This is a genomic window from Nocardia sp. NPDC050710, from assembly GCF_040654375.1.
Taxonomy (GTDB): Bacteria; Actinomycetota; Actinomycetes; order Mycobacteriales; family Mycobacteriaceae; genus Nocardia.
In genome coordinates, this window is record NZ_JBFAHV010000002.1 from 57,672 (window position 1) to 173,014 (window position 115,343).

The following is a 115,343-nucleotide window of genomic DNA, read 5'->3' on the forward strand; positions in this document are numbered from 1 at the left end:
TCGGAAGCGGCGGACGGTATCGAACCGCCCCCGTCGATGTACATGCCCGCCGAGCACCGCGGAACCGAATGGCTGGCCTCGGCGCTGCGGCGCGTCGACCCGGACATGGTCGACGCCTGAAAACCGGGACGACCTGTACGTATCTCCGGAGACTACTTCCAGTAGGCCTGGTACTTGATCGCCGTCTTCGGCAGATTGTGGATGTTCTTGAGAGTCTTCACGATCGACCGGGTGGTGTGACCGTCACAGGCAACCCACGCGAAAGCGTCACCGGGGCAGGTGATCTCCTGTGCCTTCTCGCGCAGCAGGCGTCCGTCGTCGACGCGCTGCATCCAGGTCACCTCGTGGTGCGGCTTATTGCGCAGCGTCAGCGTCCGGTCGGACTCGTACTGCCACTCCAGCCAGACCCGGGCCGGGGTGTCGCCGATGGACTCGAGCAGCGAGTTGATCGCGGGCAGCGAGGCGGTATCGCCGAAGACGACGTACTCGCTCGGGGTGGTCTCGGGCAGTTGGAAATTCGAGCCGAGCACGCTGACATCGAGCTTGTCACCGGTCGCGGCTCGCTGTGCCCAGCTGGTGGCGGGACCGTCGTGCAGTGCGAACTCGATGAAGAAGCTGTCGCCCGCCGGATCCTGATCGACCAGGGTGTAGCCACGGTGATGCAGCTTGTCGCTGGTCTCGTCCGGAATCCACAGCCGGACCCACTGGGTGGGGTGCACCGGGTGGTCGGCGAGCAGCCCGCCCGCGTTGAAGCCGATCCGGATGAACTTGTCGGTCACGTACTCGGTCGAGGTGACCGTGAGCTGGTAATCAGCGCCACCCCAGGCCTTGACGATTACTCCGTTGAATCCCTTGCCCATGCGACTAAGGTTAGCCTAACGACACTTAATTGTCTTGTCGTGGCCCTCGCTCGCTGGCACATGATGGGCCGCCGACCGCTCACTGAGCGATCGGCAGCCCGATCGGATTGCGCCCGCAGCCGATTGCGTCAGCAGGAGAGCAACAGCGCGGAGGCAAGGCTGCACTGTGCCTGCTGGGTCAGCTTCCAGGTGCCGCCGATCTGCTTCCAGGAGACGTCATAGGTGAAATCGGGGTAGCCCTCGGTGGTGACCAGTAGCTGCGCGTCGATCCGGTTGCCCGAGACGGACGGGTTGATCACGGTGTAGCGCAGGCTCGGCGGCGCCATTGCCATCAGGTCGGCGATCTTGTCCATGGTGGCGATCCCCGCCTCGCCCGACTCCAGTTCCGCGGCGCGGGCCGCGCGCCCGGCGCCCGGATTGATGGCGACGCCCAGCTTGGCGGTGAGCTCGCCCGCGCTCGGCGCCTGGGCGCGCAGCGGTGCGGTGATCGGCGCTGCGGCGGCGACACCTGCCGTGCTCGCGACACCCGTCAGTGCTGCGGTGAGTGCGATCGCCGCGGCGGCAATGCGGGTGGCGGTCTTGTTTGCGGGGGTTTTCATAGTTGTCCAATCGTTCTCGTGTGTGAGAGTCGCCGCTCTCGGCTAACGTCAGGATGCAATATAAGGTAAGCCTATGCAAACATAGCTGGCCTGGCTGTGGGTAGCGACACGTGAGCGAGAGTGGAGATTCGGTGGAAACACTTCTGGTGGTCGGAGCCGGGCCGAAAGCCCTTGCGGTGGCGGCGAAAGCGCATGTGCTGCGCCGACTGGGTCTGCCCGCGCCGCACGTCACGGTGGTCGAAGCGCACGCGGTGGGTGGAAACTGGCTGCCAAGCGGGGGGTGGACCGACGGCAGGCACCGGCTGGGTACCAGCCCGGAAAAGGATGTCGGCTTCCCCTATCACTCGACCTGGGCGCGCGGCCGCAACCAGGAGATCAACGAGGCCATGACGGCCTTCAGCTGGACCGCGTTCCTGGTCGAGCACGGCACCTACGCCGAGTGGATCGACCGCGGTCGCCCGAGCCCGCAGCATCATGTCTGGGCCAAATACCTGCAGTGGGTGGCGCACAAAATCGATCTGGACATGGTGCTGGGCACGGTGCGGTCCATCTCGGCGGCGGATGACGGCTGGCTGGTCCGCGCGACCGATTCGGACGGCGTGCCGACCGAGCTGGCTGCCGACCGGTTGATGATCACCGGGCCGGGACGTAGCGGCAAAGCCCTCGCCAAACATCCGAAGGTGCTGAGTATCGCGGAATTCTGGGATCTGGCAGGGCGGCGTAGCCTGCCGCTCTCCTCGCGGGTGGCGGTGATCGGCGGCGGCGAGACGGCCGGATCGGCGCTTGATGAACTGGTCGGCCACGGCATGCTGTCGATCTCGGTGATCTCGCCGATGGCGACGATCTATACCCGCGGCGAAAGCTATTTCGAGAATGCGCTTTTCAGTGATCCGATCAAATGGTGCGCACTGAGCACAGCCGAACGGCGCGATGTGATCCGGCGGACCGACCGCGGCGTGTTCTCGGTGCGGGTGCAGGAGAGCCTGCTCGCGGATAATCGGGTGCACCATCTCCAGGGCCGAGTCGTGCGGGTCGCCGATCAGGGTGACGGCGTCGCTTTGACGCTGCGCAACGAGATGCGCCCGGATCAGGTGCACGGCTTCGATCTGGTGATCGATGCCACCGGCGGTCAATCGCTCTGGTTCCTGGACCTCTTCGATTCGGATGCCGCGGATGGGCTGGAGCTCGCCGTCGGCGGTGCGCTCACCCACGATCGGATCGAGGCGTCCATCGGATACGACCTGGCCGTCTCGGGCTTGGACAGCAAGCTCTATCTGCCGAATCTGGCCGCGCTGGCGCAGGGGCCGGGCTTCCCGAATCTCAGCTGTCTCGGCGAACTTTCGGATCGGGTGTTGCGCGCGGCGCCGGTGCATCCGCTGGCGGAAGCGGGAGTGCGAGCCGGTAAGATAGGCTAGCCTAGCCTAATTATCGAAGAAGAGGTTGCAGTTTCATGCGTATCGTGTCGTTCGGATTCCAGACCTGGGGTCGCAGGACACTCCAGGCCCTGATCGACTCCGAGCACGAGGTGGTGCTCGCCGTCACCCATCCGGCAAGTGAACACGCGTACAAGGGGATTTGGTCGGATTCGGTCGAAGAGCTCGCGCACGAGCACGGCATCCCGGTGCATCTCACCGAACGTGCCGACACCGAGACCATTGATCTGGTGAAACGGGCCGAGCCGGACGTCATCGTCGTCAACAGCTGGTACACCTGGATGCCCGCCGAGCTGTACAACCTGCCCCCGCACGGCACGCTGAACCTGCACGATTCGCTGCTGCCGAAATTCACCGGATTCTCCCCGGTACTGTGGGCGCTGATCAGCGGCGAATCCGAGGTCGGCCTGACCGTCCATCGGATGGACGAGGGCCTCGACAGCGGCGATATCCTTGTGCAGCATTCGATTCCGGTGCGCCCCGGCGACACCGGCACGGAGCTGGTGTTGCGCGGTATGGAGCTGATCCCGGGTGCGCTCGCCGAGGCACTACACCTGCTGGAATCCGGCACGGCGGTATGGCGGCCGCAGAACAGCGCCGAGCGGACCTATTTCCACAAGCGTAGCGATCGGGACAGTCTCATCGACTGGCGCTGGGACGCGGTCGAGTTGGAGCGTTTCGTACGGGCCTTGTCCGATCCCTACCCGAATGCGTTCAGCTACTACCGCGGTGAGCGGATTCGGGTGGTGGCCGCAGCCGTCGCCGATATCTGCTTCGGCGGTACTCCCGGCCGGGTTGTCGTCCAGGACGGCAGGGCCGCGGTGGTGGTCGGCGAACAGGCATATCGCGGTCGCAACCGCGGCCTGATCATCGAGCGGATTCGCACCGAAGACGGCTGTGAATACGACGGTGTCCAATTCTTTTCCCGCGGTGGCTATCTCACCGACACCCCTGACGCAGGAGCTTTGTGATGTCGAAGAAACTCGGGTGGATCAGAAGATTCCACAAGCCGGCGTCGGGAAACTGTCCACCGCTGCTGATCTTTCCGCATGCGGGTAGCGGCGCCTCGACCTACCGCAATTTCTCGAAGGCGCTGAGCAAGCATTTCGACGTCATTGTCTTCCAATATCCGGGACGGCAGGACCGGGCTGCCGAACCTCCCGCTACCGGCCTGCCCGAGCTCGCCGCCGGTGCACTCGCGGAATTTCTTGTATCCGAACAGAACCGCCCGGTGCCGATTACCGTCTTCGGGCACAGCATGGGCGCGGTGACCGGATTCGAATTCGTCCGCCAGGCCGAAGCGGCTGGTATCCAGGTGGCGCTGCTCGCGGCGTCGGGTGCGGTCGCGCCGTACCGGGTCGTGGATATGCCGCCGCACCCCACCGAGGACGAGGCCCTGCTCGATCACCTCGCCGCGCTCGACGGCACCGGTGCGGACGTGCTGGCCAGCCGGGAGATCATGCGGATGGCGCTGCCCGCGCTCAAGGCCGACTACGCGGCCTTCGATGCCTATGTCTGTGAGCCGGAGGTGGGGGTCCGGGCCCGGATTCACGCACTGGGCGGCGCGGACGACGAACATGTCACCGCGCGACACCTACACGAATGGGCGAAGCACAGCGCCCATGACATCGCGGTCAGTCTTTTCGACGGCGGCCATTTCTATGTGCACGACCACGTCGCGGACATCGTGGATCTGCTTACCACCGAAGTTCTTTCCGCTAGTTAGATTTCCGTTCGTACGTAAGGTCCAGCATGAGACGCTCCGTTTCGGGGAATGAAGATCACATTGTCATCACCGGAATGGCGGTGGAAGCGCCAGGGGGAATCGATACACTCGGTGAGTTCTGGTCCGCCCTGGCCGAATCCAGGGAGCTGATCGGACCCCTCCCGCGCGATCGAGAATGGCCGCTCGACGAACTGTTCGCGCTACACCGGCTGGAGGGCTGGGGTGCGGTCCCGGACGCCGGTGGATTCCTCACCGGCGCTACCGAATTCGACCCGCAGTTCTTCGGTATCACTCCCCGCGAGGCGATCGCCATGGACCCGCAGCAGCGGGTGGCGTTGCGGGTGGCATGGCGGGCGCTCGAACACGCCGGGATCAATCCCGGCGGTCTGGATGGAGCCGAGGCGGCCTGCTTCATGGGCGCCTCGGTTACCGAATACGGTCCGCGGGCCGCGGAAGTGAACGACTACAACGGCTATCGGGTGGCGGGCACGGCACTCGGCGCCGTGGCCGGGCGCATCTCACACAGCTTGGGGCTGGTCGGTCCGTCGGTGACGGTGGATACCGCGTGTGCGTCATCGCTGACCGCGCTGCACCAGGCCGTCGCCGCGGTGCGCGAGGGCGAATGCGACTGGGCGCTGGCGGGCGGCGTCTGCGTGATGGGGTCACCGGGTGCGTTCTATGAGTTCGCCAAGAACAACGCGCTGGCGACCGACGGTCACTGCCGCGCTTATTCGGCCGGCGCCACCGGCACCGTTTGGGGCGAAGGCGCCGGGGTTGTCGTGGTGGAGCGTGAGTCGCGGGCCCGTGAGCTCGGGCACCGGATCTACGGCCGGGTGCTGGCCACCCGGATCAACCACAACGGCAAGGGTGCACCCATCGTGGTGCCGAGCGCGCGGGCCCAGGAAACGTTGGTGCGCAAGACCATTGCCGCGGCGGATATCGATCCCGCGCTGGTCGGGCTGATCGAGGGACATGGCACCGGAACCCCGGTGGGCGACCCGCTGGAGCTTGCCGCTCTGTGCGATACCTACGGTGCCGCGACCGAGCGAGAACGCGGCCCACGGCTCGGTTCGGTGAAAACGAACCTCGGGCACGCCCAGGCCGCGGCGGGTGCGCTCGGCCTGATCAAGGTGCTGCTCTGCGGTGCGCGCGGGCAGATCGCGCCGAGCCGCTACGCGGACGATCCGGCGGACTCGGTGCAGTGGGCCGAGACCGGCCTGCGGCTTGCCGACACACTCGAAACCTGGCCCGCCCGGGAGGGTTTCCGGTACGGGGCCGTTTCCTCGTTCGGCGTCGCGGGCACCAATGCGCACGCCATCGTGGCCATGCCAGTAGCGGAGGAGATCCATGCCTGACTACCGCCTGCCGGACGGCACCATCCCGGTGCTGCTGTCCTCCGAAACCGCCGACGGCATGCGTGCCGAGGCTGCGGCGCTGCGCTCCTATCTGGAGAAATATCCGCAGGTGACCCCGGATGCCGTGGCGGACATGCTGTTTCGTACACGGATTGCCCGCAAGCGGCGCTCGCTCGCCATGGTCAGCACGCGTGAAGAACTGCTCGCCGCACTTGACGCCGTTGTCGCCGATACCGCACATCCGGCCGTGGTCAGCACCGTCGGCGCCGCGACCGCGCGCCGGATCGGGTTCGTCTTCCCCGGCCAGGGCAGCCAGCGCCCGGGGATGGGCACACTGTATTACGAGCTGTCGCCGGAGTATCGGGCCGAGGTCGACGCCTGCGCGGCGATTCACCTCGAGCGCTACGGCCATGAACAGCCGCTGCACTATCTGCTCGGCACTGCCGGGAAATACGAGGAAGCGGTCTGGGAGGTCCAGCCCGCGTTGATGTTCCACATGACCGGGTTGGCCGCGATGTGGCGTGCGGCCGGAGTGCGCCCGGTGGCGACTGTCGGGCACAGCCAGGGCGAATTGGCGGCGGGCGCGGTATCGGCGGTAATGACCCGTCGTGACGCGGTGCTCGCGGTAACGCATCGGGCCCGGTTGGTAGAACGGATCGCGCCACGCGGCTATTCGATGGCGGTGCTCGGGATGGATCGCGAGGAATGCGAGCAGTTGCTGGCTCGCCATTCCGGATGGGCCGAGCTTTCTGTGGTCAACGCGCCGCATATCCTGGCCATCTCGGGTGATCGGGAGACCATTGTCGAGATGGTGGCGATCGCGGGGGAGCGGGGCAGATTCGCGAAGGAGATCCAGGTCGCCTATCCGGCCCACACCTCGATCGTGGCGGAACTCCGCGAGGAATTCGTGCGGCTGCTCGGCGACGAAATGAGCAGCCCGACCTTCCATCAATCCGAAATTGCCTGTTACGGAGCCACTCTCGGTACCGAAATCACCCCCGATCTGACGCATGAGCACTACTGGTATTGGAATCTGCGCAATCGGGTTCGCTTCGACCGCGCCATCGTCGCGGCCGCTGCCGAGGTCGACACCTTCATCGAGATCTCCGAACACCCCATGCTGCAGCTCGCCGTGCAGGAGAACCTGACCCTGGTGCCCCCGGATCCGGTGCGGGGACCGAGGGACTTCCAGGTCATCGGCACCTCGCTGCGTACCGCCACCGGACTGCGGGAATTCACCCGTAATCTGGCCGCAGTCGCGGTGAGCGATCTGAACTACCCGTGGGAGAGTCTTCGGATCGATTCGGGCGCGCGGCCGCGGCTGCCGCTGCCCGATTTCCCGCACACGGTCACCAATCCGAAGCGGCTCTGGGCGGCCTATCGTCCGGCCGTTTCCATTGTGCCCGCCCCCGCCGCGGTCGAGCCCGTACGGCTGGTCGAAGAGTGGGCCCGGCTGTCCCGGCGTACCTTGATCGCGCCGCGGACCGTGCTGGCGGTGGGTTCGAGCGATGATCGTTGTGCCGAACTCCGTGCCGCACTCGAACTTCGGGCCGGGCGGCATGGTGCGACTGTATTCGGGAGTGGCGTCGTGGATCTCGACTCCACCGCAACCCCGGACACAGTGCTGGTACTGGTTCCGCCGAGTGCTGCCGTCGACCAAGCGGCCGCCGTCGCCGAATTCGCCGATTTCGCCGCGGATACGTCGTGGCGCTCGGCGCTGGGCGCGGGGATCACCGAATGCTGGTTGGTGACCACGGGCGCGGAAGCGGCGCGGCAGCAGGATATTCCGGCACCGGCACAGGCCGCGGTGGCCGCGGCCTTCCGAAGCATCGCGCTGGAACATATCGGCGTCGCATTCCGCCACCTGGATCTGCCGCCGGATGCCGTCGCGCAGCCGCCGAATGTGTTGGCAGACCGGATTCTGGACGCGATACATCTCGCGCAGGAGCCGGAATTGGCGGTGCGCGAGGGCGCGCTGTACGCGAAGCGCCTTGTGGTGGACCACCAATCGACGGCCGCCGCCGTCGTACCGCGCGAAGCGCTCATCGTCGGCGGCACCGGACATGTCGGATCGGCATTCTGCGCCGAACTCGTCCGCGCAGGCGCGGCCCGGGTCACCCTGGTGAGCCGTCGCGGTGAGACCGAAGCCTTCGGCCCGCGGCTGCGTGAGCTCCGCGCGCTCGGCACCACCGAAATCGATGTGGTGGCCTGCGATATCACCGATGAGACGGCGGTGGCCGCATTGGCGGATCGATACGGTGCGGGAGCCGTGGATGTCGTCGTCCACGCGGCCGTCGACTACGTGTACTCGACCGAAACCGAAGCCTCCGATGCCGTGACGGCCTCGGCCTCGAAGGTACTCGGCTTGGAACGGGTGTTGCGGCTGGTACCGCAGACCCCCGATTGCCGTGTCCTGCTGTGCTCTTCGTTCGCCGCCACGCTCGGTGGTGTGGGCCAGGCCATGTACGCGGGTGCCAACCGCATGCTGGACAGTATCGCGCAGCGGCTGCGCGCCGAAGACCGCCATTGCACTTCGGTGCAGTGGGGATTGTGGGTTCTGCCCGCACAGGCGGATGCCGCGGTGCGGACCAGGATCGAGGGTTCGGGGCTGCTCCCCATGGCCGAGCCCGCCGCTGTCGCCGCGGGACTCGCCGACCTTCCCGCCAACAGCATTGTGTTGTCGGCCGATTGGACGCGATTGCGCGGTATCGCGGAGGCGGTCGGGTTGGCGCCGGTCTTCGATCCCGCTCTGGCCGAACTGGAGAGAACCGCCGAACCGCCGACTCCGGCCGAAAGCGCCGCACCCGCACCAATTGTCACGTCCACCACGGACGAGGGCACATTGGCCGAGCAGATGCGCCGCGAACTCGATCGGGTCATCTGCGGCGACGGCCCCGAGGCCATCGACGGCTCGGTTCCCTTGGTGGCATTGGGCCTGGACTCGTTGCAGACGCTGGATCTGCGCAAACGGATTCAGGCCGAGCTGAACCGCGATCTGCCGGTGGCCGCGATCATGGGCGGCGCGTCGCTGGACGACGTCGTGTTGCTGATGTCCGAGAACGAGAACAAAGGCTGAGGAGTCGGCTTCATGTCGCAGAACACCCAGGCGCCCGCCCCCGAAATCGAGGACGTTCTCGCACTGAGCCCGCTACAGGAGGGTCTGTTCTCACTAGCACGGCTGGCCGGGGACGACGATCTGTACGCCATGCAATTCGTGGTCGAATGTGCCGGTCCGGTCCGAGTGGACGTGCTGCGGCACAGTGTCGAGGTAATCCTGCGCAGGCACGGCAACCTGCGAGCCTCGTTCTGGGATCGCGATCTGCCGAGGCCGGTGCAGATCGTGCCCACCGCCGTCGAGCTGCCGTGGTCCGAATGCACCGCGACCGCGTCGGAATTCGATGCTTTCGCGGCGGCGGAGGCGCGTCGCAGCTTCGACTTGGCGCACGGTCCGCTGCTGCGGGTGGTGTTGGTTACCATGCCGGACGGCGTGCGCCGCATGATCGTCACGGCGCACCACATCCTGATGGACGGCTGGTCGCTGGGCGTGTTCTTCCGTGAGCTGTTCGCGCTGTACCAGGCGGGCGGCTCGGCCGATGTGCTGCCCGCGCCCCGGCCCTACCGCGACTACATCGGCTGGCTCGGTGCTCGTGATACCGAGGCCACCACTCGCGCATGGGTCGACTATCTACGGGATCTGACGCCGCTCATAGTGGCCGAGCGCGCCGAGGATACTGTGAATACAGTTGCGCCTCAACTGCATCCCTTGCATCTCGGAAAGAGGGAGACCGACCGCCTGCAGCGGTGGGCGCGCGAGCACGGGCTGACCATGAATACCGTGGTGCAGTTCGCTTGGGCGGTGCTACTCGGCCGTCTCACCGACCGGCGCGATGTCGTCTTCGGCACCACGGTTTCGGGCCGACCGGAGGAGCTGGCCGGTGTGGACACCATGATCGGCCTGTTCATCAACACCATACCGGCCCGGGTCCACTGGGACGGCAAGGATTCCGAAGACGACGGTGTGGTGCGGATGTGCGCGCGGCTGCAGCGCGAGTCGGCGATGCTGCGCGATATCGGCTACCTCAGCTTGTCCGCCATCCAGCGTGCGGTCGGGCGCGGCACGCTTTTCGATACCCTCTTCGTCTTCGAGAACGCGCCCGTCTCCGACCTACTGAAACCGATCGACGCGGGCGACGGCGTCAGCTTTCGGCCGATCGCCTCGGAGAGCCTGACCCACTATCCACTCGCGGTGGTATCGCATGTACTCGACGGCGAATTGACGGTGGTCGTCGAGGCGGTGCCAGGGGTGCTCGGCCCGTTGTCCGCACCCGATCTCGCGCGGCGGCTCGTCTCGGTGCTGGGTCAACTGCCCGAAATCGGTTCGGCGGGACCGGATGCACTGGATGTGCTGCTACCTCATGAGCATCCGCGGATGCCGACCGAGGCCGTTGCGGAGGTGCGTGGTGCGACGGTGCCGGAGCTGTTCGCGCGCCAGGTCTCCGCCACACCGGATGCCTTGGCGCTCAGTACGGAGTCCGAGCGATACAGCTATCGGCAGCTGGCGGCGGACGCGCGAGTACTGGCCGACGGGTTACGGGCCCGCGGTATCGGTACCGAAGACGTTGTCGCCCTGGCGATGCCGCGATCCGCAGGGTCGATCGTAGCGATTCTCGCCGTGCTCACCGCGGGCGCCGCCTACGTCCCGATCGACCTCACCCTGCCTGCCGCTCGCATCGAATCAGTTCTGCGACAGGCGAATCCGCGAATAGTTCTGATCGATTCGGTCGGCCCCGGCACGCTCGGCGAGACCGCGGTCCCGGTCTGCACCGTGGACGAACTGCGCCACGCCGAACCCGGTGCGAATATTGCGTCGCCGCGCCCCGAGCAGAGCGCATACCTGATCTTCACCTCGGGCTCTACCGGAGAACCCAAGGGCGTTATCGGTACTCACGCGGCGCTGACCAGCTACTTCGCCGATCATCGGGATCGGGTGTATCGGCCCGCGGTCGCCAGGCTGGGGCGGACGCTGCGCATCGCCCACGCCTGGTCCCTGAGTTTCGATGCCTCCTGGCAGCCACTGGTCGGGCTGCTCGACGGACATGCGGTCCACCTGTTCGACGCGGAGGAGATGCGAGACGCGCGGCGGCTGGTCGACGGCATGACCCGCCACGGGGTGGACATGATCGACACAACGCCGTCGATGTTCGGACAGCTCGCGGCCGCGGGTTTGGTGGCCGAGGATCGGCCGGGTGGCCCGCTGCCGGTGCTCGCGCTCGGCGGCGAGGCCATCGGTGTTCCGCTGTGGCAACAGTTGTCGGCACTCCCGCACACCGCCGTCTACAACTGTTACGGCCCCACCGAGACCACGGTCGAAGCGGTGGTGGCCGCGGTGACCGACGCCGAGCCCGAGCCGGCCATCGGTGCACCCGTGACCGGGATGACCGGTTATATCCTCGATTCGAGGCTGCTTCCGGTTCCGGACGGTGTGCTCGGTGAGCTGTACCTGTCCGGAACCCAGGTCGCACGCGGCTATGTGGGTCGGCCGGGTGGTACCGCCGACCGATTCGTCGCCGATCCGTTCCGGCCCGGTCGGCGGATGTATCGCACCGGAGATCTGGTGCGGCGCTTACCTTCCGGCAGTATCGCCTACCTCGGCCGCGCCGATGATCAGGTGAAGATCCGTGGCTATCGCATCGAGATCGGCGATATCGATGCTGCCCTGCTGGCCAGGCCGGGCGTCACGGCCGCCGCGACGGTAGTCGTGCGACGCACCGGCGGCCCCGCCTTGGTCGGATTCGTGGCGGGCACGGATCTCGATGCCGCCCAGGTGCGTTTCGGACTTGTCGACCGACTACCCGGATATATGATCCCGCAGCGCGTCGTCGTTGTGGACGGGTTGCCGGTGACCGGCAATGGCAAGCTCGACACCCGTCGCCTTGCCGACCTCGCTCGGGATGCTCTCGATGAGTCCTCGGCCACGGGTGTCGCGCCACGCACCGAAACCGAACACACCCTGTGCGCGGCCTTCGCGGCGCTGTCCGGCGGGCAGACGCCGGGGATCGACGACGACATGGTCGAACGCGGTCTCGACAGCATTGTGGCGATCTCACTGGTAAACGCGGTACGCGGCGCCGGTCTCGCGGTCACCCCGCGAATGGTCCTCGGCGCGGCCACCATTCGCGAGCTGGCCGCACAGATCGATGCGAGCGACGCACCGCGGCGGGCCGCGGACTCCGACGGCTACGGCCCCGTCGGACCGGTGCCGATCGTGTCGTGGATGTACGAATACGGCGGATACCGCAGGCTCGCGCTGAGCACGCTGATCGAACTGCCGACAGGTATCGATCGACCGCGGCTGGAAGCGGTGCTGCAGGCGCTGCTGGACGGTCACGACATGCTGCGGTCGCGCTTCGAGCCGACGGCCGATGGCTATGAGCTGCACACTCGGCAACCGGGCAGTGTGCGCGTCGGCGAACTACTGCGAGTCGTCGCGGCCACAGACGATTTCGAAGCCACCGTGGCCGCGCACGCCCGCGCCGTTGCGGACGAGCTGGATCCGATGGCGGGTGATCTGGTGCGCGCGGTGTGGTTCACCCGGCGCGGCGGCGATGTGCTCTTGCTGCATATTCACCATCTCGCCGTTGATCCGGTGTCCTGGCATGTCGTCTTCGCCGACCTCGCCGCGCTGTGGGCGCAGGTCGAGACCGCAGCACCGGCCGTGCTCACCCCGCCGGTCGAGTACACCGGCTACCGGCGGTGGGCCCGACTGCTCCGTGAGCGTGCAGGTCTTCCTGAAGTCATCGGTCAAAGCACCTACTGGATCAGCCAATCCGCAGCGCCGGATCCGGCGCTCGGAGTGCGACGACCCGATCCGAGCACCGATACCTGGTCCTCCTACCGGATCAGCCCGGTGAACGTCACGGCCGAAACCACCCGGAATGTTCTGGAGCAATTATCCGGTGCCCGCGGCGTGCGCGAATTCCTTCTCACCGCGTTGACCATGGCGCTGGCAACCTGGCGCGGCGAACGTGGACAGGATCCGGCGGCGGGGGCCTATCTCGCGCTGGAGGGTCACGGCCGCGAGGATGCGGTACTGGGCGACGATGTCGATACCTCACATACCGTCGGCTGGTTCACCAGCGTCTTCCCGGCGCGGCTCGGAGCCGGCGCCATGGCAGTGGATGTCGCGGCGGCGCAGGCGGATCCGGCTGCGGCAGCGGCACTGCTGGATGCGGTGGTCGCGCATCTTGCCGCGATCCCCAACAACGGTATGGACTACGGCCTGTTGCGCTACCACCACGCAATCCCCGAATTGGTCTCGGCGTCCGAACCGCAGGTGCTTTTCGACTATCTCGGCCGCTTCGACCTCGCGGGCGCAAATCGTGCCTGGGCACCGGTCACCGATCCCGCATTGCTGCAGCGACTTCCATTGGCCAGCGAGCCGGATTTTCCGTTGCGCTATGCCCTCGATGTCATTGCGGCGGTGCACCCGGGCCCGGACGGCCCGCAACTCGCCACCCTGCTGCGCTGGAGCGAGGCCGTTTTCAGCCCCGAAGACGCGGACCGGCTTGCCGCTGTCTGGGACGAGGCCATCGTCGCACTCGCCCGCGCGCTGTAGTGCGCGCCCCAAGCCCGCCGCCCATACGTAAGGACAACACCATGTCGAACGATATTCTCGAGCGTCGTCGCCAACTCATGCAGCAGCGACTGCGGGAGAGCAATCTCAGCGCGTCCACGCCCGTGCAGGCCGCCCGCCGCTCGGGTGAACCCGCCGCACTCTCTTCGGCGCAGCGGCGCCTGTGGTTCGTCCAGACGCTCGATCCCGCCGACACCACGTTGAATATCTGTGTCGCCTACCGGCTCGACGGCGTACTGGACGCGGACCAACTGCGCAGCGCCTGCGCGACGGTGTTGGCTCGGCACGAGACGCTGCGCAGCACCTATCACGTCGGCGCCGACGGCGAGCCATATCAGCTCGCCCATGACAATGCCGAATTGGTGTGGCAGCAACACGATCTCACCGATCTGCCCGCGGAGAGCCGAGCCCGGCGGCTCGAGGTTCTCGCACGGCGCGAGTTCGCCAGGCCGTTCGACCTCGGCGTCGATCTGCCGCTACGAATCACCCTGGTGCGCAATAGTGCCGACGAGCATGTGCTGATCCTGGTGATTCACCACATCGCCTGGGACGACGAATCCTGGGCGGTGTTCTTCGGCGAGGTCAACGCGGCATACCGCGGCAACGCCGTGCTGCCGCCACTGCGTGCTCAATACGTGGATGTCGCGGTGGGCGCGGACGATAGCGGCGAGGCCGATCTCGAGTTCTGGCGTTCGGCGCTGACTCCGCTGCCGGACCGGCTCGAACTGCCTGGTCGCGGCTCGTCGGCGAATCCGTCCGCGCAGGCGGACCGGTGCACACGAACTCTTTCCGCAGAGCTGATGGAACGGGCGGCCGCGCACGGTCGTTCGCACTCTGCGAGTCCGTTCATGGTGCTGCTCGCGGCCTTTCAGACACTGATCCATCGATACACCGCCGCCACCGACTTTCTGGTGTCGGTGCCGGTTACCAACCGCGGTGGCCACGGCGCGGAGGCCCTCATCGGCTACTTCGGCAACGCACTGCTGATCCGGGCCACACCGGAGTCGTCCGACAGCTTTGCCGCACTACTCGATTCGACGCGGGACGCGTGCGTCGGCGCCTTCGCCCACCAGGGTGTGGGCGTCGATACCGTGGTTCGCGAGGCGAGCCCCGAGCGGGTCGCGGGCACCGACGGCATGGCGCGGCTGGTGCAGTTGAGTTTCAGCATGCGCGGTGATGCGAACGGGTTCGACCTGCCGGGAATCGAATCCAGCGAACTGCCGCTCGGTACCGCGGTCGCCCAGGAGCCGCTCGGCCTGCTGGTGGTCTCGGACGGCGCCGGCGCACGGATCGAGGCAACGTATCTGGTCGACGAACTGGACGCTCCCCTCGTCGAACAACTGCTCGATCAGTACTTGCGGTTGCTGGACAGCGCCCTGGATGAGCCGGATCGTCCGCTGCGCGAGCTCGACATGCTCGGCGCAACCGGCCGGGCGGGCATCCTGGCCGCGTCGCACGGCGTCCTGGTGCCGGAGTCACCGACCACCGTGGTCGAGCTGGTTCAGCACCGTGTCCGGGAACTGCCCGACCACATCGCCATCGCCTCCGACGAGCTGGAGCTCAGCTACGCGGAGTTGAACGGACGCGCGAACCGGTTGGCGCACTGGCTGATCCGGCATGGTATCGGCGCCGAGGACATCGTTGCGCTGCGGCTGGCGACCTCGATGGAATTCGTGGTCGCGGCGCTGGCGGTGTTGAAGTCGGGCGCGGCCTACCTGCCCATCGATCCCGCCTACCCGCCGGACCGCATCGAATATCTGCTCTCCGATGCCGGCCCCGGACTCGTGCTGGATCCGGGCGCCCTGGCGGTGGCGGAGGCCGAAGCCGCACTGTTGCCGGAGGTCGATCCGACGGATGCGGACCGCTCGGCGGCGCTGTTGCCGGGCAATACCGCCTATGTGATCTACACATCCGGATCCACCGGAAGACCCAAGGGAGTCCCGGTTCCACACGAGGCGATCGCCGAACACCTCACGGGTTTCGCGGCCGAATGGACCATCACCCCGCAGGACCGGGTGCTGCAATCCACCTCGGTCAGTTTCGATGCATCGCTGCTGGACATCTTCGTGACGCTGGTGGTCGGCGCCCGCGTGGTGATACCGAAACCCAACGCGTACCGGGATATTCCGTATGTGTCGGAGCTGATCACACGGCATCAGGTGACCGTGCTGCATATGGTTCCCTCGATGCTGGCGACCTTCCTGCTACTGCCGGAGGCCAACGACTGGCGGATGCTGCGCCACGTACCCGTCGGCGGTGAAGCGCTGCCCGGCGAGGTCGCCGATCGGTTCACCGCACAATTCGACGCCACACTGCGCAATCATTACGGCCCGACCGAGGCGGTGGTGTCCTCGACGCATATGCCGGTGGAGGGGCCGCAGGGCACCGGGATCGTGCCGATCGGTGTGCCGAACCGCAATGTCTACCTGTATGTGCTCGACCACGCATTGCAGCTGGTACCGACGGGTGTGGTCGGCGAGATCTATCTCGGTGGCCGCCAGCTCGCTCGCGGCTATCTGGGGCGGCCCGGCTTGACGGCGGAACGTTTCGTCGCAGACCCGTTCCGTCCGGGTGAGCGGCTGTACCGAACCGGAGATCTGGTGCGGCGCAACATGAACGGGGAGATAGAATTCGTCGGCCGGGCCGATGAGCAAGTCAAGGTGCGTGGTTTCCGCATCGAACTCGGCGAGGTGGAGGCGGCGATCACCGACCACCCGAGCGTGGCGCACAGCGTCGTCGTGGTCGCCGAACACGCGTCGCTCGGCCCGATCCTGGCCGCATATCTCGTCCCCGCGCCAGGGGTCGAGCTCGACGTGCAGCAGGTGCGTGCCCAGCTGCGGACCGCGCTACCCGAACATATGGTGCCCGTGGCATTCTCGGTGATCGATGAGGTGCCGCTGACCGCGCACGGTAAACTCGACCGGCGCGCGCTGCCCGAACCGATTGTCTCAGTGGCGGACAGATACCGGGAACCTCAGTCGCCCACCGAGATTCGGCTGGCCGCGCTGTACGCCCGGCTTTTCGGCGCGGACCGGGTCGGTGCCGACGATTCATTCTTCGAGCTCGGCGGCCACTCGCTGCTCGCGGCGCGCTTGGTCACGCTGATCCGTGCGGAATTCTGCATCGAGATCGATGTCCGCGCGCCGTTCGACACCCCGACCGTGGCCGGACTCGCCGCGCACCTGGCCACCCGTTTCCGCGACGAATCCGGCGTCGATCTCGACGCCGCGAATTCCGCGCCGGTCGCCGACGGGGCGGCTTCCCGACCAGACCTGACGAAAAGCACACGGCCCGAACGTATTCCGCTCTCCTATACACAGCGCGCCTTCTGGTTCCGGCGGCGGGTCGAGGGACCGAGAGAAGGGGAGAACTTCCGGTTCGCCCTGCGTTTCGACGGACCGCTCGATACCGAAATCCTCGGTGCCGCGGTCGGTGACGTGGTAGCCAGGCACGAGGCCCTGCGCACCACCTTTCCCGAATACGACGCGGTGCCCTACCAGCGGGTGAGCGAGCCGGGCCCGGTGGACGTGCCGGTAACCATGCTCGATTCGGCCGTATTGGACGCGGCACTGGCTGATGAAGCGGCCGAGGTCTTCGACCTGGCCGAGGGGCCGCTGATCAGGCTGCGGTTGTTCGTGATCGACTCGGATTCGCATGTGCTCTCCGTTGTCATACATCACATCGTCACCGACCGGGAGTCCTGCCAGATCTTCGTGGACGACCTCACCGCGGCCTACCGGGCCCGCGCGGTCGGCGCGGTGGGCGGGCTGCCGGAGCCCGGCATCCAGTTCGCGGATTTCGCACTGTGGCAACGGGAGATCTTCGACCATGCGCCGGGCGGTGCGCTCGGCGCCTACGGCCGGGCGCAACTGGACTACTGGCGCGATGCGCTGGCCGGGCTCCCCGACGAGGTCGCGATCGCACACGATCGACCGCGCCCGGCGGTGCTCGGCCGCCAGGGCACCAGCATCAACCGGGTGATTCCGGTGGCGACCTGGAATGCCTTGAAGGGATGGGCGGAACTTGCCGGCGCCACCGAATTCATGCTCTGCCAAGCCGCCAGTTCTGTGCTGTTGCACGTCCTCGGCGCGGGTGACGATCCGGCGCTCGGCACCACCGTCGGCAATCGGATCGGAGCCGGAACCGAGGATCTCATCGGCGTCTTCGCCGATATGGCGGTGCTACGCACCGACCTGTCCGGCGATCCGACCGTTCGCCTCGTGCTGGACCGGGTTCGCGAATCCGCGCTCGGCGCGATCAGCCACCAGGATGTGCCGCTGGAGTGCATCATCGCCGATCTCGGGTCGACTCGTGCCCACGCCGCGGGCCCGCTGTTCCAGGTGATGATGCATTTCGGTCAGCGACTGCGGCCCGTCGATTTCACCGAGTCCGGCGCGACAACGGTGACCGGATACTTCCCGGAGCACGACATCGCGTACATGGATATCCACCTGGACTACACGGTGGAGGCCAATGGCGAGTTGACGATTCGCGTCGTGGTCAACAATGACCTGTACGACCCGGCGACGGGTGGGGTTTTCGCCGACGTGCTGACGCGGGTGATGACGGCATTCGCCGCCGAGCCGGACCGGCCGCTGAGTGGTCTCGACGTCCTGCCTCCGGAGTGGGACACCGGCCGAACCGTGGTCCGCCGCATCGTGCCTGCTGCCCCGAGCTCCGTCGAGTCGGCCTGCGGCTCGCCCGCGACCGCCACCGAACGACGCCTCGCGGCAATCCTCGAAGATCTGCTGGAGATCACCGACGTGGCCCGCGACGACAACTTCTTCGCCCTCGGCGGTGACAGCATCATCGCGATCCAGTGGGCGACGCGTGCCGCCGAGGCCGAACTGCCGCTGACGCCCCAGCAGATCTTCGAATGCGCCACCCTCGCGGAACTGGCCGCCGCCGTCGATACCGCGGCCGCACAGTCGCAGGCCGCCGCGGCCGACCAGCCTGTCGAGAGCCACACCTACGCGCCGATGTCGACCTCGGGCCTCGATGCCGATGCCCTCGGCATGTTGCGTCAATCGTGGTCCGCTCAAACATGATCCGGCGGCACTAGGGTCTGAGTCGTGGTTGTGGAAGGGAACACCCGATGATGGCGCCGGTGCCCGGCTGGGCGGTTGTCGCGGTGCTGACTTTCGTCATCGCGATCGTGGTGGGGCGCTGGCTGCTGGTCCACGATTCGCTTGCCGACCGTTTGGTCGACCGCGCGCTGTCATGGATGGTGCTGGCCGTGCTGATCGAGGAGATCGGGGCGCGCACCGCATTCGCCGAGCTGACGTACCGGCTCTTCCTGGCATCGGGTGTTTTCGCGGTGGTCGATGTTCTCATCCTCGCCGCGCTCTTTGCCGGAGCCGATCCGGAGACCGTGCGGGGCTGGCAGTTCCGCTGCGTGATCGCGGCGGCATTCGGCGCCGCGGTGGTGTTCGTCATCGGGCGACCGTCCGACCCGGCGGTGCCGGGCTACGAATGGAAGATGTTGATCGTGTGGGCGGTATTCAACGTGCCGTCCGCGGTGTCGGGGACCCTGACGGTGCGGGCCTGCGTGCGGGAACTACGTATCGGCGGTGGCACAGTGCGCCAGCGGCTGGTGATTCTCGCCCTGCTGATCTCCGCCGGAACCTGGGTTTATGCCGCGGTTTTCGACGGTGCGCGGGTGCTGGCCGGGTATCCGTCGATCAGTCCGGCCGCGTACTGGAGCGTGGGATCGTGCCTGGGCTTCGTCGGGATTGTGGCTCTCACCGCCGTTCCGATGCTGAAGGTTTTCATCGCGCGCCGGGGTTGGGACAGTGAGAGCCGTAAGATTCGCCGGCTACGGCCGCTGTGGCGGGATCTGACCGCGGTTGTACCCGGGGTGGTGCTGACCGACCACGTCGAAAACGGTCGCGAGCCCGCGTCCCAGCTGTACCGCATGCTGGTCGAGATCCGGGACGCGCTGGTGCACCTGCGGGCCTATGTGCCCCGGCAGGAGTTCGGTGGCTGGCCCTCCGCGCTGCTTATCGCACGTGCCGCCCAATCCAAATCGAATGGTGGCCTGCCGCCGGTGGTCGGGTCGGCCGACCGGCCGGAACCTATCTCCGGTGATCTGGAAACCGAACTCGAGCAGTTGCTGGAACTCGCCAAGGAATGGCAGGAAGCCTGGGCGTTCGACCGGCCTCCGGTGATCGCGCCGGGGGCCGGGGAGGCGTGGTGACATAGAATCGCTGGCACCGATCGGTCCGAATGCTGCGTGGAGGGCGGAGATGAGCACCCCTGCGCCGACCTGGCTCGCGGCGTTGGATGTCGTTGCGGTGTGCGGGGTTACGGCGGCACGCTGGTGGCTGGTCGACGACACCGTGGCCCATCGGCTGATCAACCGGGCGTTGATGTGGTTGAGCCTGGGCGTGACTGCCGCGCAGTTCGGATTCTGGTTCGGCGCGACCGAGATCTGCTACCAGATCTTCCTGGCCCTGTGCCCGCCCGCGATGGCGAACGTATACGGCCTGGCACAGCTGCTCATCGGTGCCGACCCGGAGACCGCGAGCCTGCGTCAGCGGCGTTACGACATCGCCGCGCTGCTCGCGGGTGCGGCGATATTGCTGATCGGGCAGCCCATGGACCACACCGGATCGGAATTCTGGTGGCGGGCCGCGATCTACTGGTTGATCTTCAATGTGCCGGCGCTGGTGGCGGGTGCACTGCTGGCTCGGGCCTGTGTGCGGGAGTTGCGGCTCGGCGCCGGGCCGCGGGAACTGTTCGCCTACGGCGGGTTGGTGACGCTGGCCGTGGGTTGGTACTTCTCGGCGGTCCTCGGCCTGTCACAGATCCGTGCGCAGATCGCGCCAGGTGGTCCGCCCGTGCAATGGGGCGTGCTGTCCTGCGCCTTCGGCATTCTGGTCGCGGTCGTCACGGCGGTGCCGCTGGTGAACTTGCTGCTGGCACGGATCGGCTGGGACCGCACCGGACGGGATTTGCGACGATTGCACTCCCTGTGGGTCGATCTCACCGACGCGGTGCCCGAGATAGCCATGCCTGCGGTGACCGACCATTCCGACGATCCACCCGCCCGGCTGTATCGCATGGCCGTCGAGATCCGCGACGCGCTGTTGCATCTGCACCGGTACGTGCCACCCGAGCAGACGGCCGAGACCTCGAGCGTCGCGCGCTACGCGCATGTGCTGGCGGGCGCGGCACACCGCAAGACCACCGGCGCGCCGCCGACCGGAAGTACACCCGCCGACCGGATCCGGCCCGTCGGCCGCGATCTGTCCGCCGATCTCGGCCACCTGCTGGAACTTTCGCGGGAGTGGCCGCGGGCGCGCGCGATGGTCGTGGGCGCCGATCAGGGCCGCCGATGAATACACCCGTATCCGCCCCGGGCCAGGTCGCGGCTGCCGGCGCCGGTGCGATCGCCGGGTCCGTAGGTCGGGAATAGGGTTCCCTTATGTAGGTTAGGCAACCCTATTCTAATGCGCTAGGCTACCCCCGGAACAGTCTCGATCCGCCGGATGCGGCGGCAGACAAGGAGTGGCAGCGGAATGGAGTCGGCACAGCGGCAGGCGGACGGTGCGGCGGGGATCGGCAAGGAGGAGATCCGTGCCGCGGTGGCGGGTCAGATCGGGCTCGCGGCAGGCGATATCGCCGACTACGACGACCTCATCCAATTGGGGCTGGACTCCATCCGGACCATGAAGTTGGCGGGCGGCTGGCGTAAGCGCGGAAGCGATATCAACTTCGCGCAACTCGCGGCCAGTCCGACGGTCGCGGCCTGGCACGGTCTGCTCGGTGCGGACGAAACGAGGGCGCAGACGGCTCCCCAGGAGCCGATCGCCACCCCGGCGGGTGCCGATGCGGACACCCCGTTCCCATTGGCCGCGATGCAGCACGCGTACTGGATCGGCCGCTCCGGCGAGCAGGAACTCGGTGGTGTCGCGGCGCACCTCTACGTCGAATTCGACGGCGGCCGTATCGATCCCGTGCGGTTGGAACGCGCGGTGACCGAACTGGTAACTGCGCACCCGATGCTGCGCACGCGATTTCTGCCGGACGGTACCCAACAGACCATGCCCGCGCCGGGCCGTCCCGTATTCTCCGTCATCGACCTGCGTGCGCACACCCCCGAGGCTGCCGAGGTGGCGCTGAACGAATTGCGCGACAGCAAGACCCACCAACGCTTGGCCATCGAAGACGGCCAGGTCATCGACATAACGCTCACCCTCCGCGACGAGGAAAACACCCGGCTGCACCTCGATGTCGACATGCTCGCGGGCGACGCGATGAGCTACCGGGTACTGATTTCCGACCTCGCCGAGCTGTACCACGGTGCGACACTGCCGGTTCTGGGCTACAGCTACCGGCAGTACCGCACCGAACGCCACGAGGACACCGCCGCCCGTGAGCGCGATCGTCAGTGGTGGCAGGACCGACTGCCCGAATTGCCCGGCGCCCCGGAACTTCCCACCGTTCCTGTCGGTGAGCGCACCACCCAGCACCGCACGGTCCGTTACGATCACTGGCTCGCGCCCAAGCCGAAGCAGCGGCTGCTGGCCGCCGCGCACGAGCGCGGCGTCACCCCCGCCATGGCGTTGGCGGCGGTATTCGCCGAAACCATCGGTGGTTGGTCGGCGCAGAGCCGGTTCCTGCTGAATGTGCCGCTGTTCCACCGCGAACCGGTGCATACGGATATCGACCGGGTGATCGGCGATTTCACCTCCTCGATCATGCTCGAGGTCGATGTCACCGAGAACACGTCGGTGACCGAACGAGCTCGCGCGCTCCAGCGCAGCATCCACGAAAGCGGTATGCACTCCGCCTATTCCGGGCTCGAGGTGTTGCGCGATCTCGGAAGGCATCGTGGCGAGCCGGTGCTGGCCCCGATCGTCTACACCAGTGCGTTGAATCTGGGTGAACTGTTCGCCGACAAGGTCACCGAAACCTTCGGTGAACCGGTGTGGATCATCTCCCAGGGTCCGCAGGTGCTGTTGGACGCGCAGGTCACCGAGGTGCGCGACGGGCTGCTGCTGAACTGGGATGTGCGCGCCGACGCCTTCCCCGAGGGCATGGTCGAGGCCATGTTCGCCCGGTACACCGCCGCGATCGGCCGACTCGGTGACGGCGAGGCGGGCTGGAACGCGGAGGCCGCGGTGCGGCTGCCGATCGCGCAGGCCGAGATCAGGGCGGCGGTCAACGCCACCGACGGACCGGTCAGCGGGCGCTGCCTGCACCAGGGTTTCTTCGAGCACGCCGTCGCGAATCCCGACGCGCCCGCGGTGGTTTGGGGGCTCGGTGGGCAGGGCGGAGAGTGGCGCTACGGAGATCTGGCGGCCCGCGCGCTCGCCGTCGCCGGCGCACTGCACGCGGAGGGCGTTCGGCCGGGTGAGGCGGTGGCCGTGCAGCTGCCGAAGGGCCCGGATCAGATCCTGGCGGTACTCGGTGTGCTCGCGGCGGGCGCGACCTACGTGCCGATCGCGTTCGACCAGCCGGTCGGCCGGCGCGCCGAAATCCTGCGCACCGGCGATATTGTCGCGGCGGTCACCGTTCCTGGCGCCGATATGAGTGCGCCGATTCCGTGCCTGTCGATCGACGCGGCCCGCGTCTATTCGCGACCGCTGGTGGCGCCGGTCTACCCGGATACCGCCGAAATCGCCTATGTCCTCTTCACTTCCGGCTCGACCGGCGTACCCAAGGGCGTCGAGATCCCGCACCGCGCCGCCATGAACACCATCGACGCACTCAATGCGTGGTTCGACATCGGCGCCGCCGATCGGTCGCTGGCGCTGTCCGCGTTGGAATTCGACCTGTCCGTCTACGACATCTTCGGCCTGTTCTCCGTCGGCGGTGCGGTTGTCGTACTCGATTCCGAGCAGCGTGCGGACGCGCCCACCTGGGTGGAATTGCTATGCCACCACCAGGTTTCGATGATCAACTGCGTGCCGAGCATGCTGGATATGATCCTGGAGCTCGGTGGCGATCAGCTGGGCGACTCGCTGCGCGCGGTGATCCTCGGCGGCGACTGGGTGGGTGCGGATCTCGCGCGCCGACTGGCAGCACAGGTACCGGGCTGCCGATTCGCCGGATTGGGCGGCGCGACCGAGACATCCATTCACTGCACCATCTGCGAGGTTGTCGGCGAACCGCCCGCGCACTGGGCGACGGTGCCGTTCGGTATTCCGCTGCGCAATGTCCGCTGCCGGGTTGTCGCGCCCTCGGGCCGGGACTGCCCGGACTGGGTACCCGGTGAATTCTGGGTCGGCGGCGTGAATGTGGCGGCGGGCTACCGCAATGATCCCGAGCGTACGGCCGAGCGGTTCGTCGAACACGAGGGCATCCGCTGGTACAAGACCGGCGATATGGCCAGGTACTGGCCGGACGGCACCATCGAATTCCTGGGCCGCGCCGACCATCAGGTGCAGATCCGAGGCTACCGGGTCGAATTGGGTGAGGTGGAGACCGCGCTGCGCACCGTGCCCGGTGTCCGGCACGCCGTGGCGGCGGTCGTCGGTGCGGGCGCACCCAAATTGGTCGCGGCCGTCGCGGGCGAACCGAGCGAAATCGGCGATATCACCGCGGCGATATCGGATCTGTTGCCGAGCTACATGATTCCGACCCGGATCGAATTCCTCGCGCAGATGCCGTTGACCGCCAACGCGAAGCTGGATCGGCGTGCCGTGGTCGGCCTGCTCGAACCCACCATCACCGACGCGGGCGACGACGCACCGCGTGATGACGTCGAGGCCGCGCTGGTCGATATCGTCGCCGGTGTGCTCGTCGCCGATACCGTCGGCATTCACGACGATTTCTTCGGTCTCGGCGGCGATTCGGTGCTGGCCACCGCCACCATCGCCCGCGTGCGCGAATGGCTCGACGTCGATCACGCCCTGGTCGCCGATATCTTCGCGGCCCGGACGGTCGCGGGACTCGCCACCCGTCTGGTGAGCCGGGAGGCCGAGCGCGGTCAGCCGGATCGGCTCGCCGCGGTCGCGCGGATGTACCTGGAGATCGCGGCCATGACCGACGAGGAGATCCTCGCCCAGGCATGACCCGATGTTCCGGCGGCTCGGCATGGCCGCCGGGACTCGGGGCGTGATCGTGATCAAACGACGACCGCGACAGTGGCCCACACTCTGCCTCGGTCCGATCCCGGCGGGATCGGACCGAGGCAGCGCTGATATGACGCCGACGCCGAGCGGGCGGTCGGCGTCGGACTCATTGCGGCGCGGGTGAACCGATGATCATGCTGCCTACGCTGCACTCCTCGAGTTCGTCGACATCGGTGGCCGCCGCGAACGCCGCGGTATCGCCGAAATCTTGGGCGCATGCGCCCAACCCCATTGCGGTGGCGGCCAGATAGATGGTCTGCATCAGAATGCCGACATGCTTGAGGATATTTGCGTAGGCGACCTGTTCGTAGGCCCACATCACCCGGCCGCAGCGGGCTGCCAGCACCAGGAGCACCTGCGGTTCGGATCCCTCGACCAGGGTTGCCGAGGGTGATTTCAGCAGCTTGGTCACGGTGGGCGAATCCGAGGCGGCCACGGGCCGCAACACGTGGTCGAACGAGTCGTAGTGGTACATCCCCGGTGCGAGTCCGGCGACATGACGCACCACCGGGTAGAGCTCGAGCTCGTAGACGCTGCCGCCCGAGGGGTAGGGCCGCGATACCAACTCCTCGCCCTCGCCCGCGGGGTGCGTGCCGCGGGTCCTGGCCGTGCGGTACAGCAATTCGGCCAGCTGGTCCACCGTGATCGGTCGTGCGTCGTCGAAGGCACGGGTCGAAACCCGGTCCTCCAGAACGGCCGTCAGTGTCGGGTCGTCGCTTCGCTTGGCCGCCAGATCGGGAACGGTCAGGGTGACCGGTTCACCCGGATACCTCGTCTTGCGCGCATCCGGTTGCGGGAACTGGCCTTTCGCCCACTTGGTGGAACCGAAATGCTTCTGGGTGACGGTGCGTTCACCCAGTGTGCTGCGACGGTGAAACCAGAGATCGGGCGTGCTCCAACTGCGCGTGGTGAATTCGCGGTCCTCCGCGTCCGCGTCCGGCACCAGGAATCCGCACCAGTGCAAATCCTCGGCGAACTGGGATTTCACGGCGATCGGGAGATTGGCGTCGGCCGCGCCGAGTCCGTCGAGCAGCGCGAGCAGCCGCGGATCGTGGATGCGAAGATCGCACCACGCCCGCGGATGCTCGAGTACGAATCCCTCCGAGTCCCGATGCAGCACGGCGAATTTCGACAGCGTGGCGGACCACGGTAGCGAGGTCGCCGGGCGCGGTGCCGGTTGTCCGAACGGACGGATGGTGTAGAGATCGCGCCCACTATTGCGCACCGTGACCGACAGCAACCCGCCATCGGCGAGCCGGTCCATCAGCGCGGCCACATCGTCTCCGCCTGCTACCGCGGCCATTTCGGAGACCGTCGCGGGTCCCCGATTCAGCGTCTTCAGCGCCTGCAATTGCCCCGCGGTAAGATCGGTCAGCTGCTGATTGTGCGGCGGATTCAGCTGCACCGTGCCGACCGGCGTGGTCGAACAGGTGACACCGTCACGTAGCGCGAATCTGGTCTGGTCGGGATAATTGACGGCGGACAAACCGCTAACCTCCGCTGGTCGAACCGATCTGACTGGCGCGCTGCCTATTTCGCCGCAGCGGCGAAGGCAGGCTCGAGCTTTTCCAGGATGTAGGGCACCGACAGCGCCGTCGGCTGGTTCACGGCACTGATCTCCTGGGTGGTGAGGAAGACAACCGAGCCCTTCTTCACCGCGGGCAGGTCGGCATAGCCCGGCAGCTGCCGGTACTTCTCGTCCAGGCCGGGGGAGTAGCCGGCCAGCAGCACGTCGGCGGTGAGCTCGTCGACGCGCTCGGGGGAGAGCGCAAGGCGGCCCTGGTTCGCGGGCAAATCGGTGAGGTTCTTCGGGATGGTCAGGCCCAGCTGGGTGAAGACCTTGGCGGAGCCGTCATTCGGGTCGGTCAGCACCATCAGCTGCGACGAGCTCGCCAGCCAGGTGCTGGCGAAGGTCTTGCCCTTCAGCCCCGGGTTGGCCGCGTTGATCGCGGCGATCTTCTCGTCCACCTTCGCGATTACCTTGCTCGCCTCGTCCGGCTTGTGCAGCACCTTGCCGAGCGTGGTGACCTGGTCCTGCCACGCGGTGACGGCCGCAGTGGTGAGACCGGGCAGGGTCGGCGCCACCCGGGACAGCTCGTCGTAGGTCTTCTGGTCGGCGATGAACGGGTCGACCAGGATGAGATCCGGTTCCAGCCCGGCGACCTGCTCGGCCAGATTGCCGGACGGCCTGAGCGCTTTCGCGGATTCCAGCGACTTCGGCTCCCACGGCGGCGTGCTCTTGGATGTCACTGAGACATTGTCGACGTAGCCGACCGGCGTCACGCCGAGCGCGAGAGCGGTATCCAGCCACTGGTTGCCCAGGGTGACAACCTTCGTCGGGGTGCCCTCGATGGTGGTCTCGCCACGCGCGTGAGTGACGGTGACCGCCGCGCCGCCGGTGCTCGCGTCGTCGCTCGACGATCCGCAGGCGGTGACGCCCAAAGCAAGGGCGCCGGCCAGCACGGCCGTCGCTGCCCGCGTCCAACCGCGGGACGCTCGAACAGACTTCATCGTTCAACCCTCCTGGAAGCTAGTCAGCCAAGGCTAACCTATCTTGCCTGCTATCTCGAAGGGTGGGGCGCAAGATCTGAAGGGCGGTACTCCTGCTCGATCAATTCGTCGATCGTGCTGATCTCGCTGCCCGCCATCTTCAGATGCATCGGCCCGAACCGGCCTCGACTCGGCAATGTCGGCGACCCGCTGTGGATACTGATGGGATACCTCTTGGCTACCGCGGTACTGGTGGTCATGCTCGGGCGGCTCGGCGACATTCTTCGGGCGGGTGCGCACTTCCTGGCCGCCCTCACCGGCGAACTTCGCTCGAACCTGCTCTCCGAGTACGGCTTTCCCCTCTCTGTCCATAAGGTCGAGCTCCTGCGCGCCGTGTGAGGCGCGTCTCCGCGGGGTTGGTCGCGCGGCGAGCGGAGTTCTACTGTGCAAGGTGATGAACACCGCCCCGCCCGCGTTCTCGGTCACCATTGTCGTGGTGGTCGTCGTGATCACTGCCGGTCGCTGGCTGCTCGTCCGCGAGACCGCCACCGACCTGCTGATCAACCGGGCGTTGGGCTGGGATGTCCTCGGCGTGTGCGTATTCGCCACGGCGGTGGCGCACGGTAATGCCGAACTGGGACAGCGCCTGTTCCTGGCAATCGGAGCGATGGCGATATCCAACGCCTGCGGTTTCGTCCGGCTGCTGGACGGGGCGAGTGTCCGAACCTTCGCCGCCCGGCAGCGCCGATACGACGGCACCGCAGCGGTTTTCGTGACAATCACGGTAGCCTGCACGGTCGCCGAGGCGGCGGGCGCGGACCTACAGTCGGTGCTGGACTGGGAGGGAATCCTGTCGGCGGTATTGGGTATCTGTATCGCCGGTATCGGGCTGGGGCTGGCGCGCACCTGTGTGCGGGAACTGAAACTCTCCGGACAGCCGCTGCGGGAGCGGCTGACGTTTTCGGCGCTCCTCGTTTTCGCACTGTACGATCTGATCTCCGCGTCGAGCAGTGTGATTCGCGGCGCCACGGGGGCGCCACCGCGGGATGCCGGACCGGTGTGGGCCATTGCGTCATTCATCGCGTTCGCGCTGCTCGGAATTCTGCTGGCGATTCCGCTGGCGCAGGCCCTGCTCGCGCGGGCCGGACTGGATCGGGCCGGCCGCGATTGCCGACGCCTGTGGCCACTGTGGCGAGATCTGACCGCGGCGGTTCCGGAAGTCGTGCTGCATCCGCACGATCGCGGATCCGCCTCGCGGCTCTACCGCATGACCGTGGAGATCCAGGACGCGCTGCTGCACCTGAGGCAATTCGCACCGGCGGTCGCGCACCGGGCCGGAGCGGGCGCCGATGAGTACGGACTACGGATCGCCTACGCCGCCCGGCTCGAGCGGTGCGGCATCGATCGCACCGCCCACCCCGATCGCGCGACGGAATTGCGGGCCCTGCTGGAGTTGGCTCGACGCTGGGACCGCCCGGAGCCGCGCGCCCGACGCGTCGGCCCGAACCGCTACCTGGCCGCGCCGGTCAGTGCGGGCGTCAGCTTGTCCAGCAGGTAGCGGGCCGAGAGTACGGTGGGCTGCTCGACGGCGGCGATCTCGTCGGTGGTCAGGAATGCGACCGCGTCTTTGCGGGCTGCCGGGAGATCGGCGTAACCCGGTAGTAGGCGGTACTTTTCGTCGAGGCCGGGGGAGTGCCCGGCGAGTAGCAGGTCAGCGGTGAGATCGCCGAGTCGATCCGGGGCTAGCACCAGGTTGCCCTCGGTGTCGGAGCGGGCCGCGAGGCCATCCGGAATGCGCAGACCGAGGCGGGTGAAGAGTTCGCTCGCGGCGACGCTCGGCCGGGTAAGAACGAACAACTGCGCATCACTGGCCAGCCAGGTGGCGGCGTAGGTCTTTCCGGTCAGGCCCGGATTCGCCCGGACCGTGTCGGTGAGCCGGGTGTCGAAATCGGCGATGATCCGATCCGCCTCATCGGTCTTGCGCAGCAGCTTGCCGAGCACCGTCATCTGGGCGCGCCACCCGGCATCCGCGGCGCGGGGCACCGTCGGGGCCACCGCGGCCAGATCGTCATAGGTCTTGCGGTCGGTCGGCAGCCGATCCAGCAGAATCAGATCCGGATGTAGCGCCGCGATCTGCGGCGCCAGATCGGCCGTCGCCTCCAGTGGTTTCGCGGCGGCGAGAGAGTTCGGTGTCCATGGTGGTGGGTCGCCGGGCAACGAACCGAGCCGCCCGATCGGCGTCACCCCGAGCGCCAGCGAGGCATCGACCCACTGATCACCCAGCGCCACAATATTCTTCGGCGTCCCGGTGACCGTGGTGGCGCCGAAGACATGGGTGACCGTGACGGGTCCACCGTCGGATCGTGAGTCCCGGGTCGGGTTCGTGCACCCGGCCGATCCGAGCGCCAGCACAACGGCGAGCACCGTGATCATCGCCGCACGAAGAGACCGCACCGCCACCTCCTGCTCCGCCGCGCACCGATCGCCGCCCGCACGACCCCCGGATCACGTGCCGGTTCTGCACCGGATACCAGCACGGCCAGCCTATGCCGCCATCCCGCCACACGTCGCCGCCACGCTGGTACGACGAGGAACGCGGCCTGGGAATGGCCGGAAAGCCCATGCTCCGACTGGGTAGGCTTCGAGCATGACGACTCAGCTGTCCGATCATCTACCACACGAGATGACCGAGGAGCAGTACCGCCGACTGCCCGAGGACATTGCGCGGGAGATCGAAGTCGTGCACGGACATGTGATCGTCTGTGAGTCGCCCGTGCCGGAACACAACCGGGCGGCGCGGCGCCTGGCGAGTGTGATGAAACAATTGCCGAGTACGGAGCCGTGTATTCGGGTCGAAACCGATATCGATGTGGTGCTGTGGCGGGTGCCGAAATTCACCTTCCGACGCCCGGATGTGATCGTGTATCGGTGCTTGCCCGAGCGTGGGGCGAAGCCGGAGGCCGGGGATGCGCTGATCGTGGTGGAAGTTACCTCGCCGTCCACCGCCGCCGAGGACCTGCTCGACAAGAAGGCACAGTACGCCCGCGCCGGTATCCCGCTGTACCTGGTGGTTGGACTCGATACCAAATACGACATCGAAGAGGTGCGCGAGTTCCGCCTCGATGCGCACGCCGCCGAGTATCGGTTGCACAGTCTGCATCGTGATGGATTCTTGCGGCTGGAGCACGTCGTGGTCGGTGACATCGGCTTCGCGGATCTGATCCGGTAGTGCCAGGGGCCGCGGACAAACCCTGGCACCGGTCATGTCGGTTACTCGACACGCTTTTGGCGGGTGCCGTCGCGCAAACCGATCGACATGATGTCGGAGGGTTGATCGAGTGCCGCCGAGGATCGCCCCAGCTATCGCGCCCAGGTCTTCGCCGATCTGGATCCCGAAACCCTGCCCCGCCTCGCCGAACTCGGCCCTCGCTGGATCGAGCTGTCCACCACCGACACCTACGAATTCGGCCTGCGCGCACTGGTCACCGGCCTGCTTGTCCGGCCGTGACATGCGACGGCCCGGCACTGGGGTGCCGGGCCGTCGGAAGAATTCCGCCAGGGATTCGGTCGTCGGTGATCAGAGTGTGACGCGCTCGTTCTCCGGCATGAAGAGCTTGTCACCCTCCTTCACCCCGAAGGTGGTGTAGAACTCGGCGATATTGCGGACCACCTGGTTGCAACGGAACTCGTTGGGGGAGTGCGTGTCCTGGAGCAGTTGGATGGTGGTTTCCTCGGTCTGCTTCTCGCGCCAGGCGCGGGCGTGCGCGAGGAACATCTCGCGGAAGTTCGGTTCCGCGCCGTCCCGCTCGGCGGCGCGGCGGTAGGCGGCCAGCGCGATCTGCAATCCGCGCAGGTCGGCCAGGTTCTCGCCGACGGTCAGCGCGCCGTCGACGTGATAGGTCGCGGGGTCCAGACCCTCCGGGGTGAGTGCGTTGTACTGGTCGATGAGCTGTTTGGTCTTGATCTCGAAGGCGTTCAGATCCTCCGCGGTCCACCAGTCGCGCCGGTTGCCGTCGCCGTCGTATTTGGAGCCCTGATCGTCGAATCCGTGCCCGATCTCGTGGCCGATGGTCGCGCCGACCGCGCCGAAATTGACCGCGGTGCTGGCGTCCTTGTCGAAGAACGGCGGCTGTAGATAGGCGGCGGGGAAGACGATTTCGTTATTGGTCGACGAGTAGTAGGCGTTCACCGTCTGCGGGGACATCGACCACTCGGCCTTGTCGACCGGGGTGCCGAGCCGGTCGAAGGCCCGCTTGGACTCGAAGATATTGACCGCGCGCAGGGATTCGACCAGCCTGCCCCGGGTGATGGTGAGTTTGGAGTAGTCGTCCCACTTATCCGGGTAGCCGATCTTGACGTTCATCTTGTCGAGCTTGGCGATGGACGCATCCCGGGTCGGCTGCGACATCCACGAGGAGTGGGTGAAGTTGTCCTTATAGGCCGCCATCAGATCGGCCACCATCTCCGTGGCCCGGTCCTTGGCCGCGGGCGGGAAATGTTCGGCCACATACAGTTTTCCGAGCTGGTCACCGAGATTGTCGTCGACCACGCCGACCGCGGACTTCCACAGCTCCGGCCGTTCCTCCAGGCCGCTGAGCACCCTGCCGACGAAGTCGAAGCGAGCGTCGGAGATGGCCTTGGGCAGGAACCGCGCATAGGCGTTGGTGGTGTGCAGCTTCAGATATTCGCGCCACAAGGCGATATCCACCTCGGCCCACAGCTGACCGGCCGCGGTGACGAAGGACGGCTGCCCGACCACGAGACGCTCGAACAGCGAGCGCGGCCGGTCGGTATTACCCGTCATCCACTGGTCCCAGTCGAATTGCGGTGCGAGCGCCACCAATTCGGTCCAGCTCATCGGGTTGTAGGTGGCATCGGTATTGCGCAGCCGCACACTGTCCCAGTGCGCGGCGGCGATCCGGGTCTCCAGATCCACCACCCGCTGCGCCATGCCCGCCGGGTCGGCGAAGCCCGCGCCCGCCGCCATCCGCTCCAGATAGGTCTTGTAACCCGCGAGCTGTGTGGCGAATTCGGGCTTGCGGTAGTACTGCTCGCCCAGCCCGAGACCCGATTGGCTGATGGTCGGGATGTAGGCGGTCGAATTCTTCCGGTCGATGCCGATGCCGATGCCGATTAGCCCGCCGATCGGCAGCTCCGCCATGACCTTGGCCAAATCCGCTTTGGTGGCCGCGCCGTCGATCTTGGCGTACAGATCGGCCAGCGGCGTCATGCCGAGCCGCTCGATCTCCGCCAGGTCCAAGCGTGCGTCGTACAGATCGCGGATCTGCTGCTCCGGGGTGCCCGGCTTCGGATCCTTGATCCCCTCGATGAGCGCGCGCAACTGCTCGGTGGTGCGGTCGCCCGCCTCACTGATCGCACCGACCGACGACTTGTCCGGCGGCAGCTGGTACTCGCGTAGCCACGTGCCGTTGACATGCCGGTACAGATCGTCCTGTGGTCGGATCGCTTCATCGGCCCCACCCATATCGACCCCGGTCAACCGCACCTGTTCGGGGGAATCGGTGCAGGAGACCAGCGCGAGGGCGGCGGGCACCGCCCCGAGTGCGATCAGGAAGGCGCGGCGGTCCAGCTGACCGGGACGACCGGATGATGTCACGAGGATTCCTCTCCCGATGCGACCGTGCCGCATCCTCGCCTGGCTAACTTGCTGGACCGAGGCTACCTGTCCCCGGCGATACCGTCCCGGCGTATCAGAGCGTGACGCGCTGCTCCTCGGGCAGGAACAACAGGTCGCCGGCCCGTACGTCGAAGGTGCGGTAGAACTCCCCGATATTGCGGACCACCTGGTTGACGCGGAACTCGTTCGGTGCGTGCACATCGCGACCGAGCAGCATTTCCCGGTACTCCTCGGTCGCCTTCTGACGCCAGATGCGTCCCCAGGACAGCAGCACGGTCGCGAAGTCCGGCGCGATACCCTCGCGCTGCGCCGCGTGGCGGTAGGCGGCCAGCGCGATCTGCAATCCGCGCAGGTCGGCGAGGTTCTCCCCGACGGTCAGCGCGCCATCGACATGCTTGTCCGGATCCAGGCCCGCAGGCACCAGCCCGTTGTACTGGTCGATCAGCTGCGCTGTTTTGGCCTCGAACGCCTCCCGGTCCTGCGGGGTCCACCAATCGACGCGATTGCCGTCGCCGTCGTACTTGGCGCCCTGGTCGTCGAAGCCGTGCCCGATCTCGTGGCCGATGACCGCGCCGATGCCGCCGAAATTGACCGCGGGCTCGGCGTCGGCGTCGAAGAACGGTTTTTGCAGGATCGCCGCGGGGAAGATGATCGCGTTGCTGGCCGGGTTGTATATCGCGTTCACGATCTGCGGCGGCAGACCCCATTCCGTCTTGTCGACGGGGGTGCCGAGGCGGGCGAAATCGCGTTCGGACCCGAATGTCATTGCCGCGCGGACGGATTGGATCAAGCGGCCCTTGGAGATCGACAGCCCCGAATAGTCCTGCCACTTGTCCGGATAACCGATTTTGGCGACAATTTTGTCCAGTTTCGCGATCGCCGCCCGCTTGGTCGGTTCGGACATCCACGTCGACCCGGTGAAGTTGTCCCGGTAGGCGGTCATGAGGTCGGCCACCATCGCTTCGGCACGAGCCTTGGCCTGCGGCGGAAAGTGCCTCGCTACATAGAGTTCGCCGAGCGGATCGCCCAGGTACCGGTTGACCGTGCCGATGCCGTCCTTCCACGGCTCCTGCCGTTGGGACTGGCCCTGCAGCGCCTTGCCGTTGAATTCGAATTCGGCATCGGCGATGGACGCCGGCAGGTAATTCGCGAAGCGCTTGACCACGCTCATGCGCAGGTATTCGCGCCACTGTGCGATATCGACCTCGGCCCACAGCAGGCCCGCCGCCGTGACGAACGACGGCTGCGCGACCACCACCCGATCGAAAAGCTCCCTCGGTCGCCCGGTATTGCCGGACAGCCACGGATCCCAATCGAATTGCGGTGCGAGTGCGATCAATTCGGGCCAGCTCTGCGGGTTGTAGGTGGCGTCGGTATCGCGATTGCGCACCCTGTCCCAGTATCCGGCGGCGATCCTGGTCTCCAGTTCGAGCACCCGCTGCGCAGTGCCCGCCGGGTCGGCGATTCCCGCGCCCACGGCGATCTTCTCCAGATAGGTCCGGTAGGCGGCCAGTAGTGCCGAGTACGCGGGATCGCGGTAGTACTGCTCGCCCAGGCTGTCATCGATCCCGGACTGGGAGACGCTGGCGATATATCGGGTGGAATCCCGTTGATCCACGTCGACGCCGAGCCCGATCAGCCCGCCGATCGGCAGCGCGCCCATGACCCGCGCCAGCTCCGGTTTGGTCGCGGCGCCATCGATCGCGGCGAACAGATCGGCCAGCGGTTCCATCCCCAGCCGCTCGATCTCGGCGCGGTCCAGGTAGGCGTCGTAGAGATCGCGGACCTTTTGTTCGGTCGAGCCCGGCCGCGGATTCGCGATGCCCTCGATGAGGGTGCGCAACTGCTGTTCGGTGCGATCGGTGGCCGTATTGAACGAGCCATAGGAGGACTTGTCCGAGGGCAGCCGATACTCGCGCAGCCAGGTGCCGTTGACGTGGCGGTACAGATCGTCCTGCGGGCGGATCGCCGGATCCGCGCCGTCCATATCGACACCTGTGAGCTGTGTCCGATGGTCCGGCCCGCAGGACGCCAACGCCACGGTCGTCGGAATCACGCCGAGCGCGGTGAGGAAGGCGCGGCGATCGAATCGGGCGGCACCCGCGGATAAGCTCAAGACGACCCTCTTCCTGCGGTGATATCGGCGGCGATCGTGCCCGCCGAGGTTAGCGCCGGGTGCTGAGGTGAGCCTCAAAGTCCCGGACACGCCGGGACCGGTGCCCTCCGGATCGGTGCGTGACCCTCGATTTGGGAACGACCTGGGGATTCCCCTACACTGAACCGGTTGCCTGCGGCAGCTATGCCCGCAGTCCGGCCGTGAACCCCCAGTGGTTGGCTCTCGAGTTCCATACTCGGACCGATGAAACCGCTGGCAGGCGCGCGTTCGGGTGGTGACATGACCATGCCCGTCGGGTCGGCAATCCGGCGTGCTTATACGTCCAGGTCAAGGAGGCTGAAGTGATTCAGCAGGAGTCGCGACTGCGCGTCGCCGACAACACGGGAGCGAAGGAAATCCTTTGCATCCGCGTTCTCGGTGGCTCGGCGCGTCGCTATGCCGGTATCGGCGACATCATCGTCGCCACTGTCAAGGACGCCATCCCCGGCGGCAACGTCAAGCGTGGTGACGTCGTCAAGGCCGTGGTCGTGCGCACTGTCAAGGAGCGCCGTCGTCCGGACGGTTCCTACATCAAGTTCGATGAGAACGCCGCCGTGCTCATCAAGGCGGACAACGATCCGCGCGGTACCCGTATCTTCGGCCCGGTCGGCCGTGAGCTGCGTGACAAGAAGTTCATGAAGATCGTCTCGCTGGCTCCGGAGGTGCTCTGACATGAAGGTGCACAAGGGTGACACCGTTCTCGTCATCTCGGGCAAGGACAAGGGCGCCAAGGGCAAGGTCATCCAGGCCTACCCGGCGACCAACAAGGTCCTCGTCGAGGGCGTGAACCGGATCAAGAAGCACGTCGCGAACTCCGCCAACCAGCGCGGCGCCTCCTCGGGCGGCATCGTGACCCAGGAAGCTCCGATCCACGTGTCCAACGTGATGATCGTCGACTCCGATGGCAAGCCGGCCCGTGTCGGTTACCGGACCGACGAGGAGAGCGGCAAGCGGGTCCGGATCTCCCGTAAGAACGGGAAGGACATCTGATGACTACCTCTGAGAAGACCCAGCCGCGCCTGAAGGCTCGCTACCGGGCCGAGATCAAGGACGCGCTGAACAGCGAGTTCAACTACGCCAACGTGATGCAGATCCCGGGCGTGGTCAAGGTTGTCGTGAACATGGGTGTCGGCGACGCCGCCCGTGACGCGAAGCTGATCAACGGCGCCATCAAGGACCTGGAACTGATCACCGGTCAGAAGCCCGAGGTCCGCAAGGCGACCAAGTCGATCGCGCAGTTCAAGCTGCGTGAGGGCATGCCCATCGGTGCCAAGGTCACCCTGCGTGGCGACCGCATGTGGGAGTTCCTCGACCGCCTCGTCTCCATCGCGCTGCCGCGTATCCGCGACTTCCGTGGTCTGTCGCCGAAGCAGTTCGACGGCAACGGCAACTACACATTCGGCCTGAGCGAGCAGTCGATGTTCCATGAGATCGACGTGGACTCCATCGACCGCCCGCGCGGTATGGACATCACCGTGGTCACCACCGCGACCAACAACGAAGAAGGCCGTGCCCTGCTCAAGCACCTCGGCTTCCCGTTCAAGGAGAACTGAGCACATGGCTAAGAAAGCACTGGTCAACAAGGCCAACGCCAAGCCGAAGTTCGCGGTCCGCGCCTACACCCGCTGCCAGCGGTGCGGCCGTCCGCACGCGGTGTACCGCAAGTTCGGCCTGTGCCGCGTCTGCCTTCGCGAGATGGCGCACCGCGGCGAGCTCCCCGGCGTTCACAAGAGCTCCTGGTGAGTCGGCGCTCCTAGCGAGCGCCCCCAACTGAACACCCGCCAAGGCACGGACTCGACGAGTCCGTGCCTTGGCGCGTCTCGGTCACGGGGACGGCCGGACCGCGCCGGTCTTCCTGTTCGGCTCGCCGCTGCCGTGCGAAGGGCTGCATGGCTGCCGGAGCTACCGCGTTTGCCCCTAGTTTTCTCGGCCCTATGAGTTGGGTCGTGTGTCAGGCTGGATTCGTACGAATACTTCTCGGGGACAACCACTTTCCAGAAGGACATACCCTGATGAAGAAGTTCGCAACGGCCGCCGCTCTATCCATCATGCTTCTCGGCGCGCCCGCAACAGCAATCGCCGAGCCAGCTGCATCCGTCGCCGGACCCGCAACTGGCTCCGCCTCGAGCGGCTCCGGAGGAAACGCCTTGCTCTGCTCCCCCATCGGCGGCCTCCTCAGCCTCAGTGCCATCGAGAACCCCCATGGCCCCAACCTGACGACTTTCTGCCTTTTCGGCCGGCGCTGAATGCGGCGGTCCGGCCCGGCCTGAACGGACATTCTCGGCCGTGAACAGCAGAAACCTGTCTGTATCGATCGAGAATGTCCGCGTAGACCCACCAGTTGGTGTGGGTCAGAACTCCAGCTCGGCCCAAGGGATATGGATGGGGAACGGGAATTCGGCGGTGACCGCGTCGGAGTCCTTGGGGGTCCACTTTCCGGTCAGTAGATAGTTGGCGGGGTACGGCGGGTGCACTCCCTCGGGGAGTGGGCCGTGGCGGGTTTCCAGCGCGAATGCGCGAATCATGGCGATGGCGCTTTTCTCACGCTCCAAGGTGACCTCCCAGTACCACGGGATGCCCGCCTTCGCGTAGCGCGCCTTCTTCTCTTCGATATCGGTTTGAGAATTCGACGGTGAGATGACCTCGCCGACCAAGAGGACGTCGTCGGCACGAACATCCTGGTAGGGGGCGGGGAGGCAGCGATGTATCAGGAAATCGGGCGTCACGAAATCCGACTTACCCGACTTGCCGAAGAACACATTTGTTTCCGTATGCACCCGCCAGCATTGCCGTGGGTCCTCGGCCATGTGTTCGCGGGCGCACCGTCGAAGCCCACTCCACAGCAGGTTGGTGAACTCCTGGTGCTCGGCAGGTTCACGCCGCAGCCACACGACTCGCCCGTCCCATAGTTCGAGCTGCCCGGCGATCTCCTCGGGCAGCTGTTCGAGCTCCTCCCAGGTCATGTATTCGGGGAGGTCGGGGCGTTCGATGCGCGGACGCGACATGGTCGCATGGTAAACCGGCACACAGGGCGTTTCCCTGGATGGCCAGCGGTACCTCTCGAGCCTTCCGCGACCGGGGCCGGAACCTGTGCCGACGGCGTGCGTCATCTCCGCGAGCGCGTTGGTCCGCCACACCCCGATTTTGTCCTGGTCGGACCGTTGCCTACACTAGAGCGGTTGCCTGGGCACCTCTATGTCCGCAGGTCGCCGATGTAGTGACTGTATCGGCGTGCGGACCGCCTCGGCACTGAGAACTCGTATGAGAACTCATCCGGTCGGCAAGTGTCGGCCGGACCAGCCCCAATTGCTGTAGGCCCACGGCCGGCATCTCGTATGCCGGCGTTGTATGGGAACCGCAGCGAGAAAGGTGTCGAGGTCTAACCATGACCATGACTGATCCAATCGCAGACTTCTTGACGCGTCTGCGCAACGCCAACTCGGCGTACCACGATCAGGTGAAGGCTCCGCACTCGAAGCTCAAGGCGAATATCGCCGAGATCCTCAAGCGCGAGGGCTACATCGCCGACTACCGGACCGAGGACGCCGAGGTCGGCAAGAACCTCGTCGTCGACCTCAAGTACGGCCCGAGCCGGGAGCGCAGCCTGCAGGGCCTGCGTCGCGTGTCGAAGCCGGGTCTGCGTGTGTACGCGAAGTCCACCAACCTGCCCAAGGTCCTGGGCGGCCTCGGCGTGGCGATCATCTCCACGTCGACCGGTCTGCTCACCGATCGTCAGGCGGCCAAAGCTGGCGTGGGCGGCGAAGTCCTCGCCTACGTCTGGTAAGGGAGGTCAGGACAAATGTCGCGCATTGGCAAGAAGCCCATCGCAATTCCGTCAGGCGTCGAGGTGACCATCGACGGCCAGGATGTGTCGGTCAAGGGTCCCAAGGGCACCCTGTCGCACACGGTCGCCGAGCCGATCACCATCGCCAAGGGTGAGGACGGCCAGCTCGAGGTCGTGCGCCCGAATGACGAGCGCCAGAGCCGTGCACTGCACGGCCTGACTCGGACCCTGGTCGCCAACATGATCGAAGGCGTCACCAAGGGCTACGAGAAGAAGATGGAAATCTTCGGCGTCGGTTACCGCGTGCAGGCCAAGGGCTCGAACCTCGAGTTCGCTCTCGGCTACAGCCACCCGGTGCCGATCGAGGCCCCCGAGGGCATCACCTTCGCGGTGGAATCGCCCACCAAGTTCTCTGTGTCCGGAATCGACAAGCAGAAGGTCGGTCAGATCTCCGCTGTGATCCACGGACTGCGTAAGCCCGACCCGTACAAGGGCAAGGGCATCCGCTACGCCGGCGAGGTCGTTCGCCGCAAGGTCGGAAAGACGGGTAAGTGATCATGGCGCAAACCGAAAACCAGATCGCCAAGCGCAAGCCGCGTGGCAAGGACGTGTCGACGACGCGTCGTCTGTCGAAGACCCGCCGTCACTTCCGTCTGCGCAAGAAGGTCGTCGGCACCACCGAGCGTCCGCGCCTGGTGGTCAACCGCTCCTCGCGTCACCTGCACGCGCAGCTCGTCGACGACTCGATCGGCAAGACCATTGCCGCCGCGTCGTCCATCGAGGCCGATGTGCGTGCACTGGACGGCGACAAGTCGGCCAAGAGCAAGAAGGTCGGCGAACTGCTGGCCGCGCGTGCCAAGGCCGCAGGCGTCGAGGCCGTCGTGTTCGACCGTGGTGGTCACGACTACCACGGCCGCATCGCGGCGCTGGCCGATGCCGCTCGCGAAGGTGGGTTGAAGTTCTGATGACTGCAAACATTTACGGAAGGAACGTCTGATGCCGGGACGTCAGAGGCGTGACGGCGGCAGCGGACCCGCCGGACAGCAGAATGGTGCCGCCGGCGGCGGCGACCGCGATGGCCGCGGTGGTGGCCGCGATCGTCGCGGCGGTGGTGACCGTCGTGACCAGCAGGCCGACAAGAACCAGCTCGAGCGCGTCGTAGCGATCAACCGCGTCTCCAAGGTCGTGAAGGGTGGTCGTCGCTTCAGCTTCACCGCCCTCGTGATCGTCGGTGACGGCAACGGTCTGGTCGGCGTCGGCTACGGCAAGGCCAAGGAAGTTCCCGCGGCCATCCAGAAGGGTGTCGAGGAGGCTCGTAAGGGCTTCTTCCGCGTCCCGATGATCGGCTCCACCATCACCCACCCGGTTCAGGGTGAGGCGGCGGCCGGTGTGGTCATGCTGCGTCCGGCCTCGCCCGGTACCGGTGTGATCGCCGGTGGTGCGGCGCGCGCCGTGCTGGAATGCGCTGGCATTCATGACATCCTGGCGAAGTCGCTCGGTAGCGACAACGCCATCAACGTCGTGCACGCGACGGTTGCGGCGCTCAAGCAGCTGCAGCGTCCGGAAGAGGTCGCGGCCCGTCGTGGTCTGCCCCTCGAGGATGTTGCCCCCGCGGGCATGCTGCGCGCACGCGCTCAGGCAGCGGGAGGTGCCAGGTAAATGGCAGATCTCAAGGTGACCCAGATCAAGTCGTCGATCGGCGCCAAGGCGAACCAGCGGGAGAGCCTTCGTACGCTCGGCCTGCGGAAGATCCGTCAGACCGTGGTTCGTGAGGACAACCCTCAGAACCGTGGGCTGATCAACGTCGTGCGCCACCTCGTGACAGTTGAGGAGGTCTGACATGACCATCAAGTTGCATCACCTGCGTCCGGCTCCCGGCGCCAAGACCGACAAGACCCGCGTGGGTCGCGGTGAAGGCTCCAAGGGCAAGACCGCGGGCCGTGGTACCAAGGGCACCAAGGCGCGCAAGAACGTCCCGGCCGCCTTCGAGGGTGGGCAGATGCCGCTGCACATGCGGCTGCCCAAGCTCAAGGGCTTCACGAACCGGTTCCGTACCGAGTACCAGGTCGTGAATGTCGGCTCGATCGCCAAGCTCTTCCCCGAGGGCGGCACGGTCGGCAAGGCCGAGCTGGTGGCCGCCGGCGCGGTTCGCAAGAACCAGCTGGTGAAGGTTCTCGGCGATGGGGAAATCGGTGTCGCGGTCCAGGTGACCGTCGACAAGGTGACCGGCTCCGCCAAGGAGAAGATCACCGCGGCCGGTGGCACTGTCACCGAGCTGGGCTGACGGTACTCTCGACATAGTGGCACCGGACGGGTGAAGGCTCGTCCGGTGCCGCTGTTAGAGTTCAATTGTTGTCTGCCAAGCCTCGTCATGGGTTTTCGGTATCTGCTGAAACTGCCATGGCATGACCATGTCGTTCGCCAGGAGGATCTGTGCTTTCCGCCTTCGTATCGGCCTTCCGGACTCCGGACTTACGGCGGAAGATTCTCTTCACGCTGGGGTTGATCGCGCTGTACCGCATGGGTGCCGCGCTGCCGTCCCCCGGTGTCGACTACCAGGCGGTACAGGAATGTATCGACCTGGTCTCCGGTGGTGATTCGGCCGGTATCTACCAGCTGATCAACCTCTTCTCCGGTGGTGCGCTGCTGCAGTTGTCGGTCTTCGCGATCGGCATCATGCCCTACATCACCGCCAGCATCATTATTCAGCTGCTGACTGTTGTCATCCCGCGGTTCGAGGAACTGCGAAAAGAAGGCCAAGCCGGCCAGAGCAAGATGACGCAGTACACGCGCTATCTGTCGATCGCGCTGGCCGTTCTGCAAGCGACCGGTCTGGTCGCGCTCGCGGCCCGCGGTCAGCTGCTGCAAGGCTGCCAACAAGACATCCTGGCCGACACCAGCATCTTCGGCATGATCATCATCGTGCTGGTGATGACCGCCGGTGCGGCATTGGTCATGTGGTTCGGTGAGCAGATCACCGAGCGCGGCATCGGCAACGGCATGTCCTTGCTGATCTTCGCGGGCATCGCGGCCCGTATTCCGACCGAGGGCAAGAACATCCTGGACAGCCGCGGCGGGCTGGTCTTCGGTCTGGTGTGTGCCGCGGCCTTGGCCATCATCGCCGCCGTGATCTTCGTCGAGCAGGGTCAGCGCCGAATCCCGGTCCAGTACGCGAAACGCGTCGTGGGCCGCAAGATGTACGGTGGCTCCTCGACCTATCTGCCGCTGAAGGTCAATCAGGCCGGTGTCATTCCGGTGATCTTCGCCTCATCTCTGCTGTACCTGCCGAACCTGGTGGCGCAGCTGACGGGGTCGCAGGGCGCCACGAATCCGAGCTGGTGGCAGGAGATCATCCAGAAATACCTGGTGAACCCGGGTAACCCGGTGTACATCGCGATCTACTTCGGTCTGATCGTGTTCTTCACCTACTTCTATGTCGCGATCACCTTCAACCCGGAGGAACGCGCAGATGAGATGAAGAAGTTCGGCGGCTTCATTCCGGGGTATCGTCCTGGTAGACCGACGGCGGACTATCTCAATTTCGTCCTGAGCCGCATTACCCTCCCCGGCTCGATCTACCTCGGTCTCGTGGCAGTGTTGCCCAATCTGTTCCTCGATATCGGCTCGTCCGGTGGTGCGCAGAACCTTCCGTTCGGCGGCACCGCGGTCCTCATCATGGTGAGCGTCGGTCTCGACACGGTGAAGCAGATCGAGAGCCAGCTGATGAATCGAAATTACGAAGGGTTCCTCAAGTGAGAGTTGTTTTGCTCGGTCCGCCGGGTGCCGGCAAGGGCACCCAGGCCGTCCTGCTTTCGGAAAAGCTGGGCGTCCCGCACATCTCCACCGGGGACCTGTTCCGCGCGAATATCAGCCAGCAGACTCTGCTCGGCCGCGAAGCGCAGAAGTACATGGACGCGGGCGATCTGGTGCCCAGCGATGTCACCAACCGCATGGTCGAGGCGCGGGTCGGCGAGCCCGACGCCGTGAACGGCTTTGTGCTGGACGGCTACCCGCGCACGGTCGACCAGGCCGACGCGCTGGAGAAGATCCTGGCCGATATGGACAAGAAGCTGGACGCCGTCCTGTGCTTCGTCGTGGCCGAGGACACCGTGGTCGAGCGGATGCTGGCCCGGGGTCGCGCCGACGACAACGAGGATGTCATCCGCAACCGGCTCCGGGTGTACCGCGAGGAGACCGAGCCGCTGCTGGAGCATTACGACGGTCTGGTCGTGACGGTCGACGGTGTCGGCGATGTCGACGATGTCAACACCCGCGCCCTGCGTGCGCTGGGACACTGATGCCCCGGACCCGGGAGTTCTGAGCCGCGATGGTTTTCGGCCGCAGTAAGAGTAAGAAGGTGGTGCCCTTTCGCACCGCCGGTGAGCTGGATGCCATGGCGGCGGCCGGCGCGATCGTCGGCCGCGCTCTGGTCGCCGTCCGCGCGGCAGCCAAGCCCGGGGTTTCCACCCTGGAATTGGACGAGGTCGCCGAGCAGGTGATCCGGGATGCGGGAGCGGTGCCTTCGTTCAAGGGGTACCACGGCTTCCCCGGGTCGATCTGTGCTTCGGTGAACGACCGTGTGGTGCACGGGATTCCGACGGCGCAAGAGATCCTCGCCGAGGGTGATCTGGTGTCCGTCGACTGTGGCGCCATCCTGGAGGGCTGGCACGGCGATTCGGCGTGGACCTTCGGTGTGGGCAATCTCATCGAGGCCGACCAGCTGCTCAGCGAGGCGACCAAGGTGTCGATGGAGGCGGGTATCGCAGCCATGCTGCCGGGCAATCGCCTCACCGATGTCTCGCACGCCATCGAGCTGGGCACCCGCGCCGCGGAGGAGCTGCACGGCCGTGCCTACGGCATCGTCGACGGCTACGGCGGTCACGCCATCGGCCGCGAAATGCATATGGATCCGTTCCTGGCCAACGAGGGTGCTCCCGGTAAGGGCCCGAAACTGGTGGTCGGTTCGGTACTCGCCATCGAGCCGATGCTGACCCTCGGCACCACCCAGACCAAGGTGCTCGACGACGATTGGACCGTCGTCACTACCGATGGCAGCCGCGCCGCGCACTGGGAGCACACCGTCGCGGTCACCGAGGACGGTCCCCGGATCCTCACCCTGCGCCCGGAGTAATCGCTACTCTCGCAGAGTTATCCGAAGCACCCCCGATCGAATCCGGTCGGGGGTGCTTTCGTTGTGCGCCCCGGCCCGGCGTGCCCGCTCCGGGTGGATCGGGACTGGCATGATCACTGCGTGAAGCTTCGATTCGGGATTCAGTTCGCACCCGACGCCGCGGTGCTGCCGCGGATTCGGGAGATGGCCAGGTTCGCCGACCGGGAGGACCTGGATCTGCTCGGGATTCAGGACCATCCGTACTCCGGCGCCCTGGTCGATACCTTCGCGCTGATCGCCACCATCCTGGCCGAGACCGACCGGCTGCGGGTTTTTCCCGATGTGGCGAGTCTGCCGCTGCGTGGCCCCGCGATGCTCGGCAAGCAGGCGGCGACCTTGGATCTGCTCAGCGGTGGACGTTTCGAACTCGCACTGGGCGCGGGTGCGTTCTGGCCCGCGATCAGCGCCATGGGTGGCCCGGCACGGTCGAATCCCGAAGCGCTGCGCGCGCTCGAGGAGGCCACGACGATCATCCGGGCCATGTGGCAACCCGGTGCCAAGGCGGAGGTGCCCGGCGACTACTACTCCGTGCACGGCGTGCAGACCGGACCGGCTCCCGCACATCCGGTCGGGATCTGGTTCGGCAGTGTCGGCCCGAAGGCCAACGCGCTGACCGGGCGGATCGCCGACGGTTGGGCGGCGCCGATCCCGCACTACCTGCCCTACGAGCAGTGGCAGGGTGCGCAGCACACCATCTCGACGGCGGCCCGTGACGCGGGCCGTGATCCGGCCGACATCACCCGGATCGCACAGCTGGTCGGGCACATCACCGACACTCCGGGCCCGGTGACGCTGCGCGGCGAGGAACCGATTCGCACCGACGCCGCGGGCTGGGCCCGCATCCTGGTCGATCTCGCCGTCGAGACCGGTTTCGACACGTTTGTCTACTGGCCGGAGTCTCCGGACGATACCCAGCTGCGACGCTGGATCGGTGACGTCGTTCCTTCCACCCGCGCCCTCTGCGTCTGAGCCTTGGTGCGGCGGTGCCGCGTTCGGCCGTGCAGCGGGTGCGACCGCTGTAGTGTCCGGATGGCGCCTCCCGGTTCTCGTGGTGAACTCTTACGCTGCGATGAGCGTATGCCGGGAGGTTCCTCGGTCACCCGAGTAGGCAACTACTCGAATTCGCTTGGCAGAGCACGCGGTTGAAAGATCACGCTCAGGACTGGCCGGTCTTCCGGAAGAACAGCACATGATCGTGGTCGATGAGCGGCATGGTCTTGCGTACCTGACGGATTCCACCGCTGGGCAGGTAGGTCAGGTTCGCGAAGCCCTGGGTGTTGCCGAAGGCGGAGCGCAGTTTGGTCTCAGTGGCGAAGTGCGCGCCGTACGCGGCCAACATGCCGAAGTCCAAGGGCGCCAAGGGTTCGTCGAGGGTGGCAGGCCCCGCGGGTCTGCCGAGGGCGGCGTACTGGATGGCCTTGCCGTGCTCGTAGCGGCACAGCTCGTAGGACATATTCGAGGTCGCCGTCACGCTGAAGACCGGCCACTGCGCGGACAGGCGCAGCGCCAGTGGATGTTTCCCGACCGGCGTCAGCTCCCAGTTCATGCTCATGATGGTGACCCAGCCGCCGTAGGACAGCTCGATGAGCACCACATCGTCGCCGAGGGTGCCTGCGGTGTTGAGTTCGGGGTCGCCGATCACCCAATCGTCTTCGTCCGCATTGAGATACGTGGCGCTGTCGACGATGTCGATATCGTCGGCCGCGTATGCCTCGATGATGGCCGCGCGCAGCAGGTTGATGGCATCCTTGTCCGGGCAGCGCACGCCGAGCGCTCCGAAGGTCGGGCCGATCTCGACCGGCGCCGAGGGCGGATCCGGATCCTCACCCGGCGCCAGTGGCCGCAGGCCGACCAGCGCGAGCCGCCAGTTGATCTCCTCGACCGTGGACAGGTCGCCGGAGGTCTTGCGCAGGATCTGCTGCTGGGTCAGCCGTCCGGCCTGCTCCAGGGTGCGGCACTCCAGTTCGTGCAGCGCGTTGTAGGACTTCGGGGTCAGGTCGAGATCGCGGATCCCGCAGGCGCGCAAACGAATCGACATACCGGTCGAGGTGAAGGCGGCGTACCGCTCGCGGTACATCGCGATCGCCTGCTTGCGGGACCGGCCGACCATCAGGGTACGCAGCATCGTGCTCAGGCTCTGCAGATACTTGCCCGCGAGTTCCGGATTGGCCGCGGCCAATTCGCTGCGGATGCGGGCCGCATCCTCCGTCGCGGCGACCGCGGCGTCCTGGTCGAGGCGGCCCAGCCAGACGCCGCACTTGCCGAGGCAGTCGGCGCACATTCCGGCGACCGACGGATCACTCTGTGCCGCTTGCAGATACACCACACAGGCGCCCCGGATGGTGCTCGCCGCCAATTCCCGGCGGTTCGTCAGCCGGGTCGCCTGCTCGAAAACCCGGAGTGCTTCCTGCAATTCACCCGCGGATCGGGCCGAGACATTGCCATTGGCGAACCAGTGCAGGCGCAGCCCGACCGCCTCCTGTGCGGGTGCCAACGCCTCTACGGTGCGGTCCCGGCGCGCGCTGCTGTCGTGCTTGGTGGCAATCATGGCCTTGGCGAGCTCGACGAGTGAGGTGGCCAGCTGTAGTTCGGTTTCGATCGACCGGTCTCTGGCCGCGCTACGATTCGCGGCCACCTGACGCTCGATCGCGCTGAGCGCACCCACCCCGCCCGCTACGCCGGCTGCCGTCCCCGAATGCTCCATCGCGAACCCAACTCCCGCGTCACCTTCCACATACGGTCGTCGATCGGCCGCATTAGTGCTCCGCCGAGTTTGCCACATTCGGTCGTCACACGCCCAGGACAATGTAGAGGCGATCGGGTAATCCGGAAGATGTAGACCGGTGGTCGTACCACTGGCCAGCAAGTTTAAGGCTAATTCCGGATGTGGTGGAAACATGCGCCTCCCTACGTTGAAGGTCATGACAACAATGTCTTTTGCCTCCACCCTCGTTCTGGCCAGCTCCGCCGAGACGGCGGCATCCGTCGGCATCGGAGTGCTGGTGATCGGGTTCACCATCGCGAGCATCGTGCTCTTCGTCGCCGGTCTGGTCAGCGCCCTGCGGTCCGGCAATTACGCAGCTGCGGGCAAGGCCATCTGGGTACTGCTGATGTTCGCCTTCCCCGTCCTGGGGCCGATCACCTGGTTCCTCTGGGGCCGCAAGTCGACTCTGGCGCCGACCCCGCGCGCTCCCGCCGGGTGAATCAACCTCGGTGGCCGGACGGCGCGGCAGTGATCGGTGCCCGGGCCTGGTCGCCGTAGCGGGCCTGCCGGTGCAGCACGGTTCGAGCCTTTTCGTCGTAGGCGAGCCCCGACGGGTGGCGAGTTCGGTCCGCGCTGTGCGCGGTGACAACCGTGTGGCGGCGGAGCGGGCCGTCCGGTCTGGCCTGCGGGTCAATCGTGGTGCTGCTTCAGCGCGGCCGTGATCAGCGCCTTGGCCTGGTCGCCGTAGCGGGCCTGCCGGTGCAGCGCGGCCCACGCCTTCTCGTAGTACGCCAACTCCGACGGGGTTGTCACGGTCAGCTCGGCGCTGATCGTCTCGACCTGCACCATGGTGTGCTCCCAGAGGTCGAAAGAGGTAGTGGTGTAGATGAATACGGCACCGGTCGGGATCACGCCGAAGACCAGCCTCGGATTGCCGAACGCCGAGGAGAGCAGATGCTCGAGTTGCCCGCGGACCACCTCGCGGTCCCCGACGGTGGTGAGCAGCGCGGCTTGGTCCACCAGCATCATGGTCTTGATCGGCCCCTGCCGCAGCGCTCGCTGACGCTCCATCCGGGCGGCGACGGCCTCCTCGAGGTCGTCGCGGGTGCCGAGGAAATCGATGCAGGTGCGCAGGACGGCGCGCGCATAGTCTTCGGTCTGCAGCAGGCCGGGGATGAGGATCGAACTGTAGGTGCGCAGCAGGCGGGTTCGCGCCATCAGGTCCACCGACTGGAGTTGACGACGCGCGTGACCGGTGGCGGCGATCCGCTTCCACTCGGCCCATTGCGCTTCCACATTGCGCAGTGAGGCGATCAGATCGGGCAGCGCCAACTCCGCGTCGCACACCCGGCACCAGATAGCGACGTCGTTCTCGCTCGGGGTCTGTTTGCCGTGTTCGATCCGGCTGGTCTTGGACCAGTGCCATCCTGCGGCTTGGCTCAGCTGACGACCGTCCAGGTGTGCGTCCTTACGCAATTCGCGCAGTCGCGCGCCCAGACCTTGTTTGGCACGGAGAACATCAGTCACGGAGATAGTCGGGTGAGATAGTCGCGGTACGGAATTGCTGCGGGCCAGACTTTATCCCGGATGTCAGCGGCGTGCCGGACCATCCGGGAATCCGAGGTGGCGGCGCCGCCGGACCAGAAGCCCCGCAGATCGAACAGGCTGAAGACGACAGTGCTGTCGTCGAGTAACCAGAAATCCTCGCTGACCACGTCGGTGTCGGCGCGCGGTAGATACCGGACGTCCTCACCGGCCGCGACATTGTGGCGGGCCAGGGCGAGTAGAAAGCGCGTGTAGTCGGTATGCGGTTCGCTGACGATGCGGGCCCGTTGCATGACGATGCCGTCGCCGACCATGCGTCGTACCTGGTCGGCCCACGGAGTGAACCATTCGCCACCGGGGTCGGTTGTCTCGTCGGCGAGAAATTGTCGCAGAGAATCGGATTCGCCTGTCGCTAGGTAATTGTCGTAGTTCTCTAGGTGGAAGGCGCGTGTTCGCGCCGTACGTAGGACTCGGTCGAACGGCTCACCGCCTGGGACTAGTCGCATCGGGCGTCACCTCCGAGGTGATCGACACCTCGACTGCCGTCTCGTGACCGGGAATCTGCATGACCGCGAGCGCTTCCGGGTCCGTCATCGGGGTGCCGGACAGGAGAAATGTGCCGTGCCCGGTGTCCTCCAGACCCGCCAGGCAGGTGCCGGGCTCGGTGTAGGTGAGCAGCCGGTGGGGGATTTCGATGCGGTCCGTGCGGCCCGTCTTCCATCCCTGTACGGCGAAGGTATTGCGGTCTGTCCGATACAGCCGTGGCGACCCCTGGCCTCCGGTCGGTCCGCCGAGCAGTCGAACTTTCATGATGAGAGCCCCTATCACGCGGCAGTGCGTGACAGACATGGTCCCAAGCCGGCTCCTTGCTGGTCAACGACCTACAAGAGGTCACGCACTTGTCCGCACTTCTATTGTGTTGCGGCAATCCTCGCTCGTACCGTTCACGGTGCTCGGTATCGGATGGCCGGGCGGTGATAGGTGGCTTGACAGTGGGTATGCACTGCAACGTTGGCTATTCGTGGAGATGGGTGACGACAATGTGGACGAACAGCGGGACGCAATCGTGATCGATCCGATCATTGATCGCTGTGACAAGGTGCCCTTTCCGTTGTCGCTGGAGCGGGCGCGCGGAATCGTGAAGATCCACGCGGAATGCTCGGTCGAGCAGTGCAGACGTAAGGCCGCCGCGCTACGGGTCCTGACCGAGAACGGGGCCGTGTCAGGCCTCGAGAAGCAGGGTGACGGGCCCATCGTTGACTAGTTCGATATGCATGTGGGCGCCGAACTCGCCGGTGGCGACGGTGGCGCCGAGATCACGCAGGGTGTGGGCGAACGCATCGACGAGAGGTTCGGCGGCCGGGCCGGGCGCCGCGGCCGACCAGGAAGGACGGCGGCCCTTCGCGGTATCCGCATAGAGGGTGAACTGGCTGACCACCAGAATCGGTGCGTCGAGATCGGCGGCGGAGCGTTCGCCGTCCAGGATGCGCAGCCGCCACACCTTGTCGGCCATGGCTTTTACGCCGGCTTCGGTATCGGTGTGGGTGATGCCGACCAGGGCGACCAAGCCCTGGGGATTCGGCTCGATCCGGCCGACCGTCGCGCCGTCCACGGTTACCTGCGCTGCCGTCACACGCTGCACGAGTACTCGCATGCGGTGATCCTCTCACCCCGGGCCGGTCGGGTGCGCGGGCATAGATACCGTCAAGATCATCGATCCAGGGCATCGCGGGCTGACACGATCCGAACCGTGGAGCGGAGTGAAAACCTGCAAGCGGCCGTGGCGCGGGCGGCGAGCGATGCCGGTCTCGGTCATTGGCTGCGGACGTATCTGCCGGTGCGGCTGGACTGGCGGCGGTATCGGACGGTCGTCATAGTGACCATCGTCAGCTGTTGGGCGTTAGTGGTCTCTGCCGTCGCACAGGCGTACATCGTGGCAATCATCGCCCTGGTCTTCGTGGTGGTGTTCGGGGGCAGGCTGCTGCTGGAGGTCGGTTGGATCAGGTTCGTAGCCAACCGGAATCGGGATGCGCGGCTGGATCGCTACGAGCGGGGATTCGTGTACGTCTACCAGGGCCGGGTCTCGGTGTTCCGATACGACACGACGCGGGTGTGGCGGAAGATCGTGCAGCGCATCGAGTACGGCACGCCCACCCACATCACCTACACCTATACCTGCACCGATCTCATGGGTGATCCGATTGTGCTCGGCGACGTGCTGGAGCGCCCGGACGAATGGGGCGAGGCCATTCAACACGCGGTCGCGGCCGCGCAGTTGCCGCCGGCCAGGGCCGCGCTGGCGACCGGACAGCGGCTCGAATTCGACGAGATCTGGATGACCGAGGGGGCGGTCGGATCCGGTGCCGAGACTGTCGGGTGGGGGCAGTTGGAGGAGATTGCGGTGCAGGACGGATTCGTCCGGCTGCGCGTCGCAGGGAAGTGGCGAGCCCTGATCGATCGGCCCGTCAGCGACATCCCGAACTTCCTCGTATTCCATACGCTCGCCGAGGAACTGCGGCGCGCGCATTCGTCCACCGCGTAGGGCCGGCCGCCGGTCCGTCAAGAAGATGTCAAGAAGGTGTCCGCTCGGGTGGGCGCCCGCCGTATTCGACGGTGCGCCCCGGACCAGTATCGATGTGCGCGGGGTATCGATATGGGTCAGATGCGTTGTGCCACAGCGGATATCAGGGGCACGTAAATTTGCTCGCGGCCACCTGTCCGTCGCATCCGGTTCATGCCATCGTCGAATTCGGTTCGCTGGTGGAAGGGGTAGATATGACGAAGAAGCTCGAGGTATCCCCCATCCAATTGGAAGGCGCGGCGCGGGAAATGGGCGAGCTGCGCGACAGGGTGCGAACCATTCTGAGCAACCTGGAGAACTCGCTGGACGGCTTGGGCGCGCCATGGGGCCCGGACGGCTACGGCAGCAGTTTCGCCGACGGCAACGACGACAACGGCTACCTCGCCGCTCGCAAGAACCTCACCGAGGGTATCGGCAATGTCGCGAACACCTTCGGGGCGTACCACGACGGTCAGCTGAAGGCCGCAAAAGAACTGCGGCGCATGGACAAAACGAATATCCGCGGGTAGCGCGGAACGGGAGTGTCTCTCAATATTCCCGACGGCCTGCAATGGCTCGGGTATGTCGCGGGTTCGGACTGGCCGGACGGCGATGAAGACAAAATGTGGGATCTCGCCGACGACTGGCGCCATGCCAGCGAGGAACTCACGAAGTTGCTCCCGGACTTGCGGGCCGCGACCAAACACACCATCGACGCTTATCCATGGGGTGAAGGCGTCGAAGCCATGAAAACGGCACTCGACAAGCTCGCGACCGGCGACCAGTCGATCGAGCGGCTGGCCGAGATCCTGATCGAAGTCGCCGAATCCGCCGACGCGACCGCCACCGAAATCCAATACACCAAGATCCTCATCATCAGCTCGCTCGGCATGCTGGCCGCCGAAATCGCCATCGCCTGGCTCTGGCCGCCGACAGCGTGGATCAATCAAGCCATCGCGACCGCTCTCGCCCGCGTGGCGATCCGGCTGATGGCCAACCGAGCGATCGCCGCCATCGTCCGGTTCGCAGGCAGGATCGGGCTGGCCGCCCTCATCAAATTCGCGGCCAAGCACGTCGTCATCAGCACGGTGCTGGGCGCCGGGCAGGACCTCGCGATCCAGGCCGGCCAGGTTGCTGCGGGCAAGCGGGACAGCGTGGACTGGGAGCGAGTCAAGGTCACCGCGGTCAGCTCGGCCGCGGCGGGCGCCGCGGGCGCGCCGCTGACCAAGGGACTCACCAAGGGCTTTACCAAGCTCGGGGCGGTTGCCCATATCCCGACCAATGCGTGGACCGGAGCCGCGAAAGGCATCGCGATCGGCACCTTGGCGGGCATCGGCAGCGCCTACGCCTCACAAATCGCCGGAAATCTCGTCACCGGCTCCGCATTTGCCTGGGACCCCCGCGTCGTCACCAGCGGTGGCGCGTACGGCGCGTTGGTCGGCGGGTCGAAAGGTGCGCGCTTCGGTCGCCACGGTGGGCGCAACGGGATCTCGATGTTCGACGGAACGAATTCCGGCGCAACGAGTTTCCGGCCTCCGAGTGGTGGGTTGCCGACCGGGGGTGGATCGTCTACGGGTGGTGGTGCCTCGACCGGCGCTGGAACATCCACGGGCGGAGGGCATTCGGCTGGCGGCGCCTCGACTGGTGGGTCGTCGTCCGGGGCTGGAACGTCTTCTGGCGGCGGATCCTCTACTTCGACTGCTGGTGGGACATCCACCGGTGGTGGGACGTCTGCTGGTGGTGGGACGTCCACTTCCGCTGCCGGTGGTGGGTCGACCAGTGGCGGTACTTCTACGGGTAGTGGTTCCTCTGCTGGTGGTTCTTCGGCAGGCGGCGGAACTTCGTCCGGTCCTACTTCCACCGGTAGGGGATCCACCAGTGGTGGTGCTTCGACTGGCGCTGGTTCGTCGTCCGGTGGTGGCTCCTCTGCTGGCGGAACTTCCAGCGGCAGTGGCACTTCTGGTAGCGGTTCGTCGTCTGGAGCTGGAACATCCTCTGGTAGCAGTAATTCCGCGGGCGGTTCGTCGACCAGCGGTGGGGCATCATCTGGCGGAGGTTCATCGACGGCAGGTGGCACATCTACCGGTGGTGGTTCATCGACCGGCGCTGGTGCGGGCTCGGGTGCTGGAACATCTGCGGGCGGAGGGCATTCGGCTGGTGGCGGCAGCTCCGCCGGTGCGTCGGCTGCGGGCGGCGGTGCTACAGGTGGTTCCTCGAGCGGCGGCGGCACATCCACGGGTGGTGGTTCTACGAGTGGTTCCTCGGGTGGCGCGGGCACATCCGCGGGCGGCGGCTCGTCGACCGGCACCTCGAGCGGCGCAGGCCTAGCAACCGGCACCGGAACATTCAGCGGCTCAGGATCACCGATCAACGCCGCACCCGCGAACGCAGGCGCAACCTCGACCGCATCCGGAACATCCACCGCAGGCAGCGGAACTTCTTCGGGCGGTAGCTCCGCGACAAGTGGGAGCTCGGCCGCCGGTGCGGGTACCTCGACCGGAGCTGGAACAACCTCTGGCGGAGGCGCATCCACTTCCGTCGGCGGTGGAGCTTCGTCCGGTGGTGGTTCCTCGACTGCAGGTGGCGCTTCGACCGGTGGTTCGTCGTCTGCTTCGGGTGGTGGTACTTCGCCTGGCGCTGGAGCGTCTTCTGGCGGTGGTTCATCGACTCCCACGGGTGGTGGTTCGTCCGCGGGCGGAACTTCCAGTGGCAGTGGCGCTTCTGGCGGTGGCTCGTCCACTTCCGCTGGTGGTGGTACTTCATCTGGTGGTGGATCCACCAGCGGTGGTGGTGCTTCGACTGGCGCTGGGGCGTCTTCTGGTGGTTCGACCAGCGGTGGTGCTTCGTCCGGTGGTGGTTCCTCCACTGCAGGTGGCGCTTCGACCGCTGGTTCGTCGACTGCTTCGGGTGGTGGTACTTCTACGGGTGGTGGTTCGTCCACGTCGTCTGGTGGTGGATCTTCACCCGGTAGTGGATCCACCAGCAGTGGTGGTGCTTCGACCGGTTCTACTGGTGGAGGTTCATCGACTGGCAGTGGTAGTTCTACGGGTGGTGGTAGTTCTACGGGTGGTGGTTCGACCGGTGGTGGTGCTTCGTCCGGTGGTGGTTCCTCGACGACAGGTGGCGCTTCGACCGGTGGTTCGTCGACCGGAACTGGAGCAGCTTCTGGCGGTGGTTCATCGACACCCACGGGTGGCGGTACCTCGGCTGGTGGCGGTTCCTCCGCGGGTGGCGGGTCTTCGGCCGGTGCGGGAAATTCGAGTGGTGGCGGCTCTTCCAGCTCGGGGTCGTCGAGTGGTGGAAGTTCGCAGGCGGGTGCCGGATCCGGGCCGCAGCCTCGGCAGGAACCGGGTCTGACCTCGGCTATACCGTACACGCCAAGGTATTTCGACCCCGACGGTGCGGATGGGATCACTCCATACACGGCGCCGGACAAACCTGCCGACAGCGTGTGGGACAAGCCTGCGACCAATCCGCAGCCGGAACCCGAACCGGAACCCGAACCGGAACCGGAGCCGGAACCCGAACCGGAACCGGAGCCGGAGCCGGAACCCGAACCGGAGCCGGAGCCCGAACCGGAGCCGGAGCCCGAACCGGAGCCCGAGGACCCACAGGACCCCCAGGACCCGGAAGATCCGGAAGATCCGGAAGATCCGGAAGATCCGGAAGATCCGGAAGATCCGGAGGACCCGGAGGACCCGGAGGACCCGGAGGACCCGGAGGACCCGGAGGACCCGGAAGATCCGGAGGACCCGGAGGACCCGGAGGACCCGGAGGACCCGGAGGACCCGGAGGACCCGGAGGACCCGGAGGACCCGGAGGACCCGGAAGATCCGGAGGACCCGGAAGATCCGGAGGACCCGGAGGACCCGGAGGACCCGGAGGACCCGGAGGACCCGGAAGACCCGGAAGACCCGGAAGACCCGGAAGACCCGGAAGACCCGGAAGACCCGGAAGATCCGGAGGACCCGGAAGATCCGGAGGACCCGGAGGACCCGGAGGACCCGGAGGACCCGGAGGACCCGGAGGACCCGGAGGACCCGGAGAATCCGGGTAACACCCGCACCCCGCAGACCGCTGCAACCGAACCGGTACAAGTCACCCCCGCCGCGGCCGTTCACGGATCGACGCCGAGTGGGTTCGGTGTCGCCGGAAACGGGTTTGCGGGCAATGACGGTTCGGTAGCCCATGGCGCGGGCAGTGGCGGATCATCCACGCCCGCAGCGGGTTCGGCGCCGCCGCAAGCGATGTCTTCACCGCCAATAGGGCAGATGCCGACTGCGGGTAGGCCGGCGCCGGCATCCTCCTGGCCTCGTGCCGGTGCGGGTCCCGCGTGGGTTCCGGCTGTCGAGGGGGTCCTGGTCCGGTCTATGAGCGGGTTCGGTGAGCTGGCCGAGCTGCAACCGGAGACGGGCTTGCTGCGCGCGGCCGGTCCGCCGTCACCACAGACGCTGAGCCAATTGCGCGGTGTCTTCGGCGATTTCGACGGTATGCCGGTGGTGTTCTACCGGGACCGGTTCGGACTGATGCTGCGCGTCGGCACGTTCGTCGTGCAGTTGGACGATCCCGCTGTCTACGTCGAGTGGTGGAGCAACGGCACGTATTCGTACTTCGCGGTGTCGTTTCGTGGCGCGCGGGTGTGCGCGGTGCAGTACCGGAGCCCGCATCCCAGCAGCGATCTCGGGTTGTTCGTGCGGGACGTGCTGGCGAACGGTCAGCGACGAGCTCGGCTGTTCCTGCCGGGGTCGATGTGAGTCGAGGAGGTTGGATGGCGAACGAACGTGTCCGGTCCGAGATGGCCGACATTCTGGACGAAGTGCAGGACCAGTTCCGCATGATCGCGCAGGTGCAGCAGGAGCGCGCGCAGATCGTGGGCCGCGGCACCGCGCGCGGTAGGCGGGTGTCGGTCGCGGTGAATGCCGAAAACACGATCATCGAGGTCAAATTCGGCAGCAACATCGAGGATTTGAGTCACGCGGAGATCGCGCGCGCGGTAACGGCCGCCGCGCAGGAGGCATCGGCCGATGCCGCGCGGCAAGCGCAGCAGCTGATACTGCCCATCCAAACGCGGCACGCGCGGCTACCGAAACTTACCGATCTGATCGACGGCATGCCCGATCTGACCGACGTGATACCGCAGCCGCCGACGGTATCGCTTGCTCCGCCGGATGCCGCGGAGCGCCAGGTGTCCGATGGGGCATCGGTGCACTACGGCGACGTCGAACAGCTCGGCGGCGATGCTCGCCGCGGCGTCACCGATGCGGGCTGGTGATCCGAGATGAAAGGAGAGGCATTGGATCCCAAGGGTTTTGCGACGACATCGCGAGCCTCGTCGGGTTGTGGGTGTCGGAGGAGCGTTCTTCGTGGGTGATCAATCGACATGGTCGGGTGTGACTGCCGCGGCGAAGGAGCGCAAGGTCAAGGTCATTCCGAGTGTGGCCTTGGCCTGTGCGAATGGCTGTCACGACATGATCATGCAGTTGCTGGGTTTGAAAGCCCTGGCGAGCGGCGACAATGTCGCGAAGCTTCCCGCGAAGGACTTCGGAGACTTCGGCGGTCATCGTTCCGCCTTGGAGCTCTCGGACAAGTTCAACCGGAAGGCGTACGACCTACAGCAGCGGCTCGGCGACCATGTGAAGACGCTGACGGATCTCGGCGACTTGTTCAAGGCTGCGGGCGCCGCGTACGAGGGGACGGATAAAGGGACGAAGGCGGAGTTCGACGCCCTCCGGGGTGTGGTGACCTCGCCCGATAAAGGCAACAACCTCACGCATAAGGCCGGGAAGTACCCGGTCCCGGACATCGGCGGCGACGATCCCAAGCCGGAGGCCCCGAACTGGGTGTCCAAGCCCACGATGGATGACAGCAACCCCATTCAGCCGGAGCCGAAGAGCTCGATGGAATGGCGTGAGCTCGTCGACCTCGGCTTGGCGATCAAGTCAGTGACGGCGTGGACCGCCGGGGACATGTGGAAGTACATGTCGGACGAGGTCTACAAGGAAGCGGGCAAGCTGGAACAGCACCTGAAGAGGCTGACCGCGGATACCTGGGAAAGCCAGGGTGCTGATTCGGCTCTCGCCGCGATCGGCAAGTACAGCGAGAACGCGCGCAAGCTCAGCGGCGAGATGCTGGTGGTCAGTCGGAACCTCGACTACACGTCGCGGTGGCTGTTCGCGACCATGGAGAACATGCCGCGGGAGGTGGTCGAACCCGATTGCGGCGAAGACCTCGAGGACAAGCGGAACGATTACTGGAAGTACTACGCAGAAGGCCTGATGCAGACCGATAAGGGCTTTCCGTCATTCACCGCGCCGCCTACCCCGGGCGCTCCGCCGAAAGTCGATCCCGAGAAGGGCAAAGACGACCCCGGCAAGGGCAAAGACCTCGACAAAGGCAAAGACCATGGCGGGAGCGGGAGCGGTCAAGGCCAGGGCCAGAGCCAGAGCCAAGGGCAGGGCCAAGGCCGACGCCAGGGTCAAGGGCAGGGTCAAGGGCAGGGCCGAGGTCAAGGTCAGGGCCAAGGTCAGGGTCAGGGTCAGGGGCAGGGCAAGGACAAAGGCCAAGGCAACACCGGCGGCGGCAACACCGGCGGCGGCGGTGGTAGCGGCAATAGCGGCAGCGGCACAGGCGGCGCGGGCACCGGCGCCCAGCAGTCCGGACAGGACTGGCTCGGCCCGTTGATGAATGCATTGTCACAGGCGATCCCAGGCGTGGCCCAGGCGCTCCCAGCCTTGACGCAGGCGCTGGCCCAACTCCAAGCCCTCAACCCGGTTGCCGGAACCGCTGACTTCAAGGCCTTCGGCGCTCTGTTCGAGAAGTACCCGGAGCTCGCGCAGGTGCTGGCCAAGTCGCCGGAACTCCAGGCGCTGATTGCCAAGACCCCCGCGCTGAAGCCGCTCGGCGAAATGCTCGGGATCCCAGCGGGGGATCTCGCAGGCAAACCCGAACAAGGCACATCGTCCGAAGGCAAACCCGCCGAGAGTGCTGGGAAAGTGGATCCTTCGGCCACTCCACGTCTGTTCCCGCGTGCGTCCATTCCGGGTGTCACCTTGCCGAATCTGGATGAGTTGCTGGGGCCGGCGACTCGCGCGGAGCCCGCGATCGTGGATACACCTGTCGAATCCGGTGCGGGCGTTATCGAGTCCGATGCGCCGAGTGGTGCACGCGGTCTCGGCTCCCCCGGGGTTGTGGCCGCGCCGACTCAATCGGAACCCGTTGTGCGGCAGGTCGAGTTACCCGAGGAAGACTTCTTTTCGCTGGAAGAGGCGCGGCCGGCGGGTGAGTCGTGACGCAGCAGTGGGAGTTCACCGACCTCGAATTCCGGGTGCTCTGGGACCGGTATATCGATGAGGAGAGCGGCATCCCGACTCCGCTGACCTACACCTGTCGGACCAAGTATCTCGATCAGTACCTGAACGAGAAGTACCGGACCTGGGAGCGTTTGCGGGACACCGTGGATCCCGCGATCCGTGAGCTGCTCCAAGCGCGCCCCGAGGTCTTGGTTCGCGTGGTGGGCTGGTATGACCAGGACCGGACAGATCCGAAGCAGTGGATCCGATTGCGTGGCATCCGATCCGGCATGCATGGTTACGTTATCTCGCAGCATCCAGGCGAAACCGTCTCGCACAGTGGCGGTTACACGATCACCGAATGCGGTCCGCGCGCCATCGCCGAAACCGTGGTGCGAATGCTGCCGCAGGTCGAGGCGGGACGGCGCGGCAGCATCCCGATCGTGATCGATCAGGAGGGTGACCTCGAGGGCTTCCGATCCGGTGGGTCGCTGGTGACCGAGGAAGTCGATTACTCCGGTGCCAGGCACAGTGAGCAGTTCCTCAACACCCCCGCCAGCAAGACCGGCGCGATCACCGTTATCCAGGGTCACTCGAAGTTCGGTCCGCGCGGCGTGCACCGGCACCATCTGGTGTGGCGCGACCTGCCGGACGACGGCCGCTACCTGATCGAACTACCTTCCGATGCGCCGATCGCCGTCGGCATCGGTGCCGGAGGGCTGGTCGCGAAGATCAATTCCTCGATCGAGAACATGCTCGATCGGATGGAAACGCACTGGGAGCTGCATGGTTAGGTGACGCGACGAGAGTCGCAGCGTCGCTCCGCGGGATGCCCCGGAGCGTGACACGCTCGACGAGCGTCGATCCAGTACGACGACGTCGAGAAGCTCGATCGGGATCTCGCCGGGGCGTCACCGATGCCGGTCGGTGAGCTGCGGATGCACTGTCCGCCCTTGTCTCTCAAGGGTTTCGCGGTAGTGTCGATTGATCGAACGGACGATCGGCGATGCCGTGTGTGCTTCATTCTGATGCCATACACTTGTAACCCACCCGGCATACCGTGTTTCGGACGAGTGTCGTCGGGTGAGCACGTCGGAGGAGCGTTGCGTGGGTGACAGTACTTCCTGGTCGGGGTTGGCGGGGTCGAAGAAGATCGAGATCTGGCCGGATGCGGCGCTCACCGCGGCGAAAGCGTGCCAGGACATGGCCGCGGCAATCAAGGGCTTCAAAGATCTATACCGGCAGCAGAATCTCGACAACCTCGACAGCGGGAAGTTCGGCGGGCGCGACTCCGGTAATCAGCTGGCAACCAAGTTCAACCAGAAGGCCGGCAAGTTCGACGAGGAGTTCGATAACCACCTGAAGACGCTGTCCGACCTGGTGGATATGTTCCGGGCGGCGGGCCAGGCGTACAAGGGCGCCGATCATCAGTCGGCGAACACGCTCAAGGACCTCAGGGACGCCACGGGTTCGCCCGGTGCGAAGACTGTCCCGTACGACAAGAGCAAGACCCCCATGTATTTTCCGTCGAACTTCTCGATACAGAAGGATCCCGACACGGCGAAGATCCCAGGTGGTCTGAGCAAGCCCGCGACAAAGCTGGAGGACAACTCCTGGCCGATCCGGCTCGACACGCCGGAGTCAATGGATTGGGGGCCGCTGCACGACCTGGGGAAAAAAATCGATCCCTGGCAGGTTGCCGAACATGCACCGGTGTGGGGTGTGCTGGCCGACAAATCCTATGCGGCGGCGCGCGAATTGCACGACAAGCTGCAGGTGATCACGACCGAGAGCTGGAAGAGCGAGGGAGGGGACTACGCGCGCGAAGCCATTGGCAAGTATGCGGATACCGTCCGCGACCTGAGCTATGGCATGTCGGTGATGAAGGCGAATCTCGAGTACACCACCGATTGGCTCTACGCCACGAAATGGTCCATGCCTCCGAAGCCACACCACGAGAGCTGCGGGGAGAGTCTCAAGCACTACCAGGACGAGTTCAGAGATAACTACAACAAGGGGATCGAGTGGTCGGACAAGTCCTTCCCGGTGGTCGCCGCGGCGATGGCGGCGACCGCTCCACCGGCCGTCAAGGATCCGACCAAGGATCCGACCAAAGATCCCAATAAGGACCCGAACAAGGATCCGAACGGGAATGGCAACGGCAACAACAACGGCGGCGGCAGCGGGGGTGGCACCGGCGGCGGTAGTGGCGGTGGCAAGGGCGGCAGCGGGCAAGGTTCGGGCCAGCAGCCGGGTACCGGCCAGCAGCCCGGTACCGGCCAGGATAAGGACGGCAAGGACAAAGACGGCAACAAGGACGCCAACGGCCAGAACAAGAATGGCTCGGGCAACGGTTCCGGCAATGGTTCGGGCGGCGGCACCGGTTCCGGCGGCGGCACTGGTTCGGGTTCGGGTAGTGGGTCGGGTACCGGCCAGCAGTCCGGCAGCGGCGGCCAGGACATGCTCAGCCCACTCATGAGCGCGCTGTCCTCGGCGATCCCGGCCCTGACCCAGGCCTTGCCGGGTCTGCAGCAGGCATTGCAACAGGCAGTGCAGCAGGCGACGAATCCGGCGGCGGGTACGCCGAACTTCGCCGCGCTCAGCGGCCTGTTCGAGCGGTTCCCGGAACTCAAGGACGCACTCGCCAAGTCGCCCGAGCTCAAAGATCTGCTGGCGAAGAACCCGGAACTGAAGCCCCTCGCCGAAGCCCTCGGAATCAAGCCGGAGGACCTCGCCGCCAAGCCCGGTGAGGAAGAAAAGCCCGCCGCGGGCGACGGCAAGTCGACGACCGCACCCGAGCAGCGCCTGTTCCCGCGGGCCTCCGTGCCCGGGGTCGGCTTGCCCGGAGTGTCCTTGCCCTCGATCGATCAGTTGGTCGGACCGCCGACCAGTCCCGAGCCCGCGACGGCGGCTGTGCCGAGTTCCGGTGCGGGCATTCCGGAGTCCGATTCGTCCGCCGGTGGCCGTGGCCTGGGCTTCTCCGGCGTGGCGGCGGCGCCGGCGCAGCAGGAACCGCTGGTGCGGCAGACCGAGGATCTCTCCGAGATGGACTTCTTCTCGCTCGAAGAGGCGCGCCCGGCGGGTGAGGTGTGAACCACCAGCGCTGGGAGTTCACCGACCTCGAATTCCGGGTCCTCTGTGAGCGGTTCGCCAAGAGCAACGTCCCCGATCCGCTCACCTTCATGGCCCGGATCCCGTATCTGGACGATTACGAGCGGGAGAAGTACCTGACCTGGGAGCGTTTGCAACCTGACTTGGATCCCGTGATCCCGGACATCATCCCGCTCCTTTATCGCCCGGACGTGGCCATCAAGGTATTGGGTTGGTACGACGGGGATTTCCAGGCTCCGGAGAAGTGGATTCGCGGCCTCGCGGTCCGATCCGGCACGCAGGGCTATCTGGTGACCCAGGCTCCCGGCGAAACCTTCATGCACAGCAGTGGATACACGATCATCGACTGCGGGCCCCGGGGCCTGGCCGAAGCGGTGGTCCGGCTGTTGCCTCCGAATATCGAAGCCGGTCGCCGCGGCAGCATTCCGATCGTTACCGACAACCTCGATGACCTCGAACGGATCAGTAGCGGTGGATCGTTGGTGACCGAGGAAGTCGATTCCTCCGGCGCCGGGCGTAGCGCCGAATTCTTCGGCATCCCCGCGGATCGAACCGGTTCGATCACGATTGTCCAGGGACACTCGAAGTTCGGGCCGCGCGGCATCCTCGAACACATCCTCGTGTGGCGCGACCTGCCCAGTGACGGTCGCTACGTCATCGAGCTGCCCAATGGCGCCCCGATGGCCGTCGGCATGGGTAAGAAATGGTTGACCTCGAAGATCGACAACTCGGTCGAAACGATCCTCGAGCGAATCGAAACCCACTGGGAACTCCAGGATTAGCGGAGCAATGACGGGTTCATGATCTCGTCTTGATCCATACCGATCGCTGATTCCGCTGCTCACCGCCTGCGCCACGGTGCGCAGCCGGGTAACGGTCGCGGCTGCTCGCAGGTAGCCCCTCGGCCGCTGCCCGAAATCGACGACCGCTATGTGCATCCGGCGTCAAGAATTCGTCAGATTTCTGGTGTGGCGGTTCGGCGCAGGCTGCGCGCCGGGAGAACGCGGGGACCAGCGGTTATCGGACAGGTTGATCCCGGGTCTCCGGCGGCGCCCGGTGCGGTTGCCTGCGCGGGCATCAGAACCTCGAAAATATGCGGTGGCAGATCTTTTCGGCCAGATCGCATCTGTGTGATTGTCGGATCCCGCTGACGAGAAAGTGACGCGCTGTCACTGGCTGGGCACTTCTCGTTCACGTTCGGGCAAGGAATCGGTCGCCCTCGGCTGCGATCGTCGAAAGGCACGATCCGATGTGAAGGGTGCGGGGCGGTCCCGCGGGAGCTGGAGGAGAACGGCATGGCCGACAATCTGAAAGTCTACGAGGACCGACTGCGTAAGGCTGGGGGTAAGACCGGTGACGTGCGCGATCGGATCAATAGTGTGCTCCTCCAGTTGGAGGCCGCCATCGCCAACCGCGGCGAACCGTGGGGCGACGACAAGATCGGCGATCGATTCGCCAACGGTGACAGCGGATACAAGAAGTCGCGAGACGGTCTGACCGATAGCACCGAGAACATGGCAGAAACCTTCGGCAACTTCTCCACCGCTCAGGTCAAGGCCGCCAACGATATTCGCGATATGGATCACGGCAACGGCGACACGTACCGGTAGCGACGGAATTCGGCTCAGCTCATGGCAAACGAACATGCCCGCGCCGAGATGGCTTCGGTGCTCGACGGTGTCCAACAGCAACTGCGCGCGATCGCGCGGGTGCAACAGGAACGAACCCTGCTCACCGCGAGCGCGACGGTACGTAGACGGGTGACGGTCACGGTCAATGCGGACGGCACGGTCATCGAGACCAAATTCGGGCCCGATATCGAGGATCTCGGATACGCGGAGATCGCCCGGGCGGTGACCGAGGCGGCGCAGCAGGCCGCTGCCGAGGTGGCGCGCAAGGGGCAGGAGTTGATGTCGCCGTTGCACGAACGGCGCGCCAGGCTGCCCAAGCTCTCCGACCTGATCGAGGGTATGCCGGACCTCACCGCCGCTATGCCCACGCCACCACCGGTTTCCACGGCGGCGCCCGGTTCCGCGGAACGGCAGGAACTGACCGCCGCCGCCGCCGACGGTAGCGGGCCGATGGCCTTCAGTGATGTCGAAACACTGAGCCCGGAGCACGCCGACGGCCGCGGAGTCACCGATTCCAGTTGGTGACCGGGTAATGGCATATGGCTGAGATACCCAGCTGGCTCGATTTCCTGGGCTGGGTGGCGGGGTCCGAATGGCCCGAGGGTTCTCCCGAGGGCATGTGGGATCTCGCGGGTGACTGGCGCGCCGCCGCGGACGGCTTGCGGGAGATCATCTACGACATCGACGATGCCAAACGGATGTCGCTGGACGCCTATCTCTCCGGCGACGGCATCGACGAGATGGCGAGCAAATTCGACGATCTGCGCAGCGGTCCCCAATCCATCCAGACGCTGGCCGACGAATTCGACAAGCTGGCCGAGGCGGCGGACGCCGTCGGTACCGAGATCGAATACGGCCAGCTGATGATGATCACGTCGCTGGCGCTGTTGGCGGCGGAGCTTGCATTGGCCTGGATCTTCCCGCCGACCGCACCCGCGGCGGAGGCGGCGGCGATCGCGGGCACCCGGGTGGCTATACGGGTGATGGGCCAGACGATCATGAATAACGTCATCCGGTGGATGTCGAGGTTGATCGGCCGCAGACTCGCCACCTTCCTGGTGCGCCACGTCGCCATCGACACCATTATCGGCACCGGCCAGGAGCTCGGGATCCAGGCGTGGCAGGTCGGTAAGGGCCACAGGGACAGCATCGACTGGGGCCAGGTCGGTGTCACCGCGTTCAGTTCCGCCGTCGGCGCCGGCGTCGCCAGCCCGTTCGGTGACAAGTTCGGCAAGTGGCTCGGAGACGTCATGCCGCGGGGCACGCCGGGCTACGTACACGGTGCGATCGTCGGCACTATGGCGGGTACGGTCGGCGCCTTCGCCGGATTCGGCGGCACGCTCGCGCTGCCCTATCTACAGACAATACTGACCGGTGAATTCGACTGGGCCAAAGCGAATGAGGCGGCCGGGCAGACACTGGCGGGCTTCGACTGGCGCATGATCACCGCGGGCGCCTCGAACGGCGCTATGTCCGGCGCGAATCGTGCGGCGGCGGACGCATTTTGGCGCCGACGACACCCGGAGTGGTACACGGCCCCAGCGAATAACGACCCGAATAATATGCCGCGCATCGGGTTTCGTCCAGATTCCAATCTGCTGCCCGCGGGCTTCGGCGGTACCCAGAACGGCGTCGGCCCTTCGAACGGCGTCGGCCCGGCCACCGGTTCCGGTCCGGCCGGGACCGGGAATCAGACCGGGGGCGGCGGCTCGAATACCGGGGCCGGGCGGCCGGGCAGCGACAACTCATCCGGCACGCGCAACGGTGGCGACACCGGCCGGACCGCGGACCCCGGAGCGGAGGAGGGGGCGCACGACGGCGGCGATGCGGGCGAGAACGGAACAAGGTCGAACACCGGCGAGAGCGCGAACAACCCACGGGCGGAGGGAGATTCGGATAGCCGCGCGGGTTCTCCCGACGGCGAGCGCGCCGGTACCGGCAGTGGGGCGCGGCCCGCGGGCGAATCCGGGTCGGGTGCCGACCGCACGTCCACCGCTCCGGCGGGCGACCATCCGGCGGGTCAGCGGGCCGGGGCGGCCGAGGGAGCGGGCGCGCCGGGGCAGGCCGGTACGCCGCATGCCGGCGGTCTCGATGCCGGAGTGCACGACGGACCGGCATCGAGCGGCGCGGTGGATGGTTCGGCGTCGAGCGGACATTCCGACGGTGTATCGGTGGCCGCCGATCCAGCGGCATCGCAGTCGGGCGGGCCTGCGGCGGGCGGCGTTACGGGCGTGGGGCCCGCGGGCGGCGCGGCCTCGGCGGGTGGTGGCCCCGCCTCGGGGACGGGCTCGACTTCGGCTGGATCCGGTACCGGTTCGACCTCCGCGGGTAACGCGGGGTCCGCCGCCACCGGTGCGAGCGGTGCGGGGGCCGGGTCGACCGTCAATGCGGCGGGTTCCGCAGGCCCGGTCGCGTCGGGTGCTGGACCTGCTGCCTCGGGTGTGGGTCCGGCCGCGACAAGTGCGGGTTCGACCGGCGCCGGACCCGCAGCTGGTTCCGGAAATACCGGATCCGGCGCTACCGCAGCGGGTTCCGATGCGCGTGGGAATGCCGGAGCCACCCCGGACACACGCTCGCAGTCCGGAAGCGACACCAGGACCACCGAACCCCGCGCGGGTACGACCGACAGCCGAGCCGATTCCCGCGCCGCCGCGGTGGGCCGCGACGGCGCGACCGCGCACCGCCCCCAAGCGGACTCCCGGACGGGCACCACGGAGTCGACCGCGGGCGGTACCAGGCTCTGGACCCTCGGTCTACAGACCCATCATGGCGGCCCAGAGGTCACCCCCGCCCACACTCCGGCCGTCGAGTCCGGCACTACGACGCCCGAAGGTCTCGTCGGGGTGCCGCCGGGTAACGACGGCGGCACGGCCATTCCCCGAGGCGACAGTACTGACGCGGATTCGGTCATCGGGCGGAGTGCGGATGCGGACGCATCCGCCCCGGTCCGTGCCGATGGGGACGTGACAACTCGACCCGGTGACAACGGCGACGCCGCCACTCCGGTTCGTGAGGACATCGGCTCAACCGATGCGCATCGTGACCGGCCCGACACGTCCATCCCGGTCCGGCAGGACGCGGACTCGACGGCCGCGCGCGACCGCACCGATGGCGTGGGGCTGGTTCGTGACGATGCCGATGGGGGCGGTCCGCGGCGCGATGACGTGGTGGGCGCGGGCTCGGATGGTGACGGTGCGGACGCGGGGCGCGCGCGGCCGGATGGTGACGACGGATCCGGTCGCGGGGATGGGGATGCCCCGGCACGGCGTCCGGTCGATCCGGACGAAGTGGCGCGGCGTGCGGCTGTCGAGCCCAACGCGCCTTGGCGTGCGGACGCACCGCAGCGCAATGATGCGGATGCGCCGCAGCGCGATGATGCCGATCCGGCGCAGCTCGATGACGCCGACGCGCAACGGGATAGCGTCGACGCGGCGGCCGCCGCTCTGTTGGCATCGCAGTCCGAGACGCCGGTGCGGTCCGCGCGGACCGACGGGCAAGCCGATCGTTCCTCGGCTCGTAATGGAAACAACGGCGGCCGTGTCGATTCCGACGCGGATTCCGGGATCCCGGTGCGGCCGGGGGATTCACCGAACCGGGGTGAGTGCGGTCGGCTCTCGTTGCAGGAGATCCAGCAGGAGACCGGGAGCAGGCACATCAGGGTGCCGCGGGATCCGGTGGGTCCGGCGGGCATGTCCCGAACCGAACTGGAGGACGCGGCGGGCGCACCGCTGCGGCGCATCGCCGATCCGGGCGCGGATCAGCCTCTGCACCAACCGATCGCGGATGAACTGCTGCGCATGGGGGAGGGCGCCCGAGCGCTGGTGGTCGATGTCTACAACGGTCCGGTCGACGAGCACAATGTCGGCGCGCACGCCTATGTGCTGACCGTCCGGGCGCATCCGGGTTCCGGCGAACTCTATGTTGAGGTCACCGACCGCGGTGCGGACCGCCGCGAACCGTTCCCGCCGACGCTGCCGCGTGAGGTGCGCAGTGTGCACGCGATTCTCTATGACGCACAGGGCAATCCGGTGCACCCGCGCGGCTCCGATGTTTCCGATCACCCGCTGTACCGGCCGGAACCCGCGCCCGATGAGGCATCGGCGCGCCCGCCGCGGATCGGCACCTCCTTGGACCACTACCCGGACCAGGTTCGAGCGCTGCTGCGCGATACCACCATCGGCAGCGAGATTCTGGAAGCGTTGGAACGGCATGGGATCACCGACTGGTACGACCACGCGGGCAGTCATCCCGGCCACGGTGGCCTCTTCAATGCGCCGACGATGGCGGCGGTGATCTTCACCCCCGGTTTCGGCCATCTCAGTCAGGCGATGACCCTGGTGCACGAGGGTGTGCACGCGCTGTACACGATGAACGGCGAGACCGCGAATACCGAGACCCGTCGAACGCATATGGGTCGTGAGGCCTTTATCGACGCCATGGTGCGCGAAGAGGCGGCGGCGTTCGGCAGACAGTACGAGTTCGCACGGGAACTGCGCGGTCATGGGTTCGATATTCCAGAGCACTCCCGCGAAACCGCCTACCACCAGGCTTACGACGACGCGCTGGCCGACACCAGGGCCAATAACCCCGGGATCGATGACGCGCACGCACGCACGATCGCCCGCAATGCGGCCATCCGGGCCATCGAGACGGAAGTGGGCTCGGCGCCGTGGGGCGATCACGCACCCTCGGCCGATTACCGCGATCACTACGGCAAGGGCTGGGACCACCAGGCGCAGAATCCGCCCGACCATCGTGATATCCACCGGCTCGGCGCGGACGAAGAGGCGGCTCGCGATCTGATCCACCGACGTCGCGTGATCGAAATACGCACGCAGGACATCTCGGCCGATATCAGCAGGCTGAGCGATCGACTCGGTATTCCGCCGGAGAGCCGGACGGGACCCGACGCGCTGTCGGACGCGATCGACGAACTGCATCGCCGCAATGCGGCCGATCGCGCCGACCTGGCCCGGGAATTCGGTGTGGACGCGGCCGATCTCGGCCGCGATCTGCGCACCGGTGACCAGGCCGAGCGGCGGGCGGAACTGCTCCGCCGGGAACTGGATACGCGGGCGCTGTCGGATCAGCTGGATCGCTTCCGTCAGGCGACCACGGATTCGGTTCTGGTGCACGATGAGCTCACCGCGCTGGTGGCGCGAGATGTGCTGGATTACCGGATGTTCACCGAGGGCATCGACGGACGCATGGTGACCGATCGGGTCGCGTTGGTTGAGGGTGAGCCGCCTATCGTGCTGATCGCCGATATCCGAGGGGATTTCGACGCGCCATTGATGGATGCGGCCCTCACCGACGAGGCGGTGGTGCGCGCCACGGCGCACCCCGATGCGGATGTGCGCTACCTCGAGGTTCGAGTCGGACCAGACGGCAGCATTCGCGTCCGTTCGATTTCGCGTGACGCACTCGATGTCGCCATGCGTTTCGGGCTGCAACCGGCCGAACCGGTGCCCGAGCCCGGACCACAGCGCCACCTGGTGGACGAACTGTCCGCCCGGCGGACCGAACAGGTGTGGGGCTTGCTCGACCAGACCGCCTTCGGCGACTGGGCGCGGGATATGTTGCAGCGCAGCGGTGTCGACGTGGTGCACGAGAACGGTGCGGAGCCGCGCTTCTATCCCGAACGCCGCACCGTAGTGCTCGATATCGGCGCATCCGATGTCGAGCAGGCGATTGCCCTGATGCATGCGGCAGTTCACGCCGAGAGTTCGCATTTCGACGATTCGGCGAGTACATCGAGCGATCGGATCACGCTGCCCAGGCAGGATTACATCGAGGCGATGCTGCGCGAGGAGAGTCGCGCGCACGCGCTGGAGATCGAGCTGCGCAAACAGCTGCGCGGGCTGGGCTACGACATTCCGGTCGACCGGATGGAACAGATCTACGACAAGGCGTTCCACCGCGCCCGTTCGGCGGCGTATTTCGACGATGCCACCGATGTCGACGGACTGTGGGACGCGGGATTCGTCGGCGGCACCGAGGCGATCTACCGCGATATGAACAAGGTCGGCCCCACCCTGGCCGACGGCAGCTACGCCGATATCTACGGACGTGCCTGGGATCGTGCGCACGGAATCCGGGTCGACGGTGTGACGCCGCTGTACGAGCGGCCCGTACCCGGGCAGCCCAACGGGACCGCGGACAACGCGTCGCCGCATCAGGAATCAGATGCGGGGGAATCGGATTCCGCTTCGCGACCCACGGAACCGGATGCGGATCCGACACCCGCCGAGCCCGCTGCCGCATCGCCCCCGAAGGGCCCGCCGTCCCAACCGCCCGGCACCCCTGCCGCCGCCGCGGAGCCGCCGAATCAACCACGGCGTGAGGATGGTTCGTCGGGAACATCCGATCCGCAGTCGCGTATCGAGGTGGCGCTGGCCCGGGAGCTGGCGGCGGTGGACGAGGCGTTCCGGCGCAATGAAGAAGCGTCGCAGGCCGAGCATGAGCGACTCATAGATCGCCTGGAGCGGATTCATGAGGAGATGTCCGCGCGACTCGACACACTCGATGAGCGGCAGTCCGACAGTGTCGATCCGGACGCCGCCGAGGGCGCGGTGGTGGAGCCGGGGTCTCGGATCGATGCCGCTTTGCAGCGCGAACGCGCCGCGCTGGACGAGGCGTTCCGTCGGAACGAGGCGACGTCGGCGGTTGAGCATCAGCGGCTGATGAACCGGCTCGAGCAGATACGCCAGGAGCTGGCCGCCCGGCCGCGAACCGATGATGATGCCTCGCCATCGGATTCGCGGTCCCGTATCGACGCCGCGCTGGCACGCGAACTGACTGCCCTGGACGAGGCGTTCCAGCGCAACGAGGAGGGCTCGCGGGCCGAGCACGAGCGACTCATGGATCGGCTGGAACAGATCCGCCGTGAGATGTCGGAACGGATCGGCGCCACCGATGGGATGCCGGAGCACGGCGATCCGGACGGCTCCGGTGACCCGGCGGCGCAGCGGGGGGCCGCGGATCCGCTCTCCCGGATAGATGCGGCACTGGAACGCGAGCGGGCGGCGGCGGATGAGGCCTTCCGCCGCAATGAGGCGGCGGCCGCGGCCGAGCACGAGCGGTTGATGGAGCGGCTGGAATATATCCGGCAAGACCTCGCCGACCAAGCCGAGCACCAGCGGATCATGGATGCGCTGGCCGCGGACCAAGCGCGGATATCGGCTCGATTCGATGACCTCGCGACGCGCGATGCGGGTGAGTCGGATAACGCGGGCCAGCGGAATCCGGACGGTGGGCCCGACCCCTCGACCACCGGTCGCACCAACTCGACGGACGCGGGCACGTCCGGGTCGAGCCCGGTGCGCCCCGCTACCTCCGAGGCCGGGCGTCCGGAGGTCCCGGGACCAGAAGGGGCACAGCGGAACCCGGACCAGCCCGACACGTCCTCGGCCGATCGCACCGACTCGTCGGACCGGGACGGGACACACCAGGATCCGGACGCGGCGGCGGCCGCCGCCCGAGCCGAATACGACGCACTGGTCAAACAGCGCGAGGAACTGGCCCGCGAGCGGGAGTTCCAGCGCGCCAAGCGCGATGACCGGGCCGCGCGTCTCGATGTCGAGGGTCGGCCGCGGTCGCTGGGCCGGGATCGGTTGGAGGGGACCATCCTCGGTCTCTACGACCGCGCCGGCCGCGACATCATCGACCTGGCAGGTGGTCCGGACGAGGCGTCGACCCAGGTCCGCCATCCCGTCGATGCGGACGAGCTCGCCCGGCGCCACGAGGCGATCCGGAAGCTGGAGAATGCCGCCGAGCGGGTGAACGATCTCGATGACCAGGTGCGCGAGATCGACCGTCGGATCGCCGAACTCGATCAGGCGGGTGTGGGCCGTGGTCGGCCGCGGTCGGCCGAGGTCGCCGCCGAACTCGACCGTCTCGCGCGGGCCAGGGCCGAGGAACTACGCAAGATCGCCCCGTGGCGCGGAATGCGTGACGATATGGCGAGGCGTCTGAATGTCTCCGAGACGCGTCTGGGCGAGGCGGAGCTCGACACCACGCTGGCCGATTTGTTCAATCGCACCGTGCGCGCGGACCGGGCGCTCGAACTCCGCCGCCAGGTCGAGCTGCTGGCCGAGGCCGCAGAACGTGTCAACCGGGCGCACAACGAGATCGGCCGCATCCAGGACGAAATGGCCAGGGTCGCCGGGGTGTGGCGGCAGTTGGTCGAAGCCGAGGGTGGTCGGATGGTGACCGATCGGGTCGGCATCATCGATGGTGAGCGTCCGCGGATCATTGTGTTCGGTCCGCGTCCGGATCCGGATGCGCCGCGTGCGGATCATGATCGGGCTTTGGCGGATGCGTTGCGTCGTAGTCCGGCGGTGGCGCAGGCGATGGTGCGTGCGGAGACGACTGTCGAGTATCGCCGGGTGCTGGCCGACCGTGAGGGTAATTGGCGCACCGAGCGGATGGCGCCCCCGCGCATCGAGCGCCTCAGCAGCGGCTGGCGGCAGGGCGACCGCTTGGACATGACCTCGTGGCGCGACGGCGAGGGCATCTGGCATCCGGTGGACGCCACCCGTCCGAGCTGGGAGGAGGGCCGCGACAATCGGCCTACGCCCAAGAAGTTCACTTTCAAGGATCCGCCGGATGGTGTGAGTGGTTGGGCGATGGAGGATGTCGTCAATGACATGACGTTGCCTACCGATGATGTGCCGGCGGGTCAGATTCCGGCGAGTACGTTGCCGGTGAATATGCCGGGGGCGAAGGAGCAGTACAGCACGGCGGGGGTGGCTGATGGTGCGGTGGTGTTCGGACAGCATTGGGGTGCTGATGGGTACAACGTTGTTCGGTTGATTTTGATGGCGGCGCAGGTGCCGAGTCATCCGGCGGTGAAGGCGTGGATTCAGCGTCATCCGGAGATCGGGCGTTGGGTGCAGGAGCGGCCGTGGTTGCAGCATGTGCCGCCGTTCGGGACGGTGTTTCGGAATTACGAGTGGTTCGCGCCGCCGGAGCGGCATGTGCAACCGATGTTCCGGCCCTACGATCCGGCCGAACACGGACCGGCCGCCGACCGCGTCGAGATCCCGGAATCGCTACGCGCCGAATGGGAACGGGATGTTGCCGCGTGGCGTCAGGTGCAGGAATGGGCCGACGCCGAATACTTCCGCTTCCGCGCCGACGACTCCGACCTGGACCCGATCGCCGCGGGCCTGGAGAACTATCGGCGGGCGCAGCTGTTGGACGCGGGCCGCGATGTAGTGAACCGGGTGCGCGACGAGTTGGTGACCGGTGATCCCGGTATCGATCCGCGCGGTGACGTCGACGCTCAGATGCAGCGACTCCACGACAAGATCGACAGTCTCACAGGGGATCTCGCGGACCGCTTCGCGGTCGACGATCCGGATGCGGTGCGCGATACGGTCGACGATATTCGAGAACTGCTGCTGTCGGGCGTGGATCCCGATCTGATCGCCGGGGCGCTCACCCCGCACCTGCGCGACGACGTGCCGGTGCTCACCCGCGAGCAGCTCGAACAGATCAAGAACCATCTGATGCGCGATGAGCATCTGGTGCGCGATTTCGCCGACCCGCACGGCGCATTCGTGCACCGTCGAATGGACCAGCTGGCCGATGTCGCCGAGGCATGGAACCGGCTCATCGCGGGCAATCCGCTCCCGCAGGATCTGGTGCTGCTGCGCGACGCGCTCGCCGAATCCGAATACCTGCGCACCCATCCGAACGCGACCTGGAACGACGCCAACGCGCACGCCATCGGTCTCGGCCACCACTGGGACGCGAATCGTCCGCCCCGCACCGGCTGGCGCGCCGATATTCCGTACGCGATCGACCCGCTCGCACCGGACCCGTCATGGCAGGCGCCGAGCCGACCGCCCGAATCCGGTGCGTCCGGTCTCACCAGGCCGGATATCGCACTGCCCGACGGGCTGCGCACCGATGCGGGCGCCGATCCGAACCGCCCCGAACCGAACAGGACGCAGCAGTCCGACGGGTCCTACCGCCCGCCCGAGCTCGAATCCGGTGCGACGCAACCGGAATCGCGCACTGACGCCGACTCGACGACGACGCCCGTCTCCGAGGTCCCGCCGCACACCCCGGAATCGACGCGCGGTCGCTGCGCGGAGCTGGCGCTGCGCCTGATCCAGCGACTGACCGGCAGCAATGTCATCGGCGGATTCGATCGCCCGGTCGGACTGGACGGCGTGACGGCCGAAGAACTGGTTCGTGCGGCGGGCGCACCGCTGCGCTCCTACGGTGACCACGAGGCGATCGCGCGTCTGCTGCTCGATCCACGCATGGGTCCGGGGTCCTCGGCGCTGATCGTCGACGAATACGCCGGCGCCGCCGATGATTACGATGTCGGCGCACACGCCTACGTGCTGCGCAACGACAACGGTGTCATCCGGGTGGAGGACCCGGCCGCCGGGATCGTCGAGGGCGGATTCCCGCCGGTGCTGCCGCGTGAGGCGCGCGGTGTCTACGGGATCCTGTTCGACGCCCAGGGCAATCCGGTGCATCCGCACGGCGCGGACGCCCTCGCGCACCCCGTGGTGGCCGGACCGCCGGTGCGGATCGGTCTCTCGCTCGACCTCTACTCCGACCAGGTCCGATCGCTGGTCGGTGCGACGGAGGTGGGCCGGGAGATCCTGGCCGCACTGGATCGCGGTGCGGTGCTGGACAGCTACGAACTCGGACGCAGCGCGCACGGCAATCACGCGGGTGAGTACTACGCGCGGGAGGTGACCGCTCGGATCTTCACCGAGGGGCAATCCCAGGTGCAGCAGGCGATCACACTGGTGCACGAGGCCGTGCACGCGGAGTACGCACTGAATGGGGAGAGCCCGAATTCGGTGCTGCGCATGCAGGGCATGGACCGCCAGGACTACATCGATTCGATGGCGCGGGAGGAGGCCGCCGCCTTCGGGCGAGAGTTCGAATTCGCCAGGCAGCTGCGCGATCTGGGCTATGACGTCGCCGAGGACCCCCTCGAAGCCGTCTACCACCAGCACCTCGCCGACGCGGAAACGGCGCTGCGGCAGGACCATCCCGAACTCGATGACCAGCAGGTGCGTGATCGAGCCAGACTGGCCGCGATCAACGCCATCGCCGACGAAATCGGTACCCGCGCATGGCCGGACGGCAGCAGCTACCACCAGTACTACGGCAACGCTTGGGATTCGGCGAACGCACCCGATGTCGGCCGCAACCACGAGTGGACCGATCCCGATGCCGAAGAGCACGCCGATCGATTGGCGCGCGAGGTCGGGATCGCCGAGCGGACGCGTCGTGAACTCACCGAAGAAATCGGCGTACTGCGACAGGCATTGGGCATCTCGGCGCTGGAGGTGCTGCGCAATGAGGTGACCCCGCGGCTGGAACAGCTGTGGAGCGAGAACGATCAGTTGCGCGCCGAACTCGCCGCGGAACTCGGGGTCGATCCGGCGGACGTGGACCAGCTGCCGCTGTCGGATCCCCTGGAGTTGCGTCGCGGCGGCATGCTGCGTCGCGAATTCGATCTACTGCACTTCGCGGATCTGGTGGAGCAATACCACCGGCTGGGCGGTGTGGCCGACGAGGCGCGCGATGCGCTGAACGCCGCCGCCTCGCGCGATGTGCTGACCAGCATGGTGCCGGAACCCGAGGCCGATCATGTGATCACCGCCCGGGTCGCCTTGGTCGACGGTGAACCGCCGACGGTACTGGTCGTGGGGGAGCAGGGCGGTTTCGTCCGGCCGCTCGCCGACGCGATCGCGCAGAGCTCGCGGCTGGCGACCGCGCTGACCCATCCCGATGTCGACATCACCTTCATGCATGTGACCGTCGACGGCCTCGCCGATGGCGTCTCGGTCATGGCCGCCGATACGGGTGTCCTTCCCGCGGACGTGATTTCGCGGGCCTTCGACGCCGGACCGCGCGCGGAGACGACGCCGGAGGTGATCACACCGCGTGAGCTCGCCCGCGCCGCCTCCGAATATCGCACCGATCGGATCCGAGAGTTGTTGGATCGCACCGCGATCGGCGCCTGGGCGAATCAGGTGCTGGACAACAACGGCATCCACGTGGTGCACGAATCCGGCGCCCGGCCACAGTTCCAGCCGGAGCGCCGGACGGTGGTGCTCGACTACTCGGCCTCCGATGTGGCGCAGGCCATCGACCTGGTGCACGCCGCCATGCACGTCGAGAATATGGAGCACGGCCAGACCGTCAGCACGGCCCAGGACCGCGTGCTGCTCTCGCGCGAGGACTACATCGACACCATGGTGGCGGAGGAGAGCCGCGCCCACGCCATGGAGATCGAGCTCAAGAAGCAACTGCGCGATCTCGGCTTCACCATCCGGGCCGACGATCTGGAGCGGGCCTATGATGCCGCGTTCCCGCCCGACCCGGCGCGCCACATCGACCCGAATGCCCCGGACCGATCGTGGCACGACGGATTCAGCGCCGGTGTGCAGGGCATCCGCGATCATCTGAACCTGCCCGGCGGCACCGCCCATATCCACGGTTACGCCGAAAGCTACGGCCGCGCCTGGGACCGGGCCGCGGGTCAACCGCCCGCGGACGGTGCGACAGCGCGGCCGAACGACCCCGGATCGCCGACGCCGCGGCCGGCCTCGGACGCCGGAACCGAGACGGCGGCACCGCGCGCCCGCGACGCCGTGGGCGACGGTATCCGTGCCACCGGCTCCGGGCCGAGGCCCGACGGCATCACCCACGACCGAAGCGCCGAACCGGCGCACCGGGAGGTCGAATCGGCACGATCCGACTCCGACCAGGTGCGTGCGCATCCGGCCGACGAAGCCGTCGACCAGGCGGCGGATATTCGCTCCGACACCGAATCGCCGGTGCGCGAGGAGGACCCGACACGGGGACGCTGCGCGGAGCTCGCGCTGCGGCTGATTCAGCAGCTGACCGGCAGCGAAGTGATCCGGGAGTTCGGCAGGATCATCGGGCTCAGCGGTGTGACCTCGGCGGAGTTGCAGCAGGCCGCGGGCGGGCGACTGCGCCCGTTCGCCGATCACGAGGCGATCGCGCGGGCATTGGCGGAACCGGGTTCGATGGCCCTGGTCGTCGACGAATACGCCGGGGCCACAGACGCTTACGACGTCGGTGCCCACGCGTACGTGCTGCGCAACGATAATGGCGTCATCCGGGTGGAGGACCCGGGCGCCGGAATCACCGAGGGCGGGTTCCCGCCGTCGCTGCCGCGGGAGGTGCGCGGTACCTTCGCGATTCTGTTCGACGCGCAGGGCAATCCGGTGCATCCCATCGATTCCGGGGATACCGCGGGCCATACGGTCGCCGATGGCCCGCACGCGCGGATCGGCCGATCGATGGACGAGGTTTCCGATCTGATCCGGTCGCTGATGGACCAGACCGCGGTGGGCCGGGAAATGCTCGCGCTCTTGGACGAGGCTCGGATCGCCGTGCTGTTCGAGGGCACGCATCCCACCCTGGGGGGTGGGTATCACGCGGACGAGATCGTCGCGCGGGTGTACGCCGATGGCAGATCCCATCTGGCGCAGGCCTACATCCTGTTGCACGAAGCGGTGCACGCCGAATACGACCACACCGGCCGACAGGTGAATACTCCCGAGCGGATGCGCTCGATGAGTCGCGAGGACTACCTCGAGACGATAATGCGCGAGGAGGCCGACGCACACGGGCGCACCTTCGAATTCGTGCGCGAGCTGGCGGCGGCGGGCTATCGCAGTCCGATCACCGACCCGCTCGAGACGCGATACCTGCGCGCCTTCGACGATGCGAGTACGGCCGCCCGTCGTGACCTGCCGGGCCTTTCCGACGACGACGTGCGGGCGATCGCCCGCTCCGCCGGGATCGACGCGATCGTCAACGAGCTGGCCATGCGGCCGTGGTCCGACGGCACCTCCTACCTCGAGTACTACGCCGCGAACTGGACCGCCGCCAATACCGGCGCGCACGAACCGGCGCACCGGTGGCGCACACCCGAGGCCGCGACCGAAGCCAGGGAGCTCGGCCGGGAATCGATCATCGCCGCGGGACGTCGCCGGGAGGCCTTCGGCGCGGTCGCGGAGCTGGGCGGGCGGCTCGGCATTCCGCCGGGCCCGGTCGATCACGCGCGGGCCGCCGAGGTGGTCAGGGAGCAGCTGGCGGCGAATGCGCGGGACCGCGCGCAACTGGCTCGGGAGCTCGGGCTCGACGCGGTGGAACTCGAGCGGACGAACCTGCCCGCCGACGCGGCCCAGCGCCGGGCCGATCTGTTGCGTCGCGCGTATGACCTGCTGAGTTATTCCGACGCGGTGGATACTCTGCGCACCGAACAGGTCGAAGCAAGGCGCCTCGTGGCACTGAACCACGCCGCGGCGGCCAGGGACGTCCTGACGGGCCGCGTCGCCCAGGAGGGCGGTGAACTGATCACCGATCGGGTGGCGGTGATTCCGGGCGACCCGTCGACGGTGCTGGTCGCGGGGCGCAACGGCGATTTCGACGCAGCACTCGCCGAAGCGTTGCGCCGCGATCCGGGGCTGGAAGCCACACTGCGGCAACCTGATACCGCTCTGCGGTTGCTGGAGATCGGAGTCCGCGAACAGGGCGTCTATGTATCGATCGCACGGGTCGATCCGGATGCGGTTCCCTCGGATCTGGTGGATCGGGCGCTGGCGGCGCAATCGCCGCCCGAGGCGACCGCGCCCGAACCGCGCGAGCTGGCGGCGCGGGAGTCGCGGCGCCGGATCGAACAGGTACAAGAGTTGTTGCGGCGTACCGAGATCGGATCTTGGGCGGCGCGCGTACTCGAGGATGCCGGTGTCCACGTGGTGCACGAATCCGGGGCGCAGGCGCGGTACGCGCCCGAACGCCGGGTGGTGATCCTGGATATCGGGACCCCCGATGTGGAGCAGGCCGCCGAATTGGTGCGCGCCGCCAGCCACGTCGACGATCGGCGCACCAATCACTCGCCCAACATCCCCTGGGGTCGAACGGAGCTCTCCCGCGAGTATTTCGTGCGTGACATGCTCCGGGAGGAGAGTCGCGGGCAGGCGTTGGCCGTCGAGTTCAAGAAGGCGCTGCGAGTGCTCGGCTTCGATATTCCCACGGACGGAGTCGAGCGCGCCTACGATCGGACGCTGCCCGAACCACCCGCGGCCGACGGCGGCACCAATGCGTACAGCGTCGACTGGATCCACCGATACCTCACCATGCCCGGCGATCCACTGCGGGCGGGCAATCTGCGCGCGTTCTACGAGTCGGCGTGGGATCTGGCCAACCCCAACGGACATGCGGACCGGGGCGCGCATCCGTTCACCGATCACGTGGCGGATCTGCGGCCGTCCCGGCCCAGCGACGATGTGGTCGACCTCCGTGGCCCGCGGGTTCAGGACGGCACCACGGTGCGGCCGAGCGACACCGATGATGTGGTTGATCTGCGTGGTGGTCGTGGGTCGGATGGCGTGGCTGACCTGCGTCGCGCCGACACCGATGTTCCCGATCCACGTGATCCCGGTGCGGAAGCCAGGCCGGCCGACGACTCGGTGTCCGAGGAGGCTCACGACCGGTCCGAGCCGGACCGGATCCACGGTTCCGACGCGAACCGCGGGCGCTGCGCCGAGTTGGCGCTGCGGCTGATCCAACGCCTGACCGGCAGCACGGCCATTCGCGACTTCGGGCGGTTGATCGGGTTGGCCGGTGTCACCGACGCGGAGTTGCAGCGGGCCGCGGGCGGCGAGCTGCGTTCCGTCGGCGACTATGACGAGATCGCCCGGATGCTGCTGGACCCGGAGCTCGGTCCAGGCTCCGCGGCCCTGGTGGTCGACGAATATACGGGCCCTACAGACGATTACGGCGTTGGCGCGCACGCCTACGTGCTGTACAACGACAACGGGCGAATCGTGGTGCAGGATCCGGGTGCGCGCATCGTCCGCGGCTTCCCGCCGCTGGCGCCGGTGGATGTGCGCGGAACCAGGGCCATCCTGTTCGACGCCCAGGGCAATCCGGTGCATCCGATCGACGCCGACGCGGTACCCGCCGCATCGGAGGTACGCATCGGCCGGTCCATGGACGAGCACGCGGATCAGATTCGCGAACTCCTGGCGCAGACAGAGACCGGCCGAGAGATTCTGGCGCGCTTGGACAGTGGTCCGGTCCGGCTCGATTACGATCACGACCACAGCCACGACGGCCGGATCGGCGAGTTCCGGCGCGGCGAGCTGGCCGCGGTCGCCTATTCCCTCGAGGCCGACCACCTGCAGCAGGCGCTGACACTCGCGCACGAATCGGTGCACGCCGAATTCTTCGTCGAGGGCCGGACGGCCAACCTGGGCGACCGGATTCGCACCATGTCCCGCGACGAATACATCCGGGCCATGGTCCACGAGGAGTCGGCCGCGGCCGCCCGGCGCTTCCAGCTGACCAGGGAGCTGCGCGCGCTCGGCTACGACATCCCGGTCCATCCGCTGGAGCCGATCTACGCCACCGCGTACGACCGCGCGGAAGCCAGTCTCGCGCAGACCGATCCGGAGCTGAGCCGCGCCGACGTGCGCGCGATCGCCGAAGAGGTCGGCATCGACGCGCTGCGCCCGGGCCTGGCCACCATGGAATTGGCGAACGGCCGCACCTACACCGACCACTACGGATCGCGGTGGGACGAGATCCGGTCCACGCCGAATCTGCCGCCCGAGGGCAGCACCACGCATCGGCCGTCCACTCCGGAGGTCGCCGACGCGCTGCGCGCCGCCGCCGTCGACCGGCAGGCGGGGATGCTTCGCCTGCAGGATGTCGCGGCCCGGCTCGCCCAGCTGGCGGGGTCCGTCGATATCGATCCGACACTCAGCCGGGCGCCGCTGCAAGGCCAGATCGCCGACCGGCTGGCGCGGCTGGAGGCGGAGTCGGCGCAGTCGGATACGACGCCGGAGCGGGCGGCCGAGTTGCGCCGCGCCGCACACGATCTGCGCACCCTCGCCGATCTCGCCGTACAACGCGACCAGGCCACGCGCGAATTCGATCGCTCGGCGGCCCACGTCGACGGCATCGCCGCGCGCGATGTGCTGAGCCGGGAGATCGGTGATCGCGCGGGCGTGCGCCTGCTCAACGATCATGTCGCGCTCATCCCCGGCGCGCCGGACCGCCTCCTGATCGCCGCCGCACCCGGCGACCATCAGCGGGTGCTGACCGAGGCCGGACAGGACCCGCTGATCGCCGAGCAACTGTCCCGCACCGACGTCGAGCGCGCCTACCTCCACGTCGAGACCGATGAGGTCGGCCGGGTCCGGGTGGAGCCGGTGGCGCGGCCCGATCCGCCCGGGCCAGGCCGCGTCGAGGAGGGCGTCGGTCCGGACCTGGCCCGCCGTGCGGCCGATGAGCGGATCGCCGGGATCCGAGAGCAGTTGGCGCGCACCGATGCCGGTCGTTGGGCCGACGAGGTGCTGACCCGCCACGGGGTCGACATTGTCTACGGTTCGGATGGGACGGACCGATATTTCCCCGCGCGCAATACCTTGCGGCTCGATGTCGGCGCCACCGACGCCGCGCAGATGGTCGCGCTGGTGCACGGGGCCATCCACGCCGAGTTGGCGCAGGCTCGGGAGACGCCAGGCGGTGCCCGCGATCGACTGCAGCTCTCGCGCGCGGAGTACGTCGCGCGGATGCTCGACGAGGAGGTCCGGGCCCACGCCGTGGAATTCCTGGCCACCCTGCAATTGCGCGAGGCGGGCCACGATATTCCGGAGTCGAGGCTGGAGCGGGTCTACGGCGACGCCTCCCGCGAGGCCCGCGCCGACGCCCGGTCGGATGATCCGCGCCGATCACCCGCGGACCTGGACTGGATCGCCAATGAAGCGGGCATGGCGGCGCTGCACCTCGAAATCCCCGATCACCGCACCGAGATCGGCGGCGACACCTACGCCGAGAGCTACGGCCGCGCCTGGGATTCCGCGCACGGCATCCGGCCGTTCGAGGATATCGTCCGGGCCGCTATCGATTCGGGCGAAACCTCGGTGCGGACCATCGGCCCGCGCAACCCGTCGGTACACAGCTCCCGCCGGATCGAGTTGGTGACCTACGGCAACGGCACCACCTTGATCCGCGAAACGGTCGGTAACGTCCGGCACGCGGACGCCCAGGAACTCGCCTCGATACTGGGCCGGGCCGTCGGCGCGGAGGTGCCGCGGGTGCTGCGCGCCGCGCCGAACGTCATCTACCAGCAGGTGCTGCCCGGCGCCAGTGCGGCCGAACGGCATCCGGGCTTCACCGATCCGCACCGGCTCGGCTACCTGAATACCCCCGGCGGCCGTGCCCTCGGACTACTGGACGCGCTGACCGGGATGCCGGGCCGCGATCCGGGCGGCTGGCTGACCGAGGGCGACCGCGAGGTGTACGGCGTCGGCAATCGGCGCGCCTTCGAGGGCGACCCCACCCGGGAAGCGTTGAGTCCGTTCGCGGAAGCCCACTTCGTGCGCGTCACCGAGGACGGCCGGGTGGAGTTCACCGACCACCACCTCACCCGAGCCGAAGTGGAGTCGATCCGGGACCGGGTCGCCGCCCTGCGATCCGAATTCGAAAACCGCGGCAGGCTGCGCTGGTTCGAGACGGTGCTGACGCGGCTGGACGAGCTCGCCGCGCACGCCCGCGTCGAGGACCCCGCGTCGCAACAGTCCGATCCCGCTCGGTTCGGTTCGGATGCGGTGGCGGTCTACGTCAACCGCTACGGCACGGACTCCCGCTACGGCGTCGCGGGCTGGGTCGACGCCGACGGGGTACTGCACATCGAGGTCAATCAGGGACCGGGCACCCCGACCGGGCGCCAGATGGTCTCCGATCTGTTGCGCGAACTCGGCCACCTGGCCCACACCATCGAGAGTGAATGGTCCTACAGCGGACACCTTTCCGACAATCTGGAGAGTTTCAACGCCGGAATCACCGAACTGTTCTTCACCCCGGAGGAGGCGGCGCTCAACACCTTCACCGGCCGGATCGCGGCGGAGTTCGGGTTCACGGAGGTCAATTTCGTGCCCGAGGGTATGGAAGGCCGGTCCGGCGAATACGACAGCGCCACGGTGCGATTCACGCGCCCGGATGCCGTCGAGGTCGAATCGGGCGACTCGCATCGGGCTTCGCCGGACAGCGCGGACGGCCCGGTTGATCCGGCGCACCCCGAATCGGATACCGGCGCCGGGGACGAAGCGCGCAGCCGTCCCGAGGACGAGAGCGCCGACGCCGACCCACCGCCGCCGTGGGTGAGCGGCACCATCGATCGCTATCGCGCGCAGATCTGGGAAATCCTGGGGCACACCGAGACCGGTCGCGAAGCGATCGCCACGCTGCGGGCCGCGCGGGCCGAGGTGCGGTTCGATTACGGCGAGTCACCCGGTGAACGGGACGCGTTCGATCTCCGAACCATGGACTTCGTCATCGACGCGGGCAATCGCAGCCAGCTGATGCAGGCCGGTGAGGTGGTACGCGCCGCGATGCTGGCCGCGGCGGTGCTAGCCGGTCGGGTCGAGGTGAACCCGGCCCTGCTCGACGCCACCGATCCGGCGGAGCACCGGGCGGCGCGACTGCGTGCGGAGGCGGCCGCGGTGGGCAGGCAGGCGGAGTTCGCCAGGGAACTGCGGGCGGCCGGGTATCCGGAGTCGAGCGTGCCGATGTCGGATGCGGATCCGGCGGCCACGGGGCAGCTGCACGCGCAGTACCTCGACGCATACGACGCCGCGGTCGACACCGCGCGGGACGGTGAGCGGACGCCCGGCCCCCGCGAACTCCGCGAGATCGGTCGCGCCGCAGGCATCGATGCGCTGCTCGCCGGGGACACCACCGGCCTGCGGGATCCGCACGGCCGGAATTGGGACGGTCACCGGGACGCCGATACCGCGAATGACCTGCATACTCCGGCATCCCGCGAGTCGGCCAGGGAAATCGATCGCCTGGTGCGCGAGCATGCGGCGCTCGGCCGGGAGTTGGCGGCGCTCGCCGAGGACTGGGAGCGCACGATCATTCCATTGCGCGTTCACTTCTTCGAGCTCGAGGTGTCCGACGCGCAGCTGCTCGAACAGGGCCGGGGACCGGTGCGCGACAAGGCGCTGGCCCGCTTCGCGGCGACGGACAGTCGCCCCACCCTGCGAGCCCTGATCCGCGAGCTGTCCGAACTGACCGACCGGCACGCCCAGGTCGCGGCGCGCCAGGACCGGATCCGCGGCGAGATTGCCGCCCGGGTTGGTCACGATCGCATGGATGGCACCGTCCGCGACGCCGGTGGCCGCTGGGTGACCGACCGGGTAGCGCTCATCCCGGGTGCGCCGCCGCGGGTTCTGGTGGCCGAGTCGCCCACGGCCGCAGCGGAATCGCTGCGGGTCGCCGCGGCGCAGGACGGCGAGTTGCGGGCCACGCTGCGGCGGCCGGACGTCCGCACCGAACAGCTGTCGGTGCACGTCGATGATTCCGGTCTGGTCCAGGTGCGACCCGATGCGGTGGAGCTGGACCCGGCGGCCGTGCGGGCGGTGCCCGAACAGGTCGTCGCACCGCGCCCGCCGGATGAGCCCGCCGGTTCGCCGACCCCCGACATGCTGGCGCCGCTGGCCGAGGATGCGGCCGCGGCGCTACAGGACCTGCGGAACTACCTGCGCTACAACGAAGTCGGCGCGTGGGCGCTGAATGTCCTGGAGGCGCACGGGGTCCAGGTCCGGTATGCGATCGCGGTGGATCCGGAGCTCCGCCCGATGGCGGTGCCACGCCCGGAGCTGGCCGGTTACGACCCGGCCTCGAACACCATTGTGCTCGACCATTTCTCGGACAGGACAGCGCAGGCGCAGACGCTGATCCATGCGGCACATCTGGCCGAGCGGCTCGGTCTGCCCCGCGCGTCCCTGGAGCGGTTCGCGTTGCCGCGCGGCGAATACGTCGATCTGATGCTGAACCGGCAGGCCGAGGCGCACGCCAGAGCCTTCGAATTCGAGCGGCAGCGGGTCGCGGGCTACAGCAATCAGGGCGGCCGTGAAAACCCGTTCGCGCAGGCATATCGCGAGGCATTCGAGCGCGCTCACAAGACCGCGGAGCGGGCCTACCGTGGTGACAGCGCCGTCAATAGGCACATGATCGACGCCGCAGCCTATCAGGCCGGTGTCCGTGCGCTGCGGGCGCAGCTGCTCGAGCTCGGTCCCGGTGTCCTGGGATTGGATTACGCGAGCTACTACCGGGGCCTCTGGGACCTCGCGCACGGCATTGTTCCCCTCGAAGGCGAAGCGCCGCCCGCCCAGCGCCGGAACAGTCCCGAGCAACGCAGCCGCGAGCTCGCGACCGAACTCGAATCGCTTCGGCAGCAGCGGGATTCGGGACGGCCTGTGCCGGTCGGCCCGGCCGAGCGCGCCTACACCGACGCCTACGATCGTGCCCTTCAGAAGGCGCAGCGGGCTGCGGCGCGGGCGGCCGATCCGGATACCGCGCAGCCGGAGCGGCAGGCCCGCGAGGCCGGAATCAAAGCGCTGCAACGCTACCTCGATAAGGCCGGTGAGGCCGCCGAGGTCGCCTTCGACGTGGTACGCCTGGCCGAGGACAACCAGATCGGCTACCGGCCGTGGCCCGATGTCACGGACGCCGACACTCCGATGCACGAGGGCGCCGATCCGGACGCGTCGCCCGTCCCGCCCGCAGCGGGCGATGCCACCGCCGATGCGGACCCCGCGCTGCCGCCGAGGCGTACGGACGACGACGCGGGCGTCATCCCGGACGGCACCCGCCCGGACCCGTGGCTGCACCGGCCGACCAACCGGGCGGCGAGCCGGGTCTGGGAAATCCTGGGGCGCACCGAAATCGGCCGCGAAGCCATGGCGCTGCTGCGCGAAGCACGGGCCTCGGTGCGGTTCGACGATGCCGGTGACCGGCCGAGCCGGGCCGATGTCTTCAACAACCGGACCATGGACGTCTTCGTCGACACCCACGACCGCGGCCAGCTCGCACAGGCGGCGGTGGTGGTGCGCGCCGCGGCCCTGGCCGAAGCGGTGCTGGCCGGACAAGTGGAGGTCACCCCGAGACGGATCCGCGATACCGACCGCGCGGAGTTCGTCGCATCCCGGCTGCGCGCGGAGGCGGCCGCGTTGGGCAGGCAGGCCGAACTCGCCAGGCAGTTGGAGTCGGACGGGTATATGACGACCGACCTTTTGTCCGCCGACCCGTCCGGCGCGGCCTACGACCGGGCGCTGCACGCGCAGTATCTGGATGCCCACGATGCCGCGATCGACGCGGCTCGCCTGGGCGATCCGGAGCTCGGCGCGGATCAGCTGCGCCGGATCGGGCGGGACGCGGGCATCGCGGCGCTGCTGTCCGGTGGACTGTTCGATGTGCCCGGATACCCCAGCGGCAGTGCGGGTTTCCGGGAGATATTCGGGCAGACCTGGGACGGTCACCAGCGGGCGGAGGCGCCGGACGGGATGCGCGAGTACGCGCCGACCTCCGCGGAGTCGGCCCGTCGCGTGCAGCAGTTGGTGCGCGAGCATGCGGCCGCTCGCCGGGAACTGGCGCGGTTGACAGCCGACTGGGACCGCGCGGTGGCGCGCCTGTATCCGGAGCTGCTCGTTCCGGAAGACACGAACATCGTGGGCCGGTGGGCGATGGTCGACGAGCTGCGGAACCGCTCCCACTACATGGTGAACCGGACCTCGCGGATGGACCTCGCGGTGCTGATCGACCTGACCGAGCAGCACGACGGGCTGCGCGCGGAGCAGGATCGGCTGGCCGACGCGATCGCCGAAGCCGCGGGTCGCGACCTGCTGGACGCGCAGGTGCGGGCCGAGGGCGGGCGGTGGATCACCGACCGCGTCGCACTCGTCGAGGGAACGCCCGCCCGGATCCTGGTCATCGACGGACACGGCGATCTCACCGCGCAGACCAGGGCGGCGCGCGACGCCGATGAGCGACTCGCACAGATCGTCGGGACCGAGGAGTTCCGCACCGATCGCGTGCGCGCGGACATCGATGACACCGGTCTGGTGTTCCTCACCCGCGATGCGGTGAACCTGCCGGAGATCTGGGCCGCGGACGGCACGCGTGCCGACTCGGCGCCGGGTGACCGGACCACACCGGAGACACCCGGCCGCCCGGACGTCACGTACACGCCGCGTCCGGCGGCCGAGCAGGTGGCCGAGGCGATGGACGACGTCCGACGCGCGTTTTCCAGCACCGCAATGGGCCGCTGGGCGCTGGACGTCCTCACCCGGCACGGGGTCGAGATCCGGATCAGCAACGACCCGCAGGCGCGGATCACCGCCGAGCCGGACAGCCGCAGCGAGCTGGGCAGACTGGTCGGCTATGACCCGGTCTCGAACACCGTTGTCCTGTCCTATGCGATGAGCCGGGCCGATCGGATGATGGAACTGGTGCGCGCGGCGACACTCGCCGATCAGTTCGCGGCCGTGGCGGGCGGTCCGCCGGAACGGCTGACGCTCACCCGGGACGAGTACGTCGACCTGATGCTGGACCGGCAGGCCGCGGCCTACGCGCGAGCCTTCGAGCTCGCGGCGGTGGAGTGGGAGCGGCTCGGCGAGTGGGGCATGCTGTCGCGTAAGGCCCGCGAAGGGCTGCACGAGCTGGCGCGTGGCGAGCAGTTGGGTCGCGGCATTCCGCTGTTCGAGGCGTACAACGAGGCCTTCATCCGCGCCCAGGAGATTGCGCGCAAGGCGTACCGCCAGAACAACGTGGTCGTCTCCGAGATGATCAATGCCGCGGCGCACCAGGCCGGTCTCCGTGCGGTGCGCAACCGCCTGCTCGACAGCGGACCGTTGATCGACGGGCGGGACTACGCGGCGCACTACCGCGCGGAATGGGATCTGGCGCAAGGCATCACACCCACCGATGGCGAAGCCCCGCCGACTCGCCCCGGCGACACTCCCGCCGCGCGCGATCGACTCGCCCGCCACTATGCACTGGAACTGGAATCCCTGCGCCTGCTGCGGGACGCGGGCCAGTTCATCCCGGTCGGACCCGCTGAGCGGGCCTACATCGATGCCTATGACCGCGCCTACCAGAAGGCCGAGCGGGCTGCGGCGCGCTCGGCCGACCCGAATGCCGCACGGCCGGAGCGGGCCGGTTACCAGGCGGGGCTCGACGCCATCCGCCGCCACATCGACCGGGTCGGGCCGGATGCCGCCGAGGTCGCCTTCGATGTCGTGCGCAACGCCAACGACAATGTGGGTCGCTACCGGCCGTGGTCCTTCGACGCGGGCACCGACGCGGAGACCGGTCCGCTCGCGGACGGCACCGAGACGCCGCGGCCACGCCCCGATGGCGACACCGACGCCGATTTCGCGCGCCGTGGGCTGGATATCAAACTGCGTAATGACGAGGGCGGCACGCGGCTTACCGACCACGTCGCCCTCTACCTGGGAGGCAGCAGTCCGCGGCTGGTCATCGCGGCCGTGCCGGGCCAGCACATGGATGCCTTGCGCGCGCTGGTGCACTGGGAAGCCGAACAGCGGGCTGCCGAAGCAGCGGCCGACTCGGATACGGCATCTCCCGAGGCCGACGGCCGCGGTTCCAGGCCGGTGTACGCCGATGTGCTGTGGGACGGCTCGCATCGGCTCGACTACCTCCAGGTGGAGGTGGGTCCGGGCGGCGTGCCCGAGGGCAGGTGGATCACAGGCGATATCGCCGAGGGACCGTACCGGAGGCCGTACGAGGACGAGGCCGCGGGCGAAATGCTGGCGCACTACCTGCGTTACCGCACACAGGGATTGACCACCCTCGGCTTCGACGCCTGGGTGCGCCAGCTCGGACCGGATTCGTTCTACACCAGTGAAGAGCTGGGCGCCGAGCACCGGTACCGGGGCATGAACCGCCCGGGTTCGCTGCGCGTGGACTTCATGGCGCGTGGTTTCCATGCGGCGCAGAACGATCCGACGATCACCGAACCACATCCGGCGCACGTCGCCCACCTGCTCATGACCCGACAGGTGCCTATGCCGTTGCGCGAGAACGGGTTGCTCACAACCGCCGAGACCCGGCAGTGGCCGCAGTTCTCGGAGGAACGGGTCGCGTTGCCCGCCTGGGACTTCCCGATCTGGCTCGCGTCCGACGGTGCGGGCGGCTGGCGGGTCGCCCCGCCGGTCGGGGACGGTACCGTCGCCGATGCGCTGGCCCGGCAGTTCCAGGGCCTGGCCGACAGCGACCGGCAGCGACTGGTGGATCGGATCGGCCGGATGTTGCAGGACGGTTCGGCCGATCTCAACGACCGGAGTGCGCCGAAGGGCCGGTTCCGCCGCATCGCCGATCGGTTCTCCTTCGGTCGCCGAGACGAGGGCGGCGAGACCGGGAACCGGTCGCGCGGCACCGACAATCCGCCGGAGTTCCCACCCGCCCGCCCGGAATCCGGCGGCGACCGGGAAGCTGCGCAGCTGCGCCAGGCGGTGCTCGATCGGCTGGCGGCCGAGAACCGGGCGGCCGTGCAGGAGCGCGATGCGGCCAGGGCCGCAGGCGATCCGGAACGTCTGGCCAGGGCCGAGGAACGCGTCGAACGCCTCGACGAGGCGATGGCCCGCGCCCTGGAACGCGACACCCTGATGCGGGCCGGGGCCGTCGTGGTGACCGATCGAGTCGGCGTCATTCCCGGCGATCCGCCGTTGGCCCTGGTGATCGGCTATCCGGGTGCCGACGCCGCCCGGGTGCTGGCCGAGGCGGCCGCGGAAGATCCGGGACTGGCCGAACTGCTCGACCGCCCTGGTGCCGCGGCTCGCGAACTGCGCACCGATACGCACGGCCGCACCGAGGTACTCGACCTCGCGCTGCCACCGCGCTCCGAGTCGGGCGACGTCGCGAAAGTATCACCGCCGGAGCAGGGTTCGGTTCCCACGCCGGAACAATCCGTGGACGGCGGGACGAGGCAGCCGACCTCGGAGCGGCCCGTTTCCACGCCTACAGTCGATGAGTCGAGTGATTCCGCTGCGCGGCAACCGAGTTCGGCTGACAGTTCCCGGCTACCGTTCGAACCGGAGGCTTTCGACCGGCTCGACTCCGCGGTCGCGATCGGCGACCTGCTGGCGGCCCGCCGTGGTCTCCGGGTAGTCGGGTTCGATATCGAGGGCGTAGATGTCGAGGTGGCGCGCGAGTACGCCCGAGCGATCGATGAGCAGCTGGCCGAGTTGCCGATGGTGCGGCTGCCCGAGGTCCGGATCGGGGAGGTCGTCGGGGACGGTCATGCGCGGGTCGACCAGCATGTGGGTGCCGACGGCGGCTTCGTGGTCGACTCGATCACCCTCAGCGTGCGCTACGCCACCGAACCGGCGTTGTTCGACACGGTGGCCGAACGGATCGCTTCGGGTTTCTTTCGCGGGGATCCGACCCGGCCGGTGTACACCACGATCGTGCACGAGTTCGGCCACGCGCTCAGCATCACGCTGGGAGAGCGGATCGGCGACGAGGAGTGGCAGGCGCTGCGCGATCACCACCGGGGCGAACTACCGCGGGCAAGGGTGCCGGTGGAGGAGTTCATGGCCTGGCTGACCCCCCGGTTCAGCGGTTACAGCTTCTACGACAGTGGCTCGTTCAATGCGGCCGAGGCGATCGCGGAATCCTTCGTCGTCGGCCGGTTGTCCCCGGCGGAGCTGACCGAGGGTGAACGGGTACTGTTCGACCGCCTGATGGGGGTGGCCGCCGCCGAGGCCGAACGGCGCGGCATCGTCTGGGACCGGAATGCCTTCACTCGGACGGATTCAGCTGCCACGCAGCCCGATTCGAATGCCAGCGGCGGCGGCAAGAAGCCACCCTCCGAGCCGCCCGTGCCCGCACCGCTACCGGAGGAACAGGGCGACGGCGCGGGGCGGCGCGAACCGGAGGACTGGTACCAGCAGCGGCGGATCGAGCAGGCCGAATGGACCGCCCGGCACACCGCCGAACTCGCGGACTGGCTGCACGGGCTAGCCGACGAGCAAGCGCGCACGGGCGACCCCGCGGCGGACTGGACCCGCGTCCGGGCGGGCATACTCGACATCCAGGCGCGCTTTGCCGCCGAACGCCTTGCCCAGCTGCAGAATGCGGCGGCGGATCGGGCGGCAATCGCGGACGTGCGGCGCTTGGTCCCCGAGCCGACCTCGGGCCCAGCGAGTCGGCCGGAACAGTCCGTTGCCCCGGGTGACTCGGCCCAGCGCCCGCCGGAACCGGCGACACCGGCACGCGACGGAGAAGAGCCGCCGACCCCGTCGCCCGAGCCGGAATCGGCAGGATCGTCGTTCGACCCGAAGGAGTCGGCCGCACCACAACCCAGCCCGGAGGAATCGGCCGAGGCTCGGTCGGCGACGCCGTCGCCTGAGCCGGAATCGGCTGGACGCTTGCACGACCCGGAGGAATCGGCCGAGCCTCCGTCGGCCGCACCGATCCAGCCGAAACGATCTGGTGGTGCGGAGGAGTCGCCGTCACGACCGGCGGAACGCACCTCACCTGTCACCGCGCGGGAGCAGACCGCGACGCCTCCGGTGGCCGAGGCCGAGCGTCCGCGCCCCGAGGCCGATTCGGCGGATGCGTTGCTGGCGGCCGCGCGGGCGGCGAACCTGAACGAGTCGGCGACTCCGGCCGTTATCGATGGTGAGACACCCTCCGCCGCCCACGGCGAACAGCCGGATGCCGCTGCCGCGTCGCCGGATTCGGAGAGTCGCGCGCGGTCCGACGAGTCCGGTGACTCGGTCGGCGACCCGTTGGCAGCGATCAAACATTTCTTCGCCGAACCACCGGGGCCGGGCGGCGACCGCGGTGCGGTGCGACGCACCGACGCCGAACAGGCATACGCGCGCCGCCTCATCGAGGCGCTCGGTCTGGACGGGGCCTTGGCTGGACACCCCGATCCGCTCTCCGCGCTGCACGAACTGGCCGAAATAGCCAGGGCCCGTGGTATCGAGGAGGCGCTGGCGGAACGCCCGGACGCGAGCCCGCAGGATGTCGCCGAAACACCGGAAGCCCGCCGCTACCTGGGTGATCCACCCAATGATGTGCGGCCCGCGCCGCTGCGATACCCGGATCATTTCGGGCCGGTCGACGTGGACGTCCTCCACGGCGACGAACAGTACTGGCGCAACGAGGCCGATCCGCAACAGCGCCGCGCCATCGAATCCGAGTTGCGGCACATGGGATTGGACGATGAATCGCCCATCCTGCCGCAACGATCGGGTGAGCCGGGGCAGACTTCCCAGCCGGATCCCGCGACCGACCCGACCCGCGACGGAAGCGGGCAACCCACCGCGGAGCCGCGAGTGCGGCCGCTGGCCGCGCTGCGTGACGAGCTGGCAAGCCGATTCCGGGCGGGCACGAATCCGAGCCGCCAGGAGCTGGCCGGGGTCATCGCCGACCTGCGGCACCGGAATCTGATGCACGCTGCCATCGTCGAGGCGCTCGCCGACGCCGTCGCGCGGCACGAAGGCGCCCCCGATGCGCAGCAGCGGGCGCAGATCGCGGCCACTCGCGACGGCTGGGCACGACGGCTCGGTATCGATCCGGCGGCGCTGGACCGGGATCCGGCCCGGGTTGTCGCCGAGCAGCGGGCCGAGGTCCTGCGCGACGCCCGCAGCATCGCAGACTTCGCCGACGCCGTGCAGGCCGTGCGTCTCGAATCGGCCTCCGGCGCCGAGCCGCCCGCGCCGGGTGAGGTGCGCCGCTATGTCATCGATATCGAGGGCGATCGGGCGCAGGTCCGGTTGGTCGCCGATGACGCGGGCGGTTGGCGGGTCGAGACCAGAGACCGGCTGGCAGCGCCCGAGGTGCAGACCGATACGCCGCCCCCGGCCGCCGAAAAGCCGAAGTCCCGGCTGCGCCGTCTCTGGGAGGCGTTGAAGCAGCGTGGATTCCTCGGGCACACCCCGAAGTACCCGTCCGGTTCCGGGATCGATGGGCAGGGTCAGCAGGAGATCATCCACCTGGCGGGCAATGTCGGCCATGTCGATGCGCTCTCCACCTTCGAGGGCAACCCGGCCCGCATCGCCAAGGAAGCCGCGACCATGTGGAAGCGGCGCGAACTCATTCCCTTCCTGAAGCGGCTCACCGGGCGGAAGGCCGATCAGGCTGCCGACTATGACGTACCGCGGACCCGCGACGGCGAGGAGTACCTGTACTGGCTGGAGGAGGCGGATCCCGATCTGGTTCGGCAGGAACTCGGGGTGGAGCTCGACGAGCTGAAGCGGCGCGAGGCGATGCGGCAGCAGGCCGAGCGGGACGAAATCGCCGGGGAGCTGGACGAATCCACACTCGAGCTGCCGCCCGCGGGGACCGACCCGGATGGCGAAGTGCCACGCGCCACCGCCGAAATCGCGGAGTGGGTCCGGGAACTCGCGGACGCGACCGACCGGCGCCAGGCTCTGCTCGACGCGCTCACCGAGGCGGCGGGCGAACTCGGTATCGACCCGCCCGATCCGACGCCGGAGGGCCTGCTGCGGGCGGTTCAGATCCTGGAGTACCAGCAGGCCCGTCGCATCGGCGCGCTGTCCGGGCTGGCCGGGGCCGCCATCCGCTACAACGCCGAGAACGCGGATATCCCGTTCGGCGACAACGTCACCTTCTTCGACGCGGACCCGATGGGGCGTTTTCTCAGGGAGATGATCGCGGCCAAGGGCGGCAACCCGCTCATGCAGAACTGGGAGGGCGTCAATAACGGTGGCGAGCCGTTGCGGGAATGGGGTGATCTCAGCGCCAGCGATCAGCCCGGCCTCGACACCGGCCTGGCGGGCTACTTCGAGAACGCGCTGCGCCGCGACCAGATCAAGGATGAGCGGGCGGTCTGGGCGCAGTTGCTCGGCGTCGACCTCAACAGCCTCGGCGATCCGGAGCAGCTGCGCCGGACGCTGGCCGAACAGCTGGCGCAGATCCGGGACCGGGCCGCGGAGATCGCCGAATTCCGCGCCGAGGCCGAGAATTTCGTGCGGGCCGACTCCGAGGTGCACGAACTCGCCGACGTCCTGGCCGATCTGGCGGGCACCGAGTGGCTGCTCTCCCAGGGCGGCGCCATGCTGTTGCCGGGCATCGGTTTGCTGGCCGGGGAGCCCGGTCAGCCGATGCGGTTGGTGGTGATCGACGGACAGCTCGAGCACGATCGGGTGCTGGCCGACACCCTCACGGACAATCCGGATCTCGCCGAGGCGGTCAATGCCGGCCTGGTCGAGGTCGACTACCGGGTTGCGGTAGTCGACCCGGACGGCCGGATCCGGGTGGCCGACGCGGGTTCGCCGGAGGTGCGTCACATCAGCACCGAGGTCGAGGGCCGCAGGCTGGAGGTGACGCTGCTGCGTGACGGCGCCGAGCGCTGGCGCGCGGTGCCGGATCCGCTGCCGGAATACGATCCGGCGGCCGAGGAGCCAGCTCGCGAACGACAGCGCGACGCCATGCTCGATACGTTGTCGCGCAACGAAATTCGCCAGATGCGGGATACGCTGGCCGGAGTGCTGGGGGTGGACGCGTTCACCCTGGATTCGCCCGTGCGCCTGGCCGAACGGCTCGCCCAGCTGCGGTTCGAGAATGCCGTGCGGGCCAGCCAGATCGAGGCCATCATCGACTACGCCCGCACCTCGTGGGATATCGACAACTATCACAGCTTCACCGACGCCCGAAACCTGTTGGCGCATCGGCTCGGACTGGACGCGTCGGAGATGACCCCCGAACGGTTGGGCGCCGCCCTCGCGGACCCGTCGACCCGAAACTCGTTGCGGTTGCAGCAGGCCGAGGCGGTGGTCGAGTACGCCAAGCTGCTGCGCAGCCTGGACAAGTCTGCGGTCGACGCGGCCTGGCGTCGGTTGGCGTCGCGGCTGGACATCGAGATGTCCCCGGACGCGAGCGGTATCGATGCGAAGCAGCTGCGCGAGGCAATCGCCAATCTGGCGCGCCGGCCCCTCGATCAGCCGAACCTGGCCGACGCGCTCACCGAATTCGCCGGGACGCTGGCCGGTCTCGACCCCTTCGACAAGGTCGCCCGGGGCGCGGATGCCGCGGACCCGCGGGTCGCCGACGTCGAATTCCCGGTGCACGACCGGGCGGTCGCGCACCTGCGCGACATCGTCGGCGATATCTTCGACCTGACCGATGGTTTCGTCCACCACGGCCTGCCGGATCCGAGCAGCCCGCCGTCCGGCGTCCCGCACGCCGGCCGCGACTGGGCCCGGATCGTCGGCCTCGACCTCACCGGCGCCGATGCCGCGCGCTGGGCGCAGGTATACGAGGTCTATCGGGACGGCAAGATCGACCAGAAGGAGCGGCTCACCCCGGCCCAGCTCGCCGAGGTGCAGGCCACGCTGCGCGACGAGATCGCCCGGCGCGCGGCCGAAATCCGCGCCCTCGCCGCCCTCGCGGCGCGCTACGAGGGGATGGACGGGCTCGATGCGGCCGATCCGAGGCGTGCGATCTCGCCGGGACCCACGCCCGACGGCGGCCCCATCGAGCCGCGGAACAACCCGCAGGGACCGGAGGAGGGTGGCCCTGCGGCTGCCGCACCGCCGCAGGGCCCGCCGTCCGAGCCGCCAGCCGCGCCACCGGCCGCGAGCGAGCCGCCCGATCCGAACCAGCAGACCGATCCCGCGCGGTCGGCTGGTGACGGCAAGCCGCCCGCCGAGCCGCCGCGGAGCCCGTCCGACGGATCCGACCCCGGTGACCGTCTGAGCGCCGCGGTAGCGCGGGAGCTCGCGGCCTACGACGCCACCGCGAGCCGGTTGGCGGCCGAGCGTGCCGCCGCACACCGGGAAGCCATGGAGCGGATCGAGCAGCAGGCGGACGCGCAGCGGCGGGCGCAGGAAGAGCTCGAGCAGCAGCGCCGTGAACTGGCCGAACAGGAGCCCGCGGCGATAGACCCGCGCGCCAGGATCGATGCGGCGGTGGCGCGCGAACTCGCCGCCTACGAGGCGGCCGCCCGCCGTCTGGAAGCGCAACGCGAAGCGGCCCATCAGGAGGCGATGGATCGCATCGAGGAGCTGCGGCGTCAGTGGGCGGCCGAGGACGAACACCGCCGGTTGACCGCCGAGCTCGAGCAGACCCGCCGGGATGTGGCGGACAGATTCGACGAGGTCGTCCAGCGCGGCGCCGACGACGGGGACGACGATGGCCCGGCAGCCGCGGGTCCGCCGGTCCGTTCGCCGAACGACCCGCCGGAGGGCCCGTCCTCGGATGCGACCCGGACCCCGGAGCCCGACCCGGCTGAGTATGCGCAGTCACCGCATGCGGAACCGGAACCGGTTCGCCGCACCGATGATTCGGAGCCGTCGGATCCGGACGTATCGCTGAACGCGGCGAAGCCATCGCCCGAATCGGAGGCGGGGCCTGGCGTGGAACCGCCGAGGTCGCCTGAGAATACGGGTGAGTCGTCGAGGTCGCGCGAGAACACAGGTGAGTCGACGAGATCGTCTCGGGAGTCGGATGATCCGGCCGAGTCGCGGGATGGGGCCGCGGATCCCTCTGCGGCAGGGGATGTATCGGCGCACGAAAGCAATGGGCCGATCCGCGACGAGTGGAGCGATCGCGACGGCGCCGAGGTGGCGCGAGTGCTTCGCCAGCGGTACGGGATCGATTCGGACGGTCTCGACCGATCCGATATCGATCCCGAGGTCGTTCGCGAAATAGCCAGGGCCGTGGACGAAATCATGACCCGGAACCCGCAAGCCGGATTGCAACGCCTGGTGATCGGACGCCCGGATGCGCCGGACGGGGTGGACCCCGGTGTGGCACAGCTGATCGCGGGCGCCGGATTCGACCGGGAGACGGGCCGCATCGTCCAACGGCCGGTGACGCTGCTCGTCAACGAGCACTACGCGACCAGCCGGGACTGGTCCGATGAGCCGGGGGCGTCGAAGCCGACCCGCGACGGACAGCGCAGGATCGCACCCGACCGGTTCATGTACTCCACCACGATCCACGAGCTCGCCCACGCCCTCGTCCATGCGGGTCGCTCGCGCGCCGAGTTCGCGGCATGGGACGCGTTGCAGGACCACTACCGGGCAACCCGCGGCGATGTGGACCCGGTGGACTTCGCCGCGTGGTTGGACCAGCTGAGCGAATACAGCTTCACCGCCGATGGCACATTCCATGGACCCGAAGCGGTCGCGGATGCCTTCCTCGATGTCGTGCGGCACGGCGCCCGCGCCTCGGAATCCGCCCGGGTGCTGCACGACCTGGTGGTGCGCGAGGCCGAACGCGGGCGCAATCCCGTGCCGGGGCCGAACGCGCCACGCGGAGCCGAACAGCCCTCCGGTGCGGCGCACACGGTGCGACTGCCGGACGGCGACGGACCCGATCCGACACAGCGCATCAATGCCCTCACCGAACAGCGAAACAGGTTCCTGGACGCGGCGCGGGAACTGGCCGAGCAACTCGGGGTCGATACCGAGGGGCTCAATCCCTATCAGCTGGCCGATGCGATCTGGGATCGATCCGACGCCGAGGTCGCGCGGGCGGATGAGGTGCTCGCACGTGAGCGTTCCGCGCGCGAGGACATGCGAGAGTTCGACGAGGCGCGGGCCGAGGCTCTGCGGCAGCGGGACCGGGTGCTCGAACTCACCGACGCGGCTCGGCGGCAACTGGATCTGGTCTTCGCGGCCCACTACGCCGAGACGCAGCTGCGGGCCCACCGCGCCGAGGGCACGCGTCCACCCGCCGAGGGCGGTTGGCGTTCGGAGGGCCCGGAGGCGACGTACCGGCCGTCGACCGGAGACACCGGCCGGGAGCTGGCCCCGCGCATTCGGCAGGCCGAGCTGTTCGACCAACTTGCCGCTCGGGCACGGGAACTCGGCATTGATTCGGTGGGCCTCGATGCCCAGCAGTTGAGTGACGCGGTCGCGCAGCTCCCGCGTACCGGGGTCCACGACGCCTTCGACGGGCTGCTCGCCGAATTCCGCACCGCGGGAGGCGATCTGTCGGATACCGATATCCGGGCGAGGGCCGCGGAGGCGGCGGTGCGCGATGTGCTGGCCGGTGTCGAAGGCAGGCAGATCGCGGACGGGCTGGTGTTGATTCCCGGTACCGATGGGGCGCCGCCGCGGCTGCTCGTGGTCGGCCGGTACGGCGATCCCGATAGCGTGCTGCATCCCGCGTTGCGCCGCGAATTCGCTGTGCACGGCACCGATGTCACCTATCGCAGGGTGTGGATCGACGAATCCGGTACGGTGCGCCACGCCGATCTGCGCCCGGAACCGGTGGCGGGTTCCGGCCCGGTGCGGCCGCCGAGCGCGCCCACCCGCGCCGCCGACGAGGCCCAGCGCGCACCTGAGCGAAAAGGACTGTTCCGCCGCATTATCGACCGGCTGTCACCGCTTCCGCGGACGGACGGAAACTGGCCCCCGTCCAACCACGACATCGGTGAGTGGACCGATCGCAGTGCCGCCGAGATCAAGCGGATCCTGGAGGAACGGCACGGCATCAAGGTATTGCGATTCGACGTCGCCGGTGTCGACCCGGATATCGTCCGTCACTACGCCCGGGCGATCGACGATCTGATGACCAAGTACCCGCGGGCGAATCTGCGGGCAGTCGATATCCAGCGGGCCGTCAAATCCAGCAAGGCATATGCGCGGGAAGGCACGATCCCGGACTTCCGTCGCAGCCCGTCGCGGTGGATGCCCGCGACAATCGTGCTCAATCACCTGCATGCGGGCGATTACGCGCGTTCCCAGGTCGGGGATCGGTGGGCTCGATTCACCGGCTTCCACCCGAACCACGGTGAGAGCTCCACCTACGCCACCATTGTCCACGAATTCGGCCATATCCTCGATATGACCGGCGATTCCCGCGCCCGACGCAGAGCGATGCGCGCCCTGCTGGACCACTACGCCGAGACGCGCGGTCATGTGGACAAGGCCGAATTCAAGCAATGGCTGAAGCAGTTGAGCGGCTACAGCTTCCACAAGGATGGATCGTTCAACCCGGCGGAGGCTTTGGCGGAGGCATTCGTCGATGTCGAGCTCAATGGTTCGCGCGCCTCCGAGCCCGCGAAGGTGCTGCACGCCCTGCTGATCCGGGAAGCTCGCATGGGCGAGCTGCCGCGGTTGATCGCGCCCCGCTCGCCTTCGGCGGAATTCACCCCCGCCCGCACCTATGACGAGGCGGTGGCCCGTCGCGATGAGCTGGCCGAGCGGATCCACAACCTCGCGAGCCGGGTTCGGCTCGCACCCGCCCCGGCCGATTTCGTCCCGCAGCGGATTGTCGCGACGGTTCGCGAGCTGTCGACGCTGCTGATGTCGCGCGCGGAGGCCGAGCGCGTCGCCGAACTGGCCGAACTCGCACCGCAGTACGAACGGGCCGACGCCGAGGTACGTGAACTCGCGCCGCCCGAAGGGTCGACGCGAGAGCCGGATTCGGTGCCGACCGAACCGCGCGCGGCGGCCGAAGCGGATCCGTTAGTGGTTGAACCACAGGTCGCCGCCGACCCGGCGACATCGGGTGGCGACGGAGTTCGGCGTTCGGATTCGACGCAGGACCCCGCCTCCGAACCTGCCGAGGGCGGAACCGGCGAATCGGTACGGCCGCGGGCGTCGGAGTCCGAGGCTGCCGCACTGCGCCGAATCGGGGTGGACGAGTCCGCGCCCCCGGTTGATCCGGATGCGGCGGAACCACCACCGGCGTCGCCGGAAGAGCGCGAGGCCGCTGTTCGACAGGCCGTGCTGGATCGGTTGGTCGAAGAGAGCCGACTCGCGCTGGCGGAGCGGGATTCGGCGCTGGCCGACGGTGATCCCGAGCGGGCCGCCGATGCCGAGCGGCGCAGCGAACGGCTCGGTGCCGCCCTGCTGTCGGCCAATGAGCGCAATGCACTGGCCGACGCGGGTGCGCGGGTGCTGACCGACCGTATCGGTGTGGTGGACGGAGATCCGCCGCGTCTGCTGGTGGTCGGCTGGGCGGATCTGGACGCGGGTCGAATCCTCGCCGACGCGATGGCCGACCACCCGGAGATCGCCGAGCTCCTGGACCGCCCCGGCGTCGAGGTGCGCGAACTGCGCATGGAAATCGACGAATACGGCCGCATCACGGTGCACCCCATTGATCCGCCGGATAGCCCGCCGACGCCCGCGACACCGTCGCGACCGGACCGCCCGGGCTCCGGCGGCGGGGCCGCTCGGACCCCATCCGATCCGAATTCCGGTGCGACCGACGCATCTTCGGATACCACGCAGGTGCGGCAAGCCGAGAACGGCAACTCGGGCGATCGGTCGTCGGAAACCGCGGACGTGCACGACCCGGCTGCGGGCGGTTCCCCGGAATCGAGGGGTGCGCACCGCCCGGACGGCGACGACACGAACGAAGTGGCACCCGTCGTGGAAGCGGGCGGCGGAGCGAAGAAGCCACCGGAGCAACCGTCTGCGCCGCCGGTCGGAGAACCGGATGAGCCATCGGGTGGCTCCGAAGGGGCCGGGCGGGCCGGCGACCAGGAGGCCGGTGCGGAGGCCGCGCGTGGTCCGGAGATCGCATCCGGTGCGGAGGACGGCGCCCAATCGAAGTCGGCGCGGGAGCAGAGCGCCGAATCCGACGGCCGGACAAGAGAAGACCTGACGGGTCAGGACTCCTCCGAGGACGGTCACGCACGGGAATCGGCGCACGACCACGCGGTGCGCGCACATGCGGAGGCGGTCGCGCGCCGCGACGCGCTCGCCGCCCGCGTCCGGGAATTGGCCGACGGGCTGCCGATCCGGGATGCGGAGGATCTACAGCCGAATCGGATCCAGGACAAGATTCGCGAGCTTGCGCAGTGGAAGCTCGACGACGAGCAGAAGCGCCTGCTGGCCGAACTGCGCGATATCGCGACGGAATACGTGCGTGCCGATGCCGAGGTCGGTGAGCTGGCGGAGCGCATCGGTCTGGTCGCCGAGTACGACCGGTTGCTGCGCGAACATCAGGAACTGCTGCGCGAGCGGGAATTCGTGCGCGCCAAGGCGAATGAGCGCGCACGCAATCTGGGCATCGAGGCCGACCCGGAGTGGGTGGATCGCGACGCCGATATTCGTGACGATCTCGTCCGAGGCCTGCACGATGGCGCGCGTATCGAAACCGTCGAGGTGGACGGTGGTCTCGACGAGGCGAACCGCCGGACGCGGGAACCGGTGTCGGCGACCGAGCAGCAGCGGCGAGACGAAGCGCTGCGCAAGTTGATCGAGGCCACCGAGCGCTTCGGTGAACTCGATGAGGATGTGCGGCGGGTGGAGCGCAGGCTCACCGAGCTGGAACAGGCGGGTATCGCCCGGTATCGGCCGCCGACGGAAGACGTCGCGGCGGAGATCGACCAGCTGGCCAGACAGCGCGCCGAGGAACTGCGCCAGATCAAGCCGCGGCGTGGGATGCGCGACGATCTGGCGATGCGGCTCGGCGTCGTCGACGCCGCGGGCCGACCGGACGAGACCGCGCTGGGCAGAGACCTGGACCGCACCCTCACGCGGCTGCTCGCCGAGGCCCAGGATGCGTTGCGTGACGGCGCCTTACGCGTCGAGGATCTGCCCGCGCGGATTCGGGAGATCGAAGCGCTCGCCGACGCGGCCTCCGATGTGGCGCAGGCGCACAACCGGATCGGCAGGCTGCAAGATGACATGGCCCGGCTTGCCGGGGTGTGGCGGCAGTTGATCGAGGCGGAGGGTGGCCGGATGGTCACCGATCGGGTCGGCATCATCGAGGGTGAGCGTCCGCGGATCATTGTGTTCGGACCACGTCCGGATCCGGATGCGCCACGCGCGGAACATGATCGGGCGCTGGAGGAAGCGCTGCGGCAGAGCCCCGCGGTCGCGCAGGCCATGGTGCGCGCGGAGACCACCGTCGAATACCGCCGGGTGCTCGCCGATCGCGAAGGCAATTGGCACACCGAGCCGATGGCTCCGCCGACGATCGAGCGGCTCAGCAGCGGCTGGCAAAACGGCAGGCGCATGGACCTGACCGCCTGGCGGGACGCCGAAGGCAACCTGCATCCGGTCGACCCGACCCGGGCGGAGTGGCGGGGTAATCGGGACGGTGGCACGGTTCCGAAGAAGTTCACCTTCAAGGATCCCCCGGACGGGGTGAGCAGCTGGGCCATGGTCGATGTCGTCAACGACCTGACCGGGCCGCTCGAGGATGTGCCGCCGGGCCATGTGCTGGAGGGCACGCTGCCGGTGCATATGCCGCAGGCGCCGAACCTGTACGACACCTCGCACGTACCCGCGGGCATGGAGGTGTTCGGACAGCATTGGGGCGACGACTCCTACAACCTCGTTCGCCTGCTGCTGATGGCCGCGCAGACGCCGAGCCACCCCGCGGTCAAGGCGTGGATCCAGCGGCACCCGGAGATCGGGCGTTGGGTGCAGGCCCGGCCCTGGCTACTGCATGTGCCACCATTCGGCACGGTATTCCGCAACTACGAGTGGTTCGCGCCGCCGGAACGCAATATCCAGCCGATGTTCCGGCCGTGGGATGTCACCGAGCACGGGAACCCCGACGATCGATCACACCTGCCCGAAGGGCTACGGGCCGAATTCGATCGGGAGGCCGAAGCGTGGCAGCGGGTGCAGGACTGGGCCGACGCCGAGTACGACCGCTTCCTCGCCGACGACACCGACCTGGACCGGATCGTCGAGGGGATCAACGCGCATCAGCGCGCCCAGCAGCAGGCCGCGGCCCGTGCGGTCATCGATGAGATCCGCGAGCAGTTGGTGCGGCGGGACCGTGGTATCGACACCTCCCGTGAGATCGATGCCCAGCTGAAGCGGGTGCACGATGAGATCGACCGGGTAGCAGGCCAACTCGCCGACCGCTTCGACACTGACGACGCGGAAGCGGTGCGCGACACCGTCACCGACGTCCGCGACCTGATGATGGCGGGCGACTATCCGGACAACATCCGGCACCTGATGCGGCCGGGGGAGCAGCCCGAGGACGCGCTGGCCCGGATATTGGCCGAGCACATGCGCCACGACGTCCCGGTGTTCACCCGTGAGCAGCTCGCGCAGATCAAGAACCACCTGATGCGCGATGAGCTCCGGGTGCGTGATTATCGGGATCCCAACGGCGCCTTCGTCTATCGCACCATGGACCGGCTGGCCGATGTCGCCGAGGCATGGAACCGGCTGATGGCGGGCCGGCCGTTGCCGCAGGACTTCGTGCTGTTGCACGATGCCCTCGCCGAATCCGATTACCTGCGTAGACATCCCGGCAGTGGATGGCGCGAGGCCAATACCCACGCCATTCGCGAGGGGTACCACTGGGACGCGAACCGTCCGCCGCTGACCGACTGGCGCGCGAACATCCCCTACGCGGTGCACCCGCTGCCGCCGGACCCGTCCTGGCTGCCGCCCGCTGAGCGTCACATCGACCCCGAACTGCCACCGGACGGTCCGACTCCCGCCCTCCCGCCGAGCCAGAACCCGCCGAGCTCGGGTGGTCCCGGACGGACTCCGCATGCCTCTGGGCCGAGTGAGCTTCCGCCCGGCGATGGGCCGCGGCCGAACAGCGACGCGTCCGGTACCGATCGAAGTGCGGACCCGGCCGGTGCCAACGAAGAACGCCGTGCCCGGCCCGCCGGGGATGAGTCGTCCGCCAGTACCCGGCCCGATCCGTCGGCTCGCATCGATGAGAGACAGCGGCAAGATGAGTCGGCTGAAGGCGAGTCGGCGGGTCGTGTCGGTAGCGAGCGCGAGTCGGAGTCCGGTCGGGTCGGCGGGGGTGCGGAGCGGCCGCTCGGTTCGACGGGACAGCCTGTTCGGCAGGGTGATCCGGGCGCCGACGGTGCTCTGCGTGCACCCGCGAATGGACCGGCACCGGTAGGGGAGCGGTCGGGGGCCGACCCCGATTCGGTGCGTGACCCGGCGGCGGCGCGCAGGCAGGCGCGGATCGATCGGTTGGCGGCGGAGTGGGCTGCGGCGTTCACGGCGCGTGAGGAAGCCCGGGTGGCGCGCGATGCCGCCATGGCGGGGCTCCCGGTTTCGGAGTCCGACCTGCTTGCGGAGTCTCCCGTCGACCCGGAGCGGGGTCGGTCCCTCGACGAGACCGTCGCGGACCTGCGTGGCAGGACGATGCGCGTCGATGAGCAACAGCCCTGGCAGGATCGGGTTTCCGCGCTGGAGGAGGCGGCCCGCCGCTTCAATGCCGCCGATGCCGACATGGCCCGCTCGGACGAGGCGCTGCGTCAGGTCGTCGCAGAGGACGTGGCAATCGCCGAACGTGCAGCGGCGCAGCGTCGAGCGGAGATCGAAGATCTGGCCGACCGCTGGGCCGCCGCGTTCACCGCACGTGAGAATGCACGCGCGACCCTCGAAGCCGCCACCTCCGGTAAGCCGGTATCCGAATCCGATCGCGAAGCCGCCGCTCACCGTTTCGGCGCCGCCGACGCCGAAATCGTCCGCCTGGACGAGGCGCTGCGCCGCGCGGTAGCCCGCGACGTGGAGATCGCCGCCCGGCGCAACCCGCCCGGCGCGGATCAGGGCGACTCGGGGTCGTCGCGCGACGGTTCGGACAACGTCGGCGCGGATGACCAGTCGCGGGTTCGCCCGTCGGACGAGGTTGTCGAGTCCGAGGCGCTGCGGGGTATTGATGAGGCGCTGCGGCAGGCTGAGGCGGGTTTCGATCAGCTGGACGCGGATATCGCGGCTCGGCACGAGGAAGCGCTGCGGCGTGTCGACCAGTCGCGGGAGGAATTCGAGGAGACATTGACCGCACCGGAACCGCCGGTGTGGCAAAGTGATTCGATGCGACCGGAGGAAACAGCAGATCAGGACGGTGACGGCGGTGCGGCCGGGGCGTCCACGGGTCGTCCGGCGCGACTGATCTCCTCCGCAGGCCGACTGTCGATGCCACCGACCGGCGCGATGCGCGACGAACTGCCGCCCCTGCCGCTCGACACCGACGAGCCCGCGAACGCCCCCGAAGTACGCGAGCCGACTACCGGTTCGGAACCGGAGGGTGTGGTCCTCCCCGGTGATCCCAGGGAGGATTCGCGGCCGACGGCACCGGATGGCGAGCGTCGCGCCGGTGCACCCGAGGGCGAGGTGCGTCCCGACGGTTCGGAGGATCCCGAGTCGTCGGCAGGTACGCCGAAGCCCGAGGGCGCCGCGCGGCCGGGTGATCCGGGGTCGTCGGAAGGTGTGGTGCGTCCGGGGCGGGTTGGTGAGCCGGAGTCGGAGGGTGCTGGGCGCCGGGATGGTGCGGATGATCCGGAGGGATTGACGAATCCGGACGGGGACGACGAGCAAGAGCCGTCCGCCGGGTCGGATCCGGATCGGGACGGTGGGCAGACACCACCCGGTGGTGGAACCGGTAGCGCTCGGCAGCCGCTATTGCCGGGTTCGATGCTGCGCTCGCATATTCCGCATCCGCCACGGGAGTACGACATCCCGGGAATGAGCTCGGTCCACATCCCCGAACAAGACGGTGGACACTGGCCCCTGCCCACCCCGCCCGAGCCCCCGCAGCCGCCGGTGCCCCCGCAGCCGCCGAGGCCACCGTTGCCGCCCAAGCCCCCGGTGATGCCGCAGCCGCCGCAGCCGCCGGTGATGCCGCAGCCGCCGGTGATGCCGCAGCCGCCGGGGCCCCCGGTGACGCCGCAGCCGCCGGTGACGCCGCCTACGCCCACACCGGTGCCTCCGCAGTGGCCGACGCCCACGCCCACACCTACGCCGACGCCGACACCGGTGCCTCCGCAGTGGCCGACGCCCACGTCCACACCTACGCCGACGCCGACACCGGTGCCTCCGCAGTGGCCGACGCCGACGCCGACACCGACGCCTCCGCAGTGGCCGACGCCGCCTGCCCCGCTCCCGATACCCCCGGCACCCTCCCCGCCGAAGATGCCGCCACTACCCCCGTGGCTGCCGCAGCCCCCGCAGCTGCCGACGGCCCCCACACCGCCGAATCTGCCCGGTCCTCCGCAGGGTTGGACACCGAGCGCTCCCGGTGGAACCGGAGGACCGAACTGGTCCGGTCCTCCTGGAGGTCCGAACTGGCCGGGCACCCCGGGTCAGTCGGTGCCGCCAGGTGCTCCCGGTTGGTCCGGTGGACCGGTTTCGCCGGTGCCGGGCGCTCCGGATTCGTCCGGCGGGCCGCCACCGCAGGGCGGCTCGAACTGGTCCGGTGGTCCGGTCTCATCAGCGCCACCGAACGGCTCCGGTTGGCCCGTCGAATCGGGTCCGCCGATGCCGCCTGGTTCGCCGTGGCCGGGCAATCCTGGTCCGCCGATGCCTCCCGGCGCCCCGGCGTGGTCGGATTCCTCGGGCCTACCTCCACAGTTCAGTGGCCCGGATTCGTCTGCCGCACAGGGTCCGTCGACACCGGTATGGCCGAACAGTTCCGGCCCGGGTTGGTCGTCTGACTCTGGTTCGTCTGTGTCGCCGGGTGCGCCGGGGTGGTCGGATTCCTCGTCTTCGACCGGTCCGAACCCGCAGCTCGGTGGCCCGGGTACGCCGGGCGGGCAGGGTCCGTCGGCAACGGGTTGGCCGAATGGTTCCGGCCCGGGTTGGTCCGATCAGCCGGGTTCGTCGATGCCGCCTGGTTCGCAGTGGTCGGGTGGGCCGGGTTCGTCGGTGCCGCCTGGTGCGCCAGGGTGGTCGGATTCCTCGTCCCAGTCGGGACCTAACCCGCCGGTCGGTGGTGCGTATTCACCCGGTGGGCACGGTCCGTCGACGCCGGGGTGGTCGGGTGCTCCCGGGTCGCCGGTGCCCTCGGATGGGCCGGGTGCTTGGTCTTCGTCACCTCCGTCCGGGCCGATTCCACAGGTCGGAGGCGCGGGCGGGCCCTTTGCTCAGCTCGACGGCTCCGGTGGTCCGGTGAACTCGGCGCAAGGATCGTTCGCGCCGCCGGGTAATCCGGGATGGTCCGGTGCGCACGGTCCTTCGGGTTGGGCGGACGCCCCGGGTTGGTCCGGTGGTCCCGGTTCGCCGCCGAATGGTCCTGGCTGGCCCGGAGAGTCGGGTCCGCCGATGCCCCCTGGTTCGCAGTGGTCGGGTGGGCCGGGTTCCTCGGTGCCGCCGGGTGCGCCGGGGTGGTCGGATTCGTCCTCGTCCGGGTCGATGCCACCGAACAGCGGTTCGGATTCGTCGGGTGGACAGGGGGCGTCGACTTACGGACCGTCGGGATGGGCGGAGGGGCCGGGCGGCCCTGGGGCGTCGCATTCGGCTGCGCAGCTCGGCAATTCGGGCAGCGGCCCGGGTGGTTCCGGGTGGTCCGCGGGTCATGGCCCGTCGCCCGCACCGGGTACGCCACCGTTCGGTGTCTCCGCGCCGCAAGGCAATTCGGCCTGGCCGGACGCTTCCGGTCCCTCGCAACTGCCACCGGGTTCGTCGGGTTGGCACGGCGGTTCATCAACGGCGGGTTCGTTTACTCAGCCGGGTCATTCGGGATGGCCGGGCGGGCCGATGAGCGGTGGGCCGGGTTCGCCGGGCGGGCCGGTGCATGGCGGGCCGGGATGGTCCGGAGCTCCCGGTGGGCAGGTTCCGCCGGGCTGGCCGGACGCGGTACAACCGCCGTTGAGCGGTGGCACGGATGCGGCGGCACCGACGGGGTCGGATGGGTTCGGTGGATCGGGGACGACGCCGGGGCTGCCGCCGTGGCCTGGGCCGGGGTCCGGCGTTGAGGCGCCCGGTCCGGGATGGTCCGAATCGGGTGGGCACGGCGGTCCGGGTTCGTACGCGTCGCAGGATTCTTCGAATTCCGCGTCGCCGGGCGCCATGCCTCCGCCGATGATGCCGCCGGGCGGTGGCACTCCGTCGAACGGTCAGCAGGGACGATCGAACAGCTACGGGCAGTCTTTGACGGATCATGCGAACGCCACTGCCAGATCGGTTTTCGTGCGGCCGTACTCCGGTTTGGGTGTGCCCGCCGATTTCGATCCGGAGACCGGCGCGCTGCGCCCCGCGGCGATCGGCGTCGACCCGCCCGCGGGCGTCTACGCCGAAATGGGTGACGTCACAGTGATCCTGTACCGGTACGGCGGCGAACTGTCCCTCCGTGTCGGTGACCGCGTCATCGATGTGGGCGATCGGTCGATAGCGGTCGAATGGGAGCTGGTGGAGCGGCGGCGTACCCGGTTGACCGTTCGCCGCGGTGGTACCGACCTGTGCCGATTGGACTACCAGTCCCTGCCGGCCGAACTGGACCTGGGCGTACTGATCCGCGACGTCTGTGCCGACCCCGCCCGCCGCGCGAGCATCTTCACCCGCTGACGTAGCACCGGCGACTCACGAACCGCGCGGAACATCGCCCGCGGCCCGGCATGTCCAGATTCCGCACGGCCCGCCGTTCACCGCGCATACACCCGGGGGCGGCAAAGTTACCGGTCCGCCGACCCGGTCGCTGTGTCAGGATGGGTCGAGTAATACGGCTCGGGCACCAAGACACGCCCGCCTGTCCCGCGTGATCGGGTGGGCGTCCGGTGCACAGATGAGGAGATTGCTGCGACGTGACCAGACCAGACGACGAGGCCCGCGACGACCAGCCCCGCGACGAGTCGGCTCCGGATAACGCGCAACCCGAATCAGCGCCCCCCGGCTCGAACCCCGAAGAGGATTTCATGGACGAATTCATGAAGAGCTTCGAGGAGAACACCGACGACCCGGATGTGGGTTTCACCGTGGTCGAGGAGACCCCGACGGTGGATGTCGCACAGCGGGCCACCCAGCTCACCCATCAGATCGCCCGCGAGCTGGCCGCATTGGGACCGCAGGGGTGGAGCCAGCTGAATTCGCTGTTCGTGATGACCACGACCGCCGAACTGGCCCAGGTCTTCTTCTCCGATGACGAGCAGCGTTCGGTGCGTATCCAGCCGCCGGCGGAGGTGCTCGCCCTGGTACGCGAGCAGCGGCATATCTCGGCGGAACTGAGCGACGGTCCGTGGTGGCGGCTGCTGCTTTCGCTGAGCAATGCCGGTGAGATCGAGGTCGACTACGACTACGGTGACGAGCCGTTCCAGGACGACCAGCTGTTCCCGCCGGAGGTCTACGCCGCCGATCTGGAGGCGTATCCCCGTGAGGCACTGCCGGTTTGGCTGGCCGCCTATGTCGGTCACGGCGGCAGGCAGTCACGCCCGGCCAATCTGGCCGCCGAGCAGGCCCGAGTCGATCGCGAGGCCGGCATCCGAGGTGTCTTGTCGCAGCGGGACTTTCCGGCATTCCCGGTGATGTGGGCGCGCTGGGCAGTGATGGCGGCTGCCTTCGTCGCGGCGGGTTCGCAATGGGGTCCGCGGGTACTGCCCGCGCTGGGTTTCTTCGAGGGCAGCAGGCGCAGCGGTTCCACCCTGTATGTGCTGCCCGGTGGGCGGGCGGTGCTCTCCGGCGGCGTCTGGAACGCGCCCGAACTGGACGCCACCTACAACGGCGGCGAGCCGATGCCGCGGATGTACGCGGGTGCTCCGGAGTGGGTCGCGAATCCGGTGTTGAATCCCCGTGCCGCCAATGGCCTGTTGTCGTTCTGCTACTGGTGGGAGGGCGGGAACTGGTACCGCGGCGAATCGCCGACGGCGGATGCGCTGGCCGATGCGGTGCCCGGCATCTGGACCGCGGACACGGTGGTCGACGTGGTGTCCGGCCTGATCGCGGATCAGCCGACGGACCGGCAGCGCGAGGCGGTGGCGACGCTGGTCTCCGCGGCCGAGGTCGGCGTGGTCACCCGCGATACGCTCACCGATGTTCTCGGCGACGACACATCGTTCGATATCGACAGCGCCTTCTACCAACTCACCATGGCCGGTGTCACGCTGACGCTGCCCGAGCCGATGTCGCAGGATGACGCGATCGCCCGGGTCCGTCAGTTCATCCTGGACCAGGGCATGGATACCAGCGGCTATCCGTTGGAGAATTTGCGCGCCGATCGGATCAGCATCGGCTGGATGGTCTTCGTCCCGACCCAGCCGGGCGAGATCTCGATCGGCCGCGCCATCTTCTATATCGCCGATGACGGTGTGCTGGAACAGTCTTCGTCCTCGGTGGCGCCTTCGATCTACATCGCCGACTTCGAGCAGCGGTTCCAGCGCCGCCACGGCTCCGTGGAGGCCTGACAAGGCCCGACTCGGTCGACTTTCACCGGAGGCTGCCGCCGGTTCCGTCATCGAACGGGGTTGCGGGGCGGCCCCGGTCCGAGCGAGAAGAGGAGATTCGATGGCCCGCAACCGATACCCCACCGACGACGAACTGCGCGAGAGCTTCGAGAGCGAGCTCACCTCGGTGGTCTCTGGCGGCGGTATGCGCTCGGGGACCGGACTCGACCTCGATACCGAAAGTGCCCTGGTCGATATCGCCAGGGCCTACCCGAATATCTCCGATGCGCTGGTCGCCGCGGCGCGCATCGCCTTCGCCGGTCAGCTCGACGGCACGAATGCGGCCGCGGGCGATGCCCACCTGCAACGCATGATCGACGAGGTCAACAGCCGCCGCGGCACGTCGTAACCCGATACCGGTGCCGCGGGGGATGTTTCGGACCGGGTCCATCCGGATTACCGGGACATCACGCGAGTGAGCCCGATGGGCCGTTATTCCTCGGGGACGAAACCCCCTCGGACGTGCGCGGTCTCGGCCGTGTCCGGGGTCACGCGCGTCAGTCGGTGAACCCTTCGGTAACTTCGTGCAGAATTCACCTGTGCGACCTGCGTCGTTCATGGGATGATCCAAACGAGGTTGCAGGACAGCAGATTGAGGGCTCGATATGGCGGACAAGAAGGAAGTCGACCCGGACTCGCTGCCCAAGGCGGCCGAGGCCATGGACGGGGTGCAGTCCGCGTTGCAGAGCGCCCGGCGCCGGTTCGACGCCGCGCTTCTACCCGGCAGCATGGCCTGGGGCGATGACAAATTCGGCGCGCAGTTCGCCGGTGATTTCGTCGAGGCCTGCGACAACATGGGCAAGGGCACCGATGACATGGCGGACCGCTGCGGCCAGATCGCAGGTGGCCAGCGTGACGGCGCGCGGTTGACCAAACTCAAGGAACAGCTGACCGAAGAAGAGTTCCAGCGGTTGCTGCGGCAGAGCGAATAACGGGCGGACCGTGGCAGTTCGGTGGCGCGTGGATGATTGCGCCCCGGTCGAGTTGGCGTAAGGACAGCGATGAGGAATGAGCAGGCCGCGGCGGATATGGCCGCCGCATTGGAGACCTTCCAGCAGCAGATGGCCGGTATCGGGCGGATTCAGCGGCAGCGGGCCCAGCTCACCGCGACCGCGTCGGCGCGGGGTAAGCGCGTCACCGTGACGGTCAACGCGGACGGCACCGTCATCGAAACCAAGTTCTCCGCCGATATCGACGACCTCAGCTACAGCGAGATCGCCGCGGCGATCACCGCCGCCGCACAGCAGGCGGCCGCCGAGATCACCCGCAAGACAAATGAACTCATGGCCCCGCTGTCCGAACAGCGTTCGCGACTGCCGAAACTGGCCGATATCGTCGAGGGAATGCCCGACGTATCGAGCATGATTCCGCGGCCGCAGCGCGCCTCCACCGCCCCGCCCGGCGCGCCGGAACGGCAGGCCGACGCGGAGGAGGAGTCGCCGACCTTCGCCGACGCCGAGGACTACAACCAGGTGACGGCGGCGCGGAAAGGCTCCGAGGTCACCGACTCCGGTTGGTGACCGTGGAAGCTGACTGGTCTTGACACTCAGAATTCCCCCCGGGCTCGAATGGCTCGAGTGGGTCGCGGGCTCGGACTGGCCGCACGGCGACGAAGACGCCATGTGGGACATGGCGAACGAGTTGCGCGCCATCGCCGCCGATTTGCTGCGCGAGGTCCCGAACGTCCAGGACGCCTATTCCCTGACCATGGACGCGTACCTGGTCGGCGATGGCCGGGACAAAATGAAGAAGGCGCTCGAGGACCTGCGCTCCGGCAAAGGTTCGCTGGAGGAACTGGCCAACTACTTCAACGATCTCGGCGATGCCGCCGACAATATGGGCACCGAGTTGCAGTACGCCAAGCTGCAGGTCATCGGCTCATTGGTGTGGCTCGCGCTGGAGATCATCGCGGCATGGGGATGGCCGCCGACCGCGCCCGCCGTCGAGGCGATGGTTACCGCGTGGACCCAGTTCGCGATTCGCATCCTCGGCCGCCGGGTGGTGTCGGCCATCGCACGAGTGGGCTTCCGCCTCGGCGGATCCAAGCTGGCGAACTTCTGGGCCCGCGACGTCGTCATCGACACCATCGCCGAGACCGGACTCGATTGGGGCATCCAGCAGTACCAGGTGAATCAGGGCAGGCGCGACAACATCAACTGGGAGCAGGTCGGATTGACCTTCGCGAGTTCGCTCGCGGGTGAACTGGCAGGCAATACGGTCGGCGCGAAACTGACGAACGCGCTCGGCCCGGGTTTCTGGCGCGGGGCGCTGGCGGGCGCGGGGGCCGGATTGGCCGGTGCCGGAGCGGGTTACGCCGCGGGGATCGGAGCCCAGTTCGGACTCAACCTGTGGAAATCCGGTGGCGATATCGGTGAGGCGTGGAAGAACACGAATGTGGACTTCGATCCGCGCATGCTCACCGGTGGCGTGATCAGTGGCGCCGCCCCCATGGCCATTCGCGGCGCCTGGTCGGCCAAGGGTTTCGACAGCCATATCGACTTCCGGCAGGCCGCGTTGAACGGCGGGGTGGACTTCCGCGACGGATCGCGGCCCTCGGTCGGAATCAATCACACCGGCGGCAATGTCAACGGCAATGGTGGCAATGTCAACGGCACCGGCGGGTCACCGACCTCCCCGGCCGGACACACCGGTACCGCCGACGGGTCGACGCAGACCTCGGGCAGCAGCGACCAGGGCACGAACGGCCAGTCGGACGGATCGAATTCGCCGCCCGGCGCGGCCGGATCCTCCGGACGCAATAGCAGCGAAAACGATAGCGGCAGTGACGAATCCGGTGCCGGAAGCCAGTCCGGATCGGGTAACCAATCCGGAGCGAACAACCAGTCGGGTGGACCGGAGACCGGGGGCGCGGGGAACCAATCCGGCACCTCGGGGAACCAATCCGGCACCGGGAGCCAGTCGGGCGGCGCTTCGGATAACTCCGGGAACCAGTCGGGCTCCGTCGACCGGACCGGGGCCTCCTCGGGATCCGTCGCCGGGTCCGGTGGCTCCGATGGCGGTTCCCACACGAATTCCGACGGTTCGGACTCCAGCGGGACGGCAGGTCAGCAGAATTCGGCGGGTGCGGGTGTACCGGCCGGTGCCCCCACCAGTCCGGCCGGACTCGCCGCCGCCCCCACCGCAGGTGGCGCGGCCGCGGCCGCGGGATCGGGTGCCGGTGCCGGTTCGGGAGCGGGAGCGGGCGCCAGCACCGGAACGTCGTCCGCGCCGGGCCAGTCTTCGGCGGGCTCGGCCGGTTCCTCCGCCCCCGCGCCGGGTTCGTCCTCCGCCGCCGGCGGCCCTGCCACGGGCAGCGCCGCGGCACCCAACACCCCCGGCACACCGGCGGGCCAACCCGATGCCCGCACCGCCGGAGGAGACTCCCGAGCGGGAGTCGCGGACGGCACCCGCCGCCCCAGCGACCTCCGCGCAGCCGACCCGTCGACCCCCCGCCCCACCGCGGAACCCCGCCCCGCCGCACCCAGCTCCCGCGCCGGAGTCGTCGACGGCACGACCCCCATCGGCGGCCTCCAAGCCCACCACACCGACACCCCCGCCCCCCGCCAGGCCGCAACGACAGCCGACGCGGACAGCGAAACCGGCCACAGCAGCATCACCGCAAATCCCGACGCGGACACCGACACCAGTGCACGCACGGACGCCGACACCGACACCGATGCACGAAACGATTCCGACCATTCCGACACCGGTACACGCACGGATGCGGACGCCAGTGCGCGGACGGATGCCGACACCGACACCGACGGCGATCCTGTCGCGAGCGCCGATCGCTCCGACGGTAATGGTCGGCTGGACGACGACTCCCGGACCGGCGATGACGATCGGGTCGACGGTGGCGGTCGGGCGGATAGTGATATCCGGGCCGAGGGGCGTACCGAGGGTGCGGGTCGAGTAGATGGTGAGACCCGGACCGACAGCGATGATCCGGCGGATGGCGGTGCGCGCGTCGATGGTGTCGGCGAGTCGGACGGAGATGTTCGGGCGGCGAGTGATTCCCGTGCGGATGGGCGCGGCCCGATGGGGCGCGATTCGTCATCGGGTGACGCGGACGGCGATGGGCGTGCGCAGCTCGACGGTGCTGGTGATCCGGCGGGACGTGGCCCGGAGCCGGGTACGGCGGATGCCGATGCCGACGGACGGGTACCTGGAGACGCCGAAGGACCCCGCGATGCGGATGCCGACGCCGATGCTGTGGTGCCGCCCCTGGTGGTGCCCGGGAACGCCGACGGTACGTCGCGGCCGGTGAGTCCGGCGCGGGCCGAGACAGGTACCGATGGTGACGCGGATGCGGATACTTCCGCACCGCGGCAGGGGGATTCGGCGACGCCCGATGACGCGGCCGCCGCCGATCGGGCTGCGGCTGCGGCCGATCCCGAGACGCGGGCTCGGGAGTTGTCGCGGCTCAACTGTGCCTGGGTGGCCTTGGTGAAGGCGGCGGCGCGGGTTGCGCCGGGCGTGATCAAGTTGCCCGCGACGCGACCGGGGGCCGCCGGTATGCACTGGCACACTCTGGAGCAGGCGGCCGGCGGGCGGATGCGTCCGATGCGCGGGGACGACAACTACACGCCGCACCAATTGATCGCGCTGGAGTTGGCCGACCGCGGGTCGGGCGCGGTGGTCATCGTGGTCGACCAGCGGGTGGATGCCGACGCCGCGGAGGGCGCCGCGGCGGGTGCGTATCTGATGTACAACGAGAACGGCACCATCTGGGTGGACGACCCGTGGCAGGGTCCGCGCTATCGCTTCGACGCCGATCGGCCGCCCACGGGCCTCGAGGGCACCTGGGGAATCTTCTACGGCGCCAACGGACATCCCGTTCCGGTGGTCGCCACGGGTGCGGGCGGCAGCGGCGATTCGCTCGACGACCGCCTGCGTCCAGAGGCCGCCATCCGGGACACCGGTGACGATCCGGCCGCCGACGATTCGGCCACGCCCGCCGATCCGTCCACCACCGACGATCCGACGCAGACCCGACCGGTGACCATGTCGGATGCCTCGCCCACCGATGTCGAGAACGATCGGGCCAGGGCGGCGCTGGATCGTCTGGCGGAACCGGCCGGACTCGATCGGCCCGCGCGGGCATCGGATCTGCTGCTCGGCGACACCACCGACGCCGACACGGCCCGCACCCTCGCGCGCCGCAATGCGGACTGGTGGCAGGGTCTTTCGTCGCAGGAGAAGCTGGCGATGATCCGGGTGCACCCGCATCAGGTCGGCAATGCCGAAGGTCTGCCCGCCCGTACCCGCGACCGTGCGAATCGTCTTGCCCTGGAACGTGACCTCGCGGAATACCGGGGTAGACGCCCGGAGCGGCTCGGCGCGGGGCAGCTGGTCAATCCGGAATTCAACCGGGCCGAGCCGGACCACCTGCGCAATCTCATCGCGACCCGGGACGCATTGGCCCGCGCGGATCGCCTCGCCGCCGCGCTGGATCCGGATGTCCCGCGCCCGCGGGTGCTGCTGGTCGCCTACGACGCATTGGCCTTCGGGGGGCAGGGTCGGGCGGTGGTCGCGTTCGGCAGACTCGATACCGCACCCTCGGTCTCCTGGCATGTGCCGGGAACGGGAGCCTCGATCCGTTCGATCGGCGACCAATTGGTCGCCGCGGCAGGCCATTACGAGGCGACCGCGCGCGCGGGGCAGCAGAATGTCGCCGCCGTCGCCTGGCTCGGATATCAGACTCCCGGCAATATCCGGCAGGCCGCGGGCCGTGGATTCGCCGAAGCCGGTGGTCATCTGCTGGCGCGCGATATCGCCGCCTTCAACGCGGGCCGGGCCGCCGCGGCCGTCCCCGTCACCCCGACGAACCACGTCTTCGGACACCGATACGGTTCCACCACGGTCGGTTTCGCGGGTGCCGGTGGCCGCCTGTCCGGTGAGGTCGGCACCATCACGCTGGCTCGCGCTCCGGGTGTGGGCCCGATCCGCAATGCCTCGGATTTCGGTATCGGCGACAACGTCTATGTGGCGAGCTCGAATCGGGATGTGCTCACCATGTTCGGGTCCGGTGATGCGCGGGGAACCGGACGGCTCCCCGGCGTCGGATTGGGCGTCGATCCCGCGATCGCGTCCTTCGATGCCACGCGGATCGCGGTGGATGATCCGGCCGGACGTCGCGCGCCGGTTTCCGACCTGTACTTCCACACCGACCCGGACGGTCGGATACCCGCTGCGGCACAACGCAATTTCGGGTTGATCGCGGCTGGTCGCGGCGCAGAGGTCGGCACCCAGCCGCACCGTCCGGACCGGGCGGGTGCGGGCTGGTGGCGGCAGCTCGCGAGTCGTTTCGGTGACTCGGACGCCGCGCCGCCGCCCGATGGAAGCCGGGCGCCGGATGCCGCCGATACCCGGGTGATGGAACGGGATCGGCCGCTGACCAGGCTGGAGCGCGACGCACTCGCGGTGGCGGAAAGTCAACTCCGGGTGCAGCTGAGCCGCGCCGACGCGACCTTGCAGCACCTGTTGCGCCCCGTGCCACAGGAGGCGCCGGTCGCGGGCGCCCAGCAGCGCGCCGCGGAGAATGCGCGGTGGTGGAACAGCCTGGATGACGTGCAGCGACGCGCCGTCTGGCGGGCGCATCCCGAATGGGTCGGCAATGCCGACGGCATCCCCGCGGAGTACCGGAACCGGGCCAACCGTCTG

59 protein-coding genes (2 of these 59 cut by a window edge) are annotated in these 115,343 nt (G+C 67.9%); 45 read left to right on the forward strand and 14 right to left on the reverse strand.

The genetic code is table 11. The features are described 5' to 3' along the window. Window positions 1–120, forward strand: partial view of a hypothetical protein gene (locus tag AB0H61_RS06290; protein WP_357300032.1) — the 3' portion only. 423 nt of this gene lie to the left of the window's left edge; the window shows 120 of its 543 coding nt (coding positions 424–543); its start codon lies beyond the left edge, outside the window; its stop codon occupies window positions 118–120. Window positions 121–152: 32 nt separating this feature from the next. On the opposite strand, the gene AB0H61_RS06295 is transcribed toward AB0H61_RS06290, so the two are convergent. Then, window positions 153–860 (reverse strand): siderophore-interacting protein, encoded by a 708-nt coding sequence (locus tag AB0H61_RS06295; protein ID WP_357300034.1) that lies wholly within the window; start codon window positions 858–860, stop codon window positions 153–155. Between the two features lie 128 nt (window positions 861–988). Next, a complete protein-coding gene (locus tag AB0H61_RS06300; RefSeq protein ID WP_357300036.1) occupies window positions 989–1,459 on the reverse strand; it encodes a hypothetical protein in 471 nt (156 codons plus the stop codon). 131 nt (window positions 1,460–1,590) lie between these two features. Between AB0H61_RS06300 and AB0H61_RS06305 the strand changes: the two genes are divergently transcribed. The 10 genes from AB0H61_RS06305 to AB0H61_RS06350 all read left to right on the forward strand — a co-directional run bounded on the left by AB0H61_RS06305 (window position 1,591) and on the right by AB0H61_RS06350 (window position 24,627). Continuing rightward, a complete protein-coding gene (locus tag AB0H61_RS06305; RefSeq protein WP_357300039.1) occupies window positions 1,591–2,874 on the forward strand; it encodes a SidA/IucD/PvdA family monooxygenase in 1,284 nt (427 codons plus the stop codon). Between the two features lie 35 nt (window positions 2,875–2,909). Beyond that, window positions 2,910–3,863, forward strand: a complete 954-nt coding sequence (locus tag AB0H61_RS06310) for a methionyl-tRNA formyltransferase (protein ID WP_357300041.1) — start codon at window positions 2,910–2,912, stop codon at window positions 3,861–3,863. Continuing rightward, entirely contained in the window at window positions 3,863–4,618 is a 756-nt protein-coding gene (locus tag AB0H61_RS06315; RefSeq protein WP_357300044.1) for an alpha/beta fold hydrolase, read from the forward strand. Before AB0H61_RS06310 ends, AB0H61_RS06315 begins: the two co-directional genes overlap by 1 nt. Before the next feature lie 26 nt (window positions 4,619–4,644). Next, a complete protein-coding gene (locus AB0H61_RS06320; RefSeq protein ID WP_357300047.1) occupies window positions 4,645–5,973 on the forward strand; it encodes a polyketide synthase in 1,329 nt (442 codons plus the stop codon). Beyond that, the gene (nbtC, locus tag AB0H61_RS06325; RefSeq protein WP_357300048.1) at window positions 5,966–9,049 is read left to right on the forward strand and encodes a nocobactin polyketide synthase NbtC; all 3,084 of its coding nucleotides are present in this window, start codon (window positions 5,966–5,968) and stop codon (window positions 9,047–9,049) included. The genes AB0H61_RS06320 and nbtC overlap by 8 nt, the downstream gene beginning before the upstream one ends. A gap of 12 nt (window positions 9,050–9,061) precedes the next feature. Then, on the forward strand, window positions 9,062–13,588 hold the full coding sequence (locus AB0H61_RS06330) for an amino acid adenylation domain-containing protein (protein ID WP_357300051.1): 4,527 nt from the start codon (window positions 9,062–9,064) through the stop codon (window positions 13,586–13,588). 41 nt (window positions 13,589–13,629) lie between these two features. Then, window positions 13,630–18,654, forward strand: a complete 5,025-nt coding sequence (locus AB0H61_RS06335; protein WP_357300055.1) for an amino acid adenylation domain-containing protein — start codon at window positions 13,630–13,632, stop codon at window positions 18,652–18,654. A 47-nt stretch (window positions 18,655–18,701) separates the two neighbouring features. Continuing rightward, the gene (locus AB0H61_RS06340; RefSeq protein ID WP_357300058.1) at window positions 18,702–19,802 is read left to right on the forward strand and encodes an MAB_1171c family putative transporter; all 1,101 of its coding nucleotides are present in this window, start codon (window positions 18,702–18,704) and stop codon (window positions 19,800–19,802) included. Window positions 19,803–19,851: 49 nt separating this feature from the next. Next, entirely contained in the window at window positions 19,852–20,946 is a 1,095-nt protein-coding gene (locus tag AB0H61_RS06345; RefSeq protein WP_357300060.1) for an MAB_1171c family putative transporter, read from the forward strand. A 180-nt stretch (window positions 20,947–21,126) separates the two neighbouring features. Further along, window positions 21,127–24,627: an amino acid adenylation domain-containing protein gene (locus tag AB0H61_RS06350; protein ID WP_357300062.1), complete on the forward strand. Its 3,501-nt coding sequence runs from the start codon at window positions 21,127–21,129 to the stop codon at window positions 24,625–24,627. Window positions 24,628–24,793: 166 nt separating this feature from the next. Here AB0H61_RS06350 and AB0H61_RS06355 read toward each other — a convergent pair whose 3' ends face one another. Next, window positions 24,794–26,173, reverse strand: coding sequence for a SagB family peptide dehydrogenase (locus AB0H61_RS06355; RefSeq protein ID WP_357300064.1), 1,380 nt, complete (start codon window positions 26,171–26,173; stop codon window positions 24,794–24,796). 44 nt (window positions 26,174–26,217) lie between these two features. Continuing rightward, the gene (locus AB0H61_RS06360; RefSeq protein WP_357300065.1) at window positions 26,218–27,198 is read right to left on the reverse strand and encodes an ABC transporter substrate-binding protein; all 981 of its coding nucleotides are present in this window, start codon (window positions 27,196–27,198) and stop codon (window positions 26,218–26,220) included. A 114-nt stretch (window positions 27,199–27,312) separates the two neighbouring features. On the opposite strand from AB0H61_RS06360, the gene AB0H61_RS06365 reads away from it, so the two are divergent. After that, window positions 27,313–27,576: a hypothetical protein gene (locus tag AB0H61_RS06365; protein ID WP_357300603.1), complete on the forward strand. Its 264-nt coding sequence runs from the start codon at window positions 27,313–27,315 to the stop codon at window positions 27,574–27,576. A gap of 55 nt (window positions 27,577–27,631) precedes the next feature. Then, window positions 27,632–28,735: a DUF6545 domain-containing protein gene (locus AB0H61_RS06370; RefSeq protein WP_357300068.1), complete on the forward strand. Its 1,104-nt coding sequence runs from the start codon at window positions 27,632–27,634 to the stop codon at window positions 28,733–28,735. On the opposite strand, the gene AB0H61_RS06375 is transcribed toward AB0H61_RS06370, so the two are convergent. Beyond that, window positions 28,687–29,631, reverse strand: a complete 945-nt coding sequence (locus tag AB0H61_RS06375; RefSeq protein WP_357300069.1) for an ABC transporter substrate-binding protein — start codon at window positions 29,629–29,631, stop codon at window positions 28,687–28,689. The two genes, AB0H61_RS06370 and AB0H61_RS06375, sit on opposite strands and share 49 nt — an antisense overlap. 193 nt (window positions 29,632–29,824) lie before the next feature. Between AB0H61_RS06375 and AB0H61_RS06380 the strand changes: the two genes are divergently transcribed. Continuing rightward, a complete protein-coding gene (locus AB0H61_RS06380; RefSeq protein WP_357300070.1) occupies window positions 29,825–30,406 on the forward strand; it encodes a Uma2 family endonuclease in 582 nt (193 codons plus the stop codon). Window positions 30,407–30,754: 348 nt separating this feature from the next. Here the strand turns inward: AB0H61_RS06380 and AB0H61_RS06385 are convergent, their stop codons facing one another. Together AB0H61_RS06385 and AB0H61_RS06390 are read right to left on the reverse strand one after the other, a co-directional pair. Next, window positions 30,755–32,794: a M13 family metallopeptidase gene (locus AB0H61_RS06385; protein ID WP_357300073.1), complete on the reverse strand. Its 2,040-nt coding sequence runs from the start codon at window positions 32,792–32,794 to the stop codon at window positions 30,755–30,757. A 94-nt stretch (window positions 32,795–32,888) separates the two neighbouring features. After that, window positions 32,889–34,931 carry a M13 family metallopeptidase gene (locus tag AB0H61_RS06390; protein WP_357300075.1) on the reverse strand — a complete coding sequence of 681 codons (2,043 nt, stop codon included), beginning with the start codon at window positions 34,929–34,931 and terminating at the stop codon, window positions 32,889–32,891. A gap of 341 nt (window positions 34,932–35,272) precedes the next feature. Here AB0H61_RS06390 and rplN point away from each other — a divergent pair, with 341 nt between their 5' ends. The 5 genes from rplN (at window position 35,273) to AB0H61_RS06415 (ending at window position 37,216) form a co-directional block, all read left to right on the forward strand. Continuing rightward, window positions 35,273–35,641, forward strand: a complete 369-nt coding sequence (rplN, locus tag AB0H61_RS06395) for a 50S ribosomal protein L14 (protein ID WP_357300077.1) — start codon at window positions 35,273–35,275, stop codon at window positions 35,639–35,641. Between the two features lies 1 nt (window position 35,642). Beyond that, the gene (gene rplX / locus AB0H61_RS06400) at window positions 35,643–35,960 is read left to right on the forward strand and encodes a 50S ribosomal protein L24 (protein ID WP_357300079.1); all 318 of its coding nucleotides are present in this window, start codon (window positions 35,643–35,645) and stop codon (window positions 35,958–35,960) included. Next, entirely contained in the window at window positions 35,960–36,523 is a 564-nt protein-coding gene (gene rplE / locus AB0H61_RS06405; protein WP_357300081.1) for a 50S ribosomal protein L5, read from the forward strand. Before rplX ends, rplE begins: the two co-directional genes overlap by 1 nt. Window positions 36,524–36,527: 4 nt before the next feature. Further along, the gene (locus AB0H61_RS06410) at window positions 36,528–36,713 is read left to right on the forward strand and encodes a type Z 30S ribosomal protein S14 (RefSeq protein ID WP_014981705.1); all 186 of its coding nucleotides are present in this window, start codon (window positions 36,528–36,530) and stop codon (window positions 36,711–36,713) included. A 269-nt stretch (window positions 36,714–36,982) separates the two neighbouring features. Continuing rightward, window positions 36,983–37,216, forward strand: a complete 234-nt coding sequence (locus AB0H61_RS06415) for a hypothetical protein (RefSeq protein ID WP_357300083.1) — start codon at window positions 36,983–36,985, stop codon at window positions 37,214–37,216. A 105-nt stretch (window positions 37,217–37,321) separates the two neighbouring features. Here AB0H61_RS06415 and AB0H61_RS06420 read toward each other — a convergent pair whose 3' ends face one another. Then, window positions 37,322–37,975, reverse strand: a complete 654-nt coding sequence (locus tag AB0H61_RS06420; RefSeq protein ID WP_357300086.1) for a Uma2 family endonuclease — start codon at window positions 37,973–37,975, stop codon at window positions 37,322–37,324. 380 nt (window positions 37,976–38,355) lie between these two features. Between AB0H61_RS06420 and rpsH the strand changes: the two genes are divergently transcribed. The 10 genes from rpsH to AB0H61_RS06470 all read left to right on the forward strand — a co-directional run bounded on the left by rpsH (window position 38,356) and on the right by AB0H61_RS06470 (window position 44,893). Beyond that, window positions 38,356–38,754 (forward strand): 30S ribosomal protein S8, encoded by a 399-nt coding sequence (gene rpsH, locus AB0H61_RS06425; RefSeq protein ID WP_357300089.1) that lies wholly within the window; start codon window positions 38,356–38,358, stop codon window positions 38,752–38,754. Between the two features lie 15 nt (window positions 38,755–38,769). Next, complete coding sequence (rplF, locus tag AB0H61_RS06430) at window positions 38,770–39,309, forward strand: 50S ribosomal protein L6 (RefSeq protein WP_357300090.1); 540 nt, start codon at window positions 38,770–38,772, stop codon at window positions 39,307–39,309. Window positions 39,310–39,311: 2 nt separating this feature from the next. Then, the gene (rplR, locus tag AB0H61_RS06435) at window positions 39,312–39,719 is read left to right on the forward strand and encodes a 50S ribosomal protein L18 (protein ID WP_357300093.1); all 408 of its coding nucleotides are present in this window, start codon (window positions 39,312–39,314) and stop codon (window positions 39,717–39,719) included. Between the two features lie 31 nt (window positions 39,720–39,750). Further along, the gene (gene rpsE / locus AB0H61_RS06440) at window positions 39,751–40,413 is read left to right on the forward strand and encodes a 30S ribosomal protein S5 (protein ID WP_357300096.1); all 663 of its coding nucleotides are present in this window, start codon (window positions 39,751–39,753) and stop codon (window positions 40,411–40,413) included. After that, the gene (gene rpmD, locus AB0H61_RS06445) at window positions 40,414–40,593 is read left to right on the forward strand and encodes a 50S ribosomal protein L30 (RefSeq protein WP_062983142.1); all 180 of its coding nucleotides are present in this window, start codon (window positions 40,414–40,416) and stop codon (window positions 40,591–40,593) included. It abuts the gene before it with no gap. A gap of 1 nt (window position 40,594) precedes the next feature. Beyond that, entirely contained in the window at window positions 40,595–41,038 is a 444-nt protein-coding gene (gene rplO / locus AB0H61_RS06450; RefSeq protein WP_357300098.1) for a 50S ribosomal protein L15, read from the forward strand. Window positions 41,039–41,187: 149 nt separating this feature from the next. Continuing rightward, entirely contained in the window at window positions 41,188–42,510 is a 1,323-nt protein-coding gene (secY, locus tag AB0H61_RS06455) for a preprotein translocase subunit SecY (protein WP_357300101.1), read from the forward strand. After that, window positions 42,507–43,052 (forward strand): adenylate kinase, encoded by a 546-nt coding sequence (locus AB0H61_RS06460; protein ID WP_357300103.1) that lies wholly within the window; start codon window positions 42,507–42,509, stop codon window positions 43,050–43,052. The genes secY and AB0H61_RS06460 overlap by 4 nt, the downstream gene beginning before the upstream one ends. A gap of 29 nt (window positions 43,053–43,081) precedes the next feature. After that, window positions 43,082–43,885 (forward strand): type I methionyl aminopeptidase, encoded by an 804-nt coding sequence (map, locus tag AB0H61_RS06465; protein WP_357300106.1) that lies wholly within the window; start codon window positions 43,082–43,084, stop codon window positions 43,883–43,885. Between the two features lie 120 nt (window positions 43,886–44,005). Beyond that, a complete protein-coding gene (locus tag AB0H61_RS06470) occupies window positions 44,006–44,893 on the forward strand; it encodes an LLM class flavin-dependent oxidoreductase (RefSeq protein ID WP_357300109.1) in 888 nt (295 codons plus the stop codon). Window positions 44,894–45,080: 187 nt separating this feature from the next. Here the strand turns inward: AB0H61_RS06470 and AB0H61_RS06475 are convergent, their stop codons facing one another. Beyond that, window positions 45,081–46,628, reverse strand: coding sequence for a hypothetical protein (locus AB0H61_RS06475; protein WP_357300112.1), 1,548 nt, complete (start codon window positions 46,626–46,628; stop codon window positions 45,081–45,083). Between the two features lie 217 nt (window positions 46,629–46,845). On the opposite strand from AB0H61_RS06475, the gene AB0H61_RS06480 reads away from it, so the two are divergent. Further along, the gene (locus AB0H61_RS06480) at window positions 46,846–47,127 is read left to right on the forward strand and encodes a PLD nuclease N-terminal domain-containing protein (protein ID WP_357300114.1); all 282 of its coding nucleotides are present in this window, start codon (window positions 46,846–46,848) and stop codon (window positions 47,125–47,127) included. Between the two features lie 191 nt (window positions 47,128–47,318). Here the strand turns inward: AB0H61_RS06480 and AB0H61_RS06485 are convergent, their stop codons facing one another. From AB0H61_RS06485 to dtd, 4 genes are all read right to left on the reverse strand, one after another. Then, window positions 47,319–48,155, reverse strand: a complete 837-nt coding sequence (locus AB0H61_RS06485) for a helix-turn-helix transcriptional regulator (RefSeq protein ID WP_357300117.1) — start codon at window positions 48,153–48,155, stop codon at window positions 47,319–47,321. After that, complete coding sequence (locus AB0H61_RS06490; RefSeq protein ID WP_357300120.1) at window positions 48,152–48,679, reverse strand: DUF6879 family protein; 528 nt, start codon at window positions 48,677–48,679, stop codon at window positions 48,152–48,154. Before AB0H61_RS06490 ends, AB0H61_RS06485 begins: the two co-directional genes overlap by 4 nt. After that, entirely contained in the window at window positions 48,657–48,983 is a 327-nt protein-coding gene (locus tag AB0H61_RS06495; RefSeq protein ID WP_357300123.1) for a hypothetical protein, read from the reverse strand. The genes AB0H61_RS06490 and AB0H61_RS06495 overlap by 23 nt, the downstream gene beginning before the upstream one ends. A gap of 412 nt (window positions 48,984–49,395) precedes the next feature. Next, entirely contained in the window at window positions 49,396–49,827 is a 432-nt protein-coding gene (gene dtd / locus AB0H61_RS06500) for a D-aminoacyl-tRNA deacylase (RefSeq protein WP_357300125.1), read from the reverse strand. A gap of 96 nt (window positions 49,828–49,923) precedes the next feature. Between dtd and AB0H61_RS06505 the strand changes: the two genes are divergently transcribed. After that, window positions 49,924–50,715 carry a DUF6585 family protein gene (locus tag AB0H61_RS06505; RefSeq protein ID WP_357300127.1) on the forward strand — a complete coding sequence of 264 codons (792 nt, stop codon included), beginning with the start codon at window positions 49,924–49,926 and terminating at the stop codon, window positions 50,713–50,715. A 116-nt stretch (window positions 50,716–50,831) separates the two neighbouring features. Here AB0H61_RS06505 and AB0H61_RS06510 read toward each other — a convergent pair whose 3' ends face one another. Then, window positions 50,832–52,004: a hypothetical protein gene (locus AB0H61_RS06510; protein ID WP_357300130.1), complete on the reverse strand. Its 1,173-nt coding sequence runs from the start codon at window positions 52,002–52,004 to the stop codon at window positions 50,832–50,834. Between the two features lie 2,178 nt (window positions 52,005–54,182). Between AB0H61_RS06510 and AB0H61_RS06515 the strand changes: the two genes are divergently transcribed. The 14 genes from AB0H61_RS06515 to AB0H61_RS06580 all read left to right on the forward strand — a co-directional run. Then, a complete protein-coding gene (locus AB0H61_RS06515; RefSeq protein WP_357300133.1) occupies window positions 54,183–55,487 on the forward strand; it encodes a hypothetical protein in 1,305 nt (434 codons plus the stop codon). A 14-nt stretch (window positions 55,488–55,501) separates the two neighbouring features. Next, window positions 55,502–56,005: a YbaB/EbfC family nucleoid-associated protein gene (locus tag AB0H61_RS06520; protein WP_357300136.1), complete on the forward strand. Its 504-nt coding sequence runs from the start codon at window positions 55,502–55,504 to the stop codon at window positions 56,003–56,005. A 91-nt stretch (window positions 56,006–56,096) separates the two neighbouring features. Continuing rightward, window positions 56,097–58,022 carry a hypothetical protein gene (locus AB0H61_RS06525; protein ID WP_357300138.1) on the forward strand — a complete coding sequence of 642 codons (1,926 nt, stop codon included), beginning with the start codon at window positions 56,097–56,099 and terminating at the stop codon, window positions 58,020–58,022. Next, window positions 58,019–58,816 (forward strand): ESX secretion-associated protein EspG, encoded by a 798-nt coding sequence (locus AB0H61_RS06530; protein WP_357300140.1) that lies wholly within the window; start codon window positions 58,019–58,021, stop codon window positions 58,814–58,816. The genes AB0H61_RS06525 and AB0H61_RS06530 overlap by 4 nt, the downstream gene beginning before the upstream one ends. Window positions 58,817–59,105: 289 nt before the next feature. After that, the gene (locus AB0H61_RS06535) at window positions 59,106–61,115 is read left to right on the forward strand and encodes a hypothetical protein (protein WP_357300143.1); all 2,010 of its coding nucleotides are present in this window, start codon (window positions 59,106–59,108) and stop codon (window positions 61,113–61,115) included. After that, a complete protein-coding gene (locus AB0H61_RS06540) occupies window positions 61,112–61,915 on the forward strand; it encodes an ESX secretion-associated protein EspG (RefSeq protein ID WP_357300145.1) in 804 nt (267 codons plus the stop codon). The genes AB0H61_RS06535 and AB0H61_RS06540 overlap by 4 nt, the downstream gene beginning before the upstream one ends. 513 nt (window positions 61,916–62,428) lie before the next feature. Further along, window positions 62,429–62,743: a hypothetical protein gene (locus AB0H61_RS06545; protein ID WP_357300146.1), complete on the forward strand. Its 315-nt coding sequence runs from the start codon at window positions 62,429–62,431 to the stop codon at window positions 62,741–62,743. A 21-nt stretch (window positions 62,744–62,764) separates the two neighbouring features. Next, window positions 62,765–63,289 (forward strand): YbaB/EbfC family nucleoid-associated protein, encoded by a 525-nt coding sequence (locus AB0H61_RS06550; protein ID WP_357300149.1) that lies wholly within the window; start codon window positions 62,765–62,767, stop codon window positions 63,287–63,289. Window positions 63,290–63,303: 14 nt separating this feature from the next. Beyond that, window positions 63,304–106,812 carry a hypothetical protein gene (locus AB0H61_RS06555; RefSeq protein WP_357300152.1) on the forward strand — a complete coding sequence of 14,503 codons (43,509 nt, stop codon included), beginning with the start codon at window positions 63,304–63,306 and terminating at the stop codon, window positions 106,810–106,812. A 236-nt stretch (window positions 106,813–107,048) separates the two neighbouring features. Then, window positions 107,049–108,641 carry a hypothetical protein gene (locus tag AB0H61_RS06560; protein WP_357300154.1) on the forward strand — a complete coding sequence of 531 codons (1,593 nt, stop codon included), beginning with the start codon at window positions 107,049–107,051 and terminating at the stop codon, window positions 108,639–108,641. 100 nt (window positions 108,642–108,741) lie between these two features. Then, on the forward strand, window positions 108,742–109,029 hold the full coding sequence (locus tag AB0H61_RS06565) for a hypothetical protein (RefSeq protein WP_357300157.1): 288 nt from the start codon (window positions 108,742–108,744) through the stop codon (window positions 109,027–109,029). A gap of 256 nt (window positions 109,030–109,285) precedes the next feature. Beyond that, window positions 109,286–109,612 carry a hypothetical protein gene (locus tag AB0H61_RS06570; protein WP_357300159.1) on the forward strand — a complete coding sequence of 109 codons (327 nt, stop codon included), beginning with the start codon at window positions 109,286–109,288 and terminating at the stop codon, window positions 109,610–109,612. Window positions 109,613–109,681: 69 nt separating this feature from the next. After that, complete coding sequence (locus AB0H61_RS06575) at window positions 109,682–110,200, forward strand: YbaB/EbfC family nucleoid-associated protein (RefSeq protein WP_357300162.1); 519 nt, start codon at window positions 109,682–109,684, stop codon at window positions 110,198–110,200. A gap of 19 nt (window positions 110,201–110,219) precedes the next feature. Continuing rightward, window positions 110,220–115,343: the beginning of an alpha/beta hydrolase gene (locus AB0H61_RS06580; protein ID WP_357300164.1), read on the forward strand. Its footprint extends 19,986 nt past the window's final position; 5,124 of the gene's 25,110 nt are visible here — the first part of the coding sequence; it begins with the start codon at window positions 110,220–110,222; the stop codon falls past the right edge of the window.

Bases quoted from the DNA above. Each gene is read 5' to 3' on its own strand.
- AB0H61_RS06555 (WP_357300152.1), top strand. From the start codon at position 63,304: ATGGCTGAGATACCCAGCTGGCTCGATTTCCTGGGCTGGGTGGCGGGG.
- AB0H61_RS06315 (WP_357300044.1), top strand. From the start codon at position 3,863: ATGTCGAAGAAACTCGGGTGGATCAGAAGATTCCACAAGCCGGCGTCG.
- rplX (WP_357300079.1), top strand. From the start codon at position 35,643: ATGAAGGTGCACAAGGGTGACACCGTTCTCGTCATCTCGGGCAAGGAC.
- rplE (WP_357300081.1), top strand. From the start codon at position 35,960: ATGACTACCTCTGAGAAGACCCAGCCGCGCCTGAAGGCTCGCTACCGG.
- AB0H61_RS06410 (WP_014981705.1), top strand. From the start codon at position 36,528: ATGGCTAAGAAAGCACTGGTCAACAAGGCCAACGCCAAGCCGAAGTTC.
- AB0H61_RS06320 (WP_357300047.1), top strand. From the start codon at position 4,645: ATGAGACGCTCCGTTTCGGGGAATGAAGATCACATTGTCATCACCGGA.
- rplO (WP_357300098.1), top strand. From the start codon at position 40,595: ATGACCATCAAGTTGCATCACCTGCGTCCGGCTCCCGGCGCCAAGACC.
- AB0H61_RS06295 (WP_357300034.1), bottom strand. From the start codon at position 860: ATGGGCAAGGGATTCAACGGAGTAATCGTCAAGGCCTGGGGTGGCGCT.
- AB0H61_RS06370 (WP_357300068.1), top strand. From the start codon at position 27,632: ATGAACACCGCCCCGCCCGCGTTCTCGGTCACCATTGTCGTGGTGGTC.
- AB0H61_RS06510 (WP_357300130.1), bottom strand. From the start codon at position 52,004: ATGGGCAACCGCCCCGAGCTTGGTAAAGCCCTTGGTGAGTCCCTTGGT.
- rpsE (WP_357300096.1), top strand. From the start codon at position 39,751: ATGCCGGGACGTCAGAGGCGTGACGGCGGCAGCGGACCCGCCGGACAG.
- AB0H61_RS06495 (WP_357300123.1), bottom strand. From the start codon at position 48,983: ATGAAAGTTCGACTGCTCGGCGGACCGACCGGAGGCCAGGGGTCGCCA.
- AB0H61_RS06490 (WP_357300120.1), bottom strand. From the start codon at position 48,679: ATGCGACTAGTCCCAGGCGGTGAGCCGTTCGACCGAGTCCTACGTACG.
- dtd (WP_357300125.1), bottom strand. From the start codon at position 49,827: ATGCGAGTACTCGTGCAGCGTGTGACGGCAGCGCAGGTAACCGTGGAC.
- AB0H61_RS06550 (WP_357300149.1), top strand. From the start codon at position 62,765: ATGGCAAACGAACATGCCCGCGCCGAGATGGCTTCGGTGCTCGACGGT.
- AB0H61_RS06415 (WP_357300083.1), top strand. From the start codon at position 36,983: ATGAAGAAGTTCGCAACGGCCGCCGCTCTATCCATCATGCTTCTCGGC.
- AB0H61_RS06575 (WP_357300162.1), top strand. From the start codon at position 109,682: ATGAGGAATGAGCAGGCCGCGGCGGATATGGCCGCCGCATTGGAGACC.
- AB0H61_RS06520 (WP_357300136.1), top strand. From the start codon at position 55,502: ATGGCGAACGAACGTGTCCGGTCCGAGATGGCCGACATTCTGGACGAA.
- nbtC (WP_357300048.1), top strand. From the start codon at position 5,966: ATGCCTGACTACCGCCTGCCGGACGGCACCATCCCGGTGCTGCTGTCC.
- AB0H61_RS06300 (WP_357300036.1), bottom strand. From the start codon at position 1,459: ATGAAAACCCCCGCAAACAAGACCGCCACCCGCATTGCCGCCGCGGCG.
- AB0H61_RS06335 (WP_357300055.1), top strand. From the start codon at position 13,630: ATGTCGAACGATATTCTCGAGCGTCGTCGCCAACTCATGCAGCAGCGA.
- AB0H61_RS06345 (WP_357300060.1), top strand. From the start codon at position 19,852: ATGAGCACCCCTGCGCCGACCTGGCTCGCGGCGTTGGATGTCGTTGCG.
- AB0H61_RS06310 (WP_357300041.1), top strand. From the start codon at position 2,910: ATGCGTATCGTGTCGTTCGGATTCCAGACCTGGGGTCGCAGGACACTC.
- map (WP_357300106.1), top strand. From the start codon at position 43,082: ATGGTTTTCGGCCGCAGTAAGAGTAAGAAGGTGGTGCCCTTTCGCACC.
- AB0H61_RS06480 (WP_357300114.1), top strand. From the start codon at position 46,846: ATGACAACAATGTCTTTTGCCTCCACCCTCGTTCTGGCCAGCTCCGCC.
- AB0H61_RS06475 (WP_357300112.1), bottom strand. From the start codon at position 46,628: ATGGAGCATTCGGGGACGGCAGCCGGCGTAGCGGGCGGGGTGGGTGCG.
- rplF (WP_357300090.1), top strand. From the start codon at position 38,770: ATGTCGCGCATTGGCAAGAAGCCCATCGCAATTCCGTCAGGCGTCGAG.
- AB0H61_RS06380 (WP_357300070.1), top strand. From the start codon at position 29,825: ATGACGACTCAGCTGTCCGATCATCTACCACACGAGATGACCGAGGAG.
- AB0H61_RS06570 (WP_357300159.1), top strand. From the start codon at position 109,286: ATGGCGGACAAGAAGGAAGTCGACCCGGACTCGCTGCCCAAGGCGGCC.
- AB0H61_RS06360 (WP_357300065.1), bottom strand. From the start codon at position 27,198: ATGAAGTCTGTTCGAGCGTCCCGCGGTTGGACGCGGGCAGCGACGGCC.
- AB0H61_RS06350 (WP_357300062.1), top strand. From the start codon at position 21,127: ATGGAGTCGGCACAGCGGCAGGCGGACGGTGCGGCGGGGATCGGCAAG.
- AB0H61_RS06340 (WP_357300058.1), top strand. From the start codon at position 18,702: ATGATGGCGCCGGTGCCCGGCTGGGCGGTTGTCGCGGTGCTGACTTTC.
- AB0H61_RS06420 (WP_357300086.1), bottom strand. From the start codon at position 37,975: ATGTCGCGTCCGCGCATCGAACGCCCCGACCTCCCCGAATACATGACC.
- rpmD (WP_062983142.1), top strand. From the start codon at position 40,414: ATGGCAGATCTCAAGGTGACCCAGATCAAGTCGTCGATCGGCGCCAAG.
- AB0H61_RS06330 (WP_357300051.1), top strand. From the start codon at position 9,062: ATGTCGCAGAACACCCAGGCGCCCGCCCCCGAAATCGAGGACGTTCTC.
- rpsH (WP_357300089.1), top strand. From the start codon at position 38,356: ATGACCATGACTGATCCAATCGCAGACTTCTTGACGCGTCTGCGCAAC.
- AB0H61_RS06565 (WP_357300157.1), top strand. From the start codon at position 108,742: ATGGCCCGCAACCGATACCCCACCGACGACGAACTGCGCGAGAGCTTC.
- rplR (WP_357300093.1), top strand. From the start codon at position 39,312: ATGGCGCAAACCGAAAACCAGATCGCCAAGCGCAAGCCGCGTGGCAAG.
- AB0H61_RS06545 (WP_357300146.1), top strand. From the start codon at position 62,429: ATGGCCGACAATCTGAAAGTCTACGAGGACCGACTGCGTAAGGCTGGG.